This is a genomic window from Cohnella phaseoli (assembly GCF_003386235.1).
GTDB lineage: Bacteria > Bacillota > Bacilli > Paenibacillales > Paenibacillaceae > Cohnella > Cohnella phaseoli.
On record NZ_QRDZ01000006.1, the window covers coordinates 177,145 to 291,006 of the forward strand.

99 protein-coding genes, 1 pseudogene and 1 other annotated feature are annotated in these 113,862 nt (G+C 55.1%); of the genes and pseudogenes, 80 read left to right on the forward strand and 20 right to left on the reverse strand.

Annotated elements, in window-relative coordinates; translation table 11 throughout:
- The first annotated feature begins 1,698 nt into the window (after positions 1-1,698).
- Positions 1,699-2,064 (forward strand): hypothetical protein, encoded by a 366-nt coding sequence (locus tag DFP98_RS39710; RefSeq protein WP_246016478.1) that lies wholly within the window; start codon positions 1,699-1,701, stop codon positions 2,062-2,064.
- Positions 2,065-2,191: 127 nt separating this feature from the next.
- Entirely contained in the window at positions 2,192-3,262 is a 1,071-nt protein-coding gene (locus DFP98_RS09970; protein WP_116060432.1) for a glycosyltransferase, read from the forward strand.
- Between the two features lie 88 nt (positions 3,263-3,350).
- On the opposite strand, the gene DFP98_RS09975 is transcribed toward DFP98_RS09970, so the two are convergent.
- Positions 3,351-4,145 carry an FkbM family methyltransferase gene (locus tag DFP98_RS09975; protein ID WP_116060433.1) on the reverse strand — a complete coding sequence of 265 codons (795 nt, stop codon included), beginning with the start codon at positions 4,143-4,145 and terminating at the stop codon, positions 3,351-3,353.
- A 212-nt stretch (positions 4,146-4,357) separates the two neighbouring features.
- On the opposite strand from DFP98_RS09975, the gene DFP98_RS09980 reads away from it, so the two are divergent.
- The 5 genes from DFP98_RS09980 to DFP98_RS10000 all read left to right on the forward strand — a co-directional run bounded on the left by DFP98_RS09980 (position 4,358) and on the right by DFP98_RS10000 (position 10,517).
- Positions 4,358-5,632, forward strand: a complete 1,275-nt coding sequence (locus tag DFP98_RS09980; RefSeq protein WP_116060434.1) for a M48 family metallopeptidase — start codon at positions 4,358-4,360, stop codon at positions 5,630-5,632.
- Positions 5,610-6,374 carry a hypothetical protein gene (locus tag DFP98_RS09985; protein WP_147310158.1) on the forward strand — a complete coding sequence of 255 codons (765 nt, stop codon included), beginning with the start codon at positions 5,610-5,612 and terminating at the stop codon, positions 6,372-6,374. Before DFP98_RS09980 ends, DFP98_RS09985 begins: the two co-directional genes overlap by 23 nt.
- Positions 6,375-6,464: 90 nt before the next feature.
- Positions 6,465-8,774: a glycoside hydrolase family 65 protein gene (locus DFP98_RS09990; RefSeq protein ID WP_116060531.1), complete on the forward strand. Its 2,310-nt coding sequence runs from the start codon at positions 6,465-6,467 to the stop codon at positions 8,772-8,774.
- Positions 8,767-9,399, forward strand: coding sequence for a beta-phosphoglucomutase (gene pgmB / locus DFP98_RS09995; protein ID WP_425455528.1), 633 nt, complete (start codon positions 8,767-8,769; stop codon positions 9,397-9,399). The genes DFP98_RS09990 and pgmB overlap by 8 nt, the downstream gene beginning before the upstream one ends.
- A 125-nt stretch (positions 9,400-9,524) precedes the next feature.
- On the forward strand, positions 9,525-10,517 hold the full coding sequence (locus DFP98_RS10000; RefSeq protein ID WP_116060437.1) for an aldose 1-epimerase: 993 nt from the start codon (positions 9,525-9,527) through the stop codon (positions 10,515-10,517).
- Positions 10,518-10,620: 103 nt separating this feature from the next.
- On the opposite strand, the gene DFP98_RS10005 is transcribed toward DFP98_RS10000, so the two are convergent.
- Positions 10,621-12,585 carry a methyl-accepting chemotaxis protein gene (locus DFP98_RS10005; RefSeq protein WP_116060438.1) on the reverse strand — a complete coding sequence of 655 codons (1,965 nt, stop codon included), beginning with the start codon at positions 12,583-12,585 and terminating at the stop codon, positions 10,621-10,623.
- Positions 12,586-12,780: 195 nt separating this feature from the next.
- On the opposite strand from DFP98_RS10005, the gene DFP98_RS10010 reads away from it, so the two are divergent.
- The 9 genes from DFP98_RS10010 (at position 12,781) to DFP98_RS10050 (ending at position 24,826) form a co-directional block, all read left to right on the forward strand.
- Positions 12,781-14,622, forward strand: a complete 1,842-nt coding sequence (locus DFP98_RS10010) for a sensor histidine kinase (RefSeq protein WP_116060439.1) — start codon at positions 12,781-12,783, stop codon at positions 14,620-14,622.
- On the forward strand, positions 14,615-15,934 hold the full coding sequence (locus DFP98_RS10015; RefSeq protein ID WP_116060440.1) for a response regulator transcription factor: 1,320 nt from the start codon (positions 14,615-14,617) through the stop codon (positions 15,932-15,934). Before DFP98_RS10010 ends, DFP98_RS10015 begins: the two co-directional genes overlap by 8 nt.
- Before the next feature lie 98 nt (positions 15,935-16,032).
- Complete coding sequence (locus DFP98_RS10020) at positions 16,033-16,956, forward strand: carbohydrate ABC transporter permease (protein WP_116060441.1); 924 nt, start codon at positions 16,033-16,035, stop codon at positions 16,954-16,956.
- Between the two features lie 3 nt (positions 16,957-16,959).
- Entirely contained in the window at positions 16,960-17,832 is an 873-nt protein-coding gene (locus DFP98_RS10025; RefSeq protein ID WP_116060442.1) for a carbohydrate ABC transporter permease, read from the forward strand.
- 124 nt (positions 17,833-17,956) lie between these two features.
- Positions 17,957-19,429, forward strand: a complete 1,473-nt coding sequence (locus tag DFP98_RS10030; RefSeq protein WP_116060443.1) for an extracellular solute-binding protein — start codon at positions 17,957-17,959, stop codon at positions 19,427-19,429.
- 119 nt (positions 19,430-19,548) lie between these two features.
- Entirely contained in the window at positions 19,549-22,269 is a 2,721-nt protein-coding gene (locus tag DFP98_RS10035) for a discoidin domain-containing protein (protein WP_147310159.1), read from the forward strand.
- A gap of 100 nt (positions 22,270-22,369) precedes the next feature.
- Complete coding sequence (locus DFP98_RS10040; RefSeq protein WP_246016479.1) at positions 22,370-22,762, forward strand: phage holin family protein; 393 nt, start codon at positions 22,370-22,372, stop codon at positions 22,760-22,762.
- 108 nt (positions 22,763-22,870) lie between these two features.
- Positions 22,871-24,295, forward strand: a complete 1,425-nt coding sequence (locus DFP98_RS10045; protein ID WP_116060445.1) for an NAD-dependent malic enzyme — start codon at positions 22,871-22,873, stop codon at positions 24,293-24,295.
- A gap of 156 nt (positions 24,296-24,451) precedes the next feature.
- Entirely contained in the window at positions 24,452-24,826 is a 375-nt protein-coding gene (locus DFP98_RS10050; protein WP_116060446.1) for a cupredoxin domain-containing protein, read from the forward strand.
- 36 nt (positions 24,827-24,862) lie between these two features.
- Here DFP98_RS10050 and DFP98_RS10055 read toward each other — a convergent pair whose 3' ends face one another.
- The gene (locus DFP98_RS10055; RefSeq protein ID WP_116060447.1) at positions 24,863-25,120 is read right to left on the reverse strand and encodes a hypothetical protein; all 258 of its coding nucleotides are present in this window, start codon (positions 25,118-25,120) and stop codon (positions 24,863-24,865) included.
- Between the two features lie 82 nt (positions 25,121-25,202).
- Here DFP98_RS10055 and DFP98_RS10060 point away from each other — a divergent pair, with 82 nt between their 5' ends.
- The 10 genes from DFP98_RS10060 to DFP98_RS10100 all read left to right on the forward strand — a co-directional run bounded on the left by DFP98_RS10060 (position 25,203) and on the right by DFP98_RS10100 (position 30,523).
- Positions 25,203-25,490, forward strand: a complete 288-nt coding sequence (locus tag DFP98_RS10060; protein WP_116060448.1) for a Dabb family protein — start codon at positions 25,203-25,205, stop codon at positions 25,488-25,490.
- Positions 25,480-25,632, forward strand: coding sequence for a hypothetical protein (locus DFP98_RS39010; RefSeq protein ID WP_181917602.1), 153 nt, complete (start codon positions 25,480-25,482; stop codon positions 25,630-25,632). The genes DFP98_RS10060 and DFP98_RS39010 overlap by 11 nt, the downstream gene beginning before the upstream one ends.
- 16 nt (positions 25,633-25,648) lie before the next feature.
- Positions 25,649-26,071 carry a DUF86 domain-containing protein gene (locus tag DFP98_RS10065; RefSeq protein ID WP_116060449.1) on the forward strand — a complete coding sequence of 141 codons (423 nt, stop codon included), beginning with the start codon at positions 25,649-25,651 and terminating at the stop codon, positions 26,069-26,071.
- Between the two features lie 230 nt (positions 26,072-26,301).
- Positions 26,302-26,784: a hypothetical protein gene (locus DFP98_RS10070; RefSeq protein WP_116060450.1), complete on the forward strand. Its 483-nt coding sequence runs from the start codon at positions 26,302-26,304 to the stop codon at positions 26,782-26,784.
- A gap of 5 nt (positions 26,785-26,789) precedes the next feature.
- Entirely contained in the window at positions 26,790-27,092 is a 303-nt protein-coding gene (locus DFP98_RS10075) for a YtxH domain-containing protein (protein ID WP_116060451.1), read from the forward strand.
- Between the two features lie 154 nt (positions 27,093-27,246).
- Complete coding sequence (racE, locus tag DFP98_RS10080) at positions 27,247-28,074, forward strand: glutamate racemase (RefSeq protein ID WP_116060452.1); 828 nt, start codon at positions 27,247-27,249, stop codon at positions 28,072-28,074.
- 56 nt (positions 28,075-28,130) lie between these two features.
- Positions 28,131-29,036: a M14 family metallopeptidase gene (locus tag DFP98_RS10085; protein WP_246016480.1), complete on the forward strand. Its 906-nt coding sequence runs from the start codon at positions 28,131-28,133 to the stop codon at positions 29,034-29,036.
- 60 nt (positions 29,037-29,096) lie between these two features.
- Positions 29,097-29,327: a hypothetical protein gene (locus tag DFP98_RS10090; protein ID WP_116060454.1), complete on the forward strand. Its 231-nt coding sequence runs from the start codon at positions 29,097-29,099 to the stop codon at positions 29,325-29,327.
- Between the two features lie 655 nt (positions 29,328-29,982).
- Positions 29,983-30,285 (forward strand): iron-sulfur cluster assembly accessory protein, encoded by a 303-nt coding sequence (locus tag DFP98_RS10095; protein WP_116060455.1) that lies wholly within the window; start codon positions 29,983-29,985, stop codon positions 30,283-30,285.
- The gene (locus tag DFP98_RS10100) at positions 30,272-30,523 is read left to right on the forward strand and encodes a DUF1450 domain-containing protein (protein WP_116060456.1); all 252 of its coding nucleotides are present in this window, start codon (positions 30,272-30,274) and stop codon (positions 30,521-30,523) included. Before DFP98_RS10095 ends, DFP98_RS10100 begins: the two co-directional genes overlap by 14 nt.
- A gap of 75 nt (positions 30,524-30,598) precedes the next feature.
- On the opposite strand, the gene DFP98_RS10105 is transcribed toward DFP98_RS10100, so the two are convergent.
- Positions 30,599-32,593 carry an LTA synthase family protein gene (locus DFP98_RS10105; RefSeq protein WP_181917594.1) on the reverse strand — a complete coding sequence of 665 codons (1,995 nt, stop codon included), beginning with the start codon at positions 32,591-32,593 and terminating at the stop codon, positions 30,599-30,601.
- A 203-nt stretch (positions 32,594-32,796) separates the two neighbouring features.
- Between DFP98_RS10105 and DFP98_RS10110 the strand changes: the two genes are divergently transcribed.
- From DFP98_RS10110 to DFP98_RS10160, 10 genes are all read left to right on the forward strand, one after another.
- On the forward strand, positions 32,797-33,441 hold the full coding sequence (locus tag DFP98_RS10110) for an O-methyltransferase (RefSeq protein ID WP_116060458.1): 645 nt from the start codon (positions 32,797-32,799) through the stop codon (positions 33,439-33,441).
- Between the two features lie 506 nt (positions 33,442-33,947).
- Positions 33,948-35,642 carry a peptide ABC transporter substrate-binding protein gene (locus tag DFP98_RS10115; RefSeq protein WP_116060459.1) on the forward strand — a complete coding sequence of 565 codons (1,695 nt, stop codon included), beginning with the start codon at positions 33,948-33,950 and terminating at the stop codon, positions 35,640-35,642.
- A gap of 110 nt (positions 35,643-35,752) precedes the next feature.
- Entirely contained in the window at positions 35,753-36,688 is a 936-nt protein-coding gene (locus DFP98_RS10120) for an ABC transporter permease (protein ID WP_116060460.1), read from the forward strand.
- Position 36,689: 1 nt separating this feature from the next.
- Positions 36,690-37,628: an ABC transporter permease gene (locus DFP98_RS10125; protein ID WP_391572403.1), complete on the forward strand. Its 939-nt coding sequence runs from the start codon at positions 36,690-36,692 to the stop codon at positions 37,626-37,628.
- A gap of 32 nt (positions 37,629-37,660) precedes the next feature.
- A complete protein-coding gene (locus DFP98_RS10130) occupies positions 37,661-38,698 on the forward strand; it encodes an ABC transporter ATP-binding protein (protein ID WP_116060461.1) in 1,038 nt (345 codons plus the stop codon).
- Positions 38,695-39,651, forward strand: coding sequence for an ABC transporter ATP-binding protein (locus DFP98_RS10135; protein ID WP_116060462.1), 957 nt, complete (start codon positions 38,695-38,697; stop codon positions 39,649-39,651). Before DFP98_RS10130 ends, DFP98_RS10135 begins: the two co-directional genes overlap by 4 nt.
- Positions 39,652-39,842: 191 nt before the next feature.
- A complete protein-coding gene (locus tag DFP98_RS10140) occupies positions 39,843-42,737 on the forward strand; it encodes an S-layer homology domain-containing protein (protein ID WP_181917596.1) in 2,895 nt (964 codons plus the stop codon).
- A 66-nt stretch (positions 42,738-42,803) separates the two neighbouring features.
- Positions 42,804-43,035 (forward strand) — a binding site (T-box leader).
- Between the two features lie 78 nt (positions 43,036-43,113).
- The gene (gene tyrS / locus DFP98_RS10150) at positions 43,114-44,388 is read left to right on the forward strand and encodes a tyrosine--tRNA ligase (RefSeq protein ID WP_116060465.1); all 1,275 of its coding nucleotides are present in this window, start codon (positions 43,114-43,116) and stop codon (positions 44,386-44,388) included.
- Positions 44,389-44,773: 385 nt separating this feature from the next.
- Positions 44,774-45,121: an ArsR/SmtB family transcription factor gene (locus DFP98_RS10155; protein WP_116060466.1), complete on the forward strand. Its 348-nt coding sequence runs from the start codon at positions 44,774-44,776 to the stop codon at positions 45,119-45,121.
- Between the two features lie 19 nt (positions 45,122-45,140).
- Positions 45,141-45,659 (forward strand): SRPBCC domain-containing protein, encoded by a 519-nt coding sequence (locus DFP98_RS10160; RefSeq protein ID WP_116060467.1) that lies wholly within the window; start codon positions 45,141-45,143, stop codon positions 45,657-45,659.
- Positions 45,660-45,759: 100 nt separating this feature from the next.
- Here the strand turns inward: DFP98_RS10160 and DFP98_RS10165 are convergent, their stop codons facing one another.
- Positions 45,760-46,965, reverse strand: a complete 1,206-nt coding sequence (locus DFP98_RS10165; protein WP_116060468.1) for an MFS transporter — start codon at positions 46,963-46,965, stop codon at positions 45,760-45,762.
- Positions 46,966-47,152: 187 nt separating this feature from the next.
- On the opposite strand from DFP98_RS10165, the gene hemE reads away from it, so the two are divergent.
- The 14 genes and pseudogenes from hemE to DFP98_RS10235 all read left to right on the forward strand — a co-directional run bounded on the left by hemE (position 47,153) and on the right by DFP98_RS10235 (position 66,274).
- Positions 47,153-48,208: a uroporphyrinogen decarboxylase gene (gene hemE, locus DFP98_RS10170; protein ID WP_116060469.1), complete on the forward strand. Its 1,056-nt coding sequence runs from the start codon at positions 47,153-47,155 to the stop codon at positions 48,206-48,208.
- Positions 48,205-49,155 (forward strand): ferrochelatase, encoded by a 951-nt coding sequence (gene hemH, locus DFP98_RS10175; protein ID WP_116060470.1) that lies wholly within the window; start codon positions 48,205-48,207, stop codon positions 49,153-49,155. The genes hemE and hemH overlap by 4 nt, the downstream gene beginning before the upstream one ends.
- Positions 49,145-50,605 (forward strand): protoporphyrinogen oxidase, encoded by a 1,461-nt coding sequence (gene hemG / locus DFP98_RS10180; protein WP_116060471.1) that lies wholly within the window; start codon positions 49,145-49,147, stop codon positions 50,603-50,605. The genes hemH and hemG overlap by 11 nt, the downstream gene beginning before the upstream one ends.
- A gap of 203 nt (positions 50,606-50,808) precedes the next feature.
- Entirely contained in the window at positions 50,809-52,554 is a 1,746-nt protein-coding gene (locus DFP98_RS10185) for a cache domain-containing sensor histidine kinase (RefSeq protein ID WP_116060472.1), read from the forward strand.
- Positions 52,547-54,112 (forward strand): response regulator, encoded by a 1,566-nt coding sequence (locus DFP98_RS10190; protein ID WP_116060473.1) that lies wholly within the window; start codon positions 52,547-52,549, stop codon positions 54,110-54,112. The genes DFP98_RS10185 and DFP98_RS10190 overlap by 8 nt, the downstream gene beginning before the upstream one ends.
- 180 nt (positions 54,113-54,292) lie before the next feature.
- Entirely contained in the window at positions 54,293-55,630 is a 1,338-nt protein-coding gene (locus tag DFP98_RS10195) for an ABC transporter substrate-binding protein (protein ID WP_181917597.1), read from the forward strand.
- 267 nt (positions 55,631-55,897) lie between these two features.
- Entirely contained in the window at positions 55,898-56,824 is a 927-nt protein-coding gene (locus DFP98_RS10200; protein WP_116060475.1) for a carbohydrate ABC transporter permease, read from the forward strand.
- Positions 56,821-57,645, forward strand: coding sequence for a carbohydrate ABC transporter permease (locus DFP98_RS10205; RefSeq protein ID WP_116060476.1), 825 nt, complete (start codon positions 56,821-56,823; stop codon positions 57,643-57,645). Before DFP98_RS10200 ends, DFP98_RS10205 begins: the two co-directional genes overlap by 4 nt.
- Positions 57,646-57,677: 32 nt before the next feature.
- A complete protein-coding gene (locus tag DFP98_RS10210; RefSeq protein ID WP_116060477.1) occupies positions 57,678-60,416 on the forward strand; it encodes an alpha-L-rhamnosidase in 2,739 nt (912 codons plus the stop codon).
- Between the two features lie 246 nt (positions 60,417-60,662).
- Positions 60,663-61,304, forward strand: a complete 642-nt coding sequence (mobA, locus tag DFP98_RS10215) for a molybdenum cofactor guanylyltransferase (protein ID WP_116060478.1) — start codon at positions 60,663-60,665, stop codon at positions 61,302-61,304.
- Positions 61,305-61,308: 4 nt separating this feature from the next.
- Positions 61,309-62,577 (forward strand): molybdopterin molybdotransferase MoeA, encoded by a 1,269-nt coding sequence (locus DFP98_RS10220; protein ID WP_116060479.1) that lies wholly within the window; start codon positions 61,309-61,311, stop codon positions 62,575-62,577.
- Positions 62,578-62,615: 38 nt separating this feature from the next.
- Positions 62,616-63,347 (forward strand): molybdopterin-guanine dinucleotide biosynthesis protein B, encoded by a 732-nt coding sequence (gene mobB, locus DFP98_RS10225; protein ID WP_116060480.1) that lies wholly within the window; start codon positions 62,616-62,618, stop codon positions 63,345-63,347.
- A 339-nt stretch (positions 63,348-63,686) separates the two neighbouring features.
- A pseudogene (locus DFP98_RS10230) lies at positions 63,687-64,073 on the forward strand (proline--tRNA ligase); the annotation flags it as partial.
- A gap of 20 nt (positions 64,074-64,093) precedes the next feature.
- Entirely contained in the window at positions 64,094-66,274 is a 2,181-nt protein-coding gene (locus DFP98_RS10235; protein ID WP_116060481.1) for an ATP-dependent helicase, read from the forward strand.
- 81 nt (positions 66,275-66,355) lie between these two features.
- On the opposite strand, the gene DFP98_RS10240 is transcribed toward DFP98_RS10235, so the two are convergent.
- From DFP98_RS10240 to DFP98_RS10250, 3 genes are read right to left on the reverse strand one after another with little or no spacing between them, the layout of a single operon-like run.
- On the reverse strand, positions 66,356-67,138 hold the full coding sequence (locus tag DFP98_RS10240) for an ABC transporter permease (protein ID WP_116060482.1): 783 nt from the start codon (positions 67,136-67,138) through the stop codon (positions 66,356-66,358).
- Positions 67,139-67,144: 6 nt separating this feature from the next.
- The gene (locus DFP98_RS10245) at positions 67,145-67,948 is read right to left on the reverse strand and encodes an ABC transporter permease (protein ID WP_116060483.1); all 804 of its coding nucleotides are present in this window, start codon (positions 67,946-67,948) and stop codon (positions 67,145-67,147) included.
- Positions 67,945-68,769, reverse strand: coding sequence for an ABC transporter ATP-binding protein (locus DFP98_RS10250; protein WP_116060484.1), 825 nt, complete (start codon positions 68,767-68,769; stop codon positions 67,945-67,947). Before DFP98_RS10250 ends, DFP98_RS10245 begins: the two co-directional genes overlap by 4 nt.
- Positions 68,770-69,085: 316 nt before the next feature.
- Between DFP98_RS10250 and DFP98_RS10255 the strand changes: the two genes are divergently transcribed.
- From DFP98_RS10255 to DFP98_RS10285, 7 genes are all read left to right on the forward strand, one after another.
- Positions 69,086-70,942 carry a cache domain-containing sensor histidine kinase gene (locus DFP98_RS10255; RefSeq protein ID WP_116060485.1) on the forward strand — a complete coding sequence of 619 codons (1,857 nt, stop codon included), beginning with the start codon at positions 69,086-69,088 and terminating at the stop codon, positions 70,940-70,942.
- On the forward strand, positions 70,939-72,570 hold the full coding sequence (locus tag DFP98_RS10260; RefSeq protein ID WP_181917598.1) for a response regulator: 1,632 nt from the start codon (positions 70,939-70,941) through the stop codon (positions 72,568-72,570). Before DFP98_RS10255 ends, DFP98_RS10260 begins: the two co-directional genes overlap by 4 nt.
- A 13-nt stretch (positions 72,571-72,583) precedes the next feature.
- A complete protein-coding gene (nagZ, locus tag DFP98_RS10265) occupies positions 72,584-74,179 on the forward strand; it encodes a beta-N-acetylhexosaminidase (protein ID WP_116060487.1) in 1,596 nt (531 codons plus the stop codon).
- A gap of 3 nt (positions 74,180-74,182) precedes the next feature.
- Positions 74,183-75,154 (forward strand): ROK family protein, encoded by a 972-nt coding sequence (locus tag DFP98_RS10270; RefSeq protein WP_116060488.1) that lies wholly within the window; start codon positions 74,183-74,185, stop codon positions 75,152-75,154.
- A gap of 97 nt (positions 75,155-75,251) precedes the next feature.
- On the forward strand, positions 75,252-76,517 hold the full coding sequence (locus tag DFP98_RS10275) for a CapA family protein (protein ID WP_246016481.1): 1,266 nt from the start codon (positions 75,252-75,254) through the stop codon (positions 76,515-76,517).
- Positions 76,501-77,337, forward strand: a complete 837-nt coding sequence (locus DFP98_RS10280) for a glycerophosphodiester phosphodiesterase (protein ID WP_246016482.1) — start codon at positions 76,501-76,503, stop codon at positions 77,335-77,337. Before DFP98_RS10275 ends, DFP98_RS10280 begins: the two co-directional genes overlap by 17 nt.
- 1 nt (position 77,338) lies before the next feature.
- The gene (locus DFP98_RS10285) at positions 77,339-77,992 is read left to right on the forward strand and encodes a fumarylacetoacetate hydrolase family protein (RefSeq protein ID WP_246016483.1); all 654 of its coding nucleotides are present in this window, start codon (positions 77,339-77,341) and stop codon (positions 77,990-77,992) included.
- A gap of 54 nt (positions 77,993-78,046) precedes the next feature.
- Here the strand turns inward: DFP98_RS10285 and DFP98_RS10290 are convergent, their stop codons facing one another.
- From DFP98_RS10290 to DFP98_RS10300, 3 genes are read right to left on the reverse strand one after another with little or no spacing between them, the layout of a single operon-like run.
- The gene (locus DFP98_RS10290) at positions 78,047-79,174 is read right to left on the reverse strand and encodes an HD domain-containing phosphohydrolase (protein WP_116060489.1); all 1,128 of its coding nucleotides are present in this window, start codon (positions 79,172-79,174) and stop codon (positions 78,047-78,049) included.
- Positions 79,175-79,217: 43 nt separating this feature from the next.
- Positions 79,218-79,787: a TetR-like C-terminal domain-containing protein gene (locus tag DFP98_RS10295; RefSeq protein WP_116060490.1), complete on the reverse strand. Its 570-nt coding sequence runs from the start codon at positions 79,785-79,787 to the stop codon at positions 79,218-79,220.
- A complete protein-coding gene (locus DFP98_RS10300) occupies positions 79,784-80,506 on the reverse strand; it encodes an MBL fold metallo-hydrolase (protein WP_116060491.1) in 723 nt (240 codons plus the stop codon). Before DFP98_RS10300 ends, DFP98_RS10295 begins: the two co-directional genes overlap by 4 nt.
- 247 nt (positions 80,507-80,753) lie before the next feature.
- On the opposite strand from DFP98_RS10300, the gene DFP98_RS10305 reads away from it, so the two are divergent.
- The 4 genes from DFP98_RS10305 to DFP98_RS10320 all read left to right on the forward strand — a co-directional run bounded on the left by DFP98_RS10305 (position 80,754) and on the right by DFP98_RS10320 (position 84,584).
- The gene (locus DFP98_RS10305; protein ID WP_116060492.1) at positions 80,754-82,157 is read left to right on the forward strand and encodes an extracellular solute-binding protein; all 1,404 of its coding nucleotides are present in this window, start codon (positions 80,754-80,756) and stop codon (positions 82,155-82,157) included.
- A 78-nt stretch (positions 82,158-82,235) separates the two neighbouring features.
- Positions 82,236-83,117, forward strand: coding sequence for a carbohydrate ABC transporter permease (locus tag DFP98_RS10310; protein WP_116060493.1), 882 nt, complete (start codon positions 82,236-82,238; stop codon positions 83,115-83,117).
- Entirely contained in the window at positions 83,117-83,947 is an 831-nt protein-coding gene (locus tag DFP98_RS10315) for a carbohydrate ABC transporter permease (protein ID WP_116060494.1), read from the forward strand. Before DFP98_RS10310 ends, DFP98_RS10315 begins: the two co-directional genes overlap by 1 nt.
- 133 nt (positions 83,948-84,080) lie before the next feature.
- The gene (locus DFP98_RS10320) at positions 84,081-84,584 is read left to right on the forward strand and encodes a DNA-deoxyinosine glycosylase (RefSeq protein WP_246016484.1); all 504 of its coding nucleotides are present in this window, start codon (positions 84,081-84,083) and stop codon (positions 84,582-84,584) included.
- Positions 84,585-85,111: 527 nt separating this feature from the next.
- Here DFP98_RS10320 and pepF read toward each other — a convergent pair.
- From pepF to DFP98_RS10335, 3 genes are all read right to left on the reverse strand, one after another.
- Positions 85,112-86,902 carry an oligoendopeptidase F gene (gene pepF / locus DFP98_RS10325; RefSeq protein ID WP_116060538.1) on the reverse strand — a complete coding sequence of 597 codons (1,791 nt, stop codon included), beginning with the start codon at positions 86,900-86,902 and terminating at the stop codon, positions 85,112-85,114.
- Between the two features lie 155 nt (positions 86,903-87,057).
- A complete protein-coding gene (locus DFP98_RS10330) occupies positions 87,058-87,237 on the reverse strand; it encodes a hypothetical protein (protein WP_116060495.1) in 180 nt (59 codons plus the stop codon).
- 48 nt (positions 87,238-87,285) lie between these two features.
- The gene (locus DFP98_RS10335; protein ID WP_116060496.1) at positions 87,286-87,519 is read right to left on the reverse strand and encodes a hypothetical protein; all 234 of its coding nucleotides are present in this window, start codon (positions 87,517-87,519) and stop codon (positions 87,286-87,288) included.
- Positions 87,520-87,720: 201 nt separating this feature from the next.
- Between DFP98_RS10335 and DFP98_RS10340 the strand changes: the two genes are divergently transcribed.
- The 3 genes from DFP98_RS10340 to DFP98_RS10350 all read left to right on the forward strand — a co-directional run bounded on the left by DFP98_RS10340 (position 87,721) and on the right by DFP98_RS10350 (position 89,735).
- Positions 87,721-88,446 (forward strand): class I SAM-dependent methyltransferase, encoded by a 726-nt coding sequence (locus tag DFP98_RS10340; RefSeq protein WP_246016485.1) that lies wholly within the window; start codon positions 87,721-87,723, stop codon positions 88,444-88,446.
- A 113-nt stretch (positions 88,447-88,559) separates the two neighbouring features.
- On the forward strand, positions 88,560-88,757 hold the full coding sequence (locus tag DFP98_RS10345) for a cold shock domain-containing protein (RefSeq protein WP_116060498.1): 198 nt from the start codon (positions 88,560-88,562) through the stop codon (positions 88,755-88,757).
- A gap of 234 nt (positions 88,758-88,991) precedes the next feature.
- The gene (locus tag DFP98_RS10350) at positions 88,992-89,735 is read left to right on the forward strand and encodes a YebC/PmpR family DNA-binding transcriptional regulator (RefSeq protein WP_116060499.1); all 744 of its coding nucleotides are present in this window, start codon (positions 88,992-88,994) and stop codon (positions 89,733-89,735) included.
- Between the two features lie 104 nt (positions 89,736-89,839).
- On the opposite strand, the gene mnmA is transcribed toward DFP98_RS10350, so the two are convergent.
- Entirely contained in the window at positions 89,840-90,997 is a 1,158-nt protein-coding gene (gene mnmA, locus DFP98_RS10355) for a tRNA 2-thiouridine(34) synthase MnmA (protein ID WP_116060500.1), read from the reverse strand.
- A gap of 188 nt (positions 90,998-91,185) precedes the next feature.
- Between mnmA and cymR the strand changes: the two genes are divergently transcribed.
- Genes cymR through DFP98_RS10375 form a run of 4 tightly spaced genes read left to right on the forward strand, consistent with a single transcriptional unit; the run spans position 91,186 to position 93,580 of the window.
- Positions 91,186-91,605 carry a cysteine metabolism transcriptional regulator CymR gene (gene cymR / locus DFP98_RS10360; RefSeq protein WP_116060501.1) on the forward strand — a complete coding sequence of 140 codons (420 nt, stop codon included), beginning with the start codon at positions 91,186-91,188 and terminating at the stop codon, positions 91,603-91,605.
- 42 nt (positions 91,606-91,647) lie between these two features.
- Positions 91,648-92,793, forward strand: a complete 1,146-nt coding sequence (locus DFP98_RS10365) for a cysteine desulfurase family protein (protein WP_116060502.1) — start codon at positions 91,648-91,650, stop codon at positions 92,791-92,793.
- Positions 92,794-92,825: 32 nt separating this feature from the next.
- Positions 92,826-93,377, forward strand: coding sequence for a PRC-barrel domain-containing protein (locus DFP98_RS10370; RefSeq protein ID WP_116060503.1), 552 nt, complete (start codon positions 92,826-92,828; stop codon positions 93,375-93,377).
- Complete coding sequence (locus DFP98_RS10375; RefSeq protein WP_116060504.1) at positions 93,374-93,580, forward strand: hypothetical protein; 207 nt, start codon at positions 93,374-93,376, stop codon at positions 93,578-93,580. The genes DFP98_RS10370 and DFP98_RS10375 overlap by 4 nt, the downstream gene beginning before the upstream one ends.
- A gap of 107 nt (positions 93,581-93,687) precedes the next feature.
- Here DFP98_RS10375 and DFP98_RS10380 read toward each other — a convergent pair whose 3' ends face one another.
- From DFP98_RS10380 to DFP98_RS10395, 4 genes are read right to left on the reverse strand one after another with little or no spacing between them, the layout of a single operon-like run.
- Positions 93,688-94,500, reverse strand: coding sequence for an ABC transporter permease (locus DFP98_RS10380; protein ID WP_116060505.1), 813 nt, complete (start codon positions 94,498-94,500; stop codon positions 93,688-93,690).
- Entirely contained in the window at positions 94,497-95,447 is a 951-nt protein-coding gene (locus DFP98_RS10385) for an ATP-binding cassette domain-containing protein (protein ID WP_116060506.1), read from the reverse strand. The genes DFP98_RS10380 and DFP98_RS10385 overlap by 4 nt, the downstream gene beginning before the upstream one ends.
- A 17-nt stretch (positions 95,448-95,464) precedes the next feature.
- Positions 95,465-96,292: an NAD(P)H-binding protein gene (locus DFP98_RS10390; RefSeq protein ID WP_116060507.1), complete on the reverse strand. Its 828-nt coding sequence runs from the start codon at positions 96,290-96,292 to the stop codon at positions 95,465-95,467.
- 1 nt (position 96,293) lies between these two features.
- On the reverse strand, positions 96,294-97,211 hold the full coding sequence (locus DFP98_RS10395) for a helix-turn-helix transcriptional regulator (protein WP_116060508.1): 918 nt from the start codon (positions 97,209-97,211) through the stop codon (positions 96,294-96,296).
- 212 nt (positions 97,212-97,423) lie between these two features.
- Between DFP98_RS10395 and DFP98_RS10400 the strand changes: the two genes are divergently transcribed.
- The 11 genes from DFP98_RS10400 to DFP98_RS10450 all read left to right on the forward strand — a co-directional run bounded on the left by DFP98_RS10400 (position 97,424) and on the right by DFP98_RS10450 (position 110,934).
- The gene (locus DFP98_RS10400; protein ID WP_116060509.1) at positions 97,424-98,494 is read left to right on the forward strand and encodes an AI-2E family transporter; all 1,071 of its coding nucleotides are present in this window, start codon (positions 97,424-97,426) and stop codon (positions 98,492-98,494) included.
- Between the two features lie 358 nt (positions 98,495-98,852).
- The gene (gene alaS / locus DFP98_RS10405; RefSeq protein WP_116060539.1) at positions 98,853-101,480 is read left to right on the forward strand and encodes an alanine--tRNA ligase; all 2,628 of its coding nucleotides are present in this window, start codon (positions 98,853-98,855) and stop codon (positions 101,478-101,480) included.
- A gap of 81 nt (positions 101,481-101,561) precedes the next feature.
- Positions 101,562-101,837 carry an IreB family regulatory phosphoprotein gene (locus DFP98_RS10410; protein ID WP_116060510.1) on the forward strand — a complete coding sequence of 92 codons (276 nt, stop codon included), beginning with the start codon at positions 101,562-101,564 and terminating at the stop codon, positions 101,835-101,837.
- A gap of 2 nt (positions 101,838-101,839) precedes the next feature.
- Positions 101,840-102,286, forward strand: a complete 447-nt coding sequence (ruvX, locus tag DFP98_RS10415) for a Holliday junction resolvase RuvX (protein WP_116060511.1) — start codon at positions 101,840-101,842, stop codon at positions 102,284-102,286.
- Positions 102,267-102,572 (forward strand): DUF1292 domain-containing protein, encoded by a 306-nt coding sequence (locus DFP98_RS10420; protein ID WP_116060512.1) that lies wholly within the window; start codon positions 102,267-102,269, stop codon positions 102,570-102,572. The genes ruvX and DFP98_RS10420 overlap by 20 nt, the downstream gene beginning before the upstream one ends.
- Positions 102,565-102,876 (forward strand): DUF1292 domain-containing protein, encoded by a 312-nt coding sequence (locus DFP98_RS10425; RefSeq protein WP_116060513.1) that lies wholly within the window; start codon positions 102,565-102,567, stop codon positions 102,874-102,876. The genes DFP98_RS10420 and DFP98_RS10425 overlap by 8 nt, the downstream gene beginning before the upstream one ends.
- Before the next feature lie 71 nt (positions 102,877-102,947).
- Complete coding sequence (gene mltG, locus DFP98_RS10430) at positions 102,948-104,270, forward strand: endolytic transglycosylase MltG (RefSeq protein WP_116060514.1); 1,323 nt, start codon at positions 102,948-102,950, stop codon at positions 104,268-104,270.
- Positions 104,271-104,400: 130 nt separating this feature from the next.
- Complete coding sequence (locus tag DFP98_RS10435; protein WP_116060515.1) at positions 104,401-105,315, forward strand: peptidase U32 family protein; 915 nt, start codon at positions 104,401-104,403, stop codon at positions 105,313-105,315.
- 18 nt (positions 105,316-105,333) lie between these two features.
- Positions 105,334-106,596 carry a peptidase U32 family protein gene (locus DFP98_RS10440; protein ID WP_391571172.1) on the forward strand — a complete coding sequence of 421 codons (1,263 nt, stop codon included), beginning with the start codon at positions 105,334-105,336 and terminating at the stop codon, positions 106,594-106,596.
- 266 nt (positions 106,597-106,862) lie between these two features.
- The gene (locus DFP98_RS10445) at positions 106,863-108,974 is read left to right on the forward strand and encodes a methyl-accepting chemotaxis protein (RefSeq protein ID WP_246016486.1); all 2,112 of its coding nucleotides are present in this window, start codon (positions 106,863-106,865) and stop codon (positions 108,972-108,974) included.
- A gap of 124 nt (positions 108,975-109,098) precedes the next feature.
- Positions 109,099-110,934: a peptidoglycan D,D-transpeptidase FtsI family protein gene (locus DFP98_RS10450; protein WP_116060517.1), complete on the forward strand. Its 1,836-nt coding sequence runs from the start codon at positions 109,099-109,101 to the stop codon at positions 110,932-110,934.
- Here DFP98_RS10450 and DFP98_RS10455 read toward each other — a convergent pair.
- Complete coding sequence (locus DFP98_RS10455) at positions 110,867-112,012, reverse strand: AI-2E family transporter (protein ID WP_116060518.1); 1,146 nt, start codon at positions 112,010-112,012, stop codon at positions 110,867-110,869. The two genes, DFP98_RS10450 and DFP98_RS10455, sit on opposite strands and share 68 nt — an antisense overlap.
- A 183-nt stretch (positions 112,013-112,195) precedes the next feature.
- On the opposite strand from DFP98_RS10455, the gene DFP98_RS10460 reads away from it, so the two are divergent.
- Positions 112,196-113,668 (forward strand): polysaccharide deacetylase family protein, encoded by a 1,473-nt coding sequence (locus DFP98_RS10460; protein ID WP_116060519.1) that lies wholly within the window; start codon positions 112,196-112,198, stop codon positions 113,666-113,668.
- Positions 113,669-113,862 lie beyond the last annotated feature (194 nt).

Sequence of the window (113,862 nt, forward strand, 5' to 3'; positions counted from 1 at the left end):
ACGGGATCAACGGGCCCGACAGGAGCGACAGGTCCAGCAGGAGCCACCGGCGCAACAGGAGCTACAGGTCCGACAGGAGCAACCGGTCCAACAGGTACAACTGGCCCGACTGGAGTAACCGGTCCGACAGGAGCAACAGGTCCGACAGGTCCGACAGGTCCGGCGGGGGTGACAGGCCCAACAGGAGTAGGAGTAACGGGTCCAACAGGAGCTGCAGGCTCGACCGGAGTAACCGGCCCGACAGGAGCCACCGGTCCAACAGGTACAACTGGCCCGACTGGAGCAACCGGTCCAACGGGTGCAACAGGCCCGACGGGAGCAACTGGTGAGGCAGGTGTAACAGGCCCAACAGGAGCAACTGGTCCAACGGGAGCGACCGGTCCAGCGGGAGCCACTGGTCCGACAGGAGCAATCGGTCCGACGGGAGCGACAGGCCCAACAGGAGCGACAGGCCCAACGGGAGTAACCGGTCCGACAGGAGCCACCGGTCCAACGGGAGCAACAGGCCCGACGGGAGCGACAGGCCCAACAGGAGCAACCGGTCCAACGGGTGCAACAGGCCCGACAGGAGCGACAGGCCCAACAGGAGCAACAGGTCCTACGGGTGTAACAGGCCTAACAGGAGCAACTGGCCCAACGGGAGCGACCGGTCCAGCGGGAGCCACTGGTCCGACAGGAGCAATCGGTCCGACGGGAGCGACAGGTCCTACGGGTGTAACAGGTCCAACAGGAGCGACAGGACCAACGGGAGTAACCGGTCCAACAGGTCCAACCGGTTCAATGGGAGCCACTGGTCCGACAGGAGCAATCGGTCCGACGGGAGCGACAGGTCCTACGGGTGTAACAGGTCCAACAGGAGCGACAGGTCCTACGGGTGTAACAGGTCCAACAGGAGCGACAGGCCCAACGGGAGCCACTGGTGAGGCAGGTGTAACAGGCCCAACAGGAGCAACTGGCCCAACGGGAGCCACCGGTCCAACAGGTACAACTGGCCCGACAGGGGTAACCGGTCCGACTGGAGCGATAGGACCAACGGGAACCACTGGTCCGACAGGAGCAACAGGAGCAACAGGCTCAACAGGTCCAACCGGTTCGACGGGTGCGACAGGTCCAACAGGAGCAACTGGCCCAACGGGAGCAACTGGCCCGACAGGAACAATCGGTCCGACAGGAGCGACAGGCCCAACGGGAGCGACAGGTCCAACGGGTGTAACAGGCCCGACAGGAGCAACTGGTGAGGCTGGTGTAACAGGCCCAACAGGCCCAACAGGAGTCATCGGTCCAACGGGTGCAACCGGCTCGACCGGAGTAACAGGCCCAACGGGAGCGACAGGCCCAACAGGAGCAACAGGTCCTACGGGTGTAACAGGCCTAACAGGAGCAACTGGCCCAACGGGAGCGACAGGTCCAACAGGAGCCACTGGCCCGACAGGAGCAACAGGTCCAACGGGAGCAACCGGTCCAACGGGAGCAACCGGTCCGACAGGAGCGACAGGCCCGACAGGAGCAACAGGTCCAACGGGTGTAACCGGTCCGACGGGAGCGACAGGCCCAACCGGTGTAACAGGCGCGACAGGAGCCACAGGTCCAACCGGTCCAACCGGCCCAACAGGCCCAACTGGTCCAACCGGTCCAACCGGCCCAACAGGCCCAACTGGCCCGCTGCCTGAACTGTTTGCAACCGGAGCCGCCGGAACGTTGTCATTGTCCAATAATACTCCGCTATCGACCATGACAGTGAACAACGTGCCTGTAACCGCTGCGGATAATGTGAAAATCGATTATGCGATTCAGGTAAACTCGGTCATCACTCTAGGGCTTGTGAACCTGACGGTCACGCTTGAATTGCAAAGGGACGGCACGCCTGTTCAAACGATTCAGTACGCAAGCGCAGGTCTCGCCATAGGCAGCCAGATCCAACCGATCAGTTATACGTTTGTCGATAATCCGCCGAGCACCGCTACGGTTGATTACTCCGTTCAAGTCACATACTCGGCAACGGGACTCGGAGCGGCAGCCGTTACGGTAAGCAACAGATATATGAACGTCGCAAATTTCCAGTAATCCGATAGCCCTCAACCGACAAGCAGGATATGCCTTTCTCTTTCCCGGAAGCATATCCTGTCTTTGCCGTTTGGCCTGACCGCCAGACTGAAAAAATTTTTCTCGATGCGAAAGGGGAAATTATACGGTGGTTTCAATCAGCCTCTGCATGATCGTCAAGAACGAGGAAGCCGTGCTGGCCCGCTGTCTGGAATCCGTATGCGATCTGGTCGACGAGGTCAATATCGTCGATACCGGATCGACCGATCAGACGGTTGCCATCGCCCGCCGATACACGGATCGGGTATTTTTCTACGAGTGGACCGGTAACTTCGCCGCAGCCCGCAGCGCCTCCTTTTCCTATGCGACCAAAGAATACATCCTTTACATGGATGCCGATGACGTCATTCTTGAGGAAGACCGCCATAAATTCAAGAAACTTAAAGAGATGCTGGATCCGGCGGTCGACTCGGTGTCGATGTTCTATAATGCGGGGGAGGACAGCTTCGGCAACGTCACTCTGAGATATCGCCGAAACAGGCTAATTAAACGATCCCGAGATTTTCAATGGAAGGGAGATTGCCATAACTATTTGGAAGTCACGGGGCTGATCGTTAATTCCGATATCGCGATTACCCATCGCAAGATCAAGCATTCCGTCAGCAGAAATTTGAATATTTATAAAATGAAGCTTGAACGGGGAGATCCCTTTACCGCGCGCGATTATTTTTACTACGGGAACGAGCTGAAGGATAACCGGCACTATGCGGAAGCGATCGAGAGCTACAAGAGGAATATCGAGCTTAATACGGGGTGGGTCGAGGATAAAATTAACGCCTGCATTAACATGGCAGACTGTTACCGGTACTTAAACGATCAAGATAATGAATTAACGGCGCTGTTTCAATCGTTTCGGTTCGACAGTCCCCGGCCTGAAGCGCTAAGCCGGATAGGCGATCAATTCAAACGCCGGCAAGTGTACAGGACGGCGGCCTACTGGTATGAACAGGCGATCCGGATTCCTGAAAACAATACCCAGTGGAGCTTCAGCTACCCAGCGTACCGGACATGGTATCCGAACTTGCAGCTATGCGTTTGTTATTATTATCTCGGGGATTTGGATGCCGCTTATCGTCACAACGAGGAAGCGCGCAAATATCGGCCTCAAGATCCGCACGTGCTTCACAATAAGCAATTGCTGGAAGCGAAGCGAGCCTGAACGGCCGCTCTTTAAACAACGAATAACCGCGCGGAAAGCATACGTTCAGCTTTCTGCGCGGCTTCCTGTTCTTTGTCAGTGTCGCCGATTACTTCAGCAGATCGAACAGGTCCCTTCGGGACAGCAGCATGAGATCGTTGCAGCCTTTGTCCAGCGCGAAGTACTTGGGCACCTCGTTGACGGGATCGGTAAATTCGATGAGCTGACCGCGCCTGTTTACCGTACAGACGACGAAACTCTGTTTCAGATAGAAGAGAAACTCTGCTGTATCGATATTTTTGCTGTGCAGGTAAGCGAAATTGAATTCGATACATCCGACGACCGTTCCGCATTGCGTCAGCAGTCTTTTCATGCCGCGCAGAGCATGCCACTCGTAGCCTTCGATATCCATTTTGAATAGCAACGTGTCCCGATTAACGTCTCTGTCCTTGAAAATGCTGTCAATTGTCGTCGTGGGAAGCTCCACTTGCCGCGAAGATTTGGAGTATTCGGGATGAGCCGACGATAATCCGGAATGAAGCTTGTTGACGAAGAAGGAAGCTTTCTCCCTATCCTCGTCGGATACGAGCGCGTGCACAATCTGAATTTGCGAGGCATTCGGATGCTCCTCGATAGAGCGGCCCAAATAGGGCAGCAGCATTTCGTTAGCCTCGATTGCCGCGATAACGGTATCGACCGGATATTCCGAGGACAGGAGGACTTCACCGTAGTTAACGCCCGCATCCACGACAAGCGAGGGTTTGAGCGCGTTAACGGAATGCCTCCAGAAATTCGTGACTCGCGGCTGGGACAAGCCGCTGAATCTGATCATCCGGCCGCCTCGTCGGTCTTTCGGATTGACGTACATGACGCGGTCGGTGCCGCGTATAGAAACTTGGTACAAGACGAGATCGCACCTCCCTGAAGTTTCTAGAATTTATTTAGCGCTTTGGACTAGCATATTCAGGAATGAAGCGATGGGAGTGGACAAGTTGAAGGGAAGGAATGACTATTTACGAAAAGCGGGTTATGGCCGAGCGGTTATCCAACAGTAGGAAATGTTATAATCTTCATATCGGCAATTGAAGGCTCGAGCCGGGGCGAAGGAGGGAAAAGATGAGTTTTCGCAGACATTCCGCTTTCTTGAAGTATTCGCTTCTCTTTATCGGGTATGGGATCGCAGTTGCTCTATACGTGTGGTACACGATGCCGAATCAGGTTCCGGAGGCGTACCGGGGTACGGCTGCCGATCCTACGACGTTTTTTACCTCACACCAGCTTAGGAACAGCGAATGGTTAAATGCGGCCCGCAATTGGATTTTCTTCATGAGCGGTCCGTGGGAATGGCTGGTCTATTTCATGATGCTGGCAAGCGGACTTGCGCGTCGCTGGAGAGTGATGCTTGAAGAACGCGGGCTTCCGATTTACATACGTTTTCCTCTCTATGTGCTGATGGTCCAGGGGTCCGCTTACTTGCTCTATTTTCCCCTGCGGGTTATCGGCTACAACTTATCGAAGGCCTACGGCATCTCGACTCAGTCGGTGGAAGGATGGCTGAGAGACAAACTGATCGCGTTCGGGATCGGTTATGCGACGATGTTGGCCGTATCCGTAGTCGCGTTCTGGATCGTCTCCCGGGGCGGACGATGGTGGCTGAAGCTGTGGCTGCTGTCCGTTCCGTTCACCTTGTTCATGATGTACGTACAGCCGGTCGTGATCGATCCGCTGTACAGCAATTTTACTCGTCTGTCCGATCCGAAGCTGGAAGCGGCCATTCTAGAGCTTGCGGATAAAGCGGACATTTCCGCGCATCGGGTATACGAGGTGGACATGTCCGAGAAAACGAACGCTTTGAACGCGTACGTCAACGGCATCGGTTCTTCGCTGCGAATCGTGCTGTGGGATACGACGCTGCAGCGGTTGGACGAACCGGAGATTTTACTGATCATGGCGCACGAAATGGGGCATTACGTCATGCATCATCTGGAATGGAGCGCCGTGGGCGCTGTCGGCTCCTCGTTCGTGCTGCTCGCGATCGGGGGCTGGATTTACCGGGTGGCGATCCGTAATCGGGGCAGCCGCTGGGGGATTCGGTCGCTGTCGGATATGAATGCGCTGCCGCTTGCGCTGCTGATCGTCTCGATGATTTCCTTCGCATCGCTTCCGCTGTCGAACTACGTGTCAAGACAAGCGGAGACGGCCGCCGACCGGTATGCGGTGGAATTGATCGGAAGCGCGGAAGGGTCGGTGACGATGAATCAGAAGATGGCGGTGGCTGCGCTGAGCGACATCAATCCGCCTCTGCTGGTCAAGTGGTTCAGGGACACCCATCCTTCCGATATGGAAAGGATCGTCTATGCGGACAATTATGAGCGAACACGCGGAAAATAAAGTCGAACTATACTTGTTGGCAGGATTGGCGACGGCTCCTCTCTTTATGGAGGATTTGCGGCTTGCGCTGGAACGAAGGCTGCGTTATGCGGCGTTGCCCGGGCAGGCGGGAGCGGTCGGCGGGGCCGAGATACGATCCTGTCTGCTGTATCCTTACGGAGACTGGAGTCGTAACGTGCTTGCGCAGCTCTGGGAGATCCGGGCGGATATGAGGCGAAGAGAAGGCAAGCTCGATCGTTCAATCGGAGGCGGCAGGACGCTGGCAGAGATTCGGCGCGAACGAGGCAAGGCTGACATAGCGGGCACAGTCGGAACGACGGTGCTTGTCGGTCACAGCGGGGGCGGCATTGCCGCCGTCCACGCCGCTGCGACGCTGATGGCGAGCGGGGCAAGCGCGTCCTGCTTTGCGGTTAAAATCGGCTCACCCAGGTGCCGCATTCCTGAGCGATTAAAGCATCGCGTGCTTTCGATCCATGCGGAAGGTAGATGGAAGGGAGACTCCTTCAGGCGATCGCCGGACATCGTTTCTCGCATCGGCTCCTACGGAGGCTGGGGCATAAACCGGTCGCTGCCCGTCTGGCGCAAGGACAAGCATGCCCCGGCAAGCTGGATCGGCGTGCCGATCGTCGGCAAACACCCGGACTATTTTCGAAATCGGCCCCCTTATTTCAATGCGGACGGGAAATCGAACCTCGACTTGATCGTCGAAGCGATTGCAGCTTGGTTAAGTGCATTGAAATAAGCATCATTTCGATAGTTTCGCTCATTTTGGCTCCTAACGTCCGGCTTCATAATGGAAGGTACATTCGAAGTCGAAGGCGAGGGAGCTTATTTGAGCTGGATTGTGGAAGAGACGGGATTCGATCCGGGCAGGATCGCGACCAATGGCAACAAATATATGCTGGGCAACGGAGCTATAGGTTACAGGGGAACTTTGGAGGAGTTCGAGAGGGAGCAGTTAACGGCCTGCACGCTGGCCGGCCTATACGACAAAGTCGGCGACCTGTGGAGGGAGCCTGTGAATGCGCCGAACGGACTGTCTACGCGGTATTACAGCGGGGACGAACCGCTCGGCTTGTTGTCGTCGGCTTATGAATCGCACGGGCAATCGCTGAATATGCGCAATGCGACGTTTTGTCGAGAAACGGTATTCGCAAGCTTAGGAGGCAGCCGGGTCGAGGTTCGCTCCCAGAGATTCGTCAGCATGAAGCGGCTTGACCTGTTGCTGATGAAGATGGAGCTGCGAGTTTCGGAGGATGGCGAGTTTACGGTGCTTACGGGCATCGACGGCGAAGTGTGGGATATTAACGGACCCCATCTGGAGGACTCCGAGACAGTCTCTGCCGGCGGCATCGTGGCCGTATCTGCAGTAACGCACGAATTGCGCAGGGCGGTCGTCGTCGCCGAGACCGTCAGGTGGGAAAAGGCTCCCCAGTCGGAGCAGCTTGAACGGAAAGGCTCGTCAATCTATAGAAGGGCAACGTTCTTGGGCAAGGCGGGAGAGACATATTCTTTTACGAAATACGTTAGCGTCGTTACCGGCGATGACCGTCAAACCGCGTTGGCGCAAGCGGTGAGCCGGACTCTGGGCGCGGCGGAATCGACATACGAGGATCATCTTTGCGAGCACGAAGCGGAATGGGAGAACAAATGGGAGGAATCCGACGTAACGATTGAAGGGGACGAGGCAGCGCAGTTCGCGCTGCGCTACAGTCTGTACCAGCTGCATATCATCGCGCCGACGCATTCCGAGAAATTGTCGATCCCCGCTCGCGGATTGTCCGGTCAAGTATATAAAGGCGCTGTGTTTTGGGATACGGAAATGTTTATGCTGCCGTTTTTTCTGTACAGTCAACCGGATGTCGCCCGCAATCTGGTCATGTATCGGGTGCATACGTTGGAGGGCGCCCGCAGGAAGGCGCAGGAGTATGGGTACCGCGGCGCCTTCTATGCTTGGGAGAGCCAGGAGACGGGCGACGACGCCTGTACGCTGTTTAATGTGACCGATGTGTTTACGAACCGTCCGATGCGGACGTATTTTCGCGATAAGCAGATCCATATTAGCGCGGACGCCGCTTACGGCATCTGGCAGTATTACGAGTATACCGGAGACGAAAGCGTACTGCTGGACGGCGGGGCGGAGGCGATTCTCGAATGCGCTCGCTTTTTCTATTCGTATTCCTACTATAAAAAGGAGAAAATGCGGTACGAACTGCTCGACGTTACCGGACCGGACGAATATCATGAGCGAGTCGGCAACAATGCGTTCACGAATGCGATGGCCAAGCGAACGATCGGCATTGCGCTGGCGACGTTGGAGTTGCTGGAAGCGAAGTACCCGGAGGCATATCGCGAATTGGTCGATAAGCTGAACGATATCGACGATTTGGCCGCATTGAGCCATATGCACGACGAGCTGTACGTTCCGAGCCCCGACCCAAGAACGGGAATTATCGAGCAGTTTGACGGTTATCTGAAACTGGAGGACGTCGATCTCCCGACGTTAAAGTCGAGAGTGCTGGACAAAAACGAATATTTGGGCGGCAGCAGCGGGCTGGCGACAACGACGCAGATTTTGAAGCAGGCCGACGTCGTGCTGATGCTCCATCTGCTGAAGGACGATTATTCGCTGGAGGCGAAGCGGGCGAACTGGGAGTATTACGAGCCGAGGACGGAACACGGTTCCAGCCTCAGCTCCTGTATCTACGCGTTGGTCGCGTCGGACATCGGGGCGCCGGATTGGGCCTACCGCTACTTTATGAAGACGGCGACGATCGACTTGACAGGCGAATCCAAGCAGTATGTCGGGACGCTATATATCGGCGGAACGCACCCGGCTGCGAACGGAGGCGCATGGATGGCCGCCGTACTCGGCTTTGCCGGGGTGCGTTTGCACCGCGGGGCTCTGGTGGTGAAACCTGCGCTGCCGCAAGGGTGGTCGTCGATTTCGCTGCCGATGCGCGTTAAAGATCAGCGTCTGTTCGTTACCGTAACGCCGACAGAGGTCATTGTCCGCGCCGCTGCCGCAAACCGTTCATCCCTGCCGATTCGCGTCGGAGAGGAAGAGCGCGAGGCGGAACCGGGAAGCGAGTTGACTTTCCGCTACGGCAGCTCGGAAAGGGGGGACGGACTTGCTGGATAATTTCAAGGGCGCGCTGTTTGATCTGGACGGAGTGCTGGTGGATACGGCGAAGTACCATTATCTTGCGTGGAAGCGGTTTGCCGAGCAATTGGGCTTCGAATTTACGGAAGCCGACAATGAGCGACTGAAGGGCGTCAGCCGGACGAGATCGCTGGAAATTGTGCTGGAGGTTGGTGGAATTACGCTAACGGAAGAGGAGAAGCTGAGGCTGGCCGAGGAGAAAAACGAAAGATATTTACAGTACATTCGCCGGATGGACGAAGCCGAGCTGCTCCCCGGAGCCAAGGAGTACTTGCATAAGCTAAGAGCGAGAGGCATTAAAATAGCGCTCGGCTCCGCAAGCAAAAACGCGGCGTTTATCCTGGACAGAGTGGGCATCGCGAGGCTGTTCGACGCGATTGTCGACGGGACGAAGGTATCCCGCGCCAAGCCCGATCCGGAGGTGTTTGTCGTCGGCTGCAAGGAGCTTGGGCTGGAGCCGGCCGATTGCGTCGTGTTCGAGGACGCCGAGGCCGGCGTTCAGGCCGCGCTTGCCGCGGGCATGCGCGTCGTCGGAATCGGCCGAGCGGACATTCTCCGCGCGGCGAATCTGGTCGTGCGCGGCTTGGACGAATTGGTCGGCTAGGGCGTGTATGCAAACCCGCTCAACATCTGCTGCCCTCGGAGTATGCATACACGCCTTAGGTTGACGCCCAGGCTTGCCGCTTATATACTCGATTACAATGACTATTTTTCGGAGGGATAAGCGGCATGACGCAGCATGAGGCAAAGCTGGGCAAGTTTGAGAGCGAACAGGCGATCTTTTTGAAATATGGAAAATATTCGGCAATCGTATTGCCAGGAATCGGCGGCAATCTGATTTCCTTCAGGGACGACGACCGGGGATTTCGGTTTATTCGCGAGCCCGAGGCGGGAGATTGGGCAGCATTCGTCGAGCGTCCGTGGGTGCACGGAGTTCCCGTGCTGTTCCCGCCGAACCGCTACGATGCCGGAGCGTTCGAATTCGACGGACGTACATACAATTTTCCGGTGAACGAGCCGTCGACCGGCAACCATCTGCACGGCTTTGTTTACAGCTCCAAATGGGAGCTAGTCGACTATGGCAGCTCGGAGGAGAAGAGCTTTGCGATCGTTCGGCTGCGCTTTGACGAGAAGGAGCCCGGCTATGCGTTTTTCCCGCATCGGGTAACGCTGGAGATGACGTTTACGTTGACGGACGCCGGACTCTCGCACCGTTTCGATGCGACGAACGAGAGCGAAGAAGCGATTCCGTTTATGCTGGGCTTCCATACGACGGTTAACGCGCCGTTCGTGCAAGGCAGCCTGGTGCAGGACTTGGAGTGCGGCTTTTCCTTCGGCGAGCGTTGGGAGCTGAATGAACGGATGCTGCCGACCGGCAAGCTGCTGCCTCTGGACGAAGGAGAGCGGCAATTGCGCGAAGGAAAGGGCAATCCTTACTTCGCGTCGATGGACAACCACTACACGGCGGCGAACGAGAACGGAAGCAACGCCATGACGCTATACGACCGTCGCGCGGACGCACGCTTCGTCTACGAGGTCGGCGACGCCTACAAGCATTGGATGGTGTACAACGGGGAAGCGAGCGGCAGCTTCTTCTGCCCGGAGCCGCAGACCGGCATGGTGAACGCGCCGAACGTCGACCTGCCTGCGGAGCAAACCGGCCTGATCCGCCTTGAGCCGGGTCAGAGCTGGAGCGCAATCAGCCGGATGTATTCCGAATAAAAGTTAGAGCAACGTTCGTTAAACGAATCCCGCAACTGCAAAAAAGGTATCCCCGGTCGCGTACTGACGCCCGGGGATACCTTTTATTGTACAACCGATAGTTTCAGACCTTCCTGAACCCGCTCAACGTGGACTGCAGCGCCGAGGACAGCATCTCAAGCTCCTTGGCTACGTCGACGACCTCGCGGCTCGATTCAAGCTGTCCTGCGCTAAGCGCCGCGACTTGCTCGGAGGTGGCCGAGGCCTGACGAGAGAAGCTGCCCACGTTGGAGATCGAGCCGTTTAGCTCACCCTGCTTGCGTTCCAGCAGCTCGATATTTTGCTTGATTCGTTCGGCGCGTTCGATGAACGCCTCCGATTTCTCGTGCACTTTGGCGAAGAGGCCGTCCGCCGTCTTGATCGAGCCGATCTGGTATTGCAGCAGCGGCAGGGCGAGCCTAAGCGCTTCGACGGCTTGGCCCACCTCCTCGCGAATCGCCTCCGCCAACTCTCCGACCTGCGCCAGAGAGAGCCGGGATTGGTCGGACAGACGTCCCATTTCCCCGGCGATGACTTTAAACCCGCCGCTCGCCTGCGCGCTTCGAGACGCTTCAATGCCGGCGTTCAGGGACAAAATTTTTGTGTTTTGGGCCATCCGGTTCATCAGGTCGACGATGTTACGCATTTCTCCCGTGTTTGTCTCAAGATTGGAGATCCGTTTCACGAGTCTGTCGATGGAGGCTTCGGATTCCATCGTCGAGCGTACGATGTCGCTCATAAATGCATTGCCATCTGAGCAGGCGTCCTTGACTTCAGCGGAAGCGCGTCCGATCTCGTTCGTCGCGTCCACGACGGCGGTCAAATCCTCTTGCATCGAGGAGACGAGGCGACGCGATTGGTCCGCTTCGGCGGCAAGCTGAGCGGAGCCTTGCGTAATTTCCTCAGTAGCCGCGGAGATTTCGCCGGAAGCCGCCGCCGTGCCCCGGGAGACCAGCAGCAAGCCGGACGCGGTATCCAGCACCCGATCCGCGGACTGCCTAGTCTGCTCGATCAGTCGCTTCATGCGCTCCATCATCGTATCGAAGCTGGCCGCAACCTCCCCGATTTCGTCGTTTCTGCGCAAGCCAAGCCGCGCATCCAGATTGCCGTCTGCGGCTTCGTTCAGCAGGTTGCGCATCCGCAGCAGCGGCTTGCCGATATGAAGCAGCATCAGATAGCCGATCGCAACCGCGACGACGGCGGCCGCAGCGCACACCAGCAGTGTTACGTTCCGAATCGACTTCGTTTCCGATACCAGTTCGCGGAGCGGCACGATGCCGGTCAGCGTCCATCCGGTTTTTTTCAGCGGCTCGGAGACGATGAGCAGATCGGACGACGCAGCTGCCGGATCCAACGTCTGTCCGGTCTCTGCGGATTGCGATGAGAGCATAACCTTCCCGTCTTCTCCGGTTAACATCATGCCCGAGCTTTCGCTGAAGCGGATCGTTTCCAGCGTTTGCGACAGCAGGGCGGCGTCGATCTCGAACACGATAAGGTAGCCGCCGATCATTCGGGACAGCCCGAACAGATTGCCTTTGGCCAAGCCTGTATAGCCGTCCTTCGCCATGGGCAGCCATAGGGCTGTCCCTTTCATGCCCGTAACCTTGCCGTACCATGCGGAATCCCGGTCTATCCGAATCAGGCCGGCGGATACGGACGAGATCGTCTTGTTTTCATCGGCGGAATCGAACAAGGAAATTGCCTTAATATGCGAGTTCGTGCGGGCGATCTGATTCAGCGCGTCTTGAATCGACATTTTCGCCTTCATGCCGTCGGCGGGGTCCGCCGTCTCGTCGAAGACGGCAGCAAGCTGCTGCTGCAGTTCGCGGCTCGTCGAAAATTGGAGAGACATATCCTCGAACTGCTTGAGCATCAGGCCGATTTTCTCCCCCGCTTCTCTTACGGTCGTCTGTGAGAGAGCTTTCATTTTACCCTCGATGATGGTCTGGGACTTGCCATAGGAGATCATTCCGACAAGGAGAACGGACAGGAACGTCGAAACAAAAAATAAGATGAGCAATTTTGCCCCTACTGAACGCAGCAAATGCATGAAGGCGCCTCCCCCGGATTTGTCTCATAGGTCTACAGACGGAATACGTATTATTAATTGTAAAGGCTTACGCGAGCCTGATAATGTGTTATTCTACGAAAACTAGGCGCTCTTGTACGACATTGGCTCGTTAGTCTCCGCGAGAGTCGGCTGGCGTGCCATAATTGAAATGGACCGATCGTTGGAGGGATAGCCGTGCGCTTAAAATTAACGAATCCTCTGACGAGGATGAACGTCAGGCAGCAGCTGATTTTGCTGTTCCTCATTTTAGTCAGTCCCGTCATCTTGCTGAATTGGTATGCCAACTCGAAAGCCGAGGCGATTTTGAAGGAGCATGTGACGAGCGCTTACGAAGAGCTGAACAAGCAAAATCATTTTCTGATCAACCGGGATATCGATACGATCAGTCGCATTATGACGACCATTATCCAAAATCCGACCACGCAGAGCATGATCAGCAAGAAGACGGACACGGAGTTCGACCGCGTCGTGAAGTACGGGGATATGAATACGCTGCTCGGCAACAATTCCGTCGGACTGTTCGGCGGAGAAGCGATCTATTATTTTCTGTTCGTCTACGATCCGCACAACAGCTATCCGTTCGCTCCGACCATTCCGGATATCAACCGCAGGAACAACGGCTCCTCCGTGTTTTTCTATTCCGAAGACACGAAGACGTCTTGGATCGAAGCGGCGTTGGCGGCGAAGGGCAAAGGCGTGCTGGCGCTGATCGACAATTTCGGACCGAAGGGGGACCAAATGACGCTGGCGTATCTTCGCGCAGTCAACAGCATTACGAACGGCCGAAGCGTCGTCGGGGTGCTCGTCGCTACGAAGATGGACAAGAAAATCGAAGAGGCGTTCCGTACGGTATCCTTGCCGGAGGGCGGACAACTGTATTTGACCGATTGGTCCGATCGCATCCTGGCGGCCACGACTCCGACGATGGGCGAGACGTTCCGCTTTCCGGACGCCCTTAAAACCGGGCAATCGATGGAGGAAACGCTCAGCGAGGTGACCGACGATTCGATCTACGTCGTCCATACGAAATATTCGCTGCAGCAGAAGCTCGTCTATACGATTCCTACGCAGTCGCTGCTGCAGCAGCAGAGCGCGCTGAAGAGGGTCATTCAGACGATCTCGATCGTATACTCGGTGTTCGCGATTGTCGTCATGATGTATTTCTGGAGATCGCTGATGAATCCGCTGCGCAAGCTGGCGATGTTCGCGAGGTCGCACGAGCCGGGCAAGCCGCTCTCCTCCTCTCCGTCCAAGGAGCGCAACGACGAGGTTGGCGTACTGATTCATTCCGTTCACAATATGGCGAACCGGATCAACGATATGATTCATGAACAATACTCTATGGAGATCAAGCAGAAGGAATCGCAGCTGCAGCTTCTCTACCAGCAGATCAATCCTCATCTGCTGTACAATACGTTGGAAAGCATTTATTGGAAGAGCTCTCTAGAAGGCAATACCGGCTCGGCCGAGATGATCAAGGAGCTGTCCAAGCTCATGAGAATCAGCTTAAGCCGGGGCAGGGAACTGATCACGATCGAGGAGGAGCTGGAGCATGCGCGGGCCTATACGAGTCTTCAGCAGAAGCGATACGAATACGGATTCACGATCCGGTGGGAGATCGAGGAGGAGACTTTGCCTTATCTGATTCCGAAGATCACCTTGCAGCCGTTAATCGAGAACGCGATTATCCATGGGGTTATCCATATGGGAGAGGACGGGGAGATTGTCGTCTCCGCGCGCTCCGACGGCGAGCTCATTCGGCTGTCCGTCGAGGACAACGGCTACAAGCCCGCCGACGTTGCGCGCATTAACCGACTGATTTCCGACGAGGAATCCGGAGCCGGCTACGGGATCAAAAACGTCAATAAAAGAATTCAGCTTCATTTTGGCAGCGAGTTCGGCCTGCGTTACGAGGCGAGGGAGCCGGAGGGCACCCGCGTCGACGCCACGATTCCGAAGCGGCTGGCCGAGGCTGCGGAGCAGCGTCAGGGAAGGGGAGACAACGCGGATGTATAATATTCTGATTGCGGACGACGAGCCGCTAATTTGCCGAGGACTGGCAAACCTGCTGGAATCTTCCGGATTAAATATCGAGAACATTTATACGGCCCATAACGGGTACGAAGCGCTGGATTATTTGAAAATGGAGTCGATCGACCTGCTTGTGACCGACATTCAGATGGGCGCGATGAGCGGTATCGAGCTAATGCAACAAGCGAAAATCGTCAAGCCCTGGGTTCAGGTCATCGTCATATCGGCGCATGAGACGTTTCAATATGCGCAGCTGGCGATGAGACTCGGGGCGCGGGATTATCTTATCAAGCCGATCAATAGCGAACAGCTGCTTAACTCCGTTCGGCACGTGCTGCTTCACATGGATCGGCCCGAGCAGAACCAGGCGGAGCTGATCGCGGATTTGCGCGAGCATTTTCGCATGGAGCAGCCCCAGCCGCAGCGCATGGAGACTCTCGATCGCCTCGTAAACGAGCCCGAATCTGCGAGGGAGCTGCTTCGGACGGCCCGAGAGCAGGGCGTCGATCTGAACGGCCCCTATTTCGCGATGCTCAAAATCCGGCTCGACTGCGAGAGCGAGGGCAGAAGCGTCGCCGACAAGGACGTTGTGCTGCTCCAATATGCCGTGCTTAATATCGTAAACGAGCTTCTCGACAAGGATTGGAGCCATCATTCCTTTTATTCCGCCAATCGCGACGTCAGCATCATCGTGCAGTGGGACGAGGCGTCCTACGGAGGCAGCAGCTCGGACAAAATCAATCAGCTGGAGATGATCGGACGCAGCCTGCATTTCAATATTCGCAAATATTTGGGCTTCCAGTGCGTCGTTGGCATTAGTCAGATTTTGAAGGGGCATGAGTTTCTGTCGGAGCTGAACGATCAGGTGGGCAAGGCGATCGTATGGAATCGTCAGCATCGGGACCATCATCTGTTTTTTTACGGAGATTTCAAGTGGGAGCTGACGACCGAGGACCCGACGGACGAGGAATTGGCCGCGCAAAACAACCTGATCGTCGAAAAGGTGAAGGAATACGTGCTCGCCAACTATGCGCAGAAGGGACTCACGCTGAACGAGGTCGCGCAGAGAAACCATGTCAGTCCGAATTATCTCAGCTATTTGTTCAAGAAATATATGGGAATCAATCTATGGGAATACGTGATCAAGCTCCGCATGGAGGAGAGCAAGCGGCTTATTCAGAAGACGGATCTGCGTCGATACGAAATTTCGGAGCGGGTCGGGTACGAATCTCCCGAGCATTTCAGTAAAATTTTCAAAAAGTATTTCGGAATGAGCCCCAGCGAAATGAAGAAGTAAGATTGCCCATGATCCGCATAGATACGCACCTGTTCACGCCTCATTCCTTTTCCTACAATTAGGCTTATCGATACTAAGGAAGGAATGAGGGAGACCTAATGAATCAAACAACCGCAGTTCCGGTCCGCTCCTTGGACACTCAGCCCAAGCGGCCTCCCGCCAAATGGAAAAAGCATCTGTGGGGCTACCTGTTTCTGATTCCTGCGATCGGCATTTTCTTCACGTTTCTGTGGCTGCCTATCGGCAAAGGGATCGTCTATAGCTTCTATCACATCGACTTCGTCAAAGGCGATACTTATGTCGGCTGGGACAATTACGCCCGAGTGCTGAAGGACCCGAACGTGCTCGTCTCGGTGAAAAATACGCTGTACTATATGGGCCTCGGGCTAGTAATCGGATTTTGGGTGCCGATTCTGTTCGCCATCGCGATCTCCGAGATGAGGAGATTTCAGGGCTTTGCGAGAATCGCCGCCTATTTGCCTTACGTCGTGCCGGTCGTTGTCCTGTACGGCTTGTGGAGATGGCTGTACGATCCGGTCGGCCCGATTAACGCCGTATTGACGAAAATCGGCTTCGATTCGGTGCTGTTCCTCACGGACAAGGCATGGTCGATGATCTCCATCGTCATTATGGAGACGTGGCAGAGCTTCGGTTCCGCTCTACTTATCTACATCGCCGCAATTTCGAGCATTCCGCGCGATTGGTACGAGGCGGCCGAAATCGACGGCGCGGGCATCTGGAAAAGAATTCGTTACATTACGCTTCCCGCCATCAAAAATCAAATCGTGCTGCTGTTCCTACTGCAGCTGATCGCAACCTCGCAAAACTTCCAGACGCATTACGCGGTGCTTGACGGGGGACCGAATAACGCGACGCTGACCTATGCGCTGCTGGTCATCCGCTATGCGTTCACCAGACAGGACTACGGCTCGGCTTCGGCGCTTGGCGTCCTGATGTTCCTTGTGCTCAGCGTGCTGGCCATACTCCAATACCGGATGTCAAGCGGCAAGGAGGAGGCGTAAGCGATGAAAGCGATCGAGAGAGGCATTATTTCGGATTACGATCTGAAAAGTCCGGGCAAACGCGCGATTTACTACGTGATGCTGCTTGTCGTGCTCGTCATGGTATGCACGATGCTGTATCCGATGCTCGTGATCTTCTTTAACGGCGTCAAGCTCAATACGGAGGTCAACTCGTTCCCGCCGACGTTTCTGCCCAGCGAGTGGCATTTCGAAAACTACAAGAAGGCATGGGGGTATATCAACCTTCCGCAATTCGCGAGGAATACGCTGTTTATTTTCGCCGGCAATATGGCTATGACCGTCATTGTCGTCGGGTTCGCGTCGTTCAGTCTCTCGCGCATGAACGTTCCATACAAGAAGGTCATTCAATATTTCTTCCTGCTGACGCTGTTTATTCCGCCGACGACGTATATCATTCCGAACTTCGTCAACTTGCGCGACCTCGGGCTGATGAATACGTTCTGGGCGCTGTGGCTGCCCGCTGGCGCGAACGCCTTCTTCCTGCTGCTGCTCAAAACGTTCTTCGACGGCATCAACATGGAGATGTTCGAGTCGGGCCGGATCGACGGCGCATCCGAGCCGCGTCTGTACTTCCAGATTGCGTTCCCGCTGTCGGTTCCGATCTTCGCTACGCTGGCGATTTTCGTCTTCTCGTCGGCGTGGAACGACTGGTATTGGCCATCGTTAATTCTATCAAGCGATCAACGATATCCGCTGGCAACGGCGATCTATAAATACGTCATCAACGTAAGGCGACTGGACTTGAATCTGCGGTTCGCGATTCTGTCGATGATTACGTTTCCGCCGGTGATCGTGTTCTTGATTTTCCAAAAATATATCGTCAGAGGGCTGCATATGGGCAGTGTGAAGGGTTGATTCCAGTTTCCAGGTATGCGTAAAACTGCACATCATTGACATAGGAATACACATCGCTTTGAGAAATGCGCCTCCATTATGATGAGCGTGTAAGCCAAACCACAACGAAAAGGGGATTAACACAATGCGCAAGATATCAACGGTAATCGCTTGTCTTCTCATGTTCAGCCTGGTCCTGGCCGCATGCGGCGGCAACAACAAGAATAGCGAGTCGTCTCCTTCCGCCTCTTCGGCTTCGCCTTCCGCGAGCCCATCGTCGAGCCCGTCGGATACGCCGTCGGACAGCGGCAGCAGCGGATCGGGAGGCTTCGATCCAGCCACGCTGAAGGCGACGATCAGCATCTACTATCCGACGCCGGACCAAGTGGAGAAGCGCGCGCTGGAGGACGACCGCATCAAACGCTTTAACGAGGTGTTCCCGAACGTTGAAGTCGTGAAGAGCGATTGGCAATACAACCCGAACGAGATCGGCATCAAGATGGGCGCGAACGAAGCGCCGACGCTATTCAATACCTACGCGACCGAAGGCAAATTCCTCGCGGAAAAAGGCTGGGCGGCCGACATTACCGAGCTGTTCAACGCTTACGACAAGAAAGACCAGCTGAACCCGATTTTGCTGAACCAGTTCAACATTAACGGTAAAATTTTCGGCATTCCTCAGCAGGGCTATGTCGTCGGTACAGTCGTCAACAAAAAGATGCTGGAAGAAAAAGGCGTCGCCGTTCCGCCGCTTGACTGGACTTGGGCCGACGTGCTGAATACGGCCAAGGCGGTCGCCGATCCGGGCAAAGGCGTATCCGGCATCGCTCCGATGGGCAAAGGCAATGAAGCCGGATGGAACTGGACGAACTTCCTGTTCGAGGCCGGCGGGGAAATTCAAAGCGTCGAAGGCGGCAAGGTGATCGCGAAGTTCAACTCCGACGCCGGATTGAAGGCTCTGGAATTCTACAGCCAGCTGAAGGAAGCGAACGTAATCCCGGCCGACTGGGCGCTTGGATGGGGCGATGCGGTAGGCGCGTTCGCTCAAGGAAGAACGGCGATGGTCATCGCCGGCCCGGACGGTCCGGTCGACCAAGGCTTGAACCAAGGCGGAATGAGCCCGGCAGATATCGTCGTCTATCCGATGCCTGCGGCAGAGGCGGGCGGCAAGCATACGGGCGTTCTCGGCGGCGACTTCCTCGTCATCAACCCGAACGCTACGCCGGAAGAGCAATATGCCGCATTCCACTACGCGGTGTTCGACTACTTCACGGATAAAGGCCTGGAATCGCTGGAAGCAAACATTCAAGCCCGCAAAGCGGAAAATAAGTTTTTCGTGCCGCCGGTTATCCAATACTTCAGCCAGGATTCCGAATACGGCCAGAAGATGAAAGACGTATACGCGAAATACGACAACGTGTACCAATACAGCGACGAGCTAATGACGCTGCTCGACGGCAAACCCGAAGCGCAGTTCAATACGCAGGAGTTCTACGCAGCGATGACGAACGTCATCCAAGAGGTGTTCTCCAAGAAGGACGTGGACCTGAAGGCGCAGCTCGACGCGGCGGCGAAGACGGTGCAGGAGCAATTCTTCGACAATATTAAAGTGGAATAGAACGAAGATGAGGGTTGCCTTGGGCGAACGAAAGTTTGCAAGGGGCAACCCTCTGCAATATCCGGATAACGGAGGAGCCTCAACAATCGATCAACGGGAGGACGGCTGCGGTGAAGCGAATGCGATCAAAGAAAACGATAGGAATAACGGCCGGAGCGCTTGCGGTCGCGTTGGCTGCGGCCATCTGGGCGCTGGTGGCCTCGCCGCTGGGCGCCAAGGCCGATTTCAAGGATCGGGACGGTCTGCTGACCGTCAGCCTCGGCGGCGCGGAAATCGCGTTTCGCGCCGATAACGGCGCGATCGCACATATTAAGAAGAAGGAAGCGGGCGAGGCGCTGACGCTTGGCAATCGCGAGAATGCGCTGTGGTGGGCATTCTTCGAGGACGATTCCTCTGTCAACGGGCAGAAGGCGGAAAGCTTCTCGTACGATTGGAGCTCTAGCAAAGGCGAGCTTACGCTTCAATACGGCGGCTCGATTCTAGTAGACGTTAAGGTCCGGTTCGACAAGGACAACCGCATTTATATGCAAGCCGAGGTCGACAATCGGACAGAGAAGCCGATCAAGTCTTTTCGGTTTCCGTACGAGCTGAAGGTTGACTCGGAAGGCGTCAAGGACGCGCTGCTGCCGATGCTGCCGGGCGTGAAGCTGCGCGACGCGTTTTTTAAGGAAAGCAATTCGTTTCAGGACCAGTATCCGGGCGTTCTGTTCGCCTCTTATTTGGGGGTGCGCACGGGAGGCGGGGAGCTTGCCGTGTACGACTTGAGCCGCGACATCGCGCCGATGACGGAGCTGGGATTCAAAAATCAGGTGGACGACAAGGGCAAGTCCGGCATCGTTCACAACTATAAAACGTGGATTGCCGCCGGAGCGAAATGGAGCAGCCCAACAATCGTGCTGGAGCTAGGAGATTACGAGCAGACGATCGCCAGCTACCGCGAGCTGAACGGCATTGCGAAATACCGTTCGCTGGCCGACAAGCTGGGCGCGGAGAAAGAGAAGTATTTCGCGCTTCCGTTCTACAAGACCGATATTTCCGCGATCAAGGACGGAAGTTGGAGCCAGTTAACGACGAATTTCATTGACAAAATGAATTACAACGGCGTCATTCATCTCGTCGGCTTCCAGAAGGGCGGGCATGACGAGAACTATCCGGACTTTATGCCGCCGGAGCCGCAATGGGGCGGCCAGAACGCTTTTGCGGCGTTTATGCAGGCGGCGAAGAGCAAAGGCAATCTCGTCATTCCGTATACGAATATGAGCTGGTGGGGCGTCAACTCTCCGACGCTGGCGAAGCTCCCCGAAGGAACGAAGATGGAAGATTTGATCGTGATGAAGGATAACAAACAGATTATGAAGGAGGATTACGGGGCGCACAGCGGCTACGTAGTCAACACCGGCCATCCTTTTTTTAAGCAGCGGACCGCTGAGGAGCATAAGAAGCTGCTGGAGGGCGGGTTCGACGGCATTTTCGAGGACCAGTGGGGCATTCGCAATTCGCCTTATGCCTATAACGCGACGATTCCTGAAGAAACCGATCCTTCGACGGGCTATTTCAAGGGTCTGCGAGATTATGTCGGGACGGTCGGCCACAAGCTGTACATGGAGGATGGAACTGACGTATTGGCGGACGGAGCGGTTGGCTTTATGGGCTCGACTTATTTATGGGACCTGCTTGGCTATCGCAAAAACACGGCCAGCTATGCGGACTATTATCCGATGTCCGGCATGCTTCTGCGTGACAAAGTGCTGCAGTATCAGCACGACCTGGCCGCGGAGACGATGACGGACGACCCGGATATGCTGCGGTGGAATTTGGCGATGGGCTATAACCTGGCGGCGGACTTGTTTAACGGAGTGTCTAACCCGTGGGTGGATACAGTCGCCATTATGCAGAAAAATATTTTGTCGCAGTACGGGGATTCGTTGGTGAAAAGCTATCGAGAGGTTGCGGCGGGCGTGACGCGTACCGACTTCGGCGCATACGCAGTGACGGCGAATTGGAGCAAGGAGGCCGGCTATGCTCCGGATGCGGACAGGGAGCTGCCTCCGGGCGGATACGAGGTCGTCGCCGCGGACGGAAGCAGACGAGCGGGCAGTTACATTCGCTTGAACGGTCTGGAGCTTGACGCCGGCGAGCATCATCTAGTCGAGGTTCGGGAGAAAGACGCGATCCGGATTTACCAGCCGATCGGCTCGGATACGACCCTTAAAGTGAAGAAAGGCGAGGATTGGACGCATACGATCGCGGCCGCTTATGAAGCGAACGGAACGAAAGCGGCGGATCTGGTCGTTAAGGAAGAGGGGGATTACGTTGAATTCGATTATGTGGGCGTCATTAAGGAACTCAGGGTCGCTTACGTCGAGCTGAACAGATCGGAAGAGGCAAGCAAAGCGACGGAGGCGTTCGAGAAGGTCAAGGCGATGGAGAATAGGGCGCTCGGGAAGAAGGCGCATGCGACCTCGCTGACGGCCGACGCGTTTCCGCCGGAGCTGACGGTGGACGGCGATCCGTACACCTACTGGGAAAGCACGGCCAAGCAGTTTCCGCAATCGCTGACCCTGGATCTGGGCGAGGAGCGGGAAGTGACGAAGCTGATCTTGCGGCTGCCTCCGCAGGACGCTTGGGAGAAGAGGGAGCAGGTGATCGAGGTGCTTGCCGGCTCCGACGGGAAGAATTATGCGTCCGTCCTTGCCGAGACGGCGTATACGTTCGATCCGGCGGCGGCCAATGCGGTCGAGATTCCGCTTAACGGTACGAAGGCGCGATACTTCCGGCTGACGATTACGGGCAACACCGGCTGGCCTGCAGCGCAAATCTCGGAGTTCGAAGCTTATTGACGAAAATGGGAGAATGGCCGTATGCAAAGTACCGTTCCCGTCTTGTCCACACCCTCATATGCTGAATTATCAACTTGCAACTATGAGGGGGGAACGGTACGTGCAACTGTACGCGGGAACGGTTTGCGCTCTGTTGGGGGCCGCGGTCACCTTTTCGTTCGGGATCTGGAACGAGTCGCTTACTTTTTTACTGATTTTAATGGCCGTAGACTATTTTACCGGAGTGGCGGCTTCGATTAAGGAAGGCAGCGGGCTGAACAGCAGCGTCGGCTTCTGGGGGTTGTTCAAGAAAGGGCTTATTTTACTCGTCATGATGATTACGCACCGGCTTGATATTTTGCTGGGCGCGGATATGATCATGGGCGGGGCCGTATTTTTTTATATCGCGAACGAATTGCTGTCCATCATCGAAAATTACGGACGTTTGGGTCTCCCGCTCCCCGACAGGCTTAAACGTATCGTTCAAGTGCTGCGCGACCGGGCCGGCAACTAAAAATGCGATTCTCAACGAAAGGGGCTAGGGAGAGGGCTCCTTTTTTCTTGCCTTTCTGGGGACTATAATGGATGAGTAATCCCATTTCGCCAGGGAGGTTGGTTCAGGATGAGATTGGAAAGCGGGACGAGCGTCATTATGCGGGTCGAGATGGACAAGCAGGCGGTGACGTTCGGGGAACTCGTGTCCTTGATCGGCCAGCAAGGGGGAGACATCGTTGCGATCGACGTCATTCAACCCGGAAGGAAGACGGAAATACGGGATTTAACGGTCAGCGTCGCCGAGCCGTCCGTCATCGGCTCGCTCTCGGATGCCGTCAAGGCGATGAAAGGAATTCATCTGGTCAACGTCTCCGACCGGACGTTCCTGCTGCATCTCGGAGGGAAAATACAAGTTCGTTCGAAAGTTCCGATTAAAAATCGCGACGATCTGTCTCGGGTTTACACGCCCGGAGTGGCTAACGTCTGCCTAGCCATTCGGGACGATGTGAACAAATCCCATTCGTTGACTATTCGACGCAATACGGTTGCCGTCGTGTCGGACGGGACGGCCGTTCTTGGCTTGGGGGATATCGGACCGCACGCGGCAATGCCCGTCATGGAAGGGAAAGCGATGCTGTTCAAAGAGCTGGCCGGCGTGGACGCGTTCCCGATCTGCCTGGACACGAAGGATACGGAAGAGATAATCGCTATCGTGAAGGCGCTCGCACCGACGTTCGGCGGCATCAATCTGGAAGACATTTCTTCGCCGAGATGCTTCGAGATCGAACGCAGGCTGAAGGAGGAGCTGGACATTCCGGTATTCCACGACGACCAGCACGGGACGGCGGTCGTTCTGCTTGCAGGCTTAATTAACGCGCTGAAGATCGTCGACAAGAGCATTTCCGACATTAAAGTCGTCGTCTGCGGCGTGGGCGCCGCCGGCTTCGCTTGCTCCCGCATGCTGCTGGCGGCCGGCGTCTCGCGACTGATTGGAGTCGACAAGTGCGGCGCCATCCATAGGGACGAGCGCTACGACAACGAAGCGTGGAACGAATTCGCCCGGCTGACGAATCCCGACAACGAGAAAGGCAGCTTGTCCGAGGTCATCGCGGGGGCGGACGTATTTATCGGTTTGTCGCGGCCGAAGCTGCTCAGCAACGCGGACGTGCGAAGCATGAACGCCGATCCGATCGTATTCGCGATGGCCAATCCCGATCCGGAAATTACGCCCGACGAGGCGGGAGATGCCGTGCGAGTGTTCGCGACAGGCCGCTCCGACTATCCGAACCAACTGAACAACGTGCTCGCCTTCCCGGGAATATTCCGCGGCGCATTGGACGCCAGAGCGAGAACGATCAGCGAATCGATGAAGCTCGCCGCCGCCCACGCGATTGCCTCGATCGTGACGCCGGAGGAGCTTAACGAGGAGTATATCATCCCAAGCGTGTTCAACGATAAAGTCGTGCCCGCCGTGAGACGCGCCGTCGTTCAGGAAGCGATCGGCTCGGGGGTCGCCCGAAAGGTCCCGAGCGACTTCCGAAATCTCGACTGAAAGAAGGCATTACATGCCGTATTAGCGCCGACTTTCGGTTTGTTCATGAATTTGTCATAAGTTTTGACGGAAGTTTTGTGACAAATACTTGAGTTCAATCGCGGGTTTTAGGTAGAATATGAGGTAGACATTTTGTAGGAAGCAGGGGAGCAGACAATGCACAAATGGATCATGTCCGCATTGGTGACGATCGCGTGCGCAATGGGAGTTTACTTGCTGGCGACCGCGCTGCCGGAGAGACCGAAAGAGGAAACTTTGGCGGAAGGCCAGGAAATGCTCAGAATCAAGGCGACGAATTTCGAATTCGACCAAGCGGAGTACAAAGTTAAAGCCGGAACCAACTACAAAGTGAAATACTCCAATACGCTTGGCAATCACGGCGTTGAGTTCGTCGGGCTCGGCATTGAGCTGAACAAGGACAATCCGGAAACCGAAGTGACATTCGACAAGCCTGGCACTTACGAGATGCACTGCTCGATTATGTGCGGTCAGGGTCACTCTACGATGATTTCCAAACTGATCGTCGAATAGAAAAAGAAAGGAGCCGCCAGGCTCCTTTTTTCCGACTCAGGCACGGCTTCTTGCTCTTGCGCGTGTACGCGAGAGGCCGAGATCCGTCAAATATCCGATTAAAGCCCAGCTAAGCACAGTAAGTGCGTACATTAGCCATACGTTGACGCTGTGAAGATCGGCGAACAGCTCGACGAACCACATCGGGACGCTGAACATCATCAGGAACAGGTTGTGGGGATCGTAGCCGGTAACGTTGAACAGGCAAAGCGCAAGTCCGATGAGCGTACATATTGCGGTAGCGGGATAGCGCATATTGCGTGCATGCTCCCTTCGTCTTTTAGGACTAGTATGCGCGAAACACTATATCCTCATGATAAGAAAGGAATGGGAAAACATGATTACTCATATTGTAATGTTTAAGTTGAAGGATCGCAGCCCGGAGAGCGTCGAACGCACTGCTCAAGTGCTGCGCGATATGGAGGGCAAAATCGAGGAGCTTCGTTATTTGGAGGTTGGCAAGGACGTGCTGCATACCGACCGTTCTTACGATATCGCTCTGGTAACGAAATTCGATTCGCTCGAAGCGCTTAATGCTTATCAAGTACATCCCGTGCACCAAAAAGTAATCGAGCATATGACAGAGGTTCGCGAAGCCTCGGTTGCGGTCGATTATGAGAGCTAATCTCGGATTGACGCTTGCGGAGAAAAGCGCGTCAGACATGAGGGACGTATACGAGATGGGGACCTACGTAGTGGTCATTCTCGTCAGCGCGTTGATTATGATCATCTGGTTAAAGCGCAGAGGGCGCGCCAAGAAGAAATGACGGGAGGGCTTCGCAAATGTATGACGTTAACGTAACCTTCATTCGCAGCCGACTTGCCTGTCTTCCGGAGCTGGCGCAGGCGCTGTCCGCGGCGACTGTGGCATGGACCGGCGCGCTGCTCGAAGGGCTGGCTCAGGAACGAGCGCTTCATCTGGCGGCCGAAATCGCGACGGATGTCGGACACGCCTTGATTGACGGCTTCATTATGAGAGACGCGAGCAGTTACGAGGATATTATCGATATTATTTCCGAGGAGGGCGTCGTCACGAAGGAAGTGGCGGAGCCGCTGCGCAATCTCGTTCTGCTTCGCAAAGCGCTTGTGCAGGAATACGACAGCTGGCCGCGCAAGGAGCTTCATCCGCTCACTTCGGAGCTCCCTAGAGTGCTGATGGGCTTTTCCGATCAGGTCGAGACGTATTTGGCTAAAGAGTTGATTTGAAAAAGTTGAATGTATCGGGTTCGATTATCCGTCGGTTTAAATCTCTATAACTATATATAGTCTCGGTTAACTAAAGCTCTGCCGCTTCGCGCGGTATGGGCTTTTTTCTGTTTTCGTATCCCGTACGAATATTTATGCCCGTCCGCTGTGTCGGGACAAACCGCTGCTGCTTATATTGTATTAACCGCATGGGCATTCGCCCGGGATCGCGGCGGACGGGAGGAAATCGGATGGCGTGGCAGGCGGCGGGTTACGCAATTGCAGTTGCGGCGGTTGTGGTCGCCATGGCGATAGTATTGTCGCTGGCGTCGTTATCGAGATCTATCAGGCGGCTTGAACGAACGGCGGAGGCGGTAAGCAAGGATGCGACGACGGTTTTGCGGCGTTGCGACCATCTGGCGGAAGAAATCGAAGCGACGCTTGCTATGTCCAGGAAAAGCTTGGAAGATTTCGCCTGGCTCGCGGAAGGAGCGCGCGCGATGGGGGAGGCCGTTCATTCCGCGGCAAAGACGACAGCGCGCTTGACTGAGCTGTATCGCGATTGTCTATCCGCGCCTTTCCAGTCCGCCTCCGGCGATAGCGATGCCGGAGAGAAGACGGAGCTGTCGAATCTGGCCCGAACGCTTTGGTCGATGTGGAAGAGCCGAGGGCGAGCATCGTCCTCCGAACGACGCGACCCGTCAGCGAATGCGGAACAATCAGAAGGAGAGTGAGAAGGATGGCAGAGAAAAAAGCCGTAAAATCGTTTCTGTGGGGTGCGTTGACGGGCGCCATTACGGGCGCGGCAGCCGCACTGCTATTCGCTCCGAAATCGGGGCGCGAGCTTCGCGGAGATATTGCGGATACGGCGCAAAAGGTCGGCGAGAAAACGGCTGAGATCAGCCGTCAAGCCGGTTCGGCCGTACAGACGTTGGCGAAGCGTACGTCAGGCCTCATTACGGACATTCGTTCCCGCAGAAGCCAGGAAGCTGCAGAAGCCGTTTCAACAGACGAGAAGGAAGAAGAAGCGGCCGCTTTGTAACTTGCGCTATCGCAATCGCCCAAATCCTTGTACAGTCAAGACCGCCCGCTCCCGCTGGGCGGTTCTTTGCCGTAGACAGAGGGAACCAAATGTTCTTCGTCCTCATAATGTAATTTGTAGCGACCTCCACAACAATGAAGAAAGCGGTGTTTCTGTGCAGCAACCGATCGCTGTTCTTGACTCCGGAGTCGGGGGGCTGACCGTCGTCAAAGAGGTGATGCGGCAGCTTCCGTGTGAGCAAATTTTGTATTTCGGCGACACCGCGAGAGCTCCTTACGGACCTAGGGCAGCGGAAGAGGTCGCCCGGTTTACGCGCGAGATCGTCGACTATCTCATTCAATTCAAGCCGAAAATGATCGTGATTGCCTGCAACACAGCGACCGCTGTAGCGCTGGAGGATATTCGAAGCCGAGTGGAGGTTCCGGTCATCGGCGTAATCAATCCCGGCGCGCGAGCGGCGTTCCGACGCACGAAGTCGGGAGTGGTCGGCGTAATCGGCACGGAAGGAACGGTGAGAAGCGGAGCTTATGAAACTGCGCTTAAGCAGCTGTCATCCCGAATTGAAACCGTTAGCCTCGCTTGTCCTTCGTTCGTTACGCTAGTAGAGGAAGGCAACTTTCGATCGGCTCGCGCACAGGAAATTGTTGCGGAGACTTTGTCGCCTCTTCGCGCTCCGGGCATGGACTGTTTGATTCTTGGCTGCACGCACTACCCTTTTCTAGCGGACAGCATTTCCCAAGCAATGGGGCCGGAAGTCGTTCTGATCAATTCTGCGGAGGAAACCGCCAGAGAAATTCACGAGGTTCTTGAACGAAGCAACGCCCTTGCCGTTGAAGGCGAAACGTCGGTTCACAGGTTTTTCTGCAGCGGCGAGCCTGTGAGGTTTAGGGAAATTGCGCAGATTTGGTTGGGCGAGCAAATTCGCCTGATGCCCGTCATATGGCAATTTCTCGCCTTAGCCGGCCGGCCCGGCCATTCATAAGTCGGATTATCCGCGCATACATGATTACCATCTCGATAAATACGGGAGGGATCGTCATGAGGAGCTATCCGGCAGACGCCAATTATGGGCCGGAACAACTGAAAGCGGATTTGGAAGCTCTAACCCGGCAACATTCGTTTGTCGTCGCGGGATCGATCGGCAGCAGCGCGCTGGGCCGATCGATTCCGTTTTTTAGGCTGGGAACGGGGCCGTTTCGCTGGCATTTCAACGGCGCTTGTCACGCGAACGAATGGATTACGTCCTTATTGCTGATGAAATTCGCCAAAGACTACGCCGATAGCTATGCGAGCGGCGCTTCGTTCTGGGGCAAGTCGGCGAACGAGCTGTTTGCCAGATGCAGCTTGTGGATCGTTCCGATGCTTAACCCTGACGGGGTGGAGCTTGTCCAGGAAGGCATAACGGAGGAGCATCCGTTCTATTCCGAGCTGCTGCAATGGAACCGGGGTTCGGGACGGTTTCACCGATGGAAGGCGAACGCTCGCGGCGTCGATCTGAACGATCAGTTTCCCGCGTTCTGGGAAGAAGAGCGAGACCGGCGAGCGATGCCTGGTCCCGGCCCCCGCGATTATTCCGGGAAGAAGCCGCTGAGCGAGCCGGAGGCTGCGGCATTGGTCGAATTCACCGAACAACACGATTTCCACGCGGTTCTCTCGCTGCATACGCAAGGCGAGGAGATTTACTGGAACTATCGGGGAGGAGAGCCTAAGGAGTCGCGGGAATGGGCCGATCGGATGGCGAAGGCTGCGGGCTACCGCTCCGTCTATTTGGAAGGAAGCGACGCGGGGTATAAGGATTGGTTTATCGACCGGTTCGGACGACCGGGCTTTACGGTCGAAGCCGGCTGGGGACACAACCCGCTGCCCGCCGAGAATGCTGAAGAGCTGTACGATGACATCGCTCGGCTGCTGGCGGAAGCGCTGGATTGCGCGCCGCTTGACTGACGGAGACGCCAATCGGTTACAATGAGAGAAAGCTTCGTACACAGGAAGGGGCGTTCTCTCGTGGCTCGCAAATCCGGTCTTACGTTATGGCTGCGCATTCCCGGACGGGTGTGGAGAATATTGCGTTCGGGCAGGGTAGCGCTTAAGGATAAGCTAATCTTTATCATTCCGGTGTTGCTGTACTGGGTGCTGCCGGACTTCATGCCGATGCTCCCTATCGACGATGCGGCGTTCACCGCAGTGGCCGCGATATGGTATGCGAAGGCGATGGAGCGCAAATACGGTCTGTGAGCTCGACTAGGGCTGATCGCAGAGTTGTTTGAGATAATCAATATATAAGCAAGGAGTATGTATCTCCCGGAGACCTAATCATGACCCACAACGTTTCTAATTTATGGGATATTAAACTTTTACGACGGATCTATTTTGCACACATGAGCTTACGCGGGAAGTTAGTCGGAAATTCGTACAACGCAGCTCGAACCAGGCTTAAACGGCGGACGTTTGTAGGAAAATCCGTACAAAGCAACTCGGCTCAGACTTAAAACGGCGGACGTTTGTAGGAAAAACCGCACAAAGCAACTCGGCTCAGACTCAAACGACGAACGTTTGTAGGGAAAATCGTATAAATCAACCAAGATCAGGGATTGTATGCCACTAAAGCGTCTTCGATAATTATACGAATAGTTTCTAGGAATTATCTGGAAGTGTTGTGGGTTATGATTAGCCCGTAGACTGCCTCATACGCTCCTGAAATCACCTTTTAACGGGTTTGCCTATCCAAATTTCAGGAGCGTATAGCATCGGAGGGGGGGGACATACTCCTTTCGCCTTTATCATCGATTATCTTTCAGCGCAATTATGTAACGCTTATGGGATAGCTCCTTGTTTTCCGCAAATAAACTCATTACAATAGAACGGAGAAACCGACGGGAGTGAAGATTAAATGAACTGCAAAATTACACGCAATGCGGCAAAAGTGCTGCGCCTGGAACTGGACAAGCCTGAGAACGCCGAACTGACTCTTAAAGTATTCGTTACGCACAGCCATGGGGACCATGCGCATTACGGTATGGATCTGGCCAAGCCGACTGAGCAGGACGAGGTCGTGACAACGGATAAAGACATCGATGTTATTCTGACCAAGGACGATTCCTTCCTCGACGGCGTGAAGATCGATTATCTTTATTTTCCGCAAGAAGGATTCGTCATTACGAATCCGAGCAAGGGGAACCATGGAGACCACTGATTATAATCGCGTCGTTTCCCGGAACGATATCCGGATTTGCGACAAATGCAAGCATATCCGGGTCAAGTCTATGCTGCCCAAGCTGCAGAAGATGGCCCCGGGGACCGAAATCAAGGTGGCGTGCAAGTCTTATTGCGGGCCTTGCGCCCGTAAAGCCTTCGTTTTTATTAACGGGCGCTATGTAACGGCTCCAACGGAAGACGAAGCGATCGACATCGCCAGCAAGTATGTCAAATGAGGATGTTCGCAACGAACAAGGCCATCCGACGATTCTCCGAAAGGAATCGCGGATGGCCTTGTTCTGTTTGACGCTTTAGAATTTGCCGTCTTCTTCGCGGAACAGCGAAATCAAATCGTTCTCGATCGTAAGATCGGAAGCGTTCAAATCTTTTTTCGCGGCTTCGGCTCCTTCGACGCAGGCGGCGACATCGGTTTCAGCCGCTTCTTCCCCTTCAAGGGAATAGCACTTGCCATTCTCGATCAAACCGTCCGCGTTCGGCACGAAGTACACTCGGCCGTCGGTAAAGCCGCCGTTGCGGAAGACGACGGATTTCTGAGCTTGAGATAACATGCTGACTCCCATAAAGTAACGATCATCCGTCGGGATGCCAAGCAAGTGCATTAGAGTAGGCGTCGTATCGATCTGTCCAACCGCCTTCTCGATGACGCCGGCATGCTCATCACCCGGAAGATGAATGAAGAACGGTACTTGTCGAACGATCCGATCCTTATCCAGCTCGGAAATCGGTTTTCCCAACAGCTTCTCGTATAAATTCCAATCATAGACGGAATTGTCGTGATCCCCGTAGAACATAACAATGGTATTGTCCCATAGGCCCTCATCTTGCAAATCGCTAACGAGCTTTCCGACCGCAGCGTCCACATAGTGCGCTGCCTGGACGTAGTCTCCCATGATCGTACCGTCCAGCTCGCCTGTTTTCAACTCCTGATTGACAGAAGGCAGTTTAAACGGATGGTGGCTGGAAAGCGTAATGGACAGGGCGTAAAAAGGCGATTGTCCGCGTTCCTTCAACTGCTCGACCGTTTGATGGAAGAAGGACTCGTCTCCGAGCGACCAGCCGATCGGCTCATCGATTCGATAATCTTTAAGGTTGTAGAACTGATCGTAGTTCATGTTGTGGTACATATTGTTGCGGTTCCAGAAGCTTCCATCGTAAGCGTGATGGACCGTCGCCCCGTAGCCCTTGCTTTTCAGTATGCCCGGCGCGCAATCGAACTCGTTGCCCGCAAACCGAATGAACACGGAGCCGGTCGGCAACGGATGCATCGAACAGCTGGTCAGGAAGTCCGCGTCGGAGGTTCTGCCTTGCGCCGTCTGATGATAGAAGTTCGGGAAATAAATACTCTGTCCGATCAGGCGATTCAGGTTAGGCGTAATTTCCTCTCCTCCGATCGATTGCCCGATGACAAACGTTTGGAAGGCTTCCGCCTGAATGATCAGCACGTTCTTGCCTGCATACTGTCCGAATAATGGCTCGGACTCCGCCTGTTTTTGCAGCTGACGTCTGTCCGCAAACCAGTTTTTCGTCTCCAGGATTTGTTCCTCGGACAGCTTAGCGCCGAACCAATGCTCATTGGCATAACGATAGGCGTCATAGCCGTGAAAACCAAGCAGCCCCGTCACATTGTAGATCGGAACGTTCCACCAGTTTCCGACGAACAGGCCGCGAGCCCAGCCATTCTTCTGTTCTTCAACGGGATAGTAGACGAGCGCCCATCCGACGACAAACACAAGAGAGGCTGGCAGCAGTTTACGCCAGAGGAAGCCGATCCCGGAACGTGAGAACTGCGAATTCCGCTGTTTTGCAAGCGCCCGCTTGGCGGAATTCTTCCATAATATCCACCCGGCCAGAGCGAAGGCGAACGGAAGATCAACGAAGTAAATCCAGTCTCCCGGACGCATCAGACTCCAGATGCTGTCTTGCAGCTCGCCCACTTGGCCGGCTTGCAGCAGCACCGGGACGGAGATGAAGTCCTTGAAATAACGGAAATAAATTAGATCTGCGAAAATTAAGAACGACAAGGCAAGATCCAAGACGGCTAGGGACACCGCTCTTGCTCGCACCCCCAGGAAAATCGTCCAGAAGGAGACGAGCAGCGTCGCTCCGAGATTAACCGCCCACTTCCAATAATTCATTCCGCCGACATTGAATTGGTGATCCAATTCGTTTAACTTATATAATATCGACGCCACGAGTAGTGCGATCCCCCAGATCGGCCACGTACCTAGCGCGCTCCAGCTCCGGCTCAGCCATACTCCGGCGAAGGATCGCATTTTTGACAGCATAATCAACTTCCTTTCCGGCATTCGGCAAGCGCTGTATCCAACCTCTAATGCCGCCTTGCCGCCGTATAATGATTTCTCATGAAACATAAGCAAAGTTTAGTATAGCTCTTCTGCCAAGGAATTTACAAACTTTGTGTAAAAACACGCGCTTAAAAGCGTAAATCGGCTGTAAAGCCGAGGATAACAGGATGGGGGAATAAAAGATGGATAGGACACCTGAATCTTATTTCGACGCACTTTATGAAACGGACGCTGATCTCGAAAGGGTTGCCGAGTGCTTGCGCGAGGCGGGGATGCGGGATATTTCCGTAGCTGCAGGCTACGGGCGGCTGTTGACGCTTCTGGTGTCGGCTTCAGGAGCGGTAAATGCGCTTGAAATCGGCGCCCTCGGCGGATATAGCGGCATATGTCTGGCTCGCGGACTGCCTGCGAAAGGCAAGCTTGTCTCGCTGGAATTACAAAGCGAATATGCCGAGCTGGCAAAGGCTAACTTGACGGCGGCGGGCCATGGAGACAAGGTGGAATATCTCGTCGGGGAAGCGGCGGCAAATCTTCGGCAATTGAAGGAAAGCGGCGCGTCGTTTGATTTTTTCTTCATTGATGCAGATAAGGAAAATTACCCGCTTTATTTGGAAGCTTGTTTGGAATTGGCAAATCCGGGAGCGATCATTGCGGCCGATAATACGCTGCTTAGAGGGAAAACGATCGATCCGGCGAAGCAGGGTCCGTCAGTTCAAGCGCTTCGCCAATTTAACCTGACGATTGCGCGAGATGCGCGTTTGCAAGGGGTTCATTTGCCGGCATATGACGGTTTAGCGCTAGCACGCGTGAAAGCGGGAGCGGATTAATAGGCAAATGTGATTTTGACGCGGAAAGAGCTCTGTTTACAGATGTATAATCAATTAATGAGCAAATCCTTTAATTTAATTAGTATTTTACCAAAGAAATGCCCAAATCTATAATATTAATTCAATTATTTACCACTTTTATGAACAATTTTTCACGCATGGGTATTGCCGATTTACATTGATATCAATGCTGATGAATGTTTATACAAGCTGGTAAATGTTTAATCATATATGTAAGCGTTTTCTGTCATGAATGTGTTAGGCAACCTTACATAAAGCTACTCAGAGGCCCATCGTTCCATAAACTCTCATTGCAGAATACGAACATTTCATAGTAAGATGTCTTTTGTTCCAGAAGATTCATCAGCATTTGAACTCAGCATTCATATGCGAAAGGAGTTGACTGGAATATTGCTCTGCGAATTTTGCTGAAGATTTGCAGAGATCTAGGGCGCATAGAAACGAAGCGCTCCAGAGAAGATACTCAATAAAACGGGGAGGCAATAATGATGAAGTATCAAAAGGTTTTATCGACTGCAATGGCAGTTACGCTTGCCGGTTCGCTTCTAGCGGCTTGCAGCGACAACAAAGACAAGAACACGGCTTCGCCGTCCGCCAGCGCGGGCAACTCGCCTGCGGAAAGCCAGGCGTCTCAGGAGAACAAAACTCCGCAAGAATTCCGTTTTACACTGGCAAGTGAACCGCCAAGCTTGGATCCTGCTCTCATGACCGACGCTCAATCGTCGATCGTTGCGTCCGGCCTGTACGACGGCCTGACTCGTCTGAATCCGGAAGGCGTTCCGGAGCCGGCGATCGCCAAAGAGTGGACGGTGTCCGATGACGGCAAAACGTACACGTTTAAGCTTCGCGACGACGCGAAGTGGAGCAACGGGGATCCGGTTACTGCAAATGACTTCGAATATTCCTGGAAGCGCGCTTTGAATCCTGAAACGGCTTCCGAATACGCATACATGCTGTTCTACCTTGAGAATGGCGAGAAGTACAACTCCGAGCAAGCTACGGAAGACGAAGTCGGCGTCAAGGCGCTTGACGCGACGACTCTGGAAGTTAAACTTGCTTCGGCTACGCCTTATTTCAATAGCTTGATCGCTCACTACACGTACTGGCCGGTTCATCCGGCTTCCGTGGACGGCAAGCCAGAGTGGGCTGCCGACGCTAAGACGATCGTATCCAACGGACCTTTCCTGCTGAAGGATTGGGCGCACGGCGACAAGCTTGTTCTGACGAAAAACCCTGACTACTATAACAAAGACAAAGTAAACTTCGATACGGTAACGATCTCTCTTGTAGAGAGCGAGTCCACTGTATTCAGCATGTTCCAAACCGACAAAATCGACTGGATCGGCGCTCAAGCAGGCTCCGTACCGACCGATCAAGTTCCGCAGCTTGTGGCTGACAAAAAAGCGACAATCAAAGAAATCGCATCGACGTATTACTATCTGTTCAACACGAAGCAAAAGCCGTTTGACAATGTCAAAGTTCGTAAAGCATTCGCAATGTCGATCGATCGTCAAGCCATCATCGACAACGTGGCTAAAGCGAACCAAACGCCGGCATTCGCTCTGATTCCGCCGAGCATCAACGGTCTGGACGGCAAAGGCTTCCGCGAAATGTATCCGGATAGCGGCTACTTCTCGGAAAACATTGAGGAAGCGAAGAAGCTGCTTGCTGAAGGTCTAGCGGAAGAGGGTCTCGATAAATTCCCTGAAACGACGCTTCTGTACAATACGAGCGAGGGTCACAAAGCGATTGCGGAAGCGATTGTGGATATGTGGCGTAAAAACCTCAATGTCGAGGTTAAGCTGTCGAATCAAGAATGGGCTACATTCCTGGAAACAAGAGACGCTGGCCAATTTGGTCTGGCTCGTTCCGGATGGGGCGCAGACTTCAACCATGCGATCAACTTCTCGTATGACCTGATTCACCCGAAATCTTTGAACAATGACGGCCAATACGAAAACGCGGAAGTCGGCAAGGCGCTCGACGATGCAATCGTCGCAGCCGAGGAGAAGGATCGCGTAGATCTGATCGCGAAAGCGGAAAAAATCGCAATTGCGGACGATATGGCAGTACTGCCAATCTACTACTACACGACGGTTACGATGCTGAAGCCTGGCTTTGAAGACGTCGTCTCCGATTATGCAGGTCACTTGGACTGGGCATTCGGTAAGAAAAATTAATCGATTGCGTGTGCAACATTAAATGTCCATGACTGGAAGGGTATATATAGCGTCCCTATATATACCCTTTCGGTTGCATAATAAAGGGAGAACGGGCGGGTGAAGAAAGCTTGATTCGTTATATCGCGAAAAAAATCGTGTTTATGCTACTGTCGTTGTATTTCCTGGTCACGGCCACGTTCGTTCTAATGAATGCCGTGCCAGGAAGTCCGCTGAAGGCGGAAAAAGCAACCAGCGCGACCATCCAGAAAAACTTGGAAGCGTATTACGGCTTGGACAAGCCGCTAATCGTCCAATATGGCGTTTATTTGAAAAATCTCGTTCAGGGCGACCTGGGCATTTCAATGAAGAAGAAGTTTCAAGCAGTAGATAAAATTATTAAAGAATCTTTTCCATATTCGCTTAAGCTTGGTTTAGTGTCTGTAGTGACCTCCGTTATAGCAGGTTGCGTGCTAGGCATTCTTGCCGCAATGTATCATCGAAAGTTTCTCGATAATCTATCCATGGTTATCGCTACGATCGGCTTGGCCGTACCGAGTTTGGTTATGGCGCCGCTCTTGCAATACGTCTTCGCTGTGAAAATTAGGGCGTTCGAGGTGGCCGGGCTTAACGGACCGCTCGATTACGTGCTGCCGACGATTGCATTGTCGGCCTCTTCGATCGCCTTTATCGCCAGGTTGATCCGCTCAACCATGATAGAAGTGTTAAACGCCGACTTTATTAAGACGGCGAAGGCCAAGGGCTTGGCCGGACATCTGATCGTGTGGCGCCACGCGCTGCGCAACTCGATGCTTCCGGTCGTCACCTTCCTTGGCTTCCTGATGGCAAGCGTCATTACCGGCTCCGTCGTCATCGAGCAAATTTTCGCAATTCCCGGACTGGGCAAATTTTTCGTGCAGAGCGTCTCGAATCGGGACTATCCGCTCATTATGGGCATCACGATTTTTTATGCCGTCATTTTGATGGTCAGCAGACTGTTGGCGGATATTGCCTACGCGCTGGTCGATCCGCGCATTAGAATGTCCGGCGCTAAGGGGGCGAAATAGCTTGCTACAGAAAGATTCCAAGACGAATGCTCTTCGACCGGACATGTTCCAACCGCTTGATCGCGATTCCCGGACATCCGAGAAAATTGAGCGCAAAAGACTGACAGCCTGGCAGGATATTCGCATGAGGCTGTACAGCAATAAGCTGGCGATGACCGGTTTCTGGATTACGATTGCCGTTATCGTTTTCGCCCTATTCGCGCCGCTTCTATATCCGTATGATCATTTCACCAATGATTTGAGCAAGACAAACCTGCCCCCGAGCGCAGAACACTGGTTCGGTACGGACGATCTTGGCCGCGATTTGTTTGAAAGAACGTGGAAGGGCGCGCAAATTTCGTTGTTCGTCGGCGTTATGGCCGCATTAATCGATTTGATTATCGGGATCATCTACGGCGGCATCATGGGGTATTACGGCGGCAAAGTGGATGAGATCATGAACCGCTTCGCGGAAATTCTATATGCCATTCCTTACCTGCTCGTCGTTATTTTGCTGCTAGTGGTTATGGAGCCGAGCTTAACTACGATTATCGTAGCGATGTCGATTACCGGCTGGATTAACATGGCGTGGATCGTGCGCGGGCAGATCATGCAATTGAAAAACCAGGAATACGCACTCGCGTCCAAAGCGCTTGGCGCAGGCGCGATGCGGATCATTTTCCGTCATTTGATTCCGAACGCGATGGGACCGATTCTCGTAACGATGACGTTGACCGTTCCAAGCGCGATTTTTACGGAGGCTTTTCTAAGCTTCCTGGGTCTTGGCGTTCAGTCGCCGGTCGCTTCCTGGGGAACGATGATCAACGACGGGGTTAAGTCGATGACGTTGTATCCGTGGAGGCTGTTCTTCCCGGCATTTTTCCTTAGCTTGACGATGTTTGCTTTTAACGTATTCGGAGACGGAGTGCGGGACGCGTTCGATCCGAAGCTGAAAAAATAGACGAGAGATGCGGAAAGGAGGTCGAGGCCTTCATGAAATCTACACAAGCTGCGAAAAAGAAATTACTGGACGTTCAAAATTTGAGCGTTTCGTTTGATGTATACGCCGGTGAAGTGCAAGCTATACGGGACGTCAGCTTTCAAATCGAGGAAGGCGAAGCGGTAGCCATCGTAGGCGAATCGGGCTCGGGCAAGAGCGTTACCGCCCAGACGATCATGCGCTTGATCCAGATGCCGCCAGGAAGAATCAAGAACGGTAAAGTGCTGCTTGACGGTCAGGATTTGTTAGCCCTTTCCGAGAAAGAGATGCAGAAAGTTCGGGGCAACAAAATCGGCATGATTTTTCAGGACCCGATGACATCGTTGAATCCGACGATGACGGTCGGCAAGCAGATTATGGAAGGCTTGCTGCAGCATCAGAAGCTGAGCGCCAATGAGGCGAAAGAACGGGTGATCGAGCTGCTGCGCTTGGTCGGCATTCCGAATCCCGAAACCCGGCTGAAGCAATATCCGCACCAATTTTCCGGCGGCATGCGTCAGCGGGTCGTTATCGCCATTGCGCTGGCCTGCAATCCGTCTCTGCTTATCGCCGACGAACCGACGACGGCTCTCGACGTAACCATTCAAGCGCAGATTTTGAATTTAATGAAGGAACTGCAGCAGAAAATGAACACGTCGATCATTCTGATCACTCATGACTTGGGGATCGTTGCGGATATTTGCGATCGCGTTATCGTCATGTATGCAGGACAAGTGGTGGAGACGGGGACGAAGCGGGAAATATTCAACAATCCGCAGCACCCGTATACGAAAGGGCTGCTGAAATCTTTGCCTCGCCTCGATCAGGCGAAGGACGAGCCGCTGATTCCGATCTTCGGAACTCCTCCGGATTTGATCAAGCCGCCGCAAGGCTGCGGCTTCTGCGACCGTTGCGACGAAGCGATGCGCGTCTGCGAAACCGAGGTTCCGGATTATACAATCCTCAGCGATACGCAATCGGTTCGCTGCTGGCTGCAGCATCCTTATGCGAAACAGGCGGGCTCGTCCGGCAGCAAGGAGGCTAGCGTATGAGCAAGGCGTTTATCGAGATTGAAGGCTTGAAAAAGTATTTCGATCTGGGCAATCATCGTATTCTAAAAGCCGTTAACGACGTCAGCTTCTCGATCCAGAAGGGTGAGACGCTAGGCCTCGTCGGCGAATCGGGCTGCGGCAAATCGACCGCAGGACGTACGATCATTCGACTGTACGAGCCGACGGCCGGCAGTATTTCCATCGACGGTACGGATGTTGCGAAGCTGTCGAAATCCAAATTAAAAGCCTATCGCAGTAAAATGCAGATGGTCTTTCAGGATCCGTACGCTTCCTTGAATCCGAGAATGACCGTTCTGGACATTGTCGGCGAAGCGCTCGACATTCACGGTCTTGCAGGCAGTAAGGTGGAGAGAAAGCGTCGGGTTGAGGAATTGCTGGAGATGGTCGGTCTGAATGCCGAGCATGCTTCGCGTTACCCGCACGAATTTTCCGGCGGCCAGCGGCAGCGGATCGGCATTACCCGGGCGCTTGCGGTCAATCCGCAATTTATGATCTGCGACGAGCCGATCTCCGCGCTTGACGTTTCCATCCAAGCGCAGATCATCAACCTGTTGATCGACCTGCAGAAGAAGATGGGGTTGACCTATCTGTTCATCGCGCACGATCTGTCGATGGTCAAATATATGAGCGACCGCGTCGCCGTTATGTATTTGGGCAAAATCGTCGAGATGGCGCGAAGCGAAGACCTGTACTCCAACCCGCAGCATCCTTATACAAGGGCGCTGTTGTCGGCGATTCCGGTTCCGGACCCGGACGTGGAGGAGAACAAGGAGCGCATCGTCCTGAAAGGCGACCTGCCGAGTCCCGTCAGCCCGCCGAGCGGCTGTCCGTTCCGGACGCGTTGTCCTCTAGCGACGGAGAAGTGCGCGGCGGAGGTTCCGCTGTTCCGCGAGACGCGCCCAAACCATTACGCGGCTTGCCATTACGCATAAGAATGAAGACGAAGCGCCGGTTGGCGCTTCGTCTTTTTTTTGCGAATCAGCAGATGAATGGAAGATTGTACAGGGAGGGAGCTATCCTTCCCTATTTGGTAGGGGCACTCTTGTTGAGTATGTGTTGAGGGTCAAGCTATATAATGAATTCGTTACGACAATCGAGAGAAAAAATTAGGAGGAATGACAACTTGTTTAAGCTGCTCAGGAAAAGTTTGTCCATCATCATGGCATTGAGCGTCTTTTTATCTTTATGCTCCGTCGCCGCGGCGGCATCGGATAGAATCAAGTTCAAGCTGGAAGAAAGGGTCGAAGGAAGGCCGGGCTATACGATTAGCGTTCCCATAGAAGTAGATGTTCCGTCTGATGGACTTTTTTACGATTACAATGTTTTCTTAAAGTCGGATGTACCTGTAACGGACGCGTATTGGGGACAATGGAGTGAAGACGGGACCCGGATCGATCTTTCCATCAGGATTGCGGACGAGGCTCCATCTGGAAATTATCAGGTGGAATTTGATCGAAGCCAGATGTGGGTGAAAAAAGGAACCACAAGCGAAAACTTGGAACTGACTACGGAGTATGATACCGAGATCGGCGTGATTGCCGTTAAGAAGCTAGTGTACGTCGGCAAAGTGAGCGGAAGCGCGGGCGGCTATGTAGAAGTTCCGGTATTCACCAACTCTACCGAGCCGATCAGTGCTTACGGGGTAACGCTTTCTTACGATCGCAACTTATTCGAGGTGGCGGAAGTGTCGGGAGTCGGCGAAGGCGAGCTGACTTTTATCGAAGATGAAGAAGAAGGATTAATCGTGAATTGGAACAACGAGGGCAACTCCTCCGTGCTCATGACGAACGGGCCGTTGTTCAAGGTGAAATTCAAAATCAAGGCTGTCGATCCGATTGATTACATACCGCTTGACCTGTACATCAACACGCTCCTAGACGACTCCGGCGAGATAATGTACGGAGTAGATTCGCGAATGGGCTACATATCCGTGACCGAGAATCAAGCACCGTCTGCCGACAACGTGAACGTAACGGGCACGCCGCATGTCGGGGAAACGCTTCAGGGCGATTATACGTTCGCTGATGAAGAGTCCGATGCGGAAGGCGTATCGACTTTCAAGTGGTATCGGGCAAATGACGCAGCCGGCGCGGCAGAGGCTATGATCGCTGGCGCAGACACGAAAGAGTATGTCCTCCAGCAGGAAGACAAAGACAAGTATATTCGTTTTGAGGTGACTCCGATCGCCGTCTCGGGAACGTTGGCCGGAACCTCGAAGACGAGCGTGTGGACGGGACCGATTGGGGTTCCGACCTACCAGGTTCTCTACGAAGCCAATGGTGCGACGCAGGGCGACGTCCCCGCGGATTCGAGCGCATACGTAACAGGACAAGAGGCGACGGTGCTGGGCAACACGGGCCACCTGGCGAAGGCGGGGCATACTTTCGGCGGCTGGACGACGGATGAAGCCAATCTTGAAGCCGTCTATGCGGCGGGCGACTTGCTTCCGATCGAGTCGACGAATCGTACGCTTTATGCCAAGTGGGATTTGAATCGCTACCAGGTGAACTTTAATACGAATGGAGGCAGCGCGGTGCCAAGCGTCGAGGCGGACTACGATACCTTGATTGCCGAGCCGCAAAGACCGAGCCGTTCCGGTTATTCCTTTAGTGGCTGGTATAAGGAGGCGACGCTGACGGACAAGTGGACGTTCGCCTCCGACAAGGTGGTTGCCGACACGACTTTGTATGCCGGATGGTCGCAAAACTCCCAAGGAGGCGGAGGAGGCGCCCCTGCGCCGGCAGGACCGGCGGCCTCTGAACAAGGTCTGGACGTGCTCGTCAACGGCAAGGGGGAAAGCGCGGCCAAAGCGGATACGAAGACGGAAAACGGGCTTAAAAAGACGGTGGTTACCGTAGACGGAGCAAAGCTGGAAAGCAAGCTAAACGAAGAAAAAGCGGGAGGCACGCTCACGGTTCCGGTCGCGGTGCAATCGGATTCCGTGGAGGTAGAATTCGAAGCCGGCACGATGAAGGCGCTGCAGCAGAAACAGATGGTCATCGTACTGCAAACGCCGGGCGGAACGTATTCGCTGCCGGCATCGCAAATCGATCTTCAAGCTGTGAGCGGCTTATTCGGCTCCAATGTTTCTCCCGAGGGCATCAAGGTGCGGCTGAAGATCGCCAAACCTTCCGAGAGTCAAGGTAAAACCGTACAGGGGGCCATCACCCAAGAAGGGCTGACGCTGGTCGGCGAGGCGCTTGAATTTACGGTAGAAGCCGCGTACGGAGAGCGCAGCTTAGAGATTGCGTCATTCTCTTCCTATGTCGAGAGGTCCATCGTTCTGCCTAGCGGCACGGGGCCGAATCGGATCACGACGGGCGTGACGATAGATCCGGACGGAACGGTACGTCACGTACCGACAAAGGTCGTTCAAGAGAACGGACGTTATCAAGCGATTTTCAATAGTTTGACAAACAGCACGTACGCTGTCGTCTGGAATCCGGTCTCGTTCGCGGACGTAGCCCGCCATTGGGCGAAAGACGCGGTTAACGAGATGGGAGCGCGTCTCATCATCGACGGAATTGGGGATAATCAATTCAAGCCGGACCTGGCGGTATCGCGTGCAGAGTTTACGGCGATTGTCGTGCGGGCGTTAGGACTTAAGCAAGCGAAGGGTGCGGCCAGCTCCTACTCGGACGTGAGCGCTACGGCGTGGTTCAGCGGAGCGATCGAGTCCGCTAAAGCTTATAAGCTGGTCGGCGGATTCGAGGACGGCACGTTCCGTCCTGAGGAGAAGCTGACTCGCGAACAGGCGGTCGTCATTCTCGCTAACGCGATGGAGCTTACCGGACTGAACGATAAGCTGTCCGTCCCTACGGACCCGATGAAGCGTCTTGGCTCCTTTACGGACGCCGGGCAAGTGTCGGAATGGGCGAGGAAGGCGATGGCCGCCGCGGTCGAAGCGGGGCTGGTGAACGGACAGAAGAATAACCTTATTGCCGCGCAAAGCCAGATAACGCGTGCCGAGGTGGCTTTGATCATCCAGCGGTTGTTGGAAAAGTCGAACCTCATTTGAGGTCAAGCTTCATAAGCTTGACAATCGATTCGGGTTAGGATAAAGTGATTCAAATAAAAGCTATAAACGAAAGCGATGAAGGGAAGCAGTAGCCCTCGAATTTCGCGTTACAGAAAGCCGGCGGTCGATGCAAGCCGGTACGCGAGCGAATGGCGAATTACGTCCCGGAGCTTCCTGTCCCGAACCCGTGCCGGCGCGGAAGGGGCAAGACGGCTGCCTGCCGTTAACGGGCGAGAGGTGGAGCTGCGAATGAAGCGCATGCTCAAATAGGGTGGTACCGCGATGACTCGTCCCTGTCTTAACGACAGGGCGGGTCTTTTTTGATTTTCGGGCGCCGCGTCGTCCGCCGAACATTATCTAAAGGAGAGACATCGAAATGACAAACCTGGATCAAAGCTTGCTCGATAATCTTGAATACAGAGGGTTGATCTACCAGTCGACCAATCGCGACGGTCTGCTGGAGAAGCTGAACAAGGAGCCTGTCGTGCTATACTGCGGCTTCGATCCGACGGCGGACAGCCTGCATATTGGCCACCTGCTGCCGATTTTGATTCTTCGCCATTTCCAGCAAGCCGGCCATAAGCCGATTGCGTTGGTTGGCGGCGGCACGGGGATGATCGGCGACCCAAGCGGACGTTCGACGGAGCGCTCCTTGAACACGTCTGATACGGTAGCTTTGTGGACGGAGCGGCTGAAGGATCAGCTGTCCCGCTTCCTCGACTTCGAAGGAACGGACAATCCGGCCAAGCTGGTTAGCAACTACGATTGGTTAGGCCAGCTCGACTTGATCACGTTCCTGCGCGACATCGGCAAAAACTTCACCGTTAACTACATGCTGGCGAAGGATTCGGTCGATTCTCGTCTGGCCAACGGCATATCCTTTACCGAATTCAGCTACATGATTTTGCAATCGTACGACTTCTACAAGCTGCTGACGGATCACGGCTGCTCGCTGCAGATCGGCGGAAGCGACCAATGGGGCAACATTACGGCAGGTCTCGACCTGATCGGCAAAATGGGCGGGGGAGAAGCGTACGGCATGACGCTGCCGCTCGTAACGAAGAGCGACGGCAAGAAATTCGGCAAATCCGAATCCGGCGCCGTCTGGCTCGACCGGAACAAAACATCGGTATATGCCTTCTACCAGTTCTGGATCAACACGGATGACAACGATGTGATCAAATTCCTGAAATACTTCACGTTCCTGGGGCGCGAGCGGATCGCCGAGCTGGAGCAAGAGCTGGCCGAGCGTCCGGAGCAGCGCGCTGCGCAGCGAGAGCTTGCTCGCGAAGTAACGAAGCTTGTTCACGGAGAGGATGCAGTCGTTAGTGCGGAGAAGATTACGCAGGCGCTATTCTCGGGCGACGTAACGCAGCTTAGCGAAGCGGAGCTGGTGGAGGCGCTGCAGGATATGCCGACGACGGTTGTCCAAGGCGACGAGGAGAAGCTGCTGCTCGACTTGCTCATCGAGACGAAGGCCGCACCTTCGAAACGTCAAGCGCGCGAGGACATCGAGAAAGGCGCGGTTTACTTGAACGGACAGCGCGAACAGGCGCTTGATTTCGTCCTGACGCGGGAGCACAGACTGCACGGCAAATACGCGGTTATTCGCAGAGGAAAGAAGAATTACTTCCTCGTTAAGTTCGAATAACGTACGACAACGATAGACGCGGGAGCTATCCCAAAAGCGCTTATAGTTGCTCTGAAAGATAATCCAGAATAAAGGCTTAAGGGGTATGTACCTTCTTCCGCTGCCATACGCTTCTGAAATCTGAATGGGGAAACCCGTTACAAGGTTTCAGGAGCGCACGAGGCAGTTTTTCGGAGGTGCGTACCCCTTACTTCGTCTATCGATCGTCTCCAGGAACTCTGATTTCGGGGCAGTTCCTTTTATTAAAAGCAGGCTCCTCCTCGATTTTTTAATATTCCTTTACAGGAATATTCCTTGTGTGGTATATTCAACTCAGAAGGAAAACGACACGGTGATGAAGGGGTTGAGGAGCCGCCGGACATTATCAATTAACGAGGTGAATGACATGTCAGGAAATTCTCCGGACATGGACACGACGATGTTGAGCGCTTTGGCCGAGCCGAATCGCAAGCGGATTGTCGAATTGCTGCGAGACGGTCCTCTGACCGTAGGGGAGATCGCCGATCGGCTGGAAATCCGCCAGCCTCAAGCATCGAAGCATTTGAAGGTTCTTAGCGAGAGCGGCATCGTGGACGTGCAGGCGGAAGCCAATCGTAGAATCTATAAGCTGCGGCCGGCGCCATTCCAAGCTTTGGATTCGTGGCTGCAGTCGTTCCGCCGCATTATGGAGGAACGGTTCGACAAGCTGGATGACTATTTACGCGAATTGCAAAATAAAGAAAAAAACCAATGATTCCAAGGAGGAATTTGTAATGTCCGGAAACGCTATGATTTCGAGAGTAGAAAACGAAAAGGTGCTCGTCCTGGAACGCGTATTCGATGCGCCGCGCGAGCTGGTATTCGCCATGTTTAAGGAAGCCGATCATTTGAAGCATTGGTGGGGACCGAGAGGTTGGGAGATTCCGGTGTGCAAGGTCGATTTTCGTCCCGGCGGCGTGTGGCATTACTGTATGAAGTGCGTCGATCGGAACCAGGGCGATTTTTACGGAATGGAGTCTTGGGGCAAAGCTATCTATAAGGAAATGATTGAGCCGGAGAAAATTGTCTATACGGACTACTTCTCGGATGCTGAAGGCAACTCCAATGCCGAGATGCCGTCAACCGACGTCACATTGGAGTTCATCGATCTGGGCGACGGCAGGACGAAGCTGGTCAGCTCCGGCGAGTACGTGTCGGCAGAGACGCTCAAGACCGTTATGGATATGGGCATGCTGCAGGGCATCACCGAAACCTGGGACCGCTTGGCTGAGCGTCTCGAAGCAGTCAAGTAACAAAAATATGGGAAGAGGGCGTCCCCTAGTCAGTGACTTTTGGGACACCCTCTTTTTCAATAAAAAAGCTTGAATAGTTTAAATGTCGGGCTTGTCCCCACTAACCATTCGCCCTTTGACGAGAGCGCAAAGCGCGCGTAGCCCAGATGCAAGTCAGGAACAGCAGCACGCCCGCAAGAATGAACAGCCCCTCGATGCCGATCCAGCCAGACAGAGCGCCGCCGACGACCGGTCCCATCATATTGCCGAGGCTAAGCGCGCTCGTGTTGAAGCCGAACGCTCTGCTTTCCTTGCCATCCGGCGTATATTGGCGCACGAGCGCGTTGACGGTCGGAATCAAACCTCCCATAAAACAGCCTAGCAGGAAGCGGAAGACGAGCAGCATGCCGACGGAATCCGCGAACGCTTGCGGGATCGTCATCACGGCGGAGCCCGCCAAGCAAATCAGCAGAATTCGCGTCGCGCCGATTCGATCGCTAAGCTTGCCCAGCACAGGGGAACAAATCATGTTCGAGATGCCGGTTACGGAGCCGACGAAACCGGCGTAGAACGCCAGATTTTCCGAAGTGCCGTGCAGATGCTGTACGTAGAGAGGGATGAGCGGCATAGGGCTAAGCATGGCGAATTGAATCAGAAACGTGACTGTAAGGAGCACGGGAAGCTGGCGGATGACCATCAGATCCCGGAAGCCTTTCAAGACGCTGACCTGCTCTTTCAGGGCGGCTGCGGCGCGATCGAATTTCTCGTGAACGAGCAGCCACGTAATGACGGATGCGAGAAATAATAAAGTTCCGGTTATGTAGAAGATCGGACGAAAACCGAAGTTATCCGCCATTAATCCTCCGATAAAAGGGCCGAGAATCGCCCCCGCAGTACCGCCGGATTGTAACGTGCCCATGGCGAATCCCATTCGCTCCTTCGGCGTTGAAGACGAGACGAGGGAGACGGCGGCCGGCATAAATCCCGAAATGACGCCGTTGAGCATTCGCAGGATGAGCAAATGCCAGGGGGCGGTCGCGAAGCCCATCAACAGCATTACGATCGACATGCCGAAGCCGGAGCGCAGCAGCATCATTTTACGGCCGTATTTTTCCGCCAGCTTGCCCCATAACGGTTGAAACAGGAAGGACGTCACGAAGTTCGCGGCAAAAATGATGCCCGCCCACACTCCGATCTCGTGCTCGTCAGTCAGACCCAAATCCTGCTGCAGGTAGAGCGACAGAAAAGGCATGATCATCGTCATACCGGCCATGACCAGGAAGTTGCCGACCATTAAGATGTAGAGATTGATTTTCCAACGCTGCATGGTTTACACCTTCTTCGATGCTGACATAAGCATAGCCAGTATAACATAGTCCCGCACGCAGGCAAAAAGCCGCATTGTCAAACTATTGTCATACTCCATCCGGGAGTAAAGGTTGTTCACGCAGGATAAAAGGGGCATAATGAAAGCAATGAAAACCAAATTGGTACATAAATGAGGCTGGAAGCTTATGTTGAAAAACGACTTGTTCTTGCGAGCTTGCAAGAGGGAGACGGTGGAACGCATCCCTGTATGGTACATGCGCCAGGCGGGACGCTATGATCCGGATTATCGTAAAATCAAAGAGAAGTTCTCGCTTCTGGAAATTTGCCGACAGCCCGAGCTGGCAGCCGAAGTGACGCTGATGCCGGTTCGCAAGCTAGGAGTCGATGCGGCCATTCTCTATTCGGACATTATGAATCCCGTCGCTTCGATCGGGATCGACTTCGATATCGTCAAGGATGTCGGCCCGGTCATCCATAATCCGGTGCGCAGCGCCGCCGACGTGGACAAGCTGAAGCCGATCGATGTGGAGGGCGATCTGTCTCACGTGCTGGAGACGATTCGTATTCTCGAGCGCGAGCTGGAGGTTCCGCTCATTTCTTTTGCCGGCGCACCGTTTACGCTGGCCAGCTATATCATAGAAGGCAGACCGACCAAATCGTATATTCGCACCAAAGCGATGATGTATGGCGATTCGCGAACCTGGCATCTGCTCATGGGCAAGCTGGCCGAGATGGCGGCAACCTATTTGCGTGCGCATATTGCGTCGGGGGCCAAGGCGGTGCAGCTATTCGACAGCTGGGTCGGCTCTTTGGCGCCGCACGATTTTAAGGAGTTTGTGCTGCCTCATATCGAAAGCATTTTCGCGTCGCTGTCGGATTTGGATGTGCCTAAAATCTACTTCCCGGGCGTCAGCTCCGGCGAGCTGCTCCAACACTTGACCAACCTTCAGACGAACGTCGTCGGACTCGACTGGCGGGTGCCGCTGTCAGAAGGTCGGCGCAGGCTCGGCGGACGGTTCGCGATTCAAGGCAATCTCGACCCTTACGTGCTTACCGCCCCGTCCGAGGTCATTCACGAACATGCGCGCAGACTGCTTGACGAAGGCATGCGCGAACCGGGCTATATTTTCAACCTGGGACACGGGTTATTCCCCGAGGCGTCGCTCGATAAGCTGAAAGAGTTGACGGACTTTATTCATAGCTACAGCGAACGGAAGCTGACAGAGGAGGCGCAAGCATGAGCGCGGACAAACGAACGATCGGCGTGCTGGTTATGTCCTATGGAACGCCCGAGAGCTTGGAAGGGGTAGAAGCTTACTATACGCATATTCGCAGAGGTCATCCGCCGACGGCCGAGCAGCTGGAGGATTTGACATCCCGTTATCGGACGATCGTGGGCGGTGTGTTCCCGCTGCGCGAAAATACGAACCGACAGGCGGCGGCTTTGCAGAGCAAGCTGAACGAGCTGGCCGGAGACGGAGCTTACGTGTGCTATCAGGGACTGAAGCATGCGGCGCCATTCATTGAGGACGGCATCGCAGCAATGGCGGCGGACGGCATTCGCGAAGCGGTCGGTATCGTGCTGACTCCGCAATACTCGTCGATGAGCGTTGGCGGTTATTTGAAGCGGGCACGCGAGGAAGCGGAGAAGCATGGCATTCGTTTCCGCGGAGTCGACGAGTACCATCTGCACCCGCAGCTGATCGAGGCGTTAAGCGAACGCGTGAACGAAGGTTTGGAGCAGCTTGGCGGCGAACGGGGAGAAGCGCTCGTGCTATTCAGCGCGCATAGCCTTCCGGCTAAAATTTTGGAGCTGAACGATCCGTACGCGGACCAACTGCTGGCGACTTCGGGAGCCGTAGCCGCGAAAGCGGGCGTTGCCAATTGGCAGTTTACCTGGCAGAGCGCAGGTCAGACCGGACAGCCCTGGCTTGGGCCGGATATTCTTGAGACACTCGAGAAGCTTGCGGCGGAAGGCGTCCGTTCCGTGCTCGTGACTCCAGTCGGATTCGTATCCGACCATCTAGAGGTGCTGTACGATATCGACATCGAAGCGAAGCAGCTCGCCGAAGAAAAAGGAGTTCGCCTCGCGCGGATTCGCATGCTGAACGACGATCCGCAATATATGGCCGTATTGGCCGATTCGGTGATCGGCGCGGCGAACGGGGGAAACGGCAATGACGAATAAAAGTCGCCGGGTGGCGGTGCTGGGCGGCGGGATTACCGGCCTCAGCGCCGCTTTTTACTTGCTTAAGCTGGCCAAGGAGCGCGGAGAAACGGTTGAAGTGACGGTTTTGGAAGGCTCCGACCGACTTGGCGGCCGAATCCATACGCTGCGCAGAGACGGATTCGTTATCGAGCGCGGCCCCGATTCCTTCCTCGCGCGCAAGCTGCCGATGATCCGGCTGGCCGAAGAGCTCGGCCTGATCGGAGAGTTGACGGGCACGAATCCGCAGGCGAAGAAGACGTATATCTCTCGGGAAGGCAAGCTGGTTTCGATGCCGCAGGGCTTAGTGATGGGCGTTCCGACGGATAGCGATAAATTCATGCAGACGGAGCTTGTGTCCGAGCAGGGCAAACTGCGGGCTTTGCAGGAATCGGAGCTGCCGGGAGAGGCGAAAGCGGAAGACGATTCTGTCGGAGCGTTCCTTGAACGCAGGATGGGCAAGGAGATGGTCGAGCGCGTATTCGAGCCGCTATTGGCAGGCATTCATGCGGGCGACCTGTACAAGCTCGGGCTTGAGGCGACATTCCCGCAGTTCAAGCGGATGGTCGAGGAGCATGGCAGTCTGATCGCGGGAACCCGGGCGGCCCAACAACATGCTGCTGCAGCTGCGAAGACGGGAGGGGGCGCGTCCGTTTCGTCGGCGGCTCCCGAGCTGCCGGCCAGCGTGTTCCTGACGTTCACGAACGGATTGTCGACAGTAATCGAAGCGCTCGAGCAGCGGATCCGCGCGGAAGGCGGAAATATCCGTCTGGAAGCGAAGGTGCGGGAAATAGAGCCGATTGCCGAACCGAAGGAAGCGGCATATCGTTTGCATATGCTCGACGGTACGGTATGCGAAGCCGACCAAGTCGTCGTTACGCTGCCCGCCTATGTCGCTGAGGAGCTGCTTGCTCCGCATATGGACGTGTCCGCGCTGTCGGCGATTCGTTATGTCTCCGTGGCCAACGTTGTGCTCGGTTATGCAGCCGATGGGTTCGGACACGAGCTGGACGGTTCGGGCTTCCTCGTGCCGCGCGGAGAGAAGCGGCTTATTACCGCGAGCACATGGACCTCTGCGAAATGGCGGCATACGGCGCCGGAAGACAAGCGGCTGATTCGCTGCTACGTCGGGCGGGCGAACGACGAGCAGGGCGTCGAACTGGACGACGAGGCGATGACCGCGGCGGTACGCGGAGATTTGCGCGATCTGATGGGGTTGGAGGCACAGCCGGAGTTCGTTGAAATTACGCGTCTGCGCCGCTCGATGCCGCAATATCCGGTCGGACATGTCGGGGCTATCGCCGATTTTCGCGCCGAGCTTGCGCAGAAGCTGCCCGGCTTATTCGCCACTGGCGCGGCGTTCGAGGCCGTAGGCCTGCCGGACTGCGTCGCTCAAGGAAAGCAGGCCGCCGAAGCTTTGCTGGCCAACTGACCGTATAGAGGCTGCTTCAAAAGTCCGATTGGATCACGAAGCCAATAGGAATGCGGACCGCAACCATGATTCAGGCCATCCTTTCCGGGATGGTCTATTTTGTCTTGAAGCGGTAATGCGAGGCAAAACGACTTATTTCCGGACGGAGGCGAGGGAATCTGTGCTAGAATGATGGGGAAACCGCATGCAAGAGGGGGAGACGGATGAGAATCGGCCGCTTTAGACTTCCGACGCGTTGGCGCAGTATCCGCTTGCCTTACAAGCTGGTGCTCGTCTATACGCCGCTAATATTGCTTCCCGCGCTTGCGGGCATTTATTATTTGACCGAAAGCTACACGTCCTCCTCGAAGGCCCAAGCCGCCGAATACGCCACCGACCTGCTCGGTCTGATGGGGCAGAAGGTCGACGACCGGATGAGGAGCTACGAGCAGCTCAGCAAGCAGATCATGACGGACGGCGAGCTGCTGAAGCTGGCGAAGACGGAGCCCGAGTCTGCCTACGACCGATTCAAGGTAGAGAGCGCGATCAACGAGAAGCTGAACGTGCTTTGGCTGGGCGCGGACCAGAACAGCTACATCCGCTCCATTAAGATAGAGACGCCAAGTGCTATCTACACGTACGGCAAAAATGCGATCGACGAGTACGACGTGCGCAATTCGGAGTATCGGACGGAGGTCGGAGAGATGAAGGGGGGAGCCAGATGGTTCGCCCCGCAGACGTTCGACGACGGCTATACGAAACTCCGGGCGTTCCGGTTAGGACGAACGATTCGCGACGAGAAGCTGAACGAGCTAGGTACGTTAACGCTTGTCATTCGGGTCGAGGCGGTCGGCGATATTTTTCGCCAGATGAAGTTTCAGGAGGATACGGCGCTTAAGCTGCTGGACGAAAAAGGAGAGCCGCTCGTCGACAACGAGGTGTCGATCGGCGACGTCAAAGCCAGCCGTCTGCTCAGCTTTACCGACGACAGGCTGGGCAACGGCTGGACGCTGGCGGTACAGATGCAGCTCGACCGGTTGTACGAGCCGATCTTCTCTACGGTGCGACAGGCGCTGTTTATTTTGTTCGGCTGTATTTTGCTCGGCCTTGTCGTCACTCATCTGCTGGCCTTGGACCTTGTCATCCCCATTCGCAGATTGACGATGAACATGAAGATGGGCATCAAGGGCGTGCGTCCGGGCAAGCTGAAGCGTTTTGGCGGGGCGGTGGAGATCGTGGAGATGAACGATACGTTCATCTCGATCATGTACGAGATCGAGCAGTTGATCGACGAGGTCGCCAGGCAGGAGAAGAAAAAGAAGGACGCCGAAATTCGCGTGCTGCAACACCAATTGTCGCCGCATTTTCTGTACAACACGTTAAATTCGATCCGCTGGATGGCGATGATTCAGAGGCAGGATAATATCAAGGAAATGGTCGATGCCCTAAACGCACTGCTCACCTATGCGCTGCGCGGGTCGGGAGGGCCGGTGCCGCTGGCGAGCGAGATTGCGATCCTGCACAATTACGTGGCGATTCAGAAGGTGCGCTACCAGCACTTCGAGTTCGCGGTGAACGTTCCAGCCGAACTGGAGCAGGTCGAGGTGCTGAAGTTTCTGCTTCAGCCGCTCATCGAGAATGCGCTGATCCACGGCTTGGCCCCGTCCGAGCATCCCGGGGAAATTACCGTTTCCGCGGTGTCGGAAGGCGAGCATCTGCTCGTGACCGTTGCCGATAACGGGATCGGCATGAACGAGGAGACGGTGGAGAGGCTTGTTCGCGGGCTGTCGGCTTCTCCGACGGACAGGCTCGGCGTGCGCAGCGTTCATGAGAGAATCCAGCTTCATTACGGAACGAATTACGGTCTGTCGATTCGCAGCGAACCGGGAGTCGGCACGTCGATAACGGTTAGAGTGCCTATGCGGATGGACGGATCGGCGGAGGAAAAGGGGGAGCGCTCGCATGCGTAAAGTGATGATCGTCGACGATGAAGCGCTCGTACGGATCGGCCTGCAATCGATCATCGATTGGGAGAGCAGAGGCTACCGAATCGGCGGAGTGTTCAAAAACGGAGAGGAAGCGGTGCGCGCGGCGGCGGAAGAGAAATTCGACATTGTGCTGACCGATATCCGTATGCCGGGCATGGACGGCTTTGCGCTGATCCGCGAGCTGAAACGGCTCGATCCGAGCCTTCGTTTTATTATTTTGAGCAGCTACAGCGATTTCGAATATACTCGTCAGGCCATCCAGGCCGGCGTTAACGACTATATTTCAAAATACGAGATGGAGCCTGAAGAACTGCTGCGCGTTCTCGATGCGCTATCCGTAAACGGCGAAAGGTCGGGAGTGCCGGAGACGGCCGGCGAGGCGGGTTCGCTCGACGACGAGAGAGCCGCGTGGCTGACGCGGACCAAAGAAGACCGGGACGCGCGACTGTCAGAGCATTGTCCCGCACTGCTGGAGCGGCTGGGAAGATGGGGAGGCGAGGCGCGCTGGGTCGTCCTGATGCCGCTGCCGAGAACTTCCGACTATTCCCAGACGGAGCGCAAAGCGATGGCGCTGCAGACGGAGGAAATTTTCTCCCGGCTGGACGGTCTGGAGTATTTCGGCGAGCAGGACGGCTTGCTGCATGGCGCTTGCGCGCTGCGTGAAGGCGAGCAGGACGACTCGATTCGACTGCGGCAGATTGCCGAAGAGCTTACGGCGGCATGGGCCAAAAATCTGAACGTCGCGCTCGTCGCCGGAGCGGGGAATTCCGTGACGTTCGATCGGCTCGGACAATCGAGGAAGGATGCGGAGCGCGCGGCTCAGATGTGCTTTTACGACGGAGCGGGGATCTACCTCGCCGAGCATGTCGTCTTGAGAGAAATGGCGGAGCAGGAGCGTCTGGAGCTGTACAGACAGGCGAAAAACAAAATCGACTTTCTTCATTTCGAGCAATTGGGAGACGAAATTCGTCGCCGTATCGGCGATCCGGCCGCCCGACTGCTTCCGGCCGAATGGCAGCGGGTCGGCGAGATGATCGCGACCCATCTGATGAATCTGATGATCGAGCGTTACGAATCGGATCCGGAAAGCCTTCGCGACCGCTTCGGCGCCGCTTGGCCGCTGAACGAAGCGTTCCGCAAGCTCGGTACGCAGGCGGAGTTTGTCGGTATGCTGCAAGAGATGCTGGCGCGCGCGCAAGAGGCGGCATCTTCGCTGCATGCGAGCCGGGGCTGGGTCGCCAAAGCGAAGGCGTTCGTGGAGAGCCGTTACGGCGAACCGCTGCGGCTGGAAGACGCCGCCGAGCATGTCAGCTTCAGCCCAAGCCACTTCAGCCAGCGTTTTCGCCAAGAGACGGGAGAGGCATTCTCCGACTACTTGACGCGTATTCGCATTCGCGAGGCGATCCGGCTGTATAACGAGACGGAGCTTTCCACCGAGGAAATCGCCGCCCGCGTCGGCTATTTGAACGCCAATTATTTCATTAAAGTGTTTAAGCGCATGACGGGGCAGACGGTGAAACAGTTTAAAAGCAGATCCTGATCGTGTAAAAAGGAATCTGGATCGTAAAATATGGAACATGGGCCGGAGAACGTCCGCATTCTCCGGTCGAGATGGAACATTCTCGCTCGATTGCTGCATGGAGCAGGTAGGTGCAATCGCTTACAATGTAGAAAGATCGCGATCATGCCTACATTTCTAAGAAAATCGGAGGGGTTTCATTTGAAGAGAAACAGATTCGTTATCGCGCTTGGGCTGCTTGCTATGACCGGCGCGGTGCTGCAAGGCTGCGGCGGTAAGGACAATGGAAACGGCGCCTCGAGCCCATCGGCCAGCCCTTCCGCGAGCGCTTCCGGCAGCGCGCCGGCGGAAAGCTCGCAAACTCCTCAAGAAGAGAACGTTACGCTGAAAGTATGGGGAGACCTCGGCAACCAGGCCGTGCTGGAAGAACCGTTCAAGAAGATCAACGCCGCCTTCGCGGCCAAGTATCCGAACATCAAGCTGGAATACGACTTCGCTCAAAACGATCAGAGCTTAAACGTCGCGCTGCAGGCCAACGAGCTTCCCGACCTGTTCTGGGTGCAAGGCGACAAAACGGCAAAAATGGGCGAAATGGTCAAAAACGGCTTCCTGATGGATCTGACTTCCTACAATCTCGATATGTCCCGTTACTCCGAATCCGAGAAAACCTACTGTACGGTAGACGGCAAAATCTACTGCTCGCTGCCGTCCTTCTTCGATACGAACGTCGTGTACTACAACAAGGATCTGTACGAGAAGAACGGAATTCAGGCACCGACGACATGGGACGAATTCGTTCAAGGCCTGGACACTTTGAAGGCGGCGGGAATCACGCCGATTACACTTGCCGGGAAGAGCGAATGGGATCGCGCTTGGCCGATCTTCGCCTTCGCGCCGGCCTTCTCCAATACGGCGCTTAAGGCGGCTCAAGCCGGCCAAGGCAAGCTGACCGATCCGACCGTCGCCGAGACGCTGCAGGCGTTCCGCGATTTCGTCGACAAAGGCTATTTCGGCAAAGATTACCTGGCGCAGGATTACGCAGCGGCGCAATTCGCATTCACGAACGGCAAAGCGGCGGCCATCATCGACGGAACGTGGTCTAATGCAACTTATGTCGATTCAGGCATGAATCTGGGACGCTTCTCGATTCCGAATAAAGAAGGCAAGAAGGTCGTGCAATCCAGCTACAGCAACTTTATGACTTATGCGGTGTCCGCCAAGACGGCGCACCCCGATCAGGCGGTCAAATATATCGAGTTCCTGAATTCGCTTGAGGCGCAGCAAATTCTGGAAGATGCCGTAGGCCTTGTACCGACGCTCAAAGACATTACGCCGAAGGATGAAGGCGTTAAGGAACTGGCGGTATTCGACGAAGCGGGCGTCAACATCTACAGCGTGCTGACTGCACTGTCGTCGCAGGAATCCAATACGGCCGACGTATTCATGAAGGATGTTATTCCGAAGCTGATGACGTCTGCAATTACCGGAGCCGAGGGTGCGGTAATTCTCGACAAGGCGGCTACTTACCCGGCACAGTAAAAATAAAGACATCATCCGGATCAAAGGGCTGTCCCATGCGCTAACAAAGCTGCTATGAAAGGTAATCGATGATAGAGGTGATAGGGGGATGTGCCTCTCTCCGACGCTATACGCTCCTGAAATGGGAATGTTTAAACCCGTTAATAGGAGATTTCAGGAGCGTATGAGGCAGGTCTCCGGGAGGTATATCCCCCTACTTTGTATCGATTATCCCAAGCTTCTACTCATGGGACCGCCCCTTTGCCGCGGGCAGAGAGGGTGTTACGGTTGACATGGATTAAAAAACGGCCATTTCTGTGGTTTATTTTGCCGGGCTTCGCGCTGTACAGCTTGTTTACCGTCTATCCGATCTTCTCGGCGTTCCAGATCAGCTTGAACCAGTGGGACGGGATCGGACCGAAGACGTTTGTCGGCTTCGCCAATTACGCCGAGCTGTTCGGCAACAAGGAGCTGTTTGCGCAGCTGACCGGCGCGTTCCGGCACAGCGTTATTCTGTTTTTGCTCAATACGTTCGCGGTGCTGCCTGGACAGCTGTATATGGCCTATTTGCTATACAGCAAGATCAAGGGACATCGCTTTTTCCAGGCGATGATTTTCTCGCCTCAATTTATCGCCACGCCCGTCATCGTGTTTATGGGAACGCTCATCTTCGACGGCAACATCGGCGTCTTTAACAAGCTGCTGGAAGCGATCGGATTGGGCGAATGGACAAGACCGTGGATCGGATTGCCGGAGTTCGGCATTTATATCGTCTGGATTATGGTCGCATGGTCGGGAATCGGTGTCGGCATGATCTTTTTCCTCGGGGCAATGAAGATGATTCCTGTGGAAATGATGGAGGCCGCGCTGCTCGAAGGGGCGTCGTACTGGCGGAGATTTTTCAGCATCGTGCTGCCGCAGATCAAAACGACGGTGTTGAACATGTTGATTCTGACCTACATTTTCGCGATGACGATGTTCGATTTCAGCTTCATTCTGGGCGGCGTATCGGGCGGCATTAATCGCAGCGTGGACGTCATGGCCCTGTTCTTCTACCGGATCGCCTTCGGCGACAACAGCGCGGTCGGAGGCACGATGAACGTGAACGCGATGGGGATGGGCACGACGATCGCCTGCGTGATGTTCGCCGTCATTTTCGTCGTCGCCGTCGTCCAAGTCATTCTCACCTATCGTCGAACGGAGGATGGAGCATGAATCTGAAAGCAAACCGAACCTATGTCAGCTCCGCGATTTTGTGGTTATATTCCTCCTTTACGCTGTTCGTTCTGGGCTATATGACCTATCAGGCGTTCCGATCGAAAAAAGAGCTGCTGTCGAACACGTTCGGCTGGCCGGATGTGTTCAATTTCGCCAATTTCGGCAAGCTGTTCGCGGAGGCGGGCTTCCACCGTTACTTTTTCAATAGTGTCTTGATTCTGGCTGTGACGCTTCTGATCGTAATCGCGCTGTCGTCGATGGTCGCTTACGGGATCGGGAGGTTCCGGTTTCGTTTCAAAAACGGACTGCTAGTCTATTTTCTAATTGGCCTGATGTTTCCGGTACAGCTCGGCATCGTTCCGATTTTCCTGCTCATTCGCGATATGGGACTGATGAACTCGCAATGGGGCGTCGTAATCGTGCTCGCGTCGGGGTTGTCGATGCCGGTATTTCTATTGACGACGTTTTTCGAGAAGCTGCCGGCCGATCTGTACGAATCCGCGAAGATTGACGGAGCCGGGGAATGGACGACGTTCCAACGAGTGATGTTCCCGCTGGCGAGCCCGGTCGTGTTCAGCATCTGCATCATTATGTCGGTGCAAATCTGGAACCAATTTTTCGTTCCGTTGATCATGCTCCAGAGCGAAGCGAAGAAGACGATTCCGCTCATGATTATGAAATTCACGAACAATTTAATGTACAACATCGATTTGGCGATGGCCGGTTCCGTCATGGCGACGGTGCCGATTCTGATTTTGTTCTTTATTTTCTCCGGTCGAGTGCTGGAGGGTGTCGCTTCGGGCGGAATTAAAGGATAGAGAGAGATAAGCAATGCTTGGGAGGCGGAGAGATGGAAACGTTGAGAGCGCAGCGGCTTCGTGCGGAAAATTTGGACGATCCGCTTGGAATAGATGTCGAACGTCCTCGCCTCGGATGGATCGTCGACTGCGGGCGAAGAGGAGCGGCGCAAAGCGCGTACCGGGTGTTGGTCGCTACCAGGCCGGAGTTGCTGGACGAGGAAAAGGGCGATTTGTGGGACAGCGGCGTTGTGACGAGCGCGGCGACGCAGCAGGTGGAGTACGCGGGCAAGAAATTAGTCTCCGAGCAGCGGGCGTACTGGAAAGTGCGGGCGTGGGATGAGCTAGGACATGAGGGACCTTGGAGCGGGACGGGCTGCTGGTCGATGGGGCTGCTGAGCCGGGACGAATGGAGAGGCGTATGGATCGGGTCGAAAAAGGACGTTAAGCCGACGAAGGAAAAGCCCAAGCCTAACGTGTATTTGCGCAAGGGCTTCGGCGCGCGCGCCGGCGTGCGCAGGGCCACGGTATATGCGACCGCGCTTGGCCTGTATCGCTTGTGGCTAAATGGGGAGCGCGTCGGGAAGGACGTGTTCTCGCCGGAGTGGACCGATTACCATGTGCGCGTCCAGTACCAGACCTACGACGTTACCGACCGTCTGAGGGAGGGGGATAACGCAGTAGGCGTTCTGCTCGGACAGGGCTGGTACTCGGGCTATATCGGCATGTTCGGGTTTCAAAAATACGGCATGGACCCGGCTTTCCTGCTGCAGTTCAACATTGAGTACGAGGACGGCTCGCGAGACTGCGTGACGACCGACGGATCATGGACGGCGTCGCTTGGCCCGGTCGTCTCCTCGGATCTGCAGATGGGAGAGACAATTGACGCGCGGCTGGGGATGCCGGGCTGGAATGCGCCGGGCTTCGCGGATACGGCATGGACACCGGCGGACGTCATGTACGATTATCGCGGCTGGATCGTTGCGCAGATGTCGCGGCCGATCCGGGAGACGGGCGAGCGGACGCCGTACAGCTTGCGCTGGACGCCCGACGGGCGCGTGCTGATCGACTTCGGGCAAAATCTCGCGGGCTGGCTACGAGCTTCTATAAAAGGCGAGGCCGGAACCCGGATCACATTCCGGTTCGGCGAGGCTTTGGACGCCAGCGGCGTGTTGTATACGGATAATCTTCGCTTTGCCCGCCAGACCGATGTCTACGTGTGCCGTGGCGGCGACGGGGAAGTTTTCGAGCCGACTTTTACGTATCACGGCTTTCGATATGTGGAACTGAGCGGGGACGGTCCTTTCGAGCTAGGAGAAACGGCGGCCGTTGTCGTTCACTCGGAACTGCCGGAGACGGGGGAGCTGGAAACTTCGCATCCCCTGGTCAACAGGTTGATCGAGAATGTGCGCTGGACGCAGCGGGCGAACTTTATGAGCGTGCCGACGGACTGTCCGCAGCGGGACGAACGGCACGGCTGGACGGGGGACGGGCAGATTTTCTCCGGGACGGCCGCTTATTTTATGGACGTTTCGGCTTTTTACGCCAAGTGGCTCGTCGACCTGGAGGATGCGCAGCGGCCGACCGGAGCTTACACGGACTTCGCCCCGTTTATTTTCGGGCCGAAGACGGAGTTCGACAACGATTTTACTTACACGCATACGGCTTCGGCCGGGTGGGCGGACGCTCCTCTTATCGTAGCTTGGCTGCTGTACGAAACGTACGGCGACCGGCGCGTGCTTCGCAAGCATTACGCATCGATGAAGCGCTGGGTCGAATTCAACCGCGCCTTGTTCCCGGACGGCATCCGGGACGATGTGTCTCAGTATGGGGATTGGCTGTCCGTGAACGAGCGGCCGTTCGAGGAGCGGATCGCCGAATTCGGCCGTATGGTCAGCCATTATTCCACGACGCCTTACGATATTTTCTCGACGGCCTACATGGCTTACAGCGCCAAGCTGATGTCGGACATCGCTGCAGCGCTAGGCGAAGAGGAGGATCGTCGGACGTATGGCGAGAGGTTCGAGCACATTCGAACCGCGTTCATCGACCGTTTTGTCGACGGGGAGGGACAGATCAAGGGAGATACGCAGACGGCCTACGCGATGGCGCTGGAACTGGACCTGCTGCCGGAACGGCTGCGGGAGGCGGCGGTATCGAGACTCGTCGGTAAAATCCGCGAGCTCGGTGATATGGCGACGACGGGCTTCCTGGGCACGAAGTTTCTGATGGATGCGCTTGTGCGGGAAGGGCATGCCGATTTGGCGTTCCGTCTGCTGCTGCGCGAGGAATATCCATCCTGGCTGTATTCGGTGCGCCAGGGCGCGACGACGATCTGGGAGCGCTGGGACGGTTGGACGGAAGAGCGGGGCTTCCAGGATCCGGGCATGAATTCGTTGTGTCATTACGCCTTCGGTTCGGTCGGCGAGTGGCTGTTCAGGAACGTCGGCGGTATCGGACGCGAGGGCGCGGAAGCGGGCTTCGGGGCGCTGTTGATACGGCCGCGTCCGCTCGGCGGGTTGACGTTCGCGCGCTGCCGCTACGACGGAGTAAGCGGACCGGCTGCTACAGAGTGGCGGATCGCGAACGGAGAGTTTCTGCTTAACGTGGAAGTTCCGGCCAACGCGACCGCGCTCGTATACGTGCCGTCGGTGGAAGGTACCGAGGTGTTGGAAGGCGATACGCCGGCTCGTTTGGCGGAGGGGATCAGCGAAGTCGGCCGAGAGGACGGCTGCGCCGTGTTTCGAATCGGCTCGGGCAAGTACAGCTTCGTTTCGCTGCTGCCGGTGTAACGGTTTGAATGGGGAAAACCGCTGTGTGGGGATCGTTCGAAGGAACGATCGCTGCTCGGCGGTTTTTTTGTAGATCGTTTTTTGCCAACTGGCAAACCGAGGGGAGAATGGGGAAGGAGCGGGAGACGGAAGAGTCACAGAATCGTAGAACGCAGAGCGTCTAAGCGGCTTGCTTCGGCAATCGATAGCGGTCTACAATGGAGGGAGTTAACCTCCGGGTTGCGCGGGCGGAAGAGGTGCGGAGTAGTGAAGACGGCAATGACGACAGTTATACTGGCGGGCGGGCAAGGCAGACGAATGGGCGGGCAAAATAAGGCGTTGTTGACGCTTGGGCAGGAGACGATCATCGAACGCCAACTGCGCGAAACATCGAAGGTGTGCGAAGAGATCGTTGTTGTCGCCAATGATTCCGGCTTTGCCGAACAATTGCTGAAGATGGCCCCGCACATTCGAATCGCAGCCGACTTTTATCCGGGGGAAGGTCCGCTGGCCGGCGTCCATGCAGGCTTCCAAGCCGCCGCATCGCCGTATGTATGGCTGCTCGGCTGCGATCAGCCGTATCCTGACGCGGATGCGGCCGAATATTTGCTTGGTCGGTTGAGGAACGGTTCTGCGCAGGCGCTGGCGGCCGTTCCGCTGATCGACGAACGGCTGCAGCCGCTGCACGCAGTCTATCGCAAGGAAACGGGGGCGATCGCGGAGGAGCTGCTGCAGGCGGGAAGGCGACGTCTGCAGGATTGGCTGGACCGGTTGGAGCCTTGCGCAATCGGGCAGGACGAATTGCAAGCCAACGGGCTATCGCTGGCCTTGGCGGACGATATCGATACGCCGGAACAGTTCGCCGAGGAGAACGCCCGCTGGGCCGAGCGCGCGCAGCAAAGGAGCTAAGTCCATGATGCAGCAAGCAGACAACGTCGAGCGATATCGCCGCAAAGCAGTGCAGCCGGAAGAGGCGCAGCAGACGATATTAAACCATATTCGCGCTCTAGACGCGGAGAACGTAACACTATATGAGGCGTGGGGCAGATCCTTGGCCGAGCCGCTGATCGCGCCGCATCCGTTTCCGCCGTTTCGCCGGTCGGGGATGGATGGTTATGCGGTGCGAACGGCGGATCTGGCTGAAGCCGCGCCCGGCCGTCCGGCAGAGCTGGTCGTGCTGGAACATTTACCCGGAGGCACGGAGCCGAAGCGCTCGCTCGGTCCCGGACAGGCGTCCCGGATTATGACTGGAGGGATGGTGCCGGAAGGGGCCGACGCCGTCGTGATGCTGGAGATGACCGAGACTGACGAGAGGGACGGCCTCTCGTTCGTGCGGATCGGGAAGGCGGTGCCGCCGGGCGCTAACATTTCCGAAATTGGGAGCGAGATTCGCGAAGGCGAGCGGCTGTTGCCGGCAGGGAGGCAGGTCGAAGCGGGAGAGAGCGCCGTTCTTGCCGCTTGCGGCTGCGCTCGCGTTGCCGTAGCGCGACGTCCCAGGGTGGCGATTCTCTCTACCGGCAGCGAACTGCTGGAGGTGGACGAACCGCTCGCCCCCGCGAAAATCCGCAACAGCAATGCGCCGATGCTGGCCGCGCTTATCAGGGAGTTCGGAGCCGAGCCGACCTTGCTCGGCAAGGTTCCCGACGATCCGGAAGCGGCCGGCAAGCTTGTGCGTCAGGCATTGGCAGATTGCGACTTGCTGCTAACGTCGGGAGGGGTATCGGTGGGAGATTATGACGTCATGGTCGACATTCTCGCCCAGCCGGACGTGAAGCTGCTGTTCAACAAAATCGCGATGAGGCCGGGCAGTCCAACATCTGCAGCGCTGCTCGGGGACAAGCTGATACTCGCGCTATCCGGCAATCCGGGAGCGTGCTTCGTCGGCTTCCACCTGTTTGTCGTACCGGCGCTGCGTCGAATGCTCGGCGTGCAGCGGCCGACTCACCCTCAGTTTACGGCCAGGCTGGGCGAAGACTTTCCGAAGGTGAACGCGTATCGTCGCTATATTCGCGCCTTTACGTCCGTTAGCGGCGACGGACAAGTGTGGGCTACGCCGACAGGTGACGACAAATCGAGTCTGATGACGACGATCGTCGGAGCGGATTGCCTGATCGAAATTCCCCCGATCAAGGAAGGGTTGAGGCGGGGGCATCCGGTGAAGGTGTGGAAAATAGGACAGTAGCGGGACATCAGGATAGAGCGGTAAGGAGACGGACGGAGATGCGCATCATTCAAATTGTCGGATATAAAAATTCGGGCAAAACGACTCTGGCATGCGAGCTTATTCGCGCCTTCGCCGCCGAAGACCGCAAAGTCGGAACGCTTAAGCACGACGCCCATCAGTTCGAGCCGGAGCCGCCGGGCACGGATACGTGGAAGCACCGGCAGGCCGGTTCGTCGACAACGGCAATCGTCTCTGCCGAGCGTACGGCCTGGGTGGTGGAACGGACGACGTCTATCGAGGAGCTTGTCTCGCAGATGACGCTGCAGCGGCTCGACGATCTGATCGTCGAAGGCTTTAAATCCGCGCCTTATCCGAAAATTGCGCTGATCCGAGAGGAAGAGGACGCGGATTTGCTGCAGCTGTCCAACGTCATCGCGGTCGCGCTCCGCAAGCCGCTTCCGTCGGTCGAGAAGCGAGCGAGGGAAATGAGAATTCCCGTTTTTCTTCATTCGAGCCTCGACTCGTTCGAGCCTCTGCTCGCCTTTCTCCGCCAAGAGCCTATGGAATTGATGACTTCCTGGGAAATTAAAGGCATGAAGAAAGGACTCAAGGAAGGCCGCGAAGAAGGGATTAAGGCGGGGATAATCAAGGGCAAAGCGGAGGGTAAGCAAGAAATTGCCGTGAAAATGCTGCAGAAAGGCTTCGAGACGCCAACGATCCACGAGCTGACGGGCCTGTCCCGCCAGAAAATTCAGAAGCTCAAGGAAGCAATGCAGCAATGGAATTGACAAGTCTCGAACAAATAGTGTAAATTAGCGAAAAGCTATTTTTGATCCTATATACGATTAATGGCGTAGACCAAGGATATGAGATTCGGCCCCCGTCGTACAGAGAGGAAGCGCCTGGCTGCGAAGCTTCCCGACGGCACGAACACTCCCCGCCTTGTCAGCCGCAGCGGTGAACCCGAAGTATCCGCTGCCGGGAAAATCCCGTTATCCGGTTGAGGAGTGCCGATACGCGCGAGCGGAAGGCATTCGAATTAGGGTGGTACCGCGAACGAACACATTCGTCCCTTGACGAGTGTGTTTTTTATTTTGATATCGAAAGCAAGGAGGCTGCACAAAAGAATGAGACAAAGTCGATTGTTCGCCCAAACGTACCGAGAAGCGCCGACGGAAGCCGATACGACCAGTCATCGGCTGCTGCTGCGCGCCGGGTTTATCAGTCAGTTGGCGGCTGGGGTATATGCGTATTTGCCGTTAGGTCGCCGAGTGCTGCGCAAGCTGGAAAGCATCGTGCGGGAAGAGATGGACCGCGCCGGGGCGCAGGAGCTGCTGATGCCGGCGATGCAGCCGGCGGAACTGTGGCAGGAATCGGGCCGTTATGCCGCCTACGGACCAGAACTGATGCGGTTAAACGATCGTCACGACAGAGAATTCGCGCTCGGGCCGACCCACGAGGAAGTCGTAACGGCGCTTGCGCGCGAAGAGATCCATTCCTACCGCAAGCTGCCCGCGGAACCGGGAGAGTACCGATGAGTTTCTTTGAACGAATGGCCGTTAAGGCAAACGTCGCTTTGAACGAGCAGCAGCGGCAGGCTGCGTCCCATTCCGAGGGACCCTTGCTGCTTCTTGCTTCGCCGGGTTCGGGCAAAACGACGACGATGCTGATGCGGATCGCTTATTTAATGGAAGAAAAGCGGGTCCCGGCAGAGCGGATCAAAGCAGTGACGTTCAGCAAAGCGTCTGCGGAGGATATGAGGGCGCGCTTTGCCAGATTGTTCCCTTCGCTGTCCGCGAACGCTCCCGACTTTTCGACCATACACAGTCTGGCCTTCGAGATTGTTCGGAATCATTTTCGCAGTCGCGGCGTTGCTTATCGGATTATTGAGGGACGAAGCGGGGAAGAGGACGACGGGCGGCCGAACAAGCCGAAAATTATTCGCGAACTGTACCGACGCGCGAACGGCGATTATCCGCCGGACGATCGGATGGAAGAGCTGACGAGATACATCGGCTTCGTCAAAAACAAGCTGGTCCCGTCGGATCGGCTCTCGCAGATCAAATGCGACGTTCCAGGAGCGGAGAAGATCTACGAAGAGTACGAGCGCTACAAGCGGACGGCCGAAGACAGACTGCTGATCGATTTCGACGATATGCTGACCGAGGCTGACGCGGCGCTGAGCGCCGACGCCTCGCTGCTTGCGAAATTTCAGAGCCGTTTCGATTATGTAATGACGGACGAAAGCCAGGATACTTCGCTTGTTCAACACGAAATTGTAGAGAAGCTCGTGCGGAAGCACGGCAATCTGTGGGCCGTCGCCGATGACGACCAGAGCATCTACGGATGGCGAGGCGCCGAGCCTGCCTATTTGTTGGACTTTAAGACGAAGCATCCTCATGCGTCCGTTTTATTGTTAGAGCAAAACTACCGTTCAACCTCGAACATCGTAGATGTCGCCAACCGCTTTATTAAGCGCAATCGCAATCGATACGATAAAAATATGTTTACGGAAAATTCGAGCAAGGAAGATATCGCCGTTACCGTGCTTCCCGACTACCGTTATCAAGCAAAATATGTGACGGAGAAAATTATCGACGACGGAGAGCTGGGCGACACTGCGATTTTGTACCGAAACAATAGTTCTTCCATCCTGCTCATGAATGCTCTCGACCGTGCGGGTATTCCTTTCTATATGAGGGATGGGGATGCACGCTTCTTTTCCCACTGGGTCGTAGAGGACGTGCTGAACTTTATGCGGTTGACGTTTAACGATCGCCGCACGGATATTTTGCAAAGAATCCATTTGAAGTTCGGCGGATACATTTCGAAAAAGCAAATGGAACAGCTGTTAGAGCTTAAAGCGGACCCGGACGATTCGGTATTCGATCGCCTGGTGAAGCATATTCCGCTGCGGGAGTATCAGGGGAAAGCTCTGACGGCGTGCAAGGCGGCATTTCGCAGCATGCAGGGAGCGGAGCCGCTGACGGCGATTCGCATCATTCGCGACAACCTCGGCTACGACAAAGCGATCGATAAATCGTGCGAACGGATGGGCTACCGGAAGGAGACGCTGTTTGGCATTTTGCACGCCTTGGAGGAAATTGCCGAGCCGCTGGAGACGATGGAGCAGTTCGCGGCTAGACTGAAATTTCTCGAAGGGCGAATGAAGCAGTCAAAGGGCGGAAAAGAGGCCGGGACGGTTACTCTGTCGACGCTGCATAGCGCCAAGGGTCTGGAATTTGCGCGCGTGTATGTCGTCGATCTGATTGAAGGCGTGCTGCCCTCCGCAGACGACGTTCGCAAATGGGAGGCGGGCGACGCAGAGGATATGGAGGAGGCGGCCAGGCTGTTCTATGTCGGCATGACGAGGGCGAAGCGCCGCCTGGAACTGATCTCGTATGCAAGGAAGGAAGGGGAGCCGGTAAAGCCTTCCCGCTTCGTTGAAGACGTTCGTCGTTTGCAGCGGGATGAACCCGCCGGGAGGGCAGCGGAGGCCGGTCTTCAACGGTTCGTCCCTGAGAACCCGAATGCGATCCTCGATTCGTCGCGTCTCGTTGTCGGCGCTAAAGTCCGGCATGCCGTCTTCGGAGACGGAGAGATTGTTCTGACGCTTGGGGATAGCATGGACATCCGCTTCCGCAAGGAGACAAAGCGGCTCTCCGTCAACATTTGCGTGCAGATGGGACTGCTCGAACCGGCGACTGCGGAATGAGCAAGCCGCCGTAAGGCCGTTTGTTGACGCGGACTCCCGACTAAGACCGCATTGCTCCAGTCTGCGGCCGGGAGCTTGCGATCACGAGCCCGTGGAGCGGTATCGGCGGACGCCAAAGCTCCACAGCATTAAGCAGGGGACAATGAACAGACAGCCGGCCAGCGGAGCGAGCATATACGGAATTCCGCTGCCCTCCGTCCGACCGAGAATATATTGAAGCGGCACGTAGTTGACGAGTCCGAACGGAATAACGTAAGTGAAGAAGCGGGACACCCATTTGTGATAAATGTTAAGCGGGTATTGCGCCATCTCGCGGCCGCCGTCCGTAAAAATGTTGCCCACCTCCAGCCCCTGAACCGTCCAGAAGCACATCGTAGCGATAAGGATGAAGATGCCGGTGAATATCATAACGCCGCTGACGATCATGAAGAGCAGCGTAACGGCCTTCATCAGCGTCCAGTCCGTCTCCACCCGGCTGATCGCCCAGACGAGCACGACCAGGCTTTGCAACAATCTGCCGAAGCGGGTGAATTCGAATTTGGAGCCGAGCACCTGAAGCACGGTGCTGCGGGGACGAACGAGCAGCCGATCGAAGTCGCCGTTTACGATCAGCGCGGAAAACATGTCAAAGCCCCGCGCCAGGCACTCGGCGATGGCGAACGCCATGTGAATGACGCCGAATACAAGCGCGACCTCGAAAAACGTCCAGCCCTGAATTTGCCCGAATCGCTCGAACAAAAAGTACAGCCCCGCGAATACGGAGAACGGGATAAAAAATTGACCGAACGACAGCAGCCAGAACGATGTTCGGTACTGCATTTGGGACTTGAATAAAATAAGCAAATATTTGCCGAACAATCTCATGTCGGATTAGCCTCCTTGGACGACGACTCGTCTCAGCGCTTTGCCCATCGCGAATTTGCCTATCATCAGGAGCGCGGTCAGCCATAGCAGCTGCACCGGAATCGTGGCGAGCGCCTCGGCCGGCGGAATGTGCCCGGAATAGACGCGAAACGGAAAATCGGCCGCGAGCCGGAACGGAAGCGCATAGACGATTGTCTGCAGCCAGGACGGCATCAGCGGGACGGGAACGATCATGCCGGCGAGAAATTCTCCGGCGACACCGAACATAAGCAGCGAACCGGCCGGGGACATCGTAATGAACGTAGAAATGTAAATGAGCATGGAAACGGCGACCAGAATGAGCAGGCCGAGAACGAGAACGATTAAAAACAATAGGGCGGTAGTTGTGTCGTGAGGCAACGTCAGTCGATAGGGCGAAGGCAGCAGAAGGGCGACGGTGAGTATCGGGAAGCAGCGAAGGGCGGCGTTGGAGAGCCTCTGCGCGAGCAGCTTGGCATACCACAAGCCGTATAATCCGCTCGGCCGACAGAGCTCGTAGGCGATATTGCCCGTCGTAATCAATTGGAACAGCTCATTGTCGCGGAACCAGAGCGCGATAAAGGCCAAGAAAGCTTGCTGCAGCCAGATGTAGGTGACGACCTGCGTCAGCGAGATCGGAGGATCGGCCAGCGGCTGACTGTAGAAAGCTTGGTACACCATTATGATGATGAAGCCCCAGAAAAATTGCGTCGCGATGCCGGCGAGGGCGGCGGATCGGTACTGGAAGCCCGTTGCGAGCTTCAGGCGGAATACGGAATAGAAAGCCCTCATGAAATTTCGTACTCCTTGTACATGTTGACGAGCGCTTCTTCGATCGCGGAGCCGCCGCCCGTCTCTCCGCCTTCGGCCGACGCGTACTTGGCGCGCATGGCGGCCAAATCGCCGTCGTACAACAGCTTCCCTTTGCCGATTAGCAATATCCGCTGCGCCAGCGCCTCGATGTCGCTCATGTCGTGCGTGGTTAGAATGACGGTAACGCCTTTCTCCTTGTTGATCGTAGAGATGAACCGTCTGACCGCGATTTTGGATACGGCGTCAAGTCCGATCGTCGGCTCGTCCAAAAACAGAATGCCGGGTCCATGCAGCAGAGAGGCGGCGATTTCGCAGCGCATGCGCTGCCCGAGGCTGAGCTGTCTCACCGGCGTTTGCAGCAGCTCGCCAAGATCGAGCGTCTCGGTTAGCAGGTCGAGATTGCTTCTGTATTCTTGCTCCGTCACGTCGTAGATGTCGCGCAGCAACTCGAACGAATCGATGACCGGCACGTCCCACCAGAGCTGGGAGCGCTGTCCGAATACGACGCCGATGTTGCGCACGTACTTGACCCGGTCGAGCCAAGGGGTAAACCCCATGATGCTGCACGTGCCGCTGTCTGGAACGAGAATGCCGCTCATCACTTTGATCGTCGTCGATTTGCCGGCCCCGTTCGGACCGATATAACCGACGATCTCTCCTTGGCCGATCGAGAACGAAATATCGTTCAGCGCGGCTACCTCCGTATACTCTCTTCGAAACAGCGCCTTAAACGCGTTTCCGAAGCCCGAAGACCTTCGGGCCACCTTAAAGCTCTTGCTGATTCCGTTAACGGTAATCACAGTATGTCCTCCTGTATGGAATAAAAGCGAAAGGAAGAAGATACTACCATTGTCGGGGAAGCGCTGTCAAGCGTTATTTTACGTCTTAGCCAAGCTGCTTCGACGTATTAGGGCGCCGGAGGCGTTTTTTGCCTGGCGAGGCTTTTTATCCGGGTTACTGTTCATTTTTATCCCTCCATTATGAGAATGGCAACTTATCGATATTCGCGCGGTTTTCTATAATAAGAGGGAGTACAAACTTTCGAGCGTGCGAGCCCAGCGGCTTCTCCTCCTGCTATAATGAGATCAACCTACATGAGAGGACGGACATCGAAAGATGAGTTTAAGCAAACGAATTTTCACCGCCTTCTTCGCTTTTATTATCATTCCGTTGTTCGTGTTGGGAAGCGTCTCGTATCTTGTATCGCAGAAGGTGACGGAGAAGAAGTACGCGGAGCAGACCGAGCTTACGCTCAAAGCGATCGGCCGCAACATTAACAACATGATCAAGGAAGCCAATTATTTTTCGGATTTCTGGGTAACGATGGAGGACAGCGTGGAGGTCGTTGAGCAATCGATCGATGACGGCGGCGGTAACGTCGATCCTGCCGGGGGGGAATCGTCCAAGGGGACGGATTTCTATTCTCAGCTGCTGGAGAAGGAAAGGCTGCGCAAGCGCGTGCTGCTGACGTATCCGGGCATCCACTCGCTTACGTTGTACCGCAATGACAACAAACAGGTCAACGTCAACTTTTCGGCCAAGGACACGCCGATTCCGCGAGAGGAATTGGAGGCTCATCCCATCTATCAGGAGGTTTTGCGCAAGAACGGCGCTCCCGTATGGATCGGCCCTAACGAGGATAAGAACTTGACCGGAGACTACAATCTGTTTACGCAAATTCGCGTGCTGCTCGACGTGGAGACAATGAAGAACAAAGGCGTGCTCGTCACGCGATTCCAGTTGAACGAGCTAAGCAAGATTTTTACCTTTTATAATAGTCAAGGGAAGATTGATCGTCGCTTCCTGATTGTAGCGGGCAACGGCAACATTGTGTACGACAGCGAGAAAAGCCCTGAAGGGCGCCGGATTTCCGACTACGTGGATACCGAGACCCTCGATATGCACAGCTCCGTGGCGCAGAGCAAGACGCTTCCGTTCGACGAGCACAAAAGTCTCGTATCGGTTCAGGATTTGCAGCTTCAGCGGCTCGGCATCGGCGATTGGAAGCTGGTCATGGTTACTTCCTGGCAGTATCTGTCCGGCGATATGGCGGCCGTGCTGCGCTGGACAGTCGTCATTACGTCGTTCTCGCTTGTGCTTGCGCTTGTTTTTAACCTGATTTTCGTCCGAAGAATGGTGACGTTGATCGTGCGGGTTGTCCGAGCGATGCGGCAGGTGGAGCGCGGGGATTTATCCACGCGGGTTCCGGTCGTCGGCAACGACGAGACGACGGCGCTGTCCCGGGGCTTCAACAGCCTTGTCAAGAGAGTGTCCGAGCTGCTCGACGACGTCACGGAGGAGCAATCGCGCAAGCGCAAGGCCGAGATGATGCTGCTGCAGGCACAGATCAAGCCTCATTTTCTGTTTAACGCATTGGAATCGATCAATATTTTGGCCGTGCAGAACGAGGGGCGCAAAGTCAGCAAAATGGTGCAGCGGCTTGCGAATATTTTTCGCATCAGCATTCAGCAGAAAGAGGAAATTACGATCGAGCAGGAGCTGCAGCATTTGATGAGCTACCTGGAAATTCAGAAATACCGCTTCGAGGAGCTGTTCGAATACGCGATTGACGTTCCCAAGGAGCTGATGGACTGCACGATTCTGAAGCTGACGCTGCAGCCGCTCGTTGAGAACAGCATTCAGCACGGGTTCGAAGGCATCGATTATATGGGGAGAATCGAAGTCCGCGCGGCAATTGAAGGACGCAATATCGCCTTCTATGTCGAGGATAATGGAATCGGCATAGCGGAGGAGCAGTTGGCGCGGTTTGCGACTAGCGGGATTACGACGCTGCAGGAAATGTACGCGGAATCACCGGAGATGGGGGAACGACGGGGTCTTGGCGTCGGCAACGTCGCGGACCGGCTGCGCATTCATTACGGGAACGGCTATGGCGTAATGCTGTGCAGCGCTCCGGGATGCGGCACGACGATCAAATGTCTAATACCTCTAGAGAGGGAGGGGCGGCGATGAGGCTTAAAGCTTTGTTGATAGATGACGAGGTCAACATTTTGAAAAATCTCCAGGCCGTTATTCCTTGGGAAGAGCTGGACATTGAGCTGATCGGGACGGCTCGTAACGGAGAGCAGGCGCTGGAGCTGGCTCGGGAGCATCGTCCGCAGCTCATTATGTGCGACATTCGGATGCCGGTCATGGACGGCATCGAGTTTCTGGGCGAGCTGCGACAGTTCGATACGTCCGCGGAAGTCATTATGATGACGGGATATCAGGATTTCAGCTATGTAAGATCGGTTATTCGTTACGAAGTGAAAGACTACATTTTGAAGCCGATCGATTACGAGGAACTGGTCGAGACGATTCGCAAGCTGGCGGACGCCGTCCGGGAGAAGAGCATGGAGCAGCGCTCGATGCAGCAGGAATGGAAGCAGGTGTTCCATCTCGCCTACGAGAAGGTACTGTACGATCAGATTACCGATCTGGGCGGGTCGGCCAGCGGGCCGATACTTAGGCTTGGAGAGCTGGAAGGCGAAAATCTGGCGTTCGCGATGATGCTCGTAGACGTCGAAGACTATTCGAAACGAGAGAAAATTTGGGATGACAAGGAACGCAAGCTGTGGAATTTTGCCATCAACAATATTTTGCAGGAAAACCTGACCGCGTTCGGCGTCGTACATACCGTCATTCAAGTCAGAAGCGGGGAATGGTGCGTGCTGATCGAACGCTCCGCGCCCGATCTGTACGAGCGCGTACAATGCTTGTCGTGGGCGGAGACGCTGCGGCAAGCCGTACAGAGCTATCTCAAGCTGAGCATTCGCGTCGCGCTTCATCCGGCGGAGGTGACGCTGAAGCAGCTGTCCAAGACATATAAAAGCTTGCAAAGATCGTTGTACCTGTCGTCGACGGCTCACGAAGGCGTTATCGTGTCGGAGAGAGCTCGCGGCAGCTCCGAAACTTCGCAGCAGCTCTGGGACACGATCGAAGAAATGGTTACCGGGCTGAAGCGCTGCGACCGACGTCGCACCGAAACCGCGCTGCGCGAGCTGAACGAGAGTTTCAAATCGCTACCGGAAAATTCGTTCGAGCGAGTCGCGCCGATCGTCCATTATCTATGCATTCATCTGCTGCGAGAGATGCGGGAGATGGAGGTGATCGGCCGGCACGAGGAGACGGAAATCTGGCGGCAGATCGATCGGCATCAAGGCATTCGCGAGACGCTGCAGGTCGTTAACCAGCTCGTCGATCAATCGCTGGAGAGCGTCATGAAGAAAAAGACGAGCGACGTGCTGATGCTGTCCGCGAAAGATTACATCGAACGAAATCTGTCCGCAGAGCTCAGCATCGACGTGTTGGCCGAATACTTGGGCATTAGCGGCAGCTATTTCAGCTTGCTGTTCAAGCAGCATTTCGGGGAGACGTTCGTCGAATACGTAACGAAACAAAGGATGGAGATGGCCCGATCTTTGCTGGCTCTCAGCGATAAGAGCGTTACGCAGGTCGGATTGATGGTCGGCTACGCAGAGCGCCGATACTTCACCCGGGTATTCAGCAAATACACGGGAATGCTGCCGTCGGAGTACCGCGAGCAGCAGCAAAACAAGTCCGGTGCGGATAAGCCGGCTTGGACGAATCACGAGGAATAGAGGAGAGAAAGTCATGACGACAAACAGAGGTTTCGGAGAGCTTTCGCTTAAGCAAAAGATCGGACAGCTGTTCATGTGCGGATTCGAAGGAACCGAGCCGACGAAGGAGATCGGCAACCTGATTCGGGATTACGGCGTTGGAGGTATTATTTATTTTCGCCGCAATCTTAAGGACGCCGGGCAGGTTCGGGAGCTGTCGGACCGTTTGCAGCAAATCTCCGAGTATCCGCTCTTCATTGCAATAGACCAGGAGGGCGGCATGGTCGTCCGTCTGGAGGAAGGCGTAACCGTGATGCCGGGAGGGATGGCGCAGGGCGCTGCCGACAACGAAGCGCTGACGCGCGAGGCCGCTAAGCTGTCCGGCGCGGAGCTGCGCGAAATCGGGATCAATATGAATTTCGCCCCCTGCCTCGACGTGAACAACAATCCGCAAAATCCGGTAATCGGGGTGAGATCGTACGGAGAGGACCCAAAGCGTGTGGCGGCGCTTGGCCTGGCAGCGATTCAAGGCTATAAGGAAGGCGGCGTCGTTGCCGTCGCCAAGCATTTTCCGGGCCATGGAGACACCGCGGTCGATTCGCATTATGCTTTGCCTGTCGTTCCGCACGGCGTCGATCGGTTGAACGAGGTTGAGCTTTATCCGTTCCATTACGCGATTGAGCGCAAAGCGGATGCGATTATGACGGCGCACGTCGTATTTCCGGCCTTCGAGCCCGATTCCGCCATTCCGGCGACGCGCTCGGAGCCGATTCTAACCGGATTGCTGCGGAAGCAGTTGGGCTTCGAAGGCGTGATTGTGACGGATTGCTTGGAGATGAATGCGATTTCGGGGACGATCGGAGTCGCGCGCGGCGCAGTAGACGCGATCAAGGCCGGCGCCGATCTTATTCTGGTCAGCCACCGGGTGTCGAGGCAGACGGCTGCTCTTGAAGCGGTAATGGAAGCCGTGATGACGGGTGAAATCTCAGAGGCCCGCATCGATGAGGCGGCTCGCCGGATCTGGAACCTGAAGCAGGAGCAAGGTCTGTTCGGAGACGAGCTCCCGAAGGCGGATCGGGCAAGAGCCGCGGAGGTGCAAAGGGAGCTGTGCGAAGCCGCTGTGACCGTCGTCAAGGGAGGAGAGCGGTTGCCGCTTCCGAAGGAAGGTAAGACGGTTGTCATCTGGGCGGAGCCTCATTCCCGCACGGAGGTCATCGAGGTTATTCCGCAGGATTGGACGCTGGGCAAAGCGCTCAGCGCAGCAGGCTACGACGTTGTAGAGGTGCGGGTGGGAACCGATCCGACGGCGGAGGAGGCGGAGGCTGCCCGCAAGGCGGTAAGCACGGGGCAGCGAGCGGTGTTCGTGTCGTACGACGCGGCGTTTTCCGAATCGCAATCCGGGCTGATCAGCGAACTGAACGCAAGCTGCGAAGGCTCGTTCGTATGGGTTGCCTCGCGCACGCCTTACGATCTGCTGATCGCCCCGGAAGCCCCGGTATATCTGTGTACGTACGAGAACAAACCGGCAATGGTATCGGCGCTTGCCGGCGTGTTGTCCGGAGAGCTGGCCGTCAAGGCTAGACTGCCGGTGACGATCGGAAATTACGCTCGAGCCCCGGAAGGAGACTGATGGATGAGCTGCCGGATCGGGATGGACGTTGGAGGGACGAACGTCGTGACCGGTTTGTTCGATTCCGAAGGCCGGCTCCTTCGACGGAGCAAGGTTCGGACAATTAAGCTGAGCTCCTGCGAGCTGATTCAACAGCTAGCCGGTCAATGCAAGGAAATATTAGCTGCGGAGGGAGTCCGTGAGTCCGAACTGGAAGCGGTCGGCATCGGGCTGCCCGGATTTATTCAAAGCGAATCCGGGGTGGTGAGCTCCGCCAATCTGCCGTTTAACGACGTTCCCGTCGCAACTCGGCTGCAGCAGCTGTTGGGCGTGCCGGTTGCTGTCGAGAACGATGTGAAGATGGTCGTATACGGCGAATATTTGCATGGCGCAGGCAAAGGCTACTCGCATGTGCTGGGTCTTACGATCGGCACCGGGATGGCTTCCGCCTGGGTGTCGGACGGGCGGCTGCACGAGGGCGCCGGCGGTCTTGCCGGAGAAATCGGGCACATCTCTTTTCCCGACATTTCTTACATGTGCGGCTGCGGCATGAAGGGGTGCCTGGAGACGGTCGCGTCCACTGCGGGCATTGCCCGCCAGGCAAGGGATGGCTTGAAAGCGGGCTGGGTCGGCTTGCTGGCGGAACGATTTCCACCGGAAATTCGCGACGAATTGACGTCGCACGACGTATGGCAGGCGTATCTTGACGGAGACGCATTCGCGGGCCAAGTGTTTCAGAGGACGGCGAACTGGTTGTCGCGTGTGCTCGTTCCATCTATTGCGCTGCTCAGTCCGGACGTTATCATTGTCGGGGGCGGAGTGGCTGCGGCAGGCGATATCTTCTTCGATTCGCTCAGGTCGTACGTCAGCGCCAGCCTTCATCCGCTCTACAGAGAGAGACTTCGCATCGTTCCTCCATCGCTTGGCGATGACGGCGGGCTCTACGGAAGCGCGGAATTTGCGCTTAAGAGCCGTAAGATCGGTTTGCGCATCTGAATTGGACAGCGATTTTTCCCCCGTAAAATCCGAGGGAAAAATCGTTTTTTTATTGTCCATGTTGTATAATTACGGGCAGGGAAGGAGGACGGGTTACGTGACTACTTATTCGCGAGCGAGAACGCAAACCCAGAAGAAGGCGAAGCGCCGAGCGAAGACGAGAATACTGCTTGTCGTTAACGGGATTTTGCTTCTCTGTATCGCCGCGGCAGCGTTTGCAATCTGGAAAGCGGAGCAGGGCGATTCGAATGAAGCGCCGCCTTCGGCCGCTGTCCAAGCTCCGTCCGGGCAGCCGGACGACGCCGATCCGTCCGGAGCGCCGCCGACGGACGATTCAAAAGAAGGGGCGGAAGCATCCGCGTCTTCCGAGCCGTCGGAAAAGCCGGAGCCGACAACGGAGCCGGTCGACGTCGCGGAAGGAGATACGGTGTCTCTCGCGTTTGTCGGAGATATACTCCCAGCGGCAAGGGTGCTGGAGTTGATGAAGACCAATGGCTACGATTACCCGTTTCGCGAGTCGAAGGCGCTGCTGGAGGCTGCGGATATTGCGGCCGGAAACTTGGAAGCGCCGATTACCGTTCGCGGGACTCCCGCGGAAGACAAGCAGTTCGTATTTCGCGGAACCGTCGATGCGTTGAAGGCGGTGAAGGACGCCGGTTTCGACTTTGTCTCATTGGCTAACAACCATACGCTCGATTACGGATGGCAAGGTTTAAGCGATACGATGGACGCTTTGGACGACGTCGGCCTGAAGCATGCGGGATCGGGCAATGACGATAAGGAAGCTTTCGAGCCGTCGTACATAGAGGCGAATGGAATTACCGTAGCGTTTATCGGCGTTACGCGAGTCGTTCCGGTAGTGGAATGGAAGGCGGACAAAAACCGTCCGGGACTTGCGGAGGCGTATTCGCCGGTACGTGCGGTCGCCACCATCGAGGAAGCGAAGAAAAACGCCGATATCGTCGTGGTCATGGTTCATTGGGGAGAAGAGAGAAAGGATACGCCGGTCGCCCATCAAACCGATCTCGCCCATCGTTTCGTCGATGCGGGAGCGGATTTGGTCATCGGCAGCCATCCCCACGTGCTGCAAGGCTTCGAGAGCTACAAAGGGAAGTGGATCGCCTACAGCCTCGGCAATTTCGTGTTCTCGTCGACAACGGTGCGTTCGTCGGAGACGGGCATTCTGAATGCCGAATGCCGCAAGGGCGGCGGTTGCGAGCTGTCGTTTAATCCGATGTTCGCCACCAACTCGCAGCCGGCGCCGATGGAAGACGCGGAAGGAAAAGCGCTGCTGGCCAGGCTGTCGTCGCTGTCCATCGGGGCTTCGGTGGAGGAGGATGGAGCGATTGCTTCACGGAATTAAAAGCTATGCGAAGGGACTGCGCAATTTGCCCTTCAGATTTCATTTTTACGGAAGAAGGGGCAAGATGGATAAACAGACGAAGGCGGCGCTTCATCCGTGCGTCGCTCATCGGGGCTTTTCGGGCAAAGCTCCGGAAAATACGCTGGCAGCTTTTAAGCTGGCGCTCAGTCATCCGCACGTGAAGTGGATGGAGCTGGACGTGCACCTGTCCAAGGACGGGGTTCCGGTCGTTATTCATGACGGCACGCTGGAGCGAACTACCAACGGTAGAGGAAGGGTCGCCGATTACAGCGCGGAGCAGCTGGCGAGCCTGGATGCGGGAAGCTGGATGGACGCTTCGTTCTCGTCGGAAGGCGTTCCCACTTTGGAGCAGGTGCTCGATCTGGCGGCGGGAAGATGCAAGCTGAATATTGAGCTCAAGAGCGACGATGCCGATTTCGAACGTCTCGCTTCGCGGGCGGTTGAAGTCATCCGCTCGCGGAAAATGGAAGCCGAACATACGATAACGTCGTTTGAACCGGCGATTTTGCGCGCCGTGCGCAAAGCCGCCCCGGAGCTTAGAATCGGACTTATTATCGACGACAACCCCGACGATCTGGTCGAACGGCTAATCTCGCTCGATTGCTCTTATCTGTCGATCGGGTTCTATCACTTGAACGAGAAGCTGCTTGAGCAGACCGCCAAAGCGTCGATCGAGGTGATGGCGTGGACGGTTAACTCGGTTTCCGATTTGGGAAGGCTGGCCGCTCGTCCGGAAGCCTTCCAACTATGTACCAATTATCCGGATCGTTGGCTTGCTGTTGTCGAAGGAGAGGACTAATATGCGCCGATTAAGCGAAATGAGAACGGCGGATCTGCGCAATATTTATTGCGTCGGCCGCAACTATCGTCTGCATGCCGCCGAGTTGGGCAACGAAGTTCCGACGACCCCAATGATCTTCACGAAGCCGAGCCATTCGGCAGTAGATATGAACGGCGGGGAGATTATCCTTCCCGGCTCTCAGGGCAGCGTTCACTACGAAGCGGAGCTCGTATTCGCAATCGGCAGACCTTATGAACCGGGAATTCGCTTTGACGAACTGGCATCCGCTTTTACCATCGGGCTGGATCTAACTTTGCGGGACGTGCAGGCTCGTCTGAAGGAGAAGGGGCATCCGTGGCTTGCGGCCAAAGGCTTCCGCAACTCCGCTTTGCTCGGCCGTTGGTTGCCTTATTCCGGCTCCGCAGAGCTGGAAGCGCACGACTTTACTCTGCTGATTAATGAGGGTGAGGTCCAGAGGGGCAACGTTCGCGACATGGTATTCGATCTGCAAACGCTGACTGAATTCATCGCCCGCCATTACGGACTCGGGCCTGGAGACGTATTGTTTACCGGAACGCCGGCCGGAGTAGGCCCTCTAGCCGACGGAGACCGTCTTGACGCCAGGTGGAACGGGGAAAGTATCGGCAGCTTCGTGGCGTCAATCCATTCTTAAACGCAAATAGAGGAGTCAACCGGACGCATTGTCCGCGAAGACTCCTCTATTTTGCTATTCCGTCTTCTCTTCAACGTCGGCCAGACGTTCGCGGATCGCCTTGATTTGCGGCAAATGGGCAAAGAAAGCGTCCACGACGGCGGGATCGAAATGCCGTCCCCGCTCCTCGCGGAAGAAGCTTTCAATCCGGTCCATCGGCCACGGTTTTTTGTACACCCGTTCCGCGCTGAGCGCGTCGAAGACGTCGGCCACGGCCGTAATCCGGCCGAAAATATGAATTTCTTCTCCTTTTCGTCCGGCGGGGTAACCGCTGCCGTCCCATTTCTCGTGATGTTGTTCGGCAACGACGGCGGCGGCGCGCAGTAGTTCGCGCTTGGATCCTTGCAGCAAGCGATAGCCGATGTCGGTATGAGACTTGATCGCATCATATTCTTCCGGCGTCAGTCTGCCGGGCTTGTTCAAGATGGCATCGGAGATGGCGACTTTGCCAATGTCGTGCATGGGAGAAGCGGTGCGCAGCAGCTCGGCTTCCGCTGGGGGCAGACCGAGCGCGATTGCAAGAATATAGGAGTATTCGGCTACGCGCTTGACGTGGTTGGCGGTTTCCTTGGAGCGGATTTCTCCGACCTCGCCCATTTTGGCGATGATTTCGCGCTGTGTGTCGTAGATTTCTTGGTGGAGCATGACGGACTCCAGAGATTTGCCGGCATAGGAGGCGGCGAGGGAGAGCAGTTCCAGATCTCGAGGAGTAAAGCTGTCGACTTCGGTCAGCTTGTTGATCGCTTGGTAGGCCCCTATAATTTGTCCGTCATTGTTGCGAAACGGAACGGTAATGACCGATTTGGTCCGGTAGCCGGTTTTGCGATCATTCTCGGAATTATGCCTTGGATCCGAATAGGCGTCTTCAATAATGATGGCTTCCCCGGATACGATCGAGCTTCCTACGAAGCCGGTTCCATATGGGATGCGAATTTCGTCGACACCGTGGGCCACCGTCGTATAAAGCTGTTTATTTTCTTCGTCGATCAGCCACACCGTGCATCTATCGGATAAAATTAATTCGCGTCCCATATCGGCCATGTGCACAAGCACGGCGTTCAGTTGCCGTTCGCTGGCGATTTTAGACGTGTAATCGAAGATGATCTTCAACAGCTCTTCGGGACTTAACTCTTTTTTGCGCATAAGATGTCACTCCTTAACCACTCCTTTCCAAATATTCGCGAAATTATTGTCGAATCCTGCTGCAATTTATTCCGTCCATATAATAAGTAATCGCTTTGGACAAGCTTTCCTTCAAATCCTCTTTCATCTGGAAGCCGCCCATCGATTCGAGGGAGGCAAAGCCATGAACCATGCTCCGCAGGCCGCGTACAGCATGAACGGCTTCCTCTTCCAGAATGCCGAGAGGCTGCATCAGGCGAATGAACAGATTCAGAATACTGTCTGATGCTTGCTCGAAGGCTTCAGGCTTCGGCGAGACGACGCGATTGATCGCTTCGTACAGCCCGGGATGCTCCCGTACGAACTGGACGTAGGCATGCCCGACTTCAATGAAGGCCTGCTTGCTCGAATACCCGATTGCAGCGTCATGAAGCTGATCCTTCAGATTGGCAAGGGCATAGGAGGCCAGTTTCTGGCGCAAATCCGCCAGCCCTTCGACGTGGTTGTAAAGGGAGGGGGTTTTGATGCCCAGATTCTCTGCCACGCTCGCAAGCGTAATTCGATCCCAGCCGTCGCGATCGGCGATCGCGGCGGCAGCTGCGACAACCGACTCCGGCTTGATTCCGGCTCTCATCCGGCATTTCTCCTTTCCAAGGCGGTTTGAGCGGCCGCTATCGCTTGTTCAATTGCCGCAGCAGGTTGAAGCACGGCGGGGCCGTGGCCGACGGCAAGCGCGTTGGGACGCAGATCGAGTATTTTGCGGGCGCTCTCGATTGCCGTTCGTGCATGCCAGGTCGCCATGGCCGGGAAGGGGAACTTCCATTGCAGATGACCCGAAACGGCCAAGCCGCCTTTCGTCTGAAAAGCGTCTCCCGCAATCAGCGTCTTGCTGCCAATTTCCAGAAAACAGAAGTGTCCGGGCGTATGACCCGGGGTAGCGATCGCGGTCAGAGAGCCGATTCGTTCTTCGTCGTCGAACAGGAAGTCGGGCTCGAATGGCGGCTGCTTGGGTACCCCACCTTTGATCGGACTTTGGGCTTCGTAGGGCTGCAGCCCCCGATCTCCTCGCAGGAGCGCAGCGTCTCTCCGGGAAATACCTACTTGCGCATCCGGGTAGATCGACTTTAGATAAGGCACCGCCCCGATATGATCTTCGTGGGCGTGCGTGAGTAGAATACGGGTCAGCGGCTTGCCGGTTTCCTTGATCGCGGCATGAATCTTCTTGGCAACAAAAGGCATGCAGGCGTCGATCAGTGTGATGCCGTTCTCCTCCTCGACAAGATAGCAATTCATCGGGAAGAGCCGCGGCATAAAAATAAGCTGGGTTACGTTTCCCCAAGTTGTAGCTCTCATAAGTAAATCCTCCTTCGAAAACTAATTACATTTATATTATAACTAATGGAATTAGTTTTTGGGAAGGGGGAATTTTGTCCTATGCCGCGTGCAAAGGTGTTAAACGTCGAATAGGGGGGAAAAAATCTACAAATATAGCAAGACGATCTTATCCCCCCGTTAGTTGTTTAAGTCCCTTACTTTGGCTAAAAATGCACGTACAATAAGGGTGTAAGCAAAACCACATTCCATTTAGGAGGGTCCTAAGTTGAAGAAAAAATTGGTAACAGTAACGGCTTCGGTTCTGATGTTATCCTCGGTATTGAGCGCATGCGGAAGCGACAACAAAGAGAACAACGCATCTCCGTCGGCATCTCCGGCAGCAAGCCCAAGCGCAAGCGCATCAAGCCCAGCCCCGAGCGAATCCGCGCCGGCTCCTGTCGAAAGATTCGACGTCTCCCTTCGTCACATTCAAATCGGCGAACTGCAAAAGTTCCGTAAAGCGATTTTGGACGAGGTCGTACAGAAGGCCGAGACCGAAGTGCCAGGCGCCAACTTCGAAATGGATGCCGTAGAGGACAGCTTCAACCGCTTTACCAAGCTTCCGGCCGAGATGGCAGCCGGCAACCCTCCGAAAATTTTCGACTTGTTCGGCGGTCCTGGCGACGGACAAAAATACGCTCGCGCCAACAAACTGCTTGACCTGACTCCGATTATCGAAGAGCTCGGCATCAAAGATAAGTTCACGGACTATTCTACATTCGTAGTAGACGGTAAAGTGTACGGCTTGCCGATCGGCGCCGGATCCGAAGGTTGGTTCTACAACAAAGAAATTTTGGAGGCTAACGGCCTAGCTGCTCCGACAACGCTCGAAGAGCTTGAAGCTGCGTTCGCGACGCTCAAAGGCAAAGGCATTACGCCGATCGCAATGGGTTCGCAAGCGGCATGGGTACCGTTCATGCTGCTGAACACGCTCATTCCGCGTTATGCCGGAGAAGACATTCAAGCAGGCGTTGCCGACGGTTCCCGTAAAATGACGGAACCGGAAGTCGTAGCAGCTCTGGCAAAATACAAAGAGTGGGTTGACAAAGGCTACTTCACCAAAGGCGAGCTGGGCATCGACTACACGGGCCAAACGAACGAATTCATCGCCGGCAAAGCTGCATTCCTGTTCGACGGTACTTGGAGAATTTCCACGTTTAACGCAGACGGCGTAGGCGCCGCGTTGAACGGCAAAGTCGGCTACTTCGCAATGCCAGCCGTACCAGGCGGCAAAGGCAGCCAAAAAGCGGTTAACTTTAACCAAAATAACGGTTACGGCTTTTCGTCCGACGTGAACGACAACGAAAAAGCGGCGATCAAAGCATTTATCAAAAACCTGTACACGGAAGAATATCAAGTTCGCGGCTACCAAGAAGACGGCGTATTGCCTTCCATGAAAGTGGATGCGTCCAAGCTGACTTCCGACAATCCGATTATGCAGCAAGTTCTGGCTTCCAACGCGGCAGCAGAAGGCGTAGTATTCCCGCACTTCGACTCCCTCGTTCCGGGCGCAGTTAACGGCGAGTTCGAAAAACAAATCCAAAACTTGATTGCAGGCAAAACGACTCCGGAAAAAGCGGCTGAAGAAATTCAGAAAGCTTTGGACAGTGAGCTGGCAGCTCTGAAATAGTTTAGAAAACAACGGAGAACGAGGTATCGCCTGCCCGGTCGGGCGATACCTCTCTCATGTCACAAGGGTGGGAGAACCATGAACAAAACACTGAGAAATCCATATGTATACCTGCTCTTCGTCCTGCCGACAATCGGATTGTATTGCCTCTTCTTTGTCTATCCGGTGTTTCAATCGTTATTTTACGGGCTGACGAATTGGGACGGATTAAGTCCGGCCAAGTACACGGGATTCGCCAACTTTGAAAAAGCGTTTAACGATGACGATTTTTGGGTTTCCGTCAAAAATAATATGTATTTCATCCTGTTTTCCGTTTTCGTGCAAGTTCCTTTGATCATTATGTTCTCATTGTTGATCAGCGGCGTTAAGCGCCTCCAAGGTTTCTACAAAACAACGGTGTTTATGCCGTCTATTCTTTCCACCTCGATTATCGGGATTTTGTGGGGATTCATGTATCATCCGAGTATCGGATTGTTCAACAATTTTCTGGGCTGGTTCGGCATTGAGCCGATTTACTGGCTGTCCGATACGAAATGGGCGATGCTGTCCATACTTGTTACGAATGCCTGGCAATGGATGGGCTTCTATATCGTGCTGGTGCTTGCAGCCATTCTGGCTATTCCTAAGGAAATCAACGAGGCGGCGGAAATCGACGGAGCTACCGGCATCCAAAGAGCTTTCCGGATTACAACGCCGCTCATTATGCCTGTTATATCGGTAGTTATCATGCTGTCCATCGCCGGCGCGATGCGTGTCGTCGACATCGTCCTCGTCATGACCAACGGCGGACCCGCGGGCGCGACGGATGTTATGGCCTCGTATATGGTTAACAAAGCGCTTAGATACGGTCAATACGGTTACGGTACCGCCCTTTCGATTATGATCTTCGTCATTGCATTGTTGCTGACGGCGATTTACCAAATCGCAATTGCCAGACGGCAGGAAAGGATCGAGTACTAATGCCAAAAGTCATCAAAAAAGCCTTGCCGCATCTGCTGCTGCTCATATACGTCTTCATTATTCTGTTCCCGTTCGTGTTCGTGCTATTCTCGTCCTTAAAGGAGTCGAACGACCAGATTGTTACCGCTCCGTTCGGATTTCCTGTCCAGATGGCGTTCGATAACTATGTGGATGCTTGGACGCAAGCGAAAATCAGCAAGTATTTCTTTAACAGCGCCTACTTGTCGGTAAGCGCAGCGGTATCCGCGATTCTCATCGCCGCAGCAACCGCTTATGCGCTGTCGCGTATGAGATTCGATAAGAGTAGCAAAGCGATCTACCAATTTATTCTGATCGGGATGCTCATTCCCGGAAACGTATTGTTTATCGCTCAGTATATTTTGATTCAGAAGCTGGGTCTGCTGGACACTCACTGGGCGCTATACTTGCCGTATACTGCCGGGGCGCTGCCGTTCAGCGTGCTGCTCATCGTCGCATTTATGAAGGCGATCCCGTCGGAATTGGAAGAGGCCGCAATTGTCGACGGACTGGGCGTTATTCGCTCGTTCATCCGAATCATTTTGCCGCTGACGATGCCTGCGCTCGTGACTGTCTTTATTATCAACCTGCTTGGCAACTGGAACGAGTACTTGCTCGCCAATTTCTTTATCAGCAAGGATGCGCTTAAAACGTTGCCCACAGGGATGGTCGGTTTCCGCGATGCATTCCAGACGAGTTATCCGCTCGTATTTACAGGGGTCGTCATCAGCGTTCTGCCGATTCTGGTCATCTATGCTTTCCTGCAGCGGACGATTATCGAAGGTCTGACCGCGGGAAGCGTCAAGGGCTGATCGTTCGAATTCGGGACAGCCGTTCTGTCGCCAATGGCTTAAGCCGGCGCAAATCTCATCTGGAGATTTGCGCTTTTTGGCGTATGCGGCTTATGATGGGAAAGACTATCGGCTATAGAAAGGAGAATGTTCTGTGATTGTACATTCGTTCCCGCCGATCATCGATTCCGGGTGCCGGATGCTCGTTCTGGGCAGCATGCCGGGCGCCGCATCCTTGCAGGCGCATCGATACTATTGGAACCCGCGCAATTATATGTGGCGTATTCTATACGCTTTATTCGGGGACGGGAGGGAGCCGGACGAAGCGTACGAGGAGCGGCTCGCATTCGCGCTTCGAAGCGGCGTTGCTCTGTGGGATACGATCGCGAGCTGCGAAAGGAAGGGGAGCCTGGACAGCGAAATCCGCCAGGCGGTCCCGAACGACATCCCGGGTCTGCTGGCCGATTATCCGAACGTGCGGGCGATCGTCTGCAACGGCTCGAAGTCGTTGGCCGAGCTGACCAAGCACTTCGGGGATCATCCGGAGGTGCGCAGCCGCGAGTTGATTCGCATGCCGTCCACGAGCCCGATTCCGACTCGAGACTACCGCGGTTTGGAGGACAGGCTGGAGGCTTGGAAGCGATTGCTTGAATTGTGAAAAGAGGGCTGGTCCTCAAGAGGTGTTTCCAATTTATTGGATAATAAACTTTTACGACGGATCTATTTACACACATGAGGTTAGGCAGGGGAATTAGTCGAAAATCCGCACAAAGCAATTCGGCTCAGACTCCAACGACGGACGTTTGTAGGAAAATCCGCACAAAGCAATTCGGCTCAGACTCCAACGACGGACGTTTGTAGGAAAATCCGCACAAAGCAATTCGGCTCAGACGCAAACGACGGACGTTTGTAGGGAAAATCGTATAAATCAACCAAGATCGGGGATTGTACGCCTCTAAAGCGTCTTCGATAATTACACGAATAACTTCGAGGAATTATCTGGAGGTGTTGTGGGTCATGATTAGCCCTGGAGACTGCCTCATACGCTCCTGAAACCTTGTAACGGGTTTACCCATTCAGGTTTCAGGAGCGTATAGCAGCGGAAGGAGGTACATCCCCCTCGGACCTTTATCGTCGATCATCTTTCATAGCAACTTGAAGTGGTTATGGAACAGCCTTATTTCGTTATTTCGTCATTTGCTCCATCTGTTCGATCAAATTCTCGAATACGCTCATCGCCTGGCGAATCGGCTCAGGGGAGGACATATCGACGCCGGCCGTTTTTAGAATGTTGATCGAATAGTCTTTGCCGCCGCTTCTCAGGAAGCCGAGGTAGCGGTCGACGGCAGGCTGGCCCTCGTCGAGAATCTGTTTGGCAAAGCTTGTCGCGGCGGAGAAGCCGGTCGCGTACTTGAATACGTAGAAGCTCGTGTAGAAATGGGGAATTCGCGCCCATTCCATTTCGATGTCTTTGTCGACAACCATGTCTTTGCCGTAATATTTCACGTTCAAGTCGTAGTAGATCGAGCTTAACTCCTGAGGCGTCAGCGCTTCTCCGTTTTCCGCTTTCGCATGAATGATTTTCTCGAACTCCGCGAACATCGTCTGACGGAATACCGTCGTCCGGAATTGATCCGCATAGTAGGTGAGCAAATACATTTTTTCCTTCGGATCGGTCGACTTGCCCAGCAAGTAGTTCATCAACAGCGCTTCGTTCAGCGTGGAGGCGACTTCGGCCAAGAAAATCGTATATTGCGCGTCGCGATACTCGTTGCTCTCGTCCGAGAAGTAGGAATGCAGAGCGTGGCCCATCTCATGCGTGAGCGTAAACATGCTGTTCAAATTGTCGTTATGGTTGAGCAGCACATACGGATGCGTGCCGTAGGCGCCCCAGCTGTATGCCCCGCTGCGCTTGCCTTGGTTTTCGTAGATGTCGATCCAGCCGCTGTCGAAGCCCTCCTGAAGCACTTTGCGATAGTTGTCGCCAAGCGGGGAGAGGCTGTCGTACACCGTTTTCTTCGCTTCCTCGTAGGTGATGTTCAGGTCGAACTCTTCGACGAGCGGAGCGAACAGGTCGTACATATGCAATTCGTCCAGCTTAAGCAGCTTCTTGCGCAGGTCCATATAGCGGTGCATCAACGGTAAAAATTCATGAATGGTCGAGATCAGGTTATCGTAGACGGACTGCGGAACGTTGTCTCCGAACAGCGACATCTCCAGAGCGGAAGGATAATTCCGGGCTTTGGCGTAAAACAGGTTTTTCGTCACGTTGGCGTTTAAGGTAGCGGCCAGCGTGTTGCGCCATTTGCCGTACGTGTCGTACATGGCCTTGAAGGCATCCCGCCGCACGTCCCGGTTTTTGCTTTCCAGAAATTGAATGTATCTACCGTGGGTCAGCTCGACTTCTTCGCCTTGCTCGTTTTTCACCTTAGGGAACTTCAGGTCGGCATTGTTCATCATTCCGAAGATGGTGCTAGGGGCTTGCGATACATTGCCGACTTGGGCCAGCAGCGCTTCTTCGCTCTTGGAGAGCGTATGCGGCTTCTGACGAAGCATTTCCTCCAGAGTACGCTTGTACTTGGAGAGAGACGGATCGGCGATGAGCCCGGTCAATTGCTGTTCGGACAGGGCGAGAATTTCGGGCGTAATGAACGAGGTCGCCTCGCCGACTTCTACGCTAAGCTTCTTGGACTTGTCGGACAACGCCTGATATTTCGGCTCGGCCATATCTTCATGGTGCCGCATGTTGGAGTATACGTAAAGCCGTTCGGTCAGCTGGGAAATTTGCTCGTCAAGAGCAAAGCAGCCGGCTATGGCGGCTGCATCCTGCAGCTTGCCCTGGTAGGCGGCGATCTCGCCCTTCAGCTTCTTGACCTCGCTGTATTCGGCATCCCATGCTTGTTGATTCGGATATAGATCTTCGAGTTTCCAACGGTGCTCCTGCGACACTTCGGATCTTGCGGCGACTTGTTTCATAGACATCTTCAACCTCCTGAATAATGGATCGTAATCGGCCGAGACGGCGGTGCACAGCAAAGACAGCGCCGCGACCGAAGCGGTCAGCGGCAAGATAAGCTTCTTCATGACGGGCCTCCGGTCTTGGAATAAGTTTCCGGAGTAGTATGCCCCTGTTAAGCGCCGATAATGAAGAGGTTATAGACGATCAGGAAAAAAGCGAACAGCACAAGCGCAATCGTAATAATAGCCATGGGTCGCCGCATTCGCTCGGGAACCCGATCCCGGGTCAATATCAGCACGACGGCTAGGCAGAATGACGAGATGATAAAGATCAGATTGGCTTCGTTATTCATTCGAGGGCGGACTCCTTTGCAATCTCAACTATTCGGAATGGAGCTGAATCAGATCGATTTCAATTTCTCCATCGTATTTCGCAGTCCTTCTTCCCCATCCGGGAAATCCTCGGGCAAAAATCGTTTTTGGGCCCAATCCATCATCTCCGGGCGGCTGAGGAACTTGTGGCAGGTTTCGCCCCACTGCTCGGAAATTTCGCGGACGACCAGCGTCTTGCCCTGAACTTCTACAGTCAGCATATTGTAGTTATCATGTTTATAGACGGTATGTTTAGCGAACATAGAACACTCCTGGGCTAGGGCAGCAAATGCCGTTTTTTTCATCATAGAAGAGTTCAACAGAGAAATCAATGTAACGCTGGAAAATCGAGGTTGACAGTGCGGATGATCTATGGGATTCTACTATGAAATCCGCCAGAGGGCGGGTGGAGCTAGCAGCCGAGTTGAGATGAGATGGATGAGACGAGAGGAGAACGGAATCAGATGACAAATGAAAAAGCTGTGCCGGCGTATCCGCAGACGGGGGTCGCCTCGACCTGCCGTTCGTTCGACGAGTACTGCGCCATGTTTAAGCTGGACCCTGCGAATTTGACAGGCCCCGTGCTCGACGTAGCGGGGGGAGCATCCTCCTTTACCGCTCATCTGCACGCGAAGGGGGTGCGAGCGATGGCTGCCGATCCTTTCTATGAAGGAATTACGGATGAGATCATCGCAACGGGGTACAAGGAGATCGAGACCGCTTCGGCTAAAATTGCCGCGATGGCCGCGAGCTTTGATTGGAGCTATTACGGTTCTCCGGAGCGTCAGCGCGAGATCCGGGAACGATCCATGACGCTGTTCGCGGAGGATTTCCGCAAGGAGGATGCTTGGTCGCGATATTTCGCTGCCGCGCTTCCCCGGTTGCCGTTCGAGAACGATACGTTCGAGCTTGCTCTGTGCAGTCATTTTCTATTTTTATATGCCGATGCTTTTGACGAGCATTTTCATGCAGCCGCCCTGCGGGAGCTTATTCGCGTACTTCGTCCCGGCGGGGAGCTTAGAGTGTATCCGCTTGTCACGTTAAAATGGGAGCCATGCTCCTTTTTGAATAGGGCTATCGAAGGGCTGGCGGACGTCGCCTCCCATGAGCTTCTTCCGGCGGGTTTGCCGTTTACGCCCGTTCGCAGTCCGCTATTGAAACTGGTTAAAAGAGGGAGCGGTGAAGGCTGAAAAGCTCCTAAAGAATGGATAATTAACGGCCAGAATATATTGCAAAAAAGGGTAATTTCGGTTATAATCATCGTATTCGCCGATCGACGGCGAGATTTTAGGAGGTTTTTCATTTGAGAGGAACAGTAAAATGGTTTAACGCAGAAAAAGGATACGGATTTATCTCCGTAGAAGACGGAAACGATGTATTCGTTCACTTCTCGGCAATCCAAGGCGATGGCTTCAAGACTTTGGAAGAAGGTCAAGAAGTTGAGTTCGAAATTACGCAAGGCAATCGCGGTGCTCAAGCGTCCAACGTGGTTAAACTGTAAGTCTGCGAGCCAGACTTGCTTCTCATATCACGAACAGCAGCGAAACCCCTGGTCTACCGGGGGTTTTGTTTATTTGTGTTGGGGAAAAGCGGCGGGATCAGACTATGTAGTGTATTTGAACTGCATGGCGTGCCCCGAATTTTCCTCCCCCTTTGACCGTATGGCAGCCCAAGTGGTAAAATAATTGGTGATTTTTATCGATTCAATTCCTATGTTCCCTGGGGGTACAAAGTTATGCCAAAATTCAAGCTGTTCGCCGACCGCAAGGGGAAAGCCGATCAAGCTAAAAACAACCGTTTCGTGAAGCTGGCACGTGAAATCTACGTGCAGGCGCGCAAGGGCGGCCCGAATCCGGAATCCAATTACGGACTCAGAAGCGCCATCGCCAGCGCTCGCGCGATCCAGATGCCGGCCGACAATATCGACAGAGCGATCAAGAAAGCGGCAGGAGCCGGAGAAGGCGACGACTACGAGGAAATTATGTACGAAGGATACGGACCGGGCGGCGTGGCGATCATGGTGAAATGCCTGACGGACAATCGCAATCGGACCGCTTCGGACGTTCGCTCGATTTTCGGCAAACGCGGCGGAAATTTGGGAGAATCGGGCTGCGTATCCTATATGTTCGATCATAAAGGACTGCTCGTCATTCCTCGCGACGAGAGCTCGCCGGATGAAGACAGTTTTATGATGGAAGCGCTGGAAGCCGGAGCCGAGGACGTCGTCATCAGCGACGAGAGCTTCGAAGTTTTGTCTACGCCGGAGGATTACGAAGCGGTGAAAGGCAAGCTGGAAGAGGCGGGTTACAAATTCGAGACGGCAAGCGTTCGCTGGCTTCCGCAAAATACGGTGGCTGCGGAAGGCGAAAATGCCGAGAAGCTGATGAAGATGATGGACGCATTCGAGGATAACGACGACGTACAGGATGTGTACCACAATTTCGAGATCAGCGACGAAGAGATGGAGCGCCTGAGCTAAGCCGACCCGAGAGCGCCGGACGGGTTTCATAACGGACAAAAAAGAGGCCGAGAGGCCTCTTTTTAGCGGGACAAGCATCCGAAACGCTGTGCAGTAGCTTGCGATTATTGCGCTGCTGCCGGTTCAAGCATATGAACCAGATCGATCGTACCTCCGCCAAGACACACTTCGCCATCGTAGAAAACGACCGCTTGTCCCGGCGTAATCGCCTTCTGCGGCGAGTCGAACTCGACCCGATACTCTCCTCCTCCAAGAGGCGTAACGGTGACGCCCTGATCCGGCTGACGATAGCGGAACTTGGCCATGCAGCGAACCGGGCTAACAGGCTCGTCCGGGCTGATCCAGTTGACGCCCGTGGCGGTTAAGCCGACGGAGTAGAGGCTATGATGAGCGTCCCCTTGGACGACGTACAGCGTGTTCGTCTCCAAGTCTTTGCTTGCGACGAACCAAGGTTCTCCCGTTCCCGAGCCGCCAATTCCGAGACCTTGCCGTTGGCCGAGCGTATAGTACATGAGCCCGTCGTGGCGACCTTTCGTTTCGCCGCTGACGAGATCGACCATATTGCCCGGCTTGGCCGGCAAGTATTGGCTAAGGAACTCTTTGAAGTTACGTTCGCCGATGAAGCAGACGCCCGTACTGTCTTTTTTCTTGGCGGTAGAGAGGCCGGCTTCTTCGGCGATTTTGCGAACATCCGGTTTCTGCAGATGGCCGATCGGAAACATGGCGCGAGATAGCTGGGCCTGATTCAACGCATGAAGGAAATAGGTCTGATCCTTGTTCGAGTCCACGCCCCGGAGCAACTCGTATTTGCCGCCGCGCAGCTCAAGCCGGGCGTAGTGACCGGTAGCGATGGCGTCGGCGCCAAGTTCAAGCGCCTTCTGCAGAAATTCGCCGAACTTGATCTCGCGATTGCACATGACATCCGGGTTAGGCGTTCGGCCGGCCCGGTATTCGGCGAGGAAATATTCGAAGACCTTGTCGTAATATTCTTTCTCGAAATTGACGGTATAGCAGGGGATGCCGATCTGGCTGCATACCCTTCGCACGTCCTCGGCGTCTTCTTCCGCCGTGCAGACGCCGAACTCGTCGGTATCGTCCCAGTTTTTCATAAATACTCCGACGACGTCGAAGCCTTGTCTTTTAAGCAGCAGTGCGGTCACCGAGGAGTCTACGCCTCCGGACATGCCGACAACGACGCGCACTTTGGACGGATCCGGGAACCGTGCCTCCAGCGATGCCGTATAGGCCTCTAGATTGTTCATCCGCTTCACCTCATTAAGAACATTCAACTTATTTATTTTAGCACAAAGTATAATAATTCTCACATAACCGGGCGTTTCATGAATATGTCACGTTTTTTTTGCCCACAAAGAGAATAGTTGTGATAACATATATTTATTATGGGGATACCCTCCATTTTCCGACGACGGCATGAAAGCAGGTGTTCGAATTGAAAATTTCGACTAAAGGCCGCTACGGCTTAACGATCATGATGGAGCTTGCGGCTAAATTCGGCGAAGGGCCGATTTCATTAAAAAGCATTGCAGAGAAAAACAGCCTGTCCGAGCACTACTTGGAGCAGCTGATTGCGCCTCTGCGCAACGCAGGTCTCGTCAAGAGCGTGCGCGGTGCGTATGGCGGCTACATTCTCTCGAAGGATCCGGAGACGATCTCATCCGGAGACGTCATCCGTATTCTTGAAGGTCCGATCAGTCCGGTAGATTTTACAGAAGAGGACGATCCGGCGAAACGCGATTTGTGGCTCAAAATTCGCGACAGCATCGCGGAAGTGCTCGACTCTACGACGCTTCACGATCTGATCACGTTCAAGGGCGAGGACAAGCTCAACAACTACATGTTCTACATTTAATAAGCGATAGTTCAAAAAGATCGGTGAAGCGAGGGGCGCGGCTTGAATTCCATATACTTCGACCATGCGGCAACGACTCCGATGCATGCGGCGGCAATCGAGGCTTACGTCGAGGTTGCGTCTGCAGGGCCGAGCAACCCTTCCAGCCTTCACGCGGCCGGCCGCGCGGCGCGGGAGCGAATCTCCGTCGCCAGGGACGCGCTCGCGGAGGCGCTTGGTTGCTCCCCGACGGAGCTCGTCTTCACGGGCAGCGGAACGGAGAGCGATAATTCCGCTCTATTCGGAGCCGCGCGCGCTCAGCGGCTGAAAGGCCGCAGCGGAATCGTCACGGCGGCGGTCGAGCATCATGCGGTGCTAAACGCCTGCCGTCAGCTTGAAGCGGAAGGCTTCGAGCTGACGATTCTTCCTGTGGACGAACACGGGGTAGTTCGACTTGAGGATGCGGAGTCGGCTATAAACGAGAACACCGCGGTCGTCAGCGTCATGGCCGGCAACAACGAAACGGGCACGCTCCAGCCAATCGCCAAGATCGGGGAACTCGCACGGCGTCACGGCGCTGTCATGCATGTCGATGCGGTACAAGCATTCGGCTATTTGTCGATTGATTTTCGCGAGCTTCCGATTGATCTGTTGAGCGTGTCGGCCCACAAAATCAACGGCCCGCAAGGCGTAGGCCTATTATACGTACGCAGAGGGACGCCGTGGCTGCCGATGCTCTACGGGGGCTCTCAGGAGCGCAGCCGCCGGGCGGGAACGGAGAACGTTGCCGGAATTGCGGCATTCGCCGCTGCGGCAAAACTGGCTTGCCTCAATCGGCACAACCGCTGGGAGCACGCCGAGAGCATAAGAGCCGAGGTGTTGCGGCAATTGTCGGAGCAGCTCGGACCAGAGCGATTTGTCGTAAACGGCCATCAGGATGACCGGCTTCCCCATGTGCTCAACGTGAGTTTTCCCGGCATCTCCTCCGAAAGCATGCTGATGAATTTGGATCTCGCGGGCGTCGCCGCTTCCGGCGGTTCCGCGTGCAATTCGGGCTCCCTGAAACCTTCCCATGTGCTTGAGGCCATGAATCTTCCTTCCGACAGAATCGTTTCCGCTGTACGTTTCAGCTTCGGTTTGGGCAATACTATAGATGAAGCCGAAAAAATGGTGAAAATTATTGCAACTATTTCAGCCCGTTATGCGTAATACATAACAAGACGCTGAAGTTAGGAGCCCGCATGTTTCAAGTGGAGCGCATTCTCGGTTTGCCGGTGCTGTTCGAGAGCGGCAAAAGCGTCGGAAAAATCAAGGATTTGTGGTTTGACGAATTTTGGCGGTTGGTCGGAGTCGTGCTGGACAGGCACACGCGATCGGGACTGTTCCGCAAATTGTCCAAGATTGTTTATTGGAAGGATATCGTTCATCTTGGCGAAGACGCTTTGTTGATTCGCAACGCAGCGGCTGTCGCGTCCATTAACGGCAAAGAGCTGCTAAGGACGTTCCATTCCGGAATCGTCCGCTTGAAGGATATGCCAGTCTATACAATTGAAGGACAATATTTAGGCAAAGTATCGGATGTTTATTTTAAGCCATCCGAGGGTACACAAATAATAGGATACGAGTTGACGGACGGGTTTCTCGCGGACGTGATGGAAGGAAGACGGCAGCTGTTTCTGCCTGACGCATCGGATAAGATGACGCTGGGCGACGACGCCATATTGGTGCCTGCTTCTTACGAACGGATTTTGACGAGAGAGCCGACGTGGAAAGCGACAGGTGAAGACGGATGATGAGATGTCCGAATTGCAGTTCTAAAGATATCGGTAAAATCGGTTCCCATCAATTTTATTGCTGGAGCTGTTTTATCGAGCTGACGGTTAACGGAGAGAAGATGTCGGTTTACCAGGTGGAAGAGGACGGCACTTTAAGCTCGCTCGACGATTTGTTCTTCGAGGAAGCGATCCCGGCCCATATTCACGCCAACGGCATGTAAAGAGAAGAAGCGCTCCGCCCTGGAACAGGGGACGGGGCGCTTTTTTTCTACGACTGCCCAATTAACTCTCACACTCTGTATTTTGGTCAATCGTAGTTTTTTCAATTTTACGTGGCATCTCGGGTTCGATATACATACAACGTCAGCGGGACAAATACGGCTGCGAGAATGAGCGGTAATCCTATGCCGGTTATCAGGCCAACTGCGTCCCACGTCCCGTGCAGTAATCCCCGCATTAAGTTTACAACAATGCTGACCGGGTTCCAATCGATCGCCGTCCGCAGCCAACCGGGCATGGACGAGGTGTCGACGAGCACATTGCTGGCAAACAGGAGCGGATACATGATCATCATGCTCGTGCCGGATACGGTCTCCGGCCGCTTGGTCAAATTGCCGATCAGCGCGAAGATCCAACTGATGCAATAAGAGAACAAAAGGGCGTACAATAGTGCAAGCACCACGCCTGCAATGCCGCCTTCCGGTCGGAATCCAAGCGCCGTTCCTGTCGCCAGGACAGCGAGCAGGGCGGCGATGTAACGCAATCCTTCGGCTGCGATGGAGCCTAGAATGGCGGCAGGCTGCCAGAACGGCATCGTGCGAAACCGAAGGTAGACGCCTTTGGCGATATCCGAGCACAATGTAGTTCCACTGTACACCGTCAACGGTATAACCGTCAGCATAAGGATGCCAGGCAGCAAGTACTGGATGTACGCCTGCGTGGAACCGGCGATTGCTCCGCCGAACAGAAAGACGAAGAGGAGCAGCATTACGATCGGCGACAAAATGGCTTCTATGGCGATTCCGAAGCCGTTGTTCCCCATATGATGTAGCGTTCTCCCGGCGAATAGCGTCGTCGAGGCCAGACGACCGGGATACCGGCGGGGAGGTTGTTGCATTTCCATCGTTGCGAATAAGCTCATAAAGTAGCCTCCTTGCAGCGTCCGGAGGTCAGGGCAAAGTATACGTCATCGAGGCTTGGTTCGCCCAACGCGAAATCTACGACTGCCGCCGAATGCTGCAGCAGGGTAGCTATGACGGAATGAGCCAGCGAAGCTTCCGGTATGGACAATTTAAGAGTCTGGCACTCCCCGCAAGGTTGAACGGTAAGGCCGTGCTCGACGGCAAGTAAGCTGCAGACGGAACCGGGATCACTTCCTTCCGCAAGGCGAATGGTCAGTGTTTTGCCTCCAACCAAAGACTTCAAGCGCTCCGGCGTATCGATGGCGACGATACGGCCATCGGCAATGAAACCGATCCGGTCGGCCAATCGATCTGCTTCTTCCAAATACTGCGTCGTCAGCAACACGGTCGTCCCTTGCTGCGCCAATCGACGCACCGCCTCCCACAGCTCATGCCGACTCTGCGGGTCCAGCCCTGTAGTCGGCTCGTCTAGAAACAGTGCTTCCGGCTGCGAGAGGATTCCGGCGGCCAAATCCAGGCGGCGCCGCATGCCTCCGGAATAAGTGTCGACCGTCCGATCGGCCGCTTCCGTAAGACCGAACTCCGCGAGCAGTTCCGCAGCAGTCATGCGAGCAGCCTTGCTTGAATAGCCGTAAAGACCGGCGAATAGCACAAGATTCTGCCTTCCTGTCAAAGCTTCATCCAGCGCCGCGAATTGACCGGTGGCGCCGATGCGCTTTCGCACCTCGTCAGGGCTGTTCGAAACATCCCAGCCGCAGACGCGCGCGCTGCCGGCGTCCGGGCGAAGTAACGTCGTCAGCATATGGATGGTTGTCGATTTTCCGGCGCCGTTCGGTCCGAGGAGTGCGAACAGCTCTCCCTTTCGGATCGATAGGTCTACGCCGCGCACCGCTTCGCGTCCCCTGAAAGATTTGCGCAAATTTTGCGCTTCGATGGCGATCGTCATTTTCTGCTCCCCTTCCGTTACAGGAATTCCCGCTTATGCTCGACAGCCCACTCGGCGAACGTGCGTGCCGGCCTTCCGAGTACCTGTTCGATCGTTGGCAGCACGGTGTAACCCGCTTCCGGCGGTTGGATCGCCATCTGCACAAAAAAATCCACGCTTTCCTCGTCGTATCCTTGCGATCGCCATTGCTGCCGAGCCTCTGCCTCACTCAATTCGATAAACGGTACGGGCTTCCCAATTGCGGCCGCAATCGCTTCGACCGACTGCCTGCGCGTAATCGCTTCCGGCCCTGTCAACATATAACTCTGTCTGTGATGCCCATCCTCCAGCAACGCCGCGACAGCGACTGCGGCAATGTCTCCTTCATGCACCTTGGCGCTAAGTGCGGCTCCGTGAAACTCCCGTACGACGCCTTCCGTACGAATCGTTTGCTGCCAGTCCGACAGCGCGTTCGCCATAAATTCGGCCGGTTTCACCAGGGTCCAATGCATGCCGCTTGCTTGCAGGGTTTGTTCGGCTGCCCCTTCCTCATAACCGACCAGCACGACGACTCTTTTTATGCCGGCAGCTTCCGCCAGTTTCACCACTCCCGGGTCGGTGTTAAGATCGGCTTCCGGCTCGTCGCTGGAAACGATCAGGAACATCGCTTCCGCACCCTGAAGCGCTTCACGTAGCGACTCCGGCTTCATCAAATCTCCCGCAACGATCGATACGCCTTGGGGAAGCTTGTTCCGAGCCTTCACCGGATTACGCGAAAGTGCCCGCACGGCAGCCCCTTTTTCGACTAACAATTCCGTCACATGCCGACCGACTGTTCCTGTTGCCCCAGTAACTAAAATCGTCACTTTACATCTCTCCTCGTTCTTTTCTTTTTTGATGGTGGCGGCGGATGGCTTCGATATGGGAGAGAACGCAATCGCGCAATTCGTCCGGCGACACAATGTACACCTTCGTCCCGTAGCTGGCAATGACGGAAAGGGCATACTCTTCGGTGTAAAAGGTCGTACGAACGTCGATGCGATCCCCCTGGTAGTTGATTTCGCCGGGAAACTGTTCGAGCACGCGTGTGGCGACCGATTTATCGAAGCGCAGATGAGCTTGCATGCCCGACTGGCGATCTCGCTCAGGCTCGTCCGGAAGAGCTCGGGGGGCGAACGTCGTCTCCGTCACAAGTAGGCGTTCGATGCGAGAAACCCGAAAATACCGTTTAGCTTGGCGCGTTCGACAGTAAGCTTCCAAATACCAGACGCCTTTCTCCCAGAGGAGATTGAGCGGTTCTGCGCGGCGTTCGGACCGTGTGCCGGAAGCGCTCGAGTACGCAAGCTCGACAATCCGCGATTGCCGTATGGCTTGGAACAACCGATGAACGATGTCCCGGTCGCGTTCCGTCGCGCTCATGTCGAGGATGACGGCTTTGCTCAATTCTTCGTCCGACCCCAGCGACGGATGAAGGCTGGCCAACTTCCGCATGGCGGGCGCTACAGCGCTGCCCAGCGCTCCTTGCATTGCTTTTAGCAACGTGTAGATCACGGACAGGTCCTCCATGGAGAAGTACTGGCGGGTCAAGAAAAAACCGTCCATCAGCTCAAACCCTCCGTCCGCGCCGGTGAACGAGGCGACCGGGATGCCGGCCTGATCGATCAGCTCGACATCACGGTAGACAGTGCGTACAGACACTTCGAATTTGACGGAAAGCTCCGCGGCGGTCACCCTTCGCTTGGCCATCAACTCAAGCGTCATCCCAAGCAAGCGGTTTAATCTCATGCCATCGCCACCTTTGCGAATGATCCCGTCAGGATCATCTGAATGAGATCATATTACACTAATCCTGACATCATAGTTGTCAGAATTAAAAATGACGCAAGAAAGGTTGCGGCCCTTGCATACCGGTCTCTGGTTTACTCGCGCGGACAAGTGCATATACTGGAAGGGATGCTCGTCCTGTGGGTGCAGCGGGCGAAGGAGGGGGTGCGGAGATGGAGACGTTCACGAAAAATCGTTTGTTCCGCGTGCTCGTGTATGCGATCCTCTTGTTGGTCGTTTTGTTCCTGATTGTGCTCGTTCGTCCGATGCTGATGTCGGTGTACGGTTTTCTCAAAGCGGTACTGGCTCCTTTTCTCGTCGCGATGATCATTTCTTATACGCTTAACCCGATCGTCAACATGCTGCATGATCGCAAAGTTCCGCGTACGGCGGCGGTGCTGCTTATCTATGCCGTTTTTCTTTCCGTATCCGTCGTGATTTTGATGAACGTCATCCCGATGTTTATGAACCAGGTGGAGGAGCTCAACGAGCATATGCCCGAGTTGACGATGAAGGCGCAAGGGTTTGTCGACCATTTTAATAACAACAATGTGCTTCCGGAAGCTGTCCGGGACGGCATAAACCGATCGATCGGCACGCTGGAGAAGCGGGTCGAGCAATGGATCGCGAATTTCCTCAACAACATCGATTCCGTCGTCAATGTGCTGTTTATCGCCATGATCGTCCCTTTTCTCGCCTTCTATATGATGAAGGATCTGGACGTATTCGAGCGCGCGGCGCTGCAATATGTGCCCCGGACGAGGCGCAAACACGCGGTAAGGCTGCTAAAGGAAATCGATGCGGCTCTTGGCAGTTACATTCGCGGTCAGTTGATCGTATCCGTCTGCGTCGGAGTGCTCGCTTATATCGGCTATTTGATTATTGGCATGCCCTATCCGCTGCTGATGGCCGGATTCGTCTCGCTATTCGATATTATTCCGTACTTAGGTCCGTTTTTCGGGGCGCTGCCCGCGCTGATTATGGCGACGACGATTTCTTGGAAAATGGTGTTGATGGTCATTGTCGTGAATATGATCTGCCAAAACCTGGAGAGCAACGTGATCAGTCCGCAGGTCGTCGGCAAATCGATGAAAATGCACCCGCTCACGATCATTCTTGTGCTGCTGATCGGAGGAGAGTTGGCAGGCATCGTGGGAATGATTTTGGCCGTTCCGTTCTATGCGGCGATGAAAGTGGTCGTACAGCACGTATCCGCCTACTATATTCATCGAAAAACCGTTTGACAGCGCCGAACGCGCTTGTCTATAATTTAATGTGGTATAGCAACATATCACGCAACACGTTGACGGAGCATAAGTACCTCGCAGTCCGCATCGCCAGAGAGAAGATTTCGGGTTCGGGACGTCGCCACTGCGACGCGGACACGGCTGGAAAAATCTTCGTTGCGAAGGGCAGGGGAAAGCTCGCTCCGGAGTGCGGAGGCAAGTCCGCCGGCCAGGGCCGTTATCCCGTCAAGAGGAGATCGCTTCATGAGCAAGCGATAACCAGGGTGGTACCGCGAAGCTATTCGTCCCTGATTTTGAGGGGCGTTTTTTTATTTTTTTTGGGTGACGCCTAGGAGGATACGAGATTATGAAACCGATGAAAGCAGCAGAAATCCGCAGCAAATGGCTTGAATTTTTCGCAAGCAAGGGCCACAAAATCGAGCCAAGCGCTCCGCTCGTTCCGCACAACGATCCGTCTCTGCTCTGGATCAATGCGGGAATGGCGCCGCTTAAGGCGTATTTCGACGGCCGGGTCATCCCGGAAAATCCGCGGATCACCAACTCGCAGAAGTGCATTCGTACAAACGACATCGAGAACGTTGGCAAGACGCGGCGGCATCATACGTTTTTCGAGATGCTCGGCAACTTTTCCATCGGCGATTACTTCAAGGAGGAAGCGATCACCTGGGCATGGGAGTTTCTGACCGGACCGGAGTGGATCGGCTTCGATCCGCAGCGGCTGTCCGTCACCGTCTATCCGGAGGACGAGGAAGCTTACCGGTACTGGAACGAGAAGATCGGTCTCCCTGCTGAACGGATCGTGAAGCTGCAGGACAATTTCTGGGATATCGGCGAAGGGCCGTGCGGTCCTTGTACCGAGATTTTCTACGATCGCGGCGACAAGTACGGCGATCTGTCCGATCCCGAGTGCACGCCCGGTGGCGAGAACGAGCGCTTCCTTGAGGTGTGGAACCTCGTGTTCTCGCAGTTCAACCATAACAAGGACGGCAGCTATACGCCGTTGCCGAACAAAAACATCGATACCGGCGCAGGATTGGAGCGCTTCGCTTCCATTCTTCAGGACGTCGATTCGAACTTCGACACCGACCTGTTTATGCCGCTTATCGAGCGCGCGAGCGCAATCGCCGGCGTGAAATACAAGGCGAACGAAGATCATGACGTTGCGCTCAAGGTCATCGCGGATCATATTCGCACCGTGGCGTTCTCCGTAGGAGACGGCGTGCTGCCGTCCAACGAGGGTCGCGGCTACATTATTCGTCGTCTGCTGCGCCGCGCTGTTCGTTACGGCAAAGTGCTTGGCGTCGACCGGCCGTTCCTGTGGGAGCTGACGTCGACCGTTGGCGAGGTTATGGGCGGCTTCTACCCGGAAGTGGTGGAGAAGCGGGAATTTATCGAGAAGGTCATCCGCACTGAAGAGGAGCGGTTCCACGAGACGCTGTCCGACGGTCTGGCGATTCTCTCCGATCTGTGCGGCAAGGCTCGCGCCGAAGGGCGCGCGGAGATTTCCGGCTCGGACGCTTTTAAGCTGTACGACACTTACGGCTTCCCGCTCGACCTGACGGAGGACTACGCAACGGAGCAAGGAATGACCGTCGATCGCGAAGGCTTCGACAAGGCGATGCAGGAGCAGCGGGATCGCGCCCGCGCCGCCCGTCAAGAGACCGACAGCATGAAGGTTCAGGGAGGACCGCTCGCCGACTACACGGACAAGAGCGAGTTTATCGGCTATGATGCGCTGAGCGCGGAAGTTCGCGTACAGGCGATTGTGGCGGGCGACGAGTTCGTCGACGTCGCCGGAGTCGACCAGAAGGTGCTGGTCGTGCTTGACCGTACGCCGTTCTATGCGGAAAGCGGCGGCCAGGTGAGCGACCGCGGCGTGCTGCTGTCCGACGGCGTCAATGCCGAAGTGACCGGTCTGAGCAAGGCGCCGCACGGACAACCTGTTCATCAGGTTGTCGTGACCGGAGGCCTTCTGAAGGTTGGAGATACGGTAACGGCTTCCGTCAACTCATCGGAGCGCAGCGATACGATTCGCAACCATACGGCCACACACCTGCTGCACAGGGCGCTCAAGGATGTGCTGGGCGGCCACGTCAACCAAGCGGGCTCGCTGGTCGAGCCTGAACGACTGCGCTTTGACTTCTCGCATTTCGGCGCAGTAACCGCCGAGGAGTTGGCCGATATCGAACGCCGCGTCAACGAGCAGATCTGGCTTGGAACCGAGCTGGATATCAGTCTGAAGCCGATCGCCGAAGCGAAGGCGTTGGGCGCGATGGCGCTGTTCGGCGAGAAATACGGCGATATCGTCCGCGTTGTTCGCGTCGGCGACTACAGCCTCGAGCTGTGCGGCGGCTGCCACGTACGCAACACGTCGCAGATCGGGCTGTTCAAGCTCGTAAGCGAGGGAGGCATCGGCTCCGGCGTACGCCGGATCGAGGCGGTAACGGGCCGCTATGCATACGGCTATCTTGACGACCAGCTTGGTTTGCTGAAAGATGCCGCCGCTCTGCTGAAGAGCAGCGTAGCCGATGTGCCGAGACGTGTCGAAGCGCTGCAAGGCGAACTGCGGCAGGCACAACGAGACAACGAGTCGCTGCAGGGCAAACTCAGTCGGTTGGAAGCGGCGGAGCTCGTCTCCTCGGCGAAGAAGGTCGGCGAAGCGACGCTGCTCGCCGCTCAAGTGAATGCCGGCGGCATGGACGCTCTGCGCGGAGTTGCCGACGAACTGAAGACCAAGCTCGAATCGGCGGTTCTCGTGTTGGGGGCGGTTGACGGCGAGAAGGTAAACCTGATCGTAGCGGTGACGCCGGATTTGGTAAAGCGAGGCTTGCATGCCGGCAAGCTGATCAAGGAGATCGCCGCGATCTGCGGAGGCGGAGGCGGAGGCAAGCCGGAGCTGGCCCAAGCCGGCGGCAAAGAGCCAGCGAAGCTGGCTGAAGCGTTGAAGGCTGCGGAGTCTTTGGTTTCGGCTCAGATTTCGTAACCACTAATTTCCTGTCGAACGGAGATTATGTTATGATGGATTTAGGTGTTAGAGTCAGTCATTGAAAGCGAGGTGCTGGAGATGAGCACGTCGGATAAAAATCATTTCGACCAAACCATGAAATTTGATGTTGTGGCCGACCCTCGCGAGGTTTCGCCGCGAGACATTCTGTTCACGGTGCACGACGCGTTAGTTGAGAAGGAGTACAATCCGATCAACCAGATCGTCGGCTATCTGCTGTCCGGAGACCCTGCTTTTATTCCGAGACATAACAACGCGCGCAGCCTGATTCGCAAGAAGGAACGGGACGAATTGATCGAAGAGCTCGTTCGCTTCTATCTTCAGCAAAACCGTTGACGATGCGCCGCACGATGGGATTGGATTACGGAGAGAGACGGATCGGCGTGGCGATGGGCGATTTATTCGGCTGGACCGCGCAAGGGCTGGAAGTGATCGATAAGAAAGTCGTCGCCGATCCGGAGGCTCGCATCGCGGAGCTGATCGCCGAGTACGAGGTCGGAACGATCGTAGTCGGATTGCCTAAGAACATGAACGGCACGATCGGGCCAAGTGGGGAAAATTGCATCGCATTTGCCGAGCAGCTTCGGCAGAAGCTAGATTTACCGGTGCAGTTATGGGATGAAAGGCTGACAACGGTATCCGCGGAGCGGACGCTCCTCGAAGCCGACGTAAGTCGAAGCAAGCGCAAACAAGTCATCGACAAGATGGCGGCGGCGATTTTGCTGCAGAACTATCTTGATTCGGTATCGAAACGAGGGATCGTCCATGACGGATTTGAATCATAACGAAGAAGAAGCGGAATTGATCTATATTACGGACGACGAAGGCAATGACGAGCCTTTCGAAGTCGTTATGCGCTTTGAGCTCGATGACGGCACGGACCGGAAGTATATGATGGTCGTGCCGGCAGACGAGGACGAAGACGAAGAGCAGGAAGTGTTCGCTTTCCGCTACGACGAGGATAATGAGGGCGAAATCAAGCTTTATCCAATTGAAGATCCTGCGGAATGGGAAATGGTCGAAGAGACGTTCAACACGTTGGTCGGCGAGTTTGGAGAAGCCGATGACTGAGAGCGGCGGCAGTGATTCACCGCTGTCGGAGCTGAGCCGACGTTACGGAGACAGCGTCGAATTGTTGGCCGACAGCGGAGCGGTTCTGACCTATCGGATTGCCGCCGAGCTAATTGTGGCCGATACGCGCTATGCGATCCTGCAAACGAAGAAAATGCAGCGGGACGACGAGATCGAAGTGTTCAAAGTTGTCTCGAATTCCGACGGCGAGCTTGAACTCGAATCCGTCGCGGACGAGGAAGAGTGGGAGCTTGTCGCCGAAGCTTTCGACGATATGCAGTTCGGCAGCGACGAGCGGCCGTAAAGTCCATCGATCGAAGAGCGGGCGACCGCTCTTTTTCTCGGTGACGACAGGTGTGCTGGAGGGGAAACAGCTTGAATAGAGACGATGAACCGACAACGGGATGGAGATCCGTATACGGTGACAGGATAACGGACGAGAAAAGCAGGCAAGCCGACAGAAGCGAGGCGGCTGCGGCGACAGAGAGCGGCAGCTTGCCTCAATTGTCCCGCTCCGCATCTTTGCGTTCGGAGGGACCCGGCCGAGGAAGGACGGCGGATCGCTCCGCGTCTGCCGAGCCTGCCGGGCAAGAGCCCAATGCGACGACGACGTCGGTTCCGGCCGTGCGGCGCCGCAAGCCCAAAGTACTGCTCTGGTCGTTCCTGATTGCACTGAGCTTGGTGCTGGTCATGGTCGGAGGGGCGCTGTTCTATGTTTGGAACGGCCTGAGACCGACGGCTGCGGCTTCCTCACCGGTAAAATTCACGATTACTTCCGGCATGCGAGCTCAGAAAGTCATTGAGTTGTTGGAGGAACAAGGACTTATTCGTAACGCTTTTCTGTTTAGCGGCTGGCTGAAGCTAGAGGGCGAGGGCTCGCGGTTTCAGGCGGGAGAGTATGAGCTGACTCCGGGGATGACGCGCGAGGAGATTGTCGCCAAGCTGAACGAGGGAGATACGGTCGCCGCCCAGACGATCAAGTTCACGATTCCCGAAGGCTTCACCGTGCCGCAGATCGCCGAGCGGCTTGCGGAGAAGGCAGGCGTGGACAAGGAGAAGTTCATGGAGGCGGCGAGTAAGCCGGAGCTGTGGACCGGATCGATCTGGACCAAGGGGCTTCCGACGAACGCAGATCTTCGTTATCCGCTTGAGGGCTACTTGTTCCCGGACACTTACGAGATGAAGGCGGGCAGCACGGAGACGGAAGTCATTAACCGCATGTTGGCCGAACTCGACCGCAAGCTCGATCAGCTGCCGGAGGACTGGCTCAGCGTGATGGAGGATCGCGGATTAACGGTGCATCAGCTGTTAACGATCGCCTCCTTAGTGGAACGAGAAGTCGTCGCCGACGAGGAGCGTCCGATCGTGGCAAGCGTCATTCAGAATCGGCTTAAGAAGAAGATGCCGCTGCAGATCGATGCGACGATCCAGTATTTGCTCGATAAGCAGAAGGAGCGGCTGCTTGAAGTGGATCTTAAGGTGAAGAGTCCTTACAATACGTATTTGAATCAAGGACTTCCGCCGGGACCGATCGCGGCTCCGAGCCTTAAATCGATCGAAGCCGCCCTCTATCCGGATCAAACGGATTACTTGTACTACGTAACGAAGAAGGACGGGACCAATACCCATCTCTTCGCGGAAACTTACTCGCAGCATCAGAAGAATATTAAGCTGAGCGAGAAAAACGCCGTTCAATAAACATTCGCATTCGAAGAAATGCGCGCCGACCCGGCCAGCCGTTCCACAGCATTTTTGAGATGCTGCGGTAAAGCTTGCCGGGTCGAAGATTTCCCGGAGGTGCATCACCATTACAACAGCTATTCCTGAATTGCTCATATCCGCCGGCTCCATCGACCAGATCGAGCGATATATTCGTGCCGGAGCTTCTGCGGTTCTTATCGGCGAATCCAAATACGGCATGCGGCAGCCGGGAGACATTGGACGGGACGATCTTAAGGAAGCGGTTCTGCTCGCTCATCGGCTCGGCGCCAAATCGTACGTTAATATGAACAAGTTGTTCCGCAACCACGAGCTGGACGAACTGCCGGATTATTTGCGAGCGGTTCGAGAGGCCGGAGCGGATGCGGTCGTCTTCGGCGATCCTGCGATACTGATGTACGCACGAGAGCATGCTTCCGATCTGCAGCTTTTCTGGAATGCCGAGATGACGGGAACGAATTCTTCTTCCGCAGCTTATTGGGGAAGAAGAGGCGCCGCGCGCGCCGTGATCGCCCGCGAGCTGAACGAAGAGGAGATCGTCGATCTGAAGACGAAGACGGAGATCGAAGTTCAGGTTCAAGTGCACGGGATGACGAACATCTATCATTCTCACCGCAATCTGCTGGAAAGCTACATGCAGCATCTCGGTCGGGAAGCGACTCTGATTCGCAAAGGGCCGGACCAAGGGCTTTTCCTCGTCGAAGCGGAGCGTCCCGATGAGAAATTTCCGGTATACGAGGACGAGAACGGCACGCATGTGATGAGTCCCGACGACATTTGTTTGCTTGAGGCGCTGCCCGAAATAATTAACGCGGGCGTCGACAGCTTGTATATCGAGCCGTTGCTCAAATCAGCCGAATATAACGAAACGGTGTTGAAAGGCTATCGCGAAGCTCTTGATCGCTGGCAGAGAGATCCCGAAGCATATACATTAAATGAAGAGGCGTTGAAAAGCATTCAGCGGCTGCAAAGTCCGGACAGAGAGCTGGGCTTCGGATTTTTATATAAAGAACAAGTTTATTGACGATTAAGATCAGGAGGAATGACGATGAGTCATGTCGCAGCGGGCGTTAAGCCTCGTTACGCGGGCAAGAGGACGCGTCTGGACAAGCCCGAGCTGCTGGCGCCGGCCGGCAGCTTGGAGAAGTTGAAGTTTGCCGTCCATTACGGAGCGGATGCCGTCTATATCGGCGGCCAGAAATACGGTCTCAGATCCAACGCCGATAACTTCAGTTTCGAAGAGATGCGCGAAGGCGTTGAATTCGCGGCCAAATACGGAGCCAAAGTATTCGTCGCAACTAATATTTACGCACATCAAGAGGATTTGGACGGGATCGCCGATTATTTGCGCCAGCTTGAGAGCGCTGGAATCGCCGCCATTATCGCTGCCGACCCCGCCATTGTGGAAATGGCGCAACAGGTCGCGCCCAAGCTGGAGGTCCATCTGAGTACGCAGCAGTCGACGATGAATTGGCAGGCTGTGCGCTTCTGGAAAGAGGAAGGGCTGCCGCGCGTCGTGCTTGCAAGGGAAACGACGATGGATGAAATCGCCGAGATGAAAGCCAAGGTAGATATCGAGCTTGAAGTGTTTATCCACGGCGCGATGTGCTCCTCCGTATCGGGGCGCTGTGTGCTCTCCAACCATTTCACAGACCGGGATTCGAACAGAGGCGGCTGTTGCCAGTCGTGCCGCTGGAAATACGACCTGCATGCGGACGAGCAATCGGTTATGGAGCCGGGAGAAAATAGCTTTACGATGGGCTCCAAAGATCTGTGCATGATTCGGCATATTCCCGATTTGATCGATGCGGGCGTAGACAGCTTCAAAATCGAAGGTCGGATGAAAAGTATCCACTACGTCGCTTCGGTCGTGAACGCCTATCGTCAGGCGATCGACGCCTACATGGCCGATCCGGAGCGCTATGAGCTGCGGCAGGAATGGGTAGACGAGATCGGCAAGGCGGCGAATCGGCCGCTTAATACGGGATTTTTCTATACGACGCCGGGAACGGAGGAACATATTTACGAGCCGGAGGAGAAGCCTGCTCCCTACGACTTCGCGGCCGTCGTTACCGACTATGACGAAGCGTCGGGAATCGCCACCGTTCAGCAGCGAAGTCCGTTTCGCCCGGGAATGGAAGTCGAATTTTTCGGCCCGGGAGGCCGGCAGTTCGTTCAGCGTCTGGGCGAGCTTGCGGACGAAGAAGGAAATGCGTTGACGGTTGCCCGCCATCCCCTTCAGAAAATTCTTGTCAAAACCGAACAGCCTGTCGCTCCTCTCGACATTATGCGCAAACGACTGTAAAAAACTTATTCACAAGTCCGGTTCATTCCGCCTATTAGGTGCTGAGAACCGGGCTTTTCAAACTTGCACTAAAAAGTTAACAGAAGGTAAATTTTTCGAGAAAATTCCAAAGAAATAAGAGGAAATAGAAATAGGTTTGTCGAATGTGTCAAACATAGGTAAACTTACCCACACAAGCGGCCGATATATACTTTGTTGTGTTTCTGCAAGTCTATTTTTTTGTGCCGTTAGTCAGTCGTCACTACATAGTTGGAGGGTTAAAGCAGATGAAGCAATCGTGGCGTGAGAAAATGGGAGCGAAGGATTGGAAAAAAGTTTCCGATTCTGTGAGCGGTTTATCCAAAAAGGTTGGCGGTCAGCTGAAGGAGACGAGATTCGAAAATCCGATACGTTCCGTCGGAATGAAGCTTTTTCTGCTTATCTTTTGCAGCATTTTGGCTTGCGTTCTGATTCTGGGGTGGTTCTCTTACTCCAAATCGAGTTCGATTATTCAACAGAAAGTTGCCGATTCGAGCAGTCAGACCGCTATGCAGACTGCCGGCAAAATCAGTTTGATGCTAGAAGGCTACGAGCGGCAATCGCTACAGTTTATTACCGATTCTAAGTTTACCAGTTTGCTTGGCACTCTCGCTGTTACGAAAGACGATTACGAAATGTTCGATACGGCCCGTCAGCTGACGGAGAAATTGAACAGCGTAGCGATGGCCGATTCCAACTACGAGAGCATTTCCTTAATCCCGTTGGATGAAGGCGGACAGTTTATCTCCACCGGGTCGATGCTGAATCAGGAAGGAGTTCGGGGACAGGAGTTTCTGAAGACGATCTCCGAAGCGAACGGCAGGGCAGTCTGGGTTTCAACCCTGACCAAAGGCCTGGACAATTCTCGCGGCACGCCAACCTTCGTCCTAGGTCGCCTTTTGAACCAAGGTAAGCCCTACCTGCTCATGCTGGAAATCAAAATCAAAACGCTTGAAGCCCAGATGGAGTCGGTTAACTTCGGAGAGGGCAGCTCGGCGTTCATCGTTGCCGGCGATAAGACGATCGTGTACGGTCCCGATGCCGCGAAGATGGGAACGCCTTACGAATTCGAATTGCCGGAGGCGGATTCTTCCGCAACGATTACGGTCGACGGAACGAAGGTGCTGTCGTCGGCAGGGAATTTCATGAACGGCTGGCAGCTGGTCGGCAACATTCCGGTTTCCTTCCTTGTTAAAGATGCTAAAGCCATCAGCAATCTGACTTGGTTGATGTCCCTGATCGCGGCTCTGATCGCGGGCGGAATCGGAGCGATCGTCATGCTGTCGGTCGGGCGCCCGCTGTCTCAACTGCGCACGCTGATGAACGAAGGCGAACGCGGCAACTTGACCGTTCGCTCCACGATCCGCAAGAAGGACGAAATCGGCCAAGTATCCGACAGCTTTAACCGGATGATGGAAGAGATTACCGGACTTGTCCGCCAGACGAACCTGTCCGCGCAGGAGGTGCTTGCGACCGCCGCATCGCTGTCCGATGCGTCGCGCAAAACGGCCGGAGCGGCCAAGGAGATCGCCGTCGCAACCGAAGAAATCGCCAACGGCGCGACGAATCTCGCGGTGGAAGCGGAGAAGGGCTCGGATTTGACCGTTCAGATCGGCACGCAAGTTCAATCCGTCATCGATGCCAACGTCGAGATGGGGCAGTCGGCTAACGAAGTAGAGGAAGCAGGCCGTACGGGCTCAGTCTACATGGACAATTTGATTCAGAAGACGGGACAGACGGAAGAAATGACTCGTTCTATGGTCGAGAAGGTCGACAAGCTGCAGGAAAGCACCGGTTCGATTCGCAAAATTCTCGATGTGCTAGGCAATATTACGAAGCAGACGAATATTTTGTCCTTGAATGCGACGATTGAAGCGGCTCGTGCCGGAGCGGCGGGCAAAGGCTTCATGGTCGTTGCCGACGAAATTCGCAAGCTTGCCGATCAGTCTCGCGAATCGATCAGCGTTGTCGGCGGAATTGTCGAAAAGATTTCCAGCGAGATTGAAGAAACGGTCAGCGTATTGTCCGAAGCGTATCCGATCTTTCAGGAGCAGATCGATTCGGTTCGCGAAGCCAATCAGATTTTCGTGACGGTTCAGGACAATATGAGCGGTTTTATCAACAGACTTTCTTCAGGTACCGATTCCGTACGTCAGCTCGAAGGCGCGCAGAGTACGCTTGCGCTTGCGATGAGCAATGTCAGCGCGGTTGCCGAAGAAGCCTCGGCTACTTCCGAGGAAGTTGCTTCCTTGAGCAACGAGCAATTAAGCATCAGCGACGGTTTGGTGCAACTGTCGAGCAATCTGGAGGCGGTATCGGGCAAGCTGCGCGAATCGCTAAGCCGGTTTACCGTATCCTAAGTCACACTGAAGAAGCCTTCTCCCGCTTACGGGGAGGAGGCTTTTTTTCGCATTAGATTGAGGTTCAACCTATATCGATTATGGCAATGCTAGGGAAAGGAGAAAAAGAGAAGGGGCTAATGCGATGAGACGGGAAATCGCCGTAAGAGCTTTTCGGATGCTTGTGCTGCTGGCGGCGCTGTTCGGCGTGCTGGGAGCAAGATTGGCATGGCTGCAAATTTGGGGCGGAGAGTCGAGGGGAGCAAGCGGCTCTCTGAAGGCCAACGCCGTTCTTCAGCATTCCGACGCGCTGCTTCTTGACAGCGGGCGGGGACAGTTTCGCGATCGCCGAGGGCGGTTGCTGACAGGCAGTACAGTACAAAGTCTGGCGGCCTTTCCGAACAACGGACAGCCGAGAGGGGCCGAGCGGGACATTCGCGAGCTGGCATCCAGCTTGGGCGTTGAGCCGGCTGAGCTGACAGCTTGGTGGAGCAGACTGCGAGAGCCTGCCGTCTGGCGGATTCCAGGCTCTGGACAAGCCGTCGATTTGACTTCGAAGCAGATTCATCTGGTGGAACGGGCGCATCTGCTTGGCGTTGCCGTTTTGCCATACTCGAATCGATACCCTTCAGGGATAACGCCTCTTCATGCGATCGGATATATCTCACAGCATCCCGAGCACGCGCTGCAGCTGTACGGGGACCAAATTGCGAAGAAAAGAATGAAGCTGACGGCGCCCCTCGGCGGATCCGGGCTTGAACAATCGTTGGACCGCCTGCTGCAAGGAAGAGCGGAGACAACGGTAAAGCAGGTAACGGATGCCGCGAGAAGACCGTTGGATGGATTAGGCTTGCGCTTGAACGTCGACGACAATCCTCATTTTCCATTGCAGGTTACGACTACGCTGGATTTGGACGTTCAGCGCATAGCCGAATCTGCAATGAAAGAATACGGAATCGGCAAAGGCGCGATAGTCGTACTGGATGCTGCAAATGCCGACATTCTCGCCATGGTGTCTCTTCCGCAGCTGGACCCGTATCATATTGGCGCCAACGGTACGGATGAGCGCAATCACGCAGTCACCGCCGTGCCGCCAGGCTCCGTGTTCAAGACGGTGACGCTGGCAGCGGCGCTTGAAGCGGGAGTGACGGGATGGCACGAAACGTTCATCTGCAACGGCCATTACGGGAAATACGGGCTCAAGTGCTGGAAAAAAGGCGGACATGGCCGACTGACGCTTGAGCAAGCCTATGCGCAATCATGCAATGTCGCTTTTGCGACGCTGGCGGAGCGGCTGGACCCGGCTTGGCTGCAAGTTACGGCGGAGAGGTTGGGCTTTGCCAGACAAATCGGCTGGCATACCGACCGTTTTGCCGATGGCGCACCTCTGCGGCTGCTGGACGAAGAAGAAGCCGGATCGGTGTTCTTAAGCAAGCAAATTGCAAAGGATGGAGGAGCGAGGACGGGAACGGGCATCGGTCAGCGGGACGTGAGGGTTACTCCGCTGCAGGCGGCGAATATGATCGTGACGATTCTGAACGACGGCCGCGCATTTGCTCCAAGGCTGGTGAAGGAGGTACGTTATGCGGACGGGGGACTGATGGCTTCGCTAGGCGTGCAAACCGCGCCCTCGAAGTACGGAGGAATCGAGCCGGAGACGGCTGCAGCGCTGCGCAGAGGCATGCTTGCGGTCGTACGGGAGGGAACGGCTGCAAGCGCTCTGAGGGGAGCCGCGTGGCCGTTGTCCGGCAAATCGGGCACGGCCGAGCTTGCGGGCAAGCAAAAGGGGAGAAACGATCATTGGTTCGTCGGATACGGTCCCGTAGGCCAAAAACCGCGGTACGCAGTCGCCGTGCTGATCGAGGATCAGCCGGCAGGCCTGCGCAACCGCGGCGCGACAGTGTTCGGCAATGTTATGGACGGGCTTCGGCGCTTGGAGCTTCATCGGAAGCAGGCTGCGGCGCAAGCGGGGGAACATTAAATTCGTCTCTCGGAAACCGGATCCAACTATGGAAGTAGCCTTGATCGTACAGGGCTTTAAGCAAAATCATCAGAATCGGAGCCAGGATCAAGCCTGCCACGCCAAACAGAGATAAGGAAATCATCATGAAGGCAAGCATCGTAAAGGCGGATACGCCGACGGTCTGACCGGTAATTCTCGGTTCCAGAAATTGCCGGGTCAGCGTAACGACGAGCAGCAGTACGGTAAGGCAGATGGCCAGCGTTGTATCGCCGACAATGAACAGATAAGCGATCCATGGAATGAACAGCGTATTGACGCCCAGCAGCGGGAGCACGTCGAAAATGCCCGCGAGCAAAGCGATGGAAAACGCATTGTTCACGCCGAGCGCCAGCAATGTGACGAAAATGACGAGGAACGTAATGCTGATCAGCTTTCCTTGCGCTTTCAGATACGCGCCGATGCCCTTGAACACGTTGTTGCGCAGAAACTCAAACGCCACTTTTAACGTTTTGGGCGCTCTGTCCGCCGAAACCTTCTTCCAGCTTTCGATCTCCAAGCTGAGGAAATAAGCAAGGACGATAGCGATGGAAATGTTCAAAATAAACGAGGAGAAAGAGCTAAGGAAGCCGACGAGCCATTTCAGAAATTTGCCGGCCCAATTCGCACCCAGATCGGTCACGTAGGCGGCCGCATCGCTTAGCCTTTTAGCGATATCCGGAGGCAGCGCCTCGGCTTCGTTCTGCAGCCGTTCCGCGATGGAGCTGACCTGGCCTTGAAGCAGCTTCTGATATTTCGGCAAATCGTCCGCGAGCTGTGTAAGCTGAATCGTAAATATATATCCGAGCCCAAAGAAAACGGCAAGGATGATCAGCGTAAAAAACAACATGCTGATGCCGGTGGCGATCGATTTCGGGAGCCCGATGCGGTTAAGTCGTTTTGCAAGCGGTTCGATGATCCAGAAGATGAGAAAGGAGAGAAATACAGGCGTCGCAAGATTGTATAAGTAGCTGAATATGTACATCGTCAGCCATACGGTGAGCGCGACTACACCTAGATCGAAAGCGGTTCTCCAATATTTTTGGTACAGTGATAGCATCTGTCAGCCTTCCTTTACCGATTCGTTATGGGCAGCTTGGCCGATCCATTTATTGTTTATTGTACACGATAACAAAAAAGATGCATACTGGCATGCCTATTTTGTCTGAGCATATGTTAAAATATATGGTGGGCTAACAACCGCGCGCACAACTAATATGGCAATCAAGATGGTGGGGAAGGCATGGAAATCATCCTCTGGATCGGTTTTTATTTTTTGACTTTTTATGCTTTTTTGCCGGCGTTGATCAGCCGGATTTTCGGCTACAGAGTGTTTATGAACGGGAAATCGTCCGACGGGATTTCCTTGACGTTCGACGACGGCCCTGATCCCGAATATACGCCTAAGCTGCTTGATCTGTTGAAGCAACACGGAGCAAAGGGAACTTTTTTCGTTGTCGGGGAAAATGCGGAGAAGTATCCGGACATCGTGGCGAGAATACACGAAGAAGGACATATTCTGGGCATACATAACTACGTCCATCATATGAACTGGTTTATGCGCCCAGGCACGGTAAAGCGGCAAATCCGTCAGACGTCGGACGTGATTGAGCGGATTACCGGAAAGAAGCCGATGTACTATCGTCCGCCGTGGGGAATCGTCAACGTGTTCGATTACGCCCGGCTCGGACATCTTCAGATTGTGCTCTGGACGTCGTTGTTCGGGGACTGGAAGAAACGGATCGGAGCAGACAGGTTGTATCGCCGAATGAAGAGGAAGCTTAAGCCCGGGCAGGTGTTCCTGCTTCATGATTGCGGAAGCACGTTCGGCGCGGACCGGGATGCGCCCGAGAATACACTTGCTGCGGTGGAGAGAATTTTGAACGATGGAGAGAAGCTGGGCTATCGTTTTATCGGCATCGACGAGATGATCGAGGTGACAGAGCGGGCTGCGAAGAAGAGAAAGGCAGGTCGAGCTGCCGAGGGAGCAAGCGCGGAACGGAAAGCCTCCGTCGGCCCGCTCAAGAAACTGGTCATTGGCTTGTGGATGCTATGGGAGAAGCTGTTTCACGTCGTATTCAGGCTTCGTCCTATCGGCAGCGCCGGATTTTTCAATTACCGCATTCGCAAGTATTCCGGGTATGAGCTTAAGCTGCAGAACGGCAGGGAGCTTAAACCGGGAGATCTGATCATGGAAATCCATTTCGAAAACCGTATGCTTGTCGAAGCCGGGATGAAGTCGAAGACGTCGCTGCAGGTGGCGATCAGAATCATTCGCGAGATCGAAAAGGTGCTGCCGGATATGGCTAGAGAGCTGGCTGTCATCCCGAAAGGCGACGAAGTTAAGGCGCTTTATGGAGTATCGATGATTCACCGCGGAGGCGAGAGCTTGGGCTTCGAAATGTTTGATCTGCCCAAAGGACTATTCGCGTGGTCGACAAACCTTTATTTGCGGTTTATGATTAGGGTCGTTCACCCTGCCGGCAACGAACGGGTGCGCGAGCATAGCGAATCCTTGAATCCTCGGATGTTGATCATGGAGCGGGATACGCTGCTGAGATGGGCAGACGAGTCGAAGAAGGTTCGCCGCGTCGGACGGGAGCGCGCCGCCGCCAAGACGAGCGATACGTCAGCCGGCAAGCGGGCTGCGGAACCAGAGTTATCGGAAAACGTCTCTGGACCATTTGATGAGACTACGGTGGGCAAGCTGGTGTAATCTATAATCCTAATTAATAAAAAAAGACTTTCCTTCAGTCACCTCACGGTGACTGAAGGAAAGTCTTTTTTTGCTTGACGCTGGCAACGAACAAGAGGATGTCTCAAAAGTAAGTTCTAGCTCACTTTTAGAACAGCTCGCTTGAAAAAAAGGTGCCTAATTGAAAAATGACGGCGTTAAGGGTGCTAACCCTG

Bases quoted from the DNA above. Each gene is read 5' to 3' on its own strand.
- DFP98_RS10285 (WP_246016483.1), top strand. From the start codon at position 77,339: ATGCGCCGATTAAGCGAAATGAGAACGGCGGATCTGCGCAATATTTAT.
- DFP98_RS10335 (WP_116060496.1), bottom strand. From the start codon at position 87,519: ATGTTCGCTAAACATACCGTCTATAAACATGATAACTACAATATGCTG.
- DFP98_RS10190 (WP_116060473.1), top strand. From the start codon at position 52,547: ATGCGTAAAGTGATGATCGTCGACGATGAAGCGCTCGTACGGATCGGC.
- DFP98_RS10315 (WP_116060494.1), top strand. From the start codon at position 83,117: ATGCCAAAAGTCATCAAAAAAGCCTTGCCGCATCTGCTGCTGCTCATA.
- DFP98_RS10065 (WP_116060449.1), top strand. From the start codon at position 25,649: ATGTATGACGTTAACGTAACCTTCATTCGCAGCCGACTTGCCTGTCTT.
- DFP98_RS10055 (WP_116060447.1), bottom strand. From the start codon at position 25,120: ATGCGCTATCCCGCTACCGCAATATGTACGCTCATCGGACTTGCGCTT.
- hemH (WP_116060470.1), top strand. From the start codon at position 48,205: ATGAGCGCGGACAAACGAACGATCGGCGTGCTGGTTATGTCCTATGGA.
- ruvX (WP_116060511.1), top strand. From the start codon at position 101,840: ATGCGCCGCACGATGGGATTGGATTACGGAGAGAGACGGATCGGCGTG.
- DFP98_RS10030 (WP_116060443.1), top strand. From the start codon at position 17,957: ATGCGCAAGATATCAACGGTAATCGCTTGTCTTCTCATGTTCAGCCTG.
- DFP98_RS10045 (WP_116060445.1), top strand. From the start codon at position 22,871: ATGAGATTGGAAAGCGGGACGAGCGTCATTATGCGGGTCGAGATGGAC.
- DFP98_RS10425 (WP_116060513.1), top strand. From the start codon at position 102,565: ATGACTGAGAGCGGCGGCAGTGATTCACCGCTGTCGGAGCTGAGCCGA.
- DFP98_RS10155 (WP_116060466.1), top strand. From the start codon at position 44,774: ATGTCAGGAAATTCTCCGGACATGGACACGACGATGTTGAGCGCTTTG.
- DFP98_RS39010 (WP_181917602.1), top strand. From the start codon at position 25,480: ATGAGAGCTAATCTCGGATTGACGCTTGCGGAGAAAAGCGCGTCAGAC.
- DFP98_RS10130 (WP_116060461.1), top strand. From the start codon at position 37,661: ATGAAATCTACACAAGCTGCGAAAAAGAAATTACTGGACGTTCAAAAT.
- DFP98_RS10000 (WP_116060437.1), top strand. From the start codon at position 9,525: ATGACGCAGCATGAGGCAAAGCTGGGCAAGTTTGAGAGCGAACAGGCG.
- DFP98_RS10350 (WP_116060499.1), top strand. From the start codon at position 88,992: ATGCCAAAATTCAAGCTGTTCGCCGACCGCAAGGGGAAAGCCGATCAA.
- DFP98_RS10370 (WP_116060503.1), top strand. From the start codon at position 92,826: ATGTTTCAAGTGGAGCGCATTCTCGGTTTGCCGGTGCTGTTCGAGAGC.
- DFP98_RS10185 (WP_116060472.1), top strand. From the start codon at position 50,809: ATGAGAATCGGCCGCTTTAGACTTCCGACGCGTTGGCGCAGTATCCGC.
- alaS (WP_116060539.1), top strand. From the start codon at position 98,853: ATGAAAGCAGCAGAAATCCGCAGCAAATGGCTTGAATTTTTCGCAAGC.
- DFP98_RS10255 (WP_116060485.1), top strand. From the start codon at position 69,086: ATGAGTTTAAGCAAACGAATTTTCACCGCCTTCTTCGCTTTTATTATC.
- DFP98_RS10210 (WP_116060477.1), top strand. From the start codon at position 57,678: ATGGAAACGTTGAGAGCGCAGCGGCTTCGTGCGGAAAATTTGGACGAT.
- DFP98_RS10245 (WP_116060483.1), bottom strand. From the start codon at position 67,948: ATGAGGGCTTTCTATTCCGTATTCCGCCTGAAGCTCGCAACGGGCTTC.
- DFP98_RS09985 (WP_147310158.1), top strand. From the start codon at position 5,610: ATGAGCGAACACGCGGAAAATAAAGTCGAACTATACTTGTTGGCAGGA.
- DFP98_RS10375 (WP_116060504.1), top strand. From the start codon at position 93,374: ATGATGAGATGTCCGAATTGCAGTTCTAAAGATATCGGTAAAATCGGT.
- DFP98_RS10085 (WP_246016480.1), top strand. From the start codon at position 28,131: ATGAGGAGCTATCCGGCAGACGCCAATTATGGGCCGGAACAACTGAAA.
- DFP98_RS10165 (WP_116060468.1), bottom strand. From the start codon at position 46,965: ATGCAGCGTTGGAAAATCAATCTCTACATCTTAATGGTCGGCAACTTC.
- DFP98_RS10135 (WP_116060462.1), top strand. From the start codon at position 38,695: ATGAGCAAGGCGTTTATCGAGATTGAAGGCTTGAAAAAGTATTTCGAT.
- DFP98_RS10450 (WP_116060517.1), top strand. From the start codon at position 109,099: ATGAGACGGGAAATCGCCGTAAGAGCTTTTCGGATGCTTGTGCTGCTG.
- DFP98_RS10020 (WP_116060441.1), top strand. From the start codon at position 16,033: ATGAATCAAACAACCGCAGTTCCGGTCCGCTCCTTGGACACTCAGCCC.
- mobB (WP_116060480.1), top strand. From the start codon at position 62,616: ATGCGCATCATTCAAATTGTCGGATATAAAAATTCGGGCAAAACGACT.
- DFP98_RS10050 (WP_116060446.1), top strand. From the start codon at position 24,452: ATGCACAAATGGATCATGTCCGCATTGGTGACGATCGCGTGCGCAATG.
- DFP98_RS10110 (WP_116060458.1), top strand. From the start codon at position 32,797: ATGGATAGGACACCTGAATCTTATTTCGACGCACTTTATGAAACGGAC.
- hemG (WP_116060471.1), top strand. From the start codon at position 49,145: ATGACGAATAAAAGTCGCCGGGTGGCGGTGCTGGGCGGCGGGATTACC.
- DFP98_RS10070 (WP_116060450.1), top strand. From the start codon at position 26,302: ATGGCGTGGCAGGCGGCGGGTTACGCAATTGCAGTTGCGGCGGTTGTG.
- DFP98_RS09980 (WP_116060434.1), top strand. From the start codon at position 4,358: ATGAGTTTTCGCAGACATTCCGCTTTCTTGAAGTATTCGCTTCTCTTT.
- hemE (WP_116060469.1), top strand. From the start codon at position 47,153: ATGTTGAAAAACGACTTGTTCTTGCGAGCTTGCAAGAGGGAGACGGTG.
- DFP98_RS10005 (WP_116060438.1), bottom strand. From the start codon at position 12,585: ATGCATTTGCTGCGTTCAGTAGGGGCAAAATTGCTCATCTTATTTTTT.
- DFP98_RS10220 (WP_116060479.1), top strand. From the start codon at position 61,309: ATGATGCAGCAAGCAGACAACGTCGAGCGATATCGCCGCAAAGCAGTG.
- DFP98_RS10395 (WP_116060508.1), bottom strand. From the start codon at position 97,211: ATGAGATTAAACCGCTTGCTTGGGATGACGCTTGAGTTGATGGCCAAG.
- DFP98_RS10290 (WP_116060489.1), bottom strand. From the start codon at position 79,174: ATGCGCAAAAAAGAGTTAAGTCCCGAAGAGCTGTTGAAGATCATCTTC.
- DFP98_RS10235 (WP_116060481.1), top strand. From the start codon at position 64,094: ATGAGTTTCTTTGAACGAATGGCCGTTAAGGCAAACGTCGCTTTGAAC.
- mnmA (WP_116060500.1), bottom strand. From the start codon at position 90,997: ATGAACAATCTAGAGGCCTATACGGCATCGCTGGAGGCACGGTTCCCG.
- DFP98_RS10445 (WP_246016486.1), top strand. From the start codon at position 106,863: ATGAAGCAATCGTGGCGTGAGAAAATGGGAGCGAAGGATTGGAAAAAA.
- DFP98_RS10075 (WP_116060451.1), top strand. From the start codon at position 26,790: ATGGCAGAGAAAAAAGCCGTAAAATCGTTTCTGTGGGGTGCGTTGACG.
- DFP98_RS10205 (WP_116060476.1), top strand. From the start codon at position 56,821: ATGAATCTGAAAGCAAACCGAACCTATGTCAGCTCCGCGATTTTGTGG.
- DFP98_RS10060 (WP_116060448.1), top strand. From the start codon at position 25,203: ATGATTACTCATATTGTAATGTTTAAGTTGAAGGATCGCAGCCCGGAG.
- DFP98_RS10310 (WP_116060493.1), top strand. From the start codon at position 82,236: ATGAACAAAACACTGAGAAATCCATATGTATACCTGCTCTTCGTCCTG.
- DFP98_RS10115 (WP_116060459.1), top strand. From the start codon at position 33,948: ATGATGAAGTATCAAAAGGTTTTATCGACTGCAATGGCAGTTACGCTT.
- DFP98_RS10295 (WP_116060490.1), bottom strand. From the start codon at position 79,787: ATGAGAGCCGGAATCAAGCCGGAGTCGGTTGTCGCAGCTGCCGCCGCG.
- DFP98_RS10300 (WP_116060491.1), bottom strand. From the start codon at position 80,506: ATGAGAGCTACAACTTGGGGAAACGTAACCCAGCTTATTTTTATGCCG.
- DFP98_RS10035 (WP_147310159.1), top strand. From the start codon at position 19,549: ATGCGATCAAAGAAAACGATAGGAATAACGGCCGGAGCGCTTGCGGTC.
- DFP98_RS10105 (WP_181917594.1), bottom strand. From the start codon at position 32,593: ATGCTGTCAAAAATGCGATCCTTCGCCGGAGTATGGCTGAGCCGGAGC.
- DFP98_RS10380 (WP_116060505.1), bottom strand. From the start codon at position 94,500: ATGAGCTTATTCGCAACGATGGAAATGCAACAACCTCCCCGCCGGTAT.
- DFP98_RS10260 (WP_181917598.1), top strand. From the start codon at position 70,939: ATGAGGCTTAAAGCTTTGTTGATAGATGACGAGGTCAACATTTTGAAA.
- DFP98_RS10420 (WP_116060512.1), top strand. From the start codon at position 102,267: ATGACGGATTTGAATCATAACGAAGAAGAAGCGGAATTGATCTATATT.
- DFP98_RS10240 (WP_116060482.1), bottom strand. From the start codon at position 67,138: ATGAGATTGTTCGGCAAATATTTGCTTATTTTATTCAAGTCCCAAATG.
- DFP98_RS10385 (WP_116060506.1), bottom strand. From the start codon at position 95,447: ATGACGATCGCCATCGAAGCGCAAAATTTGCGCAAATCTTTCAGGGGA.
- tyrS (WP_116060465.1), top strand. From the start codon at position 43,114: ATGACAAACCTGGATCAAAGCTTGCTCGATAATCTTGAATACAGAGGG.
- DFP98_RS10100 (WP_116060456.1), top strand. From the start codon at position 30,272: ATGGAGACCACTGATTATAATCGCGTCGTTTCCCGGAACGATATCCGG.
- DFP98_RS10455 (WP_116060518.1), bottom strand. From the start codon at position 112,012: ATGCTATCACTGTACCAAAAATATTGGAGAACCGCTTTCGATCTAGGT.
- nagZ (WP_116060487.1), top strand. From the start codon at position 72,584: ATGACGACAAACAGAGGTTTCGGAGAGCTTTCGCTTAAGCAAAAGATC.
- pepF (WP_116060538.1), bottom strand. From the start codon at position 86,902: ATGAAACAAGTCGCCGCAAGATCCGAAGTGTCGCAGGAGCACCGTTGG.
- DFP98_RS10340 (WP_246016485.1), top strand. From the start codon at position 87,721: ATGACAAATGAAAAAGCTGTGCCGGCGTATCCGCAGACGGGGGTCGCC.
- DFP98_RS10440 (WP_391571172.1), top strand. From the start codon at position 105,334: ATGACGATGAGTCATGTCGCAGCGGGCGTTAAGCCTCGTTACGCGGGC.
- DFP98_RS10460 (WP_116060519.1), top strand. From the start codon at position 112,196: ATGGAAATCATCCTCTGGATCGGTTTTTATTTTTTGACTTTTTATGCT.
- DFP98_RS10330 (WP_116060495.1), bottom strand. From the start codon at position 87,237: ATGAATAACGAAGCCAATCTGATCTTTATCATCTCGTCATTCTGCCTA.
- DFP98_RS10015 (WP_116060440.1), top strand. From the start codon at position 14,615: ATGTATAATATTCTGATTGCGGACGACGAGCCGCTAATTTGCCGAGGA.
- DFP98_RS10400 (WP_116060509.1), top strand. From the start codon at position 97,424: ATGGAGACGTTCACGAAAAATCGTTTGTTCCGCGTGCTCGTGTATGCG.
- DFP98_RS10270 (WP_116060488.1), top strand. From the start codon at position 74,183: ATGAGCTGCCGGATCGGGATGGACGTTGGAGGGACGAACGTCGTGACC.
- DFP98_RS10025 (WP_116060442.1), top strand. From the start codon at position 16,960: ATGAAAGCGATCGAGAGAGGCATTATTTCGGATTACGATCTGAAAAGT.
- DFP98_RS10095 (WP_116060455.1), top strand. From the start codon at position 29,983: ATGAACTGCAAAATTACACGCAATGCGGCAAAAGTGCTGCGCCTGGAA.
- DFP98_RS10160 (WP_116060467.1), top strand. From the start codon at position 45,141: ATGTCCGGAAACGCTATGATTTCGAGAGTAGAAAACGAAAAGGTGCTC.
- DFP98_RS10410 (WP_116060510.1), top strand. From the start codon at position 101,562: ATGAGCACGTCGGATAAAAATCATTTCGACCAAACCATGAAATTTGAT.